At 63.8% G+C, this 112,483-nt stretch carries 106 protein-coding genes (1 of these 106 cut by a window edge); 55 read left to right on the forward strand and 51 right to left on the reverse strand.

Going from position 1 to position 112,483, the window contains the following annotated elements:
* The 3 genes from DM374_RS13425 to DM374_RS13435 all read right to left on the reverse strand — a co-directional run.
* Positions 1-220 (reverse strand): bacteriocin immunity protein (locus DM374_RS13425; RefSeq protein ID WP_318531813.1); only part of this gene is annotated, 220 nt, incomplete at its 3' end.
* A 2-nt stretch (positions 221-222) separates the two neighbouring features.
* Positions 223-2,397 (reverse strand): S-type pyocin domain-containing protein, encoded by a 2,175-nt coding sequence (locus tag DM374_RS13430; protein ID WP_110970276.1) that lies wholly within the window; start codon positions 2,395-2,397, stop codon positions 223-225.
* 99 nt (positions 2,398-2,496) lie between these two features.
* A complete protein-coding gene (locus tag DM374_RS13435) occupies positions 2,497-3,057 on the reverse strand; it encodes a DUF6436 domain-containing protein (RefSeq protein WP_110970277.1) in 561 nt (186 codons plus the stop codon).
* Positions 3,058-3,157: 100 nt separating this feature from the next.
* Here DM374_RS13435 and DM374_RS13440 point away from each other — a divergent pair, with 100 nt between their 5' ends.
* Positions 3,158-4,096, forward strand: a complete 939-nt coding sequence (locus DM374_RS13440; RefSeq protein ID WP_110970278.1) for an alpha/beta hydrolase — start codon at positions 3,158-3,160, stop codon at positions 4,094-4,096.
* Here the strand turns inward: DM374_RS13440 and DM374_RS13445 are convergent, their stop codons facing one another.
* Positions 4,097-4,846 carry a DUF2059 domain-containing protein gene (locus tag DM374_RS13445; protein ID WP_110970279.1) on the reverse strand — a complete coding sequence of 250 codons (750 nt, stop codon included), beginning with the start codon at positions 4,844-4,846 and terminating at the stop codon, positions 4,097-4,099.
* Positions 4,847-4,960: 114 nt separating this feature from the next.
* On the opposite strand from DM374_RS13445, the gene DM374_RS13450 reads away from it, so the two are divergent.
* Entirely contained in the window at positions 4,961-5,593 is a 633-nt protein-coding gene (locus DM374_RS13450; protein WP_110970280.1) for a 2OG-Fe(II) oxygenase, read from the forward strand.
* Positions 5,580-6,074 carry a DUF523 domain-containing protein gene (locus tag DM374_RS13455; protein ID WP_110970281.1) on the forward strand — a complete coding sequence of 165 codons (495 nt, stop codon included), beginning with the start codon at positions 5,580-5,582 and terminating at the stop codon, positions 6,072-6,074. The genes DM374_RS13450 and DM374_RS13455 overlap by 14 nt, the downstream gene beginning before the upstream one ends.
* Before the next feature lie 121 nt (positions 6,075-6,195).
* Here the strand turns inward: DM374_RS13455 and DM374_RS13460 are convergent, their stop codons facing one another.
* On the reverse strand, positions 6,196-6,969 hold the full coding sequence (locus DM374_RS13460) for a transporter substrate-binding domain-containing protein (protein WP_110970282.1): 774 nt from the start codon (positions 6,967-6,969) through the stop codon (positions 6,196-6,198).
* A gap of 207 nt (positions 6,970-7,176) precedes the next feature.
* Positions 7,177-8,406, reverse strand: a complete 1,230-nt coding sequence (gene serA / locus DM374_RS13465; protein WP_095156398.1) for a phosphoglycerate dehydrogenase — start codon at positions 8,404-8,406, stop codon at positions 7,177-7,179.
* Positions 8,407-8,577: 171 nt separating this feature from the next.
* Here serA and DM374_RS13470 point away from each other — a divergent pair, with 171 nt between their 5' ends.
* From DM374_RS13470 to DM374_RS13485, 4 genes are all read left to right on the forward strand, one after another.
* Positions 8,578-9,975, forward strand: coding sequence for an FAD-binding oxidoreductase (locus tag DM374_RS13470; RefSeq protein WP_110970283.1), 1,398 nt, complete (start codon positions 8,578-8,580; stop codon positions 9,973-9,975).
* A gap of 40 nt (positions 9,976-10,015) precedes the next feature.
* Positions 10,016-10,681: a fumarylacetoacetate hydrolase family protein gene (locus DM374_RS13475; protein ID WP_110970284.1), complete on the forward strand. Its 666-nt coding sequence runs from the start codon at positions 10,016-10,018 to the stop codon at positions 10,679-10,681.
* A gap of 147 nt (positions 10,682-10,828) precedes the next feature.
* On the forward strand, positions 10,829-11,761 hold the full coding sequence (locus DM374_RS13480; protein ID WP_110970285.1) for an SdiA-regulated domain-containing protein: 933 nt from the start codon (positions 10,829-10,831) through the stop codon (positions 11,759-11,761).
* Positions 11,762-11,852: 91 nt separating this feature from the next.
* Entirely contained in the window at positions 11,853-12,764 is a 912-nt protein-coding gene (locus tag DM374_RS13485; protein WP_110970286.1) for an SdiA-regulated domain-containing protein, read from the forward strand.
* Between the two features lie 33 nt (positions 12,765-12,797).
* Here DM374_RS13485 and rpiA read toward each other — a convergent pair whose 3' ends face one another.
* Positions 12,798-13,469 (reverse strand): ribose-5-phosphate isomerase RpiA, encoded by a 672-nt coding sequence (rpiA, locus tag DM374_RS13490; protein ID WP_110970287.1) that lies wholly within the window; start codon positions 13,467-13,469, stop codon positions 12,798-12,800.
* A 132-nt stretch (positions 13,470-13,601) separates the two neighbouring features.
* On the opposite strand from rpiA, the gene ilvA reads away from it, so the two are divergent.
* Together ilvA and DM374_RS13500 are read left to right on the forward strand one after the other, a co-directional pair.
* Entirely contained in the window at positions 13,602-15,116 is a 1,515-nt protein-coding gene (gene ilvA / locus DM374_RS13495) for a threonine ammonia-lyase, biosynthetic (protein WP_110970288.1), read from the forward strand.
* Between the two features lie 38 nt (positions 15,117-15,154).
* Complete coding sequence (locus tag DM374_RS13500) at positions 15,155-15,583, forward strand: DUF2269 domain-containing protein (RefSeq protein ID WP_110970289.1); 429 nt, start codon at positions 15,155-15,157, stop codon at positions 15,581-15,583.
* Positions 15,584-15,589: 6 nt separating this feature from the next.
* Here the strand turns inward: DM374_RS13500 and DM374_RS13505 are convergent, their stop codons facing one another.
* Positions 15,590-16,246 carry a histidinol-phosphatase gene (locus tag DM374_RS13505; RefSeq protein WP_095156390.1) on the reverse strand — a complete coding sequence of 219 codons (657 nt, stop codon included), beginning with the start codon at positions 16,244-16,246 and terminating at the stop codon, positions 15,590-15,592.
* Positions 16,247-16,389: 143 nt separating this feature from the next.
* Here DM374_RS13505 and DM374_RS13510 point away from each other — a divergent pair, with 143 nt between their 5' ends.
* Both DM374_RS13510 and ptsP read left to right on the forward strand, forming a co-directional pair.
* Positions 16,390-16,869, forward strand: a complete 480-nt coding sequence (locus tag DM374_RS13510; protein WP_095156495.1) for an RNA pyrophosphohydrolase — start codon at positions 16,390-16,392, stop codon at positions 16,867-16,869.
* Between the two features lie 22 nt (positions 16,870-16,891).
* Positions 16,892-19,171, forward strand: coding sequence for a phosphoenolpyruvate--protein phosphotransferase (gene ptsP, locus DM374_RS13515; RefSeq protein ID WP_110970290.1), 2,280 nt, complete (start codon positions 16,892-16,894; stop codon positions 19,169-19,171).
* Positions 19,172-19,260: 89 nt separating this feature from the next.
* On the opposite strand, the gene DM374_RS13520 is transcribed toward ptsP, so the two are convergent.
* Positions 19,261-20,007 (reverse strand): NRDE family protein, encoded by a 747-nt coding sequence (locus tag DM374_RS13520; RefSeq protein ID WP_110970291.1) that lies wholly within the window; start codon positions 20,005-20,007, stop codon positions 19,261-19,263.
* Positions 20,008-20,142: 135 nt separating this feature from the next.
* On the opposite strand from DM374_RS13520, the gene DM374_RS13525 reads away from it, so the two are divergent.
* From DM374_RS13525 to DM374_RS13535, 3 genes are read left to right on the forward strand one after another with little or no spacing between them, the layout of a single operon-like run.
* A complete protein-coding gene (locus tag DM374_RS13525) occupies positions 20,143-20,925 on the forward strand; it encodes a sulfite exporter TauE/SafE family protein (RefSeq protein ID WP_110970292.1) in 783 nt (260 codons plus the stop codon).
* Between the two features lie 14 nt (positions 20,926-20,939).
* Positions 20,940-21,749, forward strand: coding sequence for a prolipoprotein diacylglyceryl transferase (lgt, locus tag DM374_RS13530; RefSeq protein WP_110970293.1), 810 nt, complete (start codon positions 20,940-20,942; stop codon positions 21,747-21,749).
* 49 nt (positions 21,750-21,798) lie between these two features.
* Positions 21,799-22,770, forward strand: coding sequence for a thymidylate synthase (locus tag DM374_RS13535; RefSeq protein WP_110970294.1), 972 nt, complete (start codon positions 21,799-21,801; stop codon positions 22,768-22,770).
* 112 nt (positions 22,771-22,882) lie between these two features.
* On the opposite strand, the gene cadR is transcribed toward DM374_RS13535, so the two are convergent.
* The gene (cadR, locus tag DM374_RS13540; RefSeq protein WP_110970295.1) at positions 22,883-23,326 is read right to left on the reverse strand and encodes a Cd(II)/Pb(II)-responsive transcriptional regulator; all 444 of its coding nucleotides are present in this window, start codon (positions 23,324-23,326) and stop codon (positions 22,883-22,885) included.
* 84 nt (positions 23,327-23,410) lie between these two features.
* Here cadR and DM374_RS13545 point away from each other — a divergent pair, with 84 nt between their 5' ends.
* The 6 genes from DM374_RS13545 (at position 23,411) to DM374_RS13570 (ending at position 31,883) form a co-directional block, all read left to right on the forward strand.
* On the forward strand, positions 23,411-25,696 hold the full coding sequence (locus DM374_RS13545) for a heavy metal translocating P-type ATPase (RefSeq protein WP_110970296.1): 2,286 nt from the start codon (positions 23,411-23,413) through the stop codon (positions 25,694-25,696).
* Positions 25,697-25,704: 8 nt separating this feature from the next.
* Complete coding sequence (locus DM374_RS13550; protein ID WP_110970297.1) at positions 25,705-26,574, forward strand: LysR family transcriptional regulator; 870 nt, start codon at positions 25,705-25,707, stop codon at positions 26,572-26,574.
* 209 nt (positions 26,575-26,783) lie between these two features.
* Entirely contained in the window at positions 26,784-27,848 is a 1,065-nt protein-coding gene (locus DM374_RS13555) for a putative 2-aminoethylphosphonate ABC transporter ATP-binding protein (protein ID WP_110970298.1), read from the forward strand.
* 1 nt (position 27,849) lies between these two features.
* Positions 27,850-29,574, forward strand: a complete 1,725-nt coding sequence (locus DM374_RS13560; protein WP_110970299.1) for a putative 2-aminoethylphosphonate ABC transporter permease subunit — start codon at positions 27,850-27,852, stop codon at positions 29,572-29,574.
* A gap of 46 nt (positions 29,575-29,620) precedes the next feature.
* The gene (locus DM374_RS13565) at positions 29,621-30,646 is read left to right on the forward strand and encodes a putative 2-aminoethylphosphonate ABC transporter substrate-binding protein (protein ID WP_110970300.1); all 1,026 of its coding nucleotides are present in this window, start codon (positions 29,621-29,623) and stop codon (positions 30,644-30,646) included.
* Positions 30,647-30,755: 109 nt separating this feature from the next.
* The gene (locus DM374_RS13570) at positions 30,756-31,883 is read left to right on the forward strand and encodes a TIGR03364 family FAD-dependent oxidoreductase (protein ID WP_110970301.1); all 1,128 of its coding nucleotides are present in this window, start codon (positions 30,756-30,758) and stop codon (positions 31,881-31,883) included.
* Positions 31,884-32,047: 164 nt separating this feature from the next.
* Here DM374_RS13570 and DM374_RS13575 read toward each other — a convergent pair whose 3' ends face one another.
* Complete coding sequence (locus tag DM374_RS13575) at positions 32,048-33,412, reverse strand: GTPase/DUF3482 domain-containing protein (protein WP_110970302.1); 1,365 nt, start codon at positions 33,410-33,412, stop codon at positions 32,048-32,050.
* Positions 33,405-34,784, reverse strand: a complete 1,380-nt coding sequence (locus tag DM374_RS13580) for a DUF2868 domain-containing protein (RefSeq protein ID WP_110970303.1) — start codon at positions 34,782-34,784, stop codon at positions 33,405-33,407. Before DM374_RS13580 ends, DM374_RS13575 begins: the two co-directional genes overlap by 8 nt.
* A gap of 77 nt (positions 34,785-34,861) precedes the next feature.
* On the opposite strand from DM374_RS13580, the gene DM374_RS13585 reads away from it, so the two are divergent.
* Complete coding sequence (locus tag DM374_RS13585; RefSeq protein ID WP_095156375.1) at positions 34,862-35,380, forward strand: dihydrofolate reductase; 519 nt, start codon at positions 34,862-34,864, stop codon at positions 35,378-35,380.
* 111 nt (positions 35,381-35,491) lie between these two features.
* Here the strand turns inward: DM374_RS13585 and DM374_RS13590 are convergent, their stop codons facing one another.
* Positions 35,492-36,883, reverse strand: coding sequence for an L-cystine transporter (locus tag DM374_RS13590; protein WP_110970304.1), 1,392 nt, complete (start codon positions 36,881-36,883; stop codon positions 35,492-35,494).
* A gap of 243 nt (positions 36,884-37,126) precedes the next feature.
* Here DM374_RS13590 and DM374_RS13595 point away from each other — a divergent pair, with 243 nt between their 5' ends.
* The 4 genes from DM374_RS13595 (at position 37,127) to DM374_RS13610 (ending at position 42,430) form a co-directional block, all read left to right on the forward strand.
* Positions 37,127-38,182, forward strand: coding sequence for an HAD family hydrolase (locus DM374_RS13595; protein ID WP_110970305.1), 1,056 nt, complete (start codon positions 37,127-37,129; stop codon positions 38,180-38,182).
* Between the two features lie 196 nt (positions 38,183-38,378).
* Positions 38,379-38,909 (forward strand): RNA polymerase sigma factor, encoded by a 531-nt coding sequence (locus tag DM374_RS13600; RefSeq protein WP_095156371.1) that lies wholly within the window; start codon positions 38,379-38,381, stop codon positions 38,907-38,909.
* Positions 38,910-38,938: 29 nt separating this feature from the next.
* A complete protein-coding gene (locus DM374_RS13605) occupies positions 38,939-39,883 on the forward strand; it encodes a FecR family protein (RefSeq protein ID WP_110970306.1) in 945 nt (314 codons plus the stop codon).
* A 132-nt stretch (positions 39,884-40,015) separates the two neighbouring features.
* Positions 40,016-42,430 (forward strand): TonB-dependent siderophore receptor, encoded by a 2,415-nt coding sequence (locus DM374_RS13610; protein ID WP_110970307.1) that lies wholly within the window; start codon positions 40,016-40,018, stop codon positions 42,428-42,430.
* A 91-nt stretch (positions 42,431-42,521) separates the two neighbouring features.
* Here the strand turns inward: DM374_RS13610 and ilvD are convergent, their stop codons facing one another.
* Positions 42,522-44,363, reverse strand: a complete 1,842-nt coding sequence (ilvD, locus tag DM374_RS13615) for a dihydroxy-acid dehydratase (RefSeq protein WP_110970308.1) — start codon at positions 44,361-44,363, stop codon at positions 42,522-42,524.
* Between the two features lie 338 nt (positions 44,364-44,701).
* Here ilvD and DM374_RS13620 point away from each other — a divergent pair, with 338 nt between their 5' ends.
* On the forward strand, positions 44,702-45,184 hold the full coding sequence (locus DM374_RS13620; protein ID WP_157969695.1) for a DUF2867 domain-containing protein: 483 nt from the start codon (positions 44,702-44,704) through the stop codon (positions 45,182-45,184).
* A gap of 67 nt (positions 45,185-45,251) precedes the next feature.
* Here the strand turns inward: DM374_RS13620 and DM374_RS13625 are convergent, their stop codons facing one another.
* Positions 45,252-46,448 (reverse strand): class I SAM-dependent rRNA methyltransferase, encoded by a 1,197-nt coding sequence (locus DM374_RS13625; RefSeq protein WP_110970310.1) that lies wholly within the window; start codon positions 46,446-46,448, stop codon positions 45,252-45,254.
* 155 nt (positions 46,449-46,603) lie between these two features.
* Here DM374_RS13625 and DM374_RS13630 point away from each other — a divergent pair, with 155 nt between their 5' ends.
* Both DM374_RS13630 and mutM read left to right on the forward strand, forming a co-directional pair.
* Positions 46,604-47,470: an HDOD domain-containing protein gene (locus tag DM374_RS13630; protein WP_110970311.1), complete on the forward strand. Its 867-nt coding sequence runs from the start codon at positions 46,604-46,606 to the stop codon at positions 47,468-47,470.
* A 3-nt stretch (positions 47,471-47,473) separates the two neighbouring features.
* Positions 47,474-48,286 carry a bifunctional DNA-formamidopyrimidine glycosylase/DNA-(apurinic or apyrimidinic site) lyase gene (gene mutM, locus DM374_RS13635; RefSeq protein WP_110970312.1) on the forward strand — a complete coding sequence of 271 codons (813 nt, stop codon included), beginning with the start codon at positions 47,474-47,476 and terminating at the stop codon, positions 48,284-48,286.
* A gap of 115 nt (positions 48,287-48,401) precedes the next feature.
* Here the strand turns inward: mutM and ggt are convergent, their stop codons facing one another.
* From ggt to DM374_RS13665, 6 genes are all read right to left on the reverse strand, one after another.
* On the reverse strand, positions 48,402-50,087 hold the full coding sequence (gene ggt / locus DM374_RS13640; protein WP_110970313.1) for a gamma-glutamyltransferase: 1,686 nt from the start codon (positions 50,085-50,087) through the stop codon (positions 48,402-48,404).
* On the reverse strand, positions 50,087-50,338 hold the full coding sequence (locus DM374_RS13645) for a YfhL family 4Fe-4S dicluster ferredoxin (protein WP_095156361.1): 252 nt from the start codon (positions 50,336-50,338) through the stop codon (positions 50,087-50,089). The genes ggt and DM374_RS13645 overlap by 1 nt, the downstream gene beginning before the upstream one ends.
* Before the next feature lie 111 nt (positions 50,339-50,449).
* Positions 50,450-50,929 carry a pantetheine-phosphate adenylyltransferase gene (gene coaD, locus DM374_RS13650; RefSeq protein ID WP_095156360.1) on the reverse strand — a complete coding sequence of 160 codons (480 nt, stop codon included), beginning with the start codon at positions 50,927-50,929 and terminating at the stop codon, positions 50,450-50,452.
* A gap of 113 nt (positions 50,930-51,042) precedes the next feature.
* Positions 51,043-52,641, reverse strand: coding sequence for a GMC family oxidoreductase (locus tag DM374_RS13655; RefSeq protein ID WP_110970314.1), 1,599 nt, complete (start codon positions 52,639-52,641; stop codon positions 51,043-51,045).
* Between the two features lie 17 nt (positions 52,642-52,658).
* Positions 52,659-53,180 carry a twin-arginine translocation pathway signal protein gene (locus tag DM374_RS13660; protein ID WP_110970315.1) on the reverse strand — a complete coding sequence of 174 codons (522 nt, stop codon included), beginning with the start codon at positions 53,178-53,180 and terminating at the stop codon, positions 52,659-52,661.
* Positions 53,181-53,202: 22 nt separating this feature from the next.
* Entirely contained in the window at positions 53,203-54,618 is a 1,416-nt protein-coding gene (locus DM374_RS13665) for a coniferyl aldehyde dehydrogenase (protein ID WP_110970316.1), read from the reverse strand.
* A gap of 152 nt (positions 54,619-54,770) precedes the next feature.
* Here DM374_RS13665 and DM374_RS13670 point away from each other — a divergent pair, with 152 nt between their 5' ends.
* The gene (locus DM374_RS13670) at positions 54,771-55,436 is read left to right on the forward strand and encodes a TetR/AcrR family transcriptional regulator (RefSeq protein WP_110970317.1); all 666 of its coding nucleotides are present in this window, start codon (positions 54,771-54,773) and stop codon (positions 55,434-55,436) included.
* Between the two features lie 29 nt (positions 55,437-55,465).
* The gene (locus DM374_RS13675) at positions 55,466-56,320 is read left to right on the forward strand and encodes a sulfurtransferase (RefSeq protein ID WP_110970318.1); all 855 of its coding nucleotides are present in this window, start codon (positions 55,466-55,468) and stop codon (positions 56,318-56,320) included.
* Here DM374_RS13675 and DM374_RS13680 read toward each other — a convergent pair.
* From DM374_RS13680 to DM374_RS13695, 4 genes are all read right to left on the reverse strand, one after another.
* Positions 56,317-57,318: a hydrolase gene (locus DM374_RS13680; RefSeq protein WP_110970404.1), complete on the reverse strand. Its 1,002-nt coding sequence runs from the start codon at positions 57,316-57,318 to the stop codon at positions 56,317-56,319. The genes DM374_RS13675 and DM374_RS13680 overlap by 4 nt on opposite strands.
* A gap of 93 nt (positions 57,319-57,411) precedes the next feature.
* Positions 57,412-57,993 carry a 16S rRNA (guanine(966)-N(2))-methyltransferase RsmD gene (gene rsmD / locus DM374_RS13685; RefSeq protein ID WP_110970319.1) on the reverse strand — a complete coding sequence of 194 codons (582 nt, stop codon included), beginning with the start codon at positions 57,991-57,993 and terminating at the stop codon, positions 57,412-57,414.
* Positions 57,993-59,468: a M16 family metallopeptidase gene (locus DM374_RS13690; protein ID WP_110970320.1), complete on the reverse strand. Its 1,476-nt coding sequence runs from the start codon at positions 59,466-59,468 to the stop codon at positions 57,993-57,995. The genes rsmD and DM374_RS13690 overlap by 1 nt, the downstream gene beginning before the upstream one ends.
* Positions 59,465-60,817: a M16 family metallopeptidase gene (locus tag DM374_RS13695; RefSeq protein WP_110970321.1), complete on the reverse strand. Its 1,353-nt coding sequence runs from the start codon at positions 60,815-60,817 to the stop codon at positions 59,465-59,467. Before DM374_RS13695 ends, DM374_RS13690 begins: the two co-directional genes overlap by 4 nt.
* Before the next feature lie 234 nt (positions 60,818-61,051).
* On the opposite strand from DM374_RS13695, the gene ftsY reads away from it, so the two are divergent.
* The 4 genes from ftsY to rpoH all read left to right on the forward strand — a co-directional run bounded on the left by ftsY (position 61,052) and on the right by rpoH (position 65,197).
* On the forward strand, positions 61,052-62,536 hold the full coding sequence (gene ftsY, locus DM374_RS13705; RefSeq protein ID WP_110970322.1) for a signal recognition particle-docking protein FtsY: 1,485 nt from the start codon (positions 61,052-61,054) through the stop codon (positions 62,534-62,536).
* The gene (gene ftsE, locus DM374_RS13710) at positions 62,533-63,204 is read left to right on the forward strand and encodes a cell division ATP-binding protein FtsE (RefSeq protein ID WP_095156349.1); all 672 of its coding nucleotides are present in this window, start codon (positions 62,533-62,535) and stop codon (positions 63,202-63,204) included. The genes ftsY and ftsE overlap by 4 nt, the downstream gene beginning before the upstream one ends.
* Positions 63,201-64,229: a permease-like cell division protein FtsX gene (ftsX, locus tag DM374_RS13715; protein WP_110970323.1), complete on the forward strand. Its 1,029-nt coding sequence runs from the start codon at positions 63,201-63,203 to the stop codon at positions 64,227-64,229. The genes ftsE and ftsX overlap by 4 nt, the downstream gene beginning before the upstream one ends.
* A gap of 113 nt (positions 64,230-64,342) precedes the next feature.
* Complete coding sequence (gene rpoH / locus DM374_RS13720; RefSeq protein WP_095156347.1) at positions 64,343-65,197, forward strand: RNA polymerase sigma factor RpoH; 855 nt, start codon at positions 64,343-64,345, stop codon at positions 65,195-65,197.
* 70 nt (positions 65,198-65,267) lie between these two features.
* Here the strand turns inward: rpoH and mtgA are convergent, their stop codons facing one another.
* The gene (mtgA, locus tag DM374_RS13725; protein ID WP_110970324.1) at positions 65,268-65,969 is read right to left on the reverse strand and encodes a monofunctional biosynthetic peptidoglycan transglycosylase; all 702 of its coding nucleotides are present in this window, start codon (positions 65,967-65,969) and stop codon (positions 65,268-65,270) included.
* A 69-nt stretch (positions 65,970-66,038) separates the two neighbouring features.
* On the opposite strand from mtgA, the gene DM374_RS13730 reads away from it, so the two are divergent.
* The 4 genes from DM374_RS13730 to trmB all read left to right on the forward strand — a co-directional run bounded on the left by DM374_RS13730 (position 66,039) and on the right by trmB (position 68,291).
* Positions 66,039-66,410 (forward strand): DUF423 domain-containing protein, encoded by a 372-nt coding sequence (locus DM374_RS13730; protein ID WP_110970325.1) that lies wholly within the window; start codon positions 66,039-66,041, stop codon positions 66,408-66,410.
* Between the two features lie 102 nt (positions 66,411-66,512).
* Entirely contained in the window at positions 66,513-66,713 is a 201-nt protein-coding gene (thiS, locus tag DM374_RS13735; protein ID WP_095156493.1) for a sulfur carrier protein ThiS, read from the forward strand.
* 48 nt (positions 66,714-66,761) lie between these two features.
* A complete protein-coding gene (locus DM374_RS13740; protein WP_110970326.1) occupies positions 66,762-67,556 on the forward strand; it encodes a thiazole synthase in 795 nt (264 codons plus the stop codon).
* A gap of 9 nt (positions 67,557-67,565) precedes the next feature.
* Entirely contained in the window at positions 67,566-68,291 is a 726-nt protein-coding gene (trmB, locus tag DM374_RS13745) for a tRNA (guanosine(46)-N7)-methyltransferase TrmB (RefSeq protein WP_110970327.1), read from the forward strand.
* Between the two features lie 101 nt (positions 68,292-68,392).
* On the opposite strand, the gene DM374_RS13750 is transcribed toward trmB, so the two are convergent.
* The 9 genes from DM374_RS13750 to DM374_RS13790 all read right to left on the reverse strand — a co-directional run bounded on the left by DM374_RS13750 (position 68,393) and on the right by DM374_RS13790 (position 75,052).
* Positions 68,393-68,719 carry a DUF3392 family protein gene (locus tag DM374_RS13750; protein ID WP_095156343.1) on the reverse strand — a complete coding sequence of 109 codons (327 nt, stop codon included), beginning with the start codon at positions 68,717-68,719 and terminating at the stop codon, positions 68,393-68,395.
* 9 nt (positions 68,720-68,728) lie between these two features.
* Positions 68,729-69,943, reverse strand: a complete 1,215-nt coding sequence (gene hemW / locus DM374_RS13755; RefSeq protein WP_110970328.1) for a radical SAM family heme chaperone HemW — start codon at positions 69,941-69,943, stop codon at positions 68,729-68,731.
* Positions 69,940-70,536: an RdgB/HAM1 family non-canonical purine NTP pyrophosphatase gene (gene rdgB, locus DM374_RS13760; protein WP_110970329.1), complete on the reverse strand. Its 597-nt coding sequence runs from the start codon at positions 70,534-70,536 to the stop codon at positions 69,940-69,942. Before rdgB ends, hemW begins: the two co-directional genes overlap by 4 nt.
* On the reverse strand, positions 70,533-70,967 hold the full coding sequence (locus DM374_RS13765; protein ID WP_110970330.1) for a DUF4426 domain-containing protein: 435 nt from the start codon (positions 70,965-70,967) through the stop codon (positions 70,533-70,535). The genes rdgB and DM374_RS13765 overlap by 4 nt, the downstream gene beginning before the upstream one ends.
* 24 nt (positions 70,968-70,991) lie before the next feature.
* The gene (gene metW / locus DM374_RS13770) at positions 70,992-71,612 is read right to left on the reverse strand and encodes a methionine biosynthesis protein MetW (RefSeq protein ID WP_095156339.1); all 621 of its coding nucleotides are present in this window, start codon (positions 71,610-71,612) and stop codon (positions 70,992-70,994) included.
* Between the two features lie 7 nt (positions 71,613-71,619).
* Positions 71,620-72,759: a homoserine O-succinyltransferase MetX gene (gene metX / locus DM374_RS13775; RefSeq protein WP_110970331.1), complete on the reverse strand. Its 1,140-nt coding sequence runs from the start codon at positions 72,757-72,759 to the stop codon at positions 71,620-71,622.
* Positions 72,760-72,907: 148 nt separating this feature from the next.
* A complete protein-coding gene (locus DM374_RS13780) occupies positions 72,908-73,498 on the reverse strand; it encodes a YggT family protein (RefSeq protein WP_095156337.1) in 591 nt (196 codons plus the stop codon).
* 10 nt (positions 73,499-73,508) lie between these two features.
* A complete protein-coding gene (proC, locus tag DM374_RS13785; RefSeq protein ID WP_110970332.1) occupies positions 73,509-74,327 on the reverse strand; it encodes a pyrroline-5-carboxylate reductase in 819 nt (272 codons plus the stop codon).
* 38 nt (positions 74,328-74,365) lie between these two features.
* Complete coding sequence (locus tag DM374_RS13790; RefSeq protein WP_110970333.1) at positions 74,366-75,052, reverse strand: YggS family pyridoxal phosphate-dependent enzyme; 687 nt, start codon at positions 75,050-75,052, stop codon at positions 74,366-74,368.
* Between the two features lie 67 nt (positions 75,053-75,119).
* Here DM374_RS13790 and DM374_RS13795 point away from each other — a divergent pair, with 67 nt between their 5' ends.
* A complete protein-coding gene (locus tag DM374_RS13795; protein ID WP_110970334.1) occupies positions 75,120-76,160 on the forward strand; it encodes a type IV pilus twitching motility protein PilT in 1,041 nt (346 codons plus the stop codon).
* Here the strand turns inward: DM374_RS13795 and DM374_RS13800 are convergent.
* Positions 76,157-76,783, reverse strand: coding sequence for a C40 family peptidase (locus DM374_RS13800; RefSeq protein WP_110970335.1), 627 nt, complete (start codon positions 76,781-76,783; stop codon positions 76,157-76,159). The genes DM374_RS13795 and DM374_RS13800 overlap by 4 nt on opposite strands.
* Before the next feature lie 157 nt (positions 76,784-76,940).
* On the opposite strand from DM374_RS13800, the gene DM374_RS13805 reads away from it, so the two are divergent.
* The gene (locus DM374_RS13805; RefSeq protein WP_110970336.1) at positions 76,941-77,360 is read left to right on the forward strand and encodes an NINE protein; all 420 of its coding nucleotides are present in this window, start codon (positions 76,941-76,943) and stop codon (positions 77,358-77,360) included.
* 82 nt (positions 77,361-77,442) lie between these two features.
* On the opposite strand, the gene DM374_RS13810 is transcribed toward DM374_RS13805, so the two are convergent.
* The 3 genes from DM374_RS13810 to DM374_RS13820 form a co-directional block, all read right to left on the reverse strand.
* Positions 77,443-78,132 (reverse strand): SPOR domain-containing protein, encoded by a 690-nt coding sequence (locus DM374_RS13810; protein ID WP_095156331.1) that lies wholly within the window; start codon positions 78,130-78,132, stop codon positions 77,443-77,445.
* Position 78,133: 1 nt separating this feature from the next.
* Positions 78,134-79,870, reverse strand: coding sequence for an arginine--tRNA ligase (gene argS / locus DM374_RS13815; protein WP_110970337.1), 1,737 nt, complete (start codon positions 79,868-79,870; stop codon positions 78,134-78,136).
* Between the two features lie 103 nt (positions 79,871-79,973).
* A complete protein-coding gene (locus DM374_RS13820; RefSeq protein ID WP_110970338.1) occupies positions 79,974-82,193 on the reverse strand; it encodes a primosomal protein N' in 2,220 nt (739 codons plus the stop codon).
* 169 nt (positions 82,194-82,362) lie between these two features.
* Between DM374_RS13820 and rpmE the strand changes: the two genes are divergently transcribed.
* The 3 genes from rpmE (at position 82,363) to DM374_RS13835 (ending at position 84,847) form a co-directional block, all read left to right on the forward strand.
* Positions 82,363-82,575 carry a 50S ribosomal protein L31 gene (rpmE, locus tag DM374_RS13825; RefSeq protein ID WP_095156328.1) on the forward strand — a complete coding sequence of 71 codons (213 nt, stop codon included), beginning with the start codon at positions 82,363-82,365 and terminating at the stop codon, positions 82,573-82,575.
* A gap of 2 nt (positions 82,576-82,577) precedes the next feature.
* Positions 82,578-83,399: a thermonuclease family protein gene (locus DM374_RS13830; RefSeq protein ID WP_110970339.1), complete on the forward strand. Its 822-nt coding sequence runs from the start codon at positions 82,578-82,580 to the stop codon at positions 83,397-83,399.
* A gap of 179 nt (positions 83,400-83,578) precedes the next feature.
* A complete protein-coding gene (locus tag DM374_RS13835; protein WP_110970340.1) occupies positions 83,579-84,847 on the forward strand; it encodes a malic enzyme-like NAD(P)-binding protein in 1,269 nt (422 codons plus the stop codon).
* 288 nt (positions 84,848-85,135) lie between these two features.
* On the opposite strand, the gene DM374_RS13840 is transcribed toward DM374_RS13835, so the two are convergent.
* Positions 85,136-87,565: a penicillin-binding protein 1A gene (locus DM374_RS13840; RefSeq protein ID WP_404821332.1), complete on the reverse strand. Its 2,430-nt coding sequence runs from the start codon at positions 87,563-87,565 to the stop codon at positions 85,136-85,138.
* A 185-nt stretch (positions 87,566-87,750) separates the two neighbouring features.
* On the opposite strand from DM374_RS13840, the gene pilM reads away from it, so the two are divergent.
* The 11 genes from pilM (at position 87,751) to DM374_RS13895 (ending at position 102,759) form a co-directional block, all read left to right on the forward strand.
* Positions 87,751-88,659 (forward strand): type IV pilus biogenesis protein PilM, encoded by a 909-nt coding sequence (pilM, locus tag DM374_RS13845; protein WP_110970342.1) that lies wholly within the window; start codon positions 87,751-87,753, stop codon positions 88,657-88,659.
* On the forward strand, positions 88,659-89,207 hold the full coding sequence (locus DM374_RS13850; RefSeq protein WP_110970343.1) for a PilN domain-containing protein: 549 nt from the start codon (positions 88,659-88,661) through the stop codon (positions 89,205-89,207). Before pilM ends, DM374_RS13850 begins: the two co-directional genes overlap by 1 nt.
* Positions 89,204-90,085 carry a type 4a pilus biogenesis protein PilO gene (gene pilO, locus DM374_RS13855; RefSeq protein ID WP_110970344.1) on the forward strand — a complete coding sequence of 294 codons (882 nt, stop codon included), beginning with the start codon at positions 89,204-89,206 and terminating at the stop codon, positions 90,083-90,085. Before DM374_RS13850 ends, pilO begins: the two co-directional genes overlap by 4 nt.
* A 20-nt stretch (positions 90,086-90,105) precedes the next feature.
* Positions 90,106-91,374 carry a type IV pilus secretin PilQ gene (locus DM374_RS13860; protein WP_177431556.1) on the forward strand — a complete coding sequence of 423 codons (1,269 nt, stop codon included), beginning with the start codon at positions 90,106-90,108 and terminating at the stop codon, positions 91,372-91,374.
* A gap of 4 nt (positions 91,375-91,378) precedes the next feature.
* Complete coding sequence (aroK, locus tag DM374_RS13865) at positions 91,379-91,897, forward strand: shikimate kinase AroK (RefSeq protein WP_095156321.1); 519 nt, start codon at positions 91,379-91,381, stop codon at positions 91,895-91,897.
* 100 nt (positions 91,898-91,997) lie between these two features.
* Complete coding sequence (gene aroB, locus DM374_RS13870) at positions 91,998-93,095, forward strand: 3-dehydroquinate synthase (protein ID WP_110970345.1); 1,098 nt, start codon at positions 91,998-92,000, stop codon at positions 93,093-93,095.
* A gap of 16 nt (positions 93,096-93,111) precedes the next feature.
* Positions 93,112-94,758, forward strand: coding sequence for an SPOR domain-containing protein (locus DM374_RS13875; protein WP_110970346.1), 1,647 nt, complete (start codon positions 93,112-93,114; stop codon positions 94,756-94,758).
* Between the two features lie 364 nt (positions 94,759-95,122).
* On the forward strand, positions 95,123-99,568 hold the full coding sequence (gltB, locus tag DM374_RS13880; protein ID WP_110970347.1) for a glutamate synthase large subunit: 4,446 nt from the start codon (positions 95,123-95,125) through the stop codon (positions 99,566-99,568).
* 120 nt (positions 99,569-99,688) lie between these two features.
* Complete coding sequence (locus tag DM374_RS13885; protein ID WP_110970348.1) at positions 99,689-101,107, forward strand: FAD-dependent oxidoreductase; 1,419 nt, start codon at positions 99,689-99,691, stop codon at positions 101,105-101,107.
* A 128-nt stretch (positions 101,108-101,235) separates the two neighbouring features.
* Positions 101,236-102,300 (forward strand): uroporphyrinogen decarboxylase, encoded by a 1,065-nt coding sequence (gene hemE, locus DM374_RS13890; RefSeq protein WP_110970349.1) that lies wholly within the window; start codon positions 101,236-101,238, stop codon positions 102,298-102,300.
* Between the two features lie 105 nt (positions 102,301-102,405).
* Entirely contained in the window at positions 102,406-102,759 is a 354-nt protein-coding gene (locus tag DM374_RS13895) for a NirD/YgiW/YdeI family stress tolerance protein (RefSeq protein WP_110970350.1), read from the forward strand.
* 102 nt (positions 102,760-102,861) lie between these two features.
* Here the strand turns inward: DM374_RS13895 and DM374_RS13900 are convergent, their stop codons facing one another.
* A complete protein-coding gene (locus DM374_RS13900; RefSeq protein ID WP_110970351.1) occupies positions 102,862-104,127 on the reverse strand; it encodes an MFS transporter in 1,266 nt (421 codons plus the stop codon).
* A 120-nt stretch (positions 104,128-104,247) separates the two neighbouring features.
* Between DM374_RS13900 and DM374_RS13905 the strand changes: the two genes are divergently transcribed.
* Positions 104,248-105,135, forward strand: coding sequence for a LysR family transcriptional regulator (locus DM374_RS13905; protein WP_110970352.1), 888 nt, complete (start codon positions 104,248-104,250; stop codon positions 105,133-105,135).
* Positions 105,136-105,141: 6 nt separating this feature from the next.
* Here DM374_RS13905 and DM374_RS13910 read toward each other — a convergent pair whose 3' ends face one another.
* The 10 genes in view from DM374_RS13910 to DM374_RS13955 are tightly spaced (at most 28 nt apart) and all read right to left on the reverse strand, a layout consistent with a single transcriptional unit that may run on beyond the window.
* A complete protein-coding gene (locus tag DM374_RS13910) occupies positions 105,142-105,588 on the reverse strand; it encodes an excinuclease (RefSeq protein ID WP_110970353.1) in 447 nt (148 codons plus the stop codon).
* A gap of 16 nt (positions 105,589-105,604) precedes the next feature.
* Positions 105,605-106,048: a hypothetical protein gene (locus tag DM374_RS13915; RefSeq protein WP_110970354.1), complete on the reverse strand. Its 444-nt coding sequence runs from the start codon at positions 106,046-106,048 to the stop codon at positions 105,605-105,607.
* A 28-nt stretch (positions 106,049-106,076) separates the two neighbouring features.
* The gene (locus DM374_RS13920; protein WP_110970355.1) at positions 106,077-107,303 is read right to left on the reverse strand and encodes a beta-ketoacyl-ACP synthase; all 1,227 of its coding nucleotides are present in this window, start codon (positions 107,301-107,303) and stop codon (positions 106,077-106,079) included.
* Positions 107,303-108,031, reverse strand: a complete 729-nt coding sequence (fabG, locus tag DM374_RS13925) for a 3-oxoacyl-ACP reductase FabG (protein ID WP_110970356.1) — start codon at positions 108,029-108,031, stop codon at positions 107,303-107,305. The genes DM374_RS13920 and fabG overlap by 1 nt, the downstream gene beginning before the upstream one ends.
* Entirely contained in the window at positions 108,028-108,495 is a 468-nt protein-coding gene (locus DM374_RS13930) for an ApeP family dehydratase (RefSeq protein ID WP_110970357.1), read from the reverse strand. The genes fabG and DM374_RS13930 overlap by 4 nt, the downstream gene beginning before the upstream one ends.
* Positions 108,492-109,691 (reverse strand): beta-ketoacyl-[acyl-carrier-protein] synthase family protein, encoded by a 1,200-nt coding sequence (locus DM374_RS13935; RefSeq protein ID WP_110970358.1) that lies wholly within the window; start codon positions 109,689-109,691, stop codon positions 108,492-108,494. Before DM374_RS13935 ends, DM374_RS13930 begins: the two co-directional genes overlap by 4 nt.
* Positions 109,688-110,182, reverse strand: coding sequence for a DUF3261 domain-containing protein (locus DM374_RS13940; protein ID WP_225422499.1), 495 nt, complete (start codon positions 110,180-110,182; stop codon positions 109,688-109,690). The genes DM374_RS13935 and DM374_RS13940 overlap by 4 nt, the downstream gene beginning before the upstream one ends.
* A complete protein-coding gene (locus tag DM374_RS13945) occupies positions 110,179-110,922 on the reverse strand; it encodes a class I SAM-dependent methyltransferase (RefSeq protein WP_110970359.1) in 744 nt (247 codons plus the stop codon). Before DM374_RS13945 ends, DM374_RS13940 begins: the two co-directional genes overlap by 4 nt.
* Positions 110,919-112,166: an NAD(P)/FAD-dependent oxidoreductase gene (locus DM374_RS13950; protein WP_110970360.1), complete on the reverse strand. Its 1,248-nt coding sequence runs from the start codon at positions 112,164-112,166 to the stop codon at positions 110,919-110,921. Before DM374_RS13950 ends, DM374_RS13945 begins: the two co-directional genes overlap by 4 nt.
* Positions 112,153-112,483: the 3' end of a cation:proton antiporter gene (locus DM374_RS13955; RefSeq protein ID WP_110970361.1), read on the reverse strand. Its footprint extends 830 nt past the window's final position; the window shows 331 of its 1,161 coding nt (coding positions 831-1,161); the start codon falls outside the window, past its right edge; its stop codon occupies positions 112,153-112,155. The genes DM374_RS13950 and DM374_RS13955 overlap by 14 nt, the downstream gene beginning before the upstream one ends.

The following is a 112,483-nucleotide window of genomic DNA, read 5'->3' on the forward strand; positions in this document are numbered from 1 at the left end:
CGCGTTTCACGACGCCTTCGGGGCTGTCTTCGGAGCCTGGTGGCGGGAAGCAGATGACGTCAAGGCGATCAGGGTGCTCGGTAACGGCTTCGAAGTGCCTTATTAGATTGCTCTTCCAGGCCTCGTACGCTCTGCCCTCCAGCGGTGAATCGTTTTCAAATAATAGGGTGACGAAAGCCAGGAACTCGGCTTCTGTGTAGTCTTCGAAACGCGGCTTCATGTTCACTGATTGTTTTCCTTTCGATGGGTATCTATATGAGCTCTCGGTGTCACGATGACCAGATTGTCTAAGTCGTACACTGCTCCCCCCTTTGCGATGGGATGGATGTGATGAAGCTCTAGTACTTCTTTTTTACCGGCGCGACCTGACACTGGAGCATAGGGCGCTCCGCCTCTGCGCATGTTATCCAGACTGAGGCTATCGTAATGTGTACTCAACCTTGGATCCGCCGCCGTGGCCTTCCAGATCGCCTCACGTAGTTTCCTCCAGCTACTGAACGAGCGCCCCCGTAACTGATCCGCAATCTGCGTCGGAATGGGTGCCCCCTCAGCGCTGATTGTTGCACCTCGCCAGTCAGGAATGGTCTGACCAAATCCTGCCGCAACCCCCGCATAATCCCGCGGGTTCTTGAACATGATGTAAATCGGTTCAAGCCCCGAGTCTGCCGGGAAGGTGATGATGTAGTCATGGAAATCGACATCGTCACTGGCTGGCAGCGGCATCATGCCCGGCACGGCCGGAACGCTGATGAAGCCGGGATAGAGGCGGTCCGGCTGGGTTTCTATCGGTAGCGACGTCGAGCTGTCGCCCGGCCCGGCCTCAGGGGTCCAGAGCACGGTGATCGCGCCCGGCCCTTCGCTGGTGAAGCGGTAGGCGCCGCGCTCTTCGTCCCAGGTGGCTGCCCGCACGGGCACCTGGTCGGAGACGCCTTCCGTTTCGGTCGGAACGATCTGCACGTGGGCGTTCTGGCCGATCAGTCCGGACATGAGCCGCATCGGTAGCGGAAAACTTTCGCCTACCTGTTCCAGCACCTCCCGCCAGTCGATGTCCACGTTCAGGTCGGTGAACGGGATGCTCATCCCGTAGCGTTCGTCATGGCCGAGCCGCAGGGAGAAGAGCAGCAGCGAGGCGACTTCAACGATTGCCTTGGGAGGCCCCTTGAGAACGGGACGGACGGCCTGCAAGGCTGCTTTCATTGCTGGGCGGACGCCGGCAAACGCGGCCATCGACGAAGCGGCGGGCGTGATGACCTGCGGCTGCAACATCGTGCTGGTGGCGAGGCTGAACGTGGCCGGGCGTTGGTGCGCCTCGCTGCCGTCCAAGGCCGTCAGGCGCACGAGTTCGCGCTGGGCGTTGTCCCGCGCCGTCATTGCCCGGTCGCTGCCCTCTTCGGTCAGGCGGTTGATCTCGGGCTTGCTGGCTGTGTGGGCGGCGATCGCCTGTGCGCTCTGTTCCAGCTGTTGGTTGATGCGAGCGCGGGTCGATTCAGCGTTTGTGGCTGGCAGGAGAAAGTTGAGCTCGACCTGTAAAAGCGTGCGCTCCATCGCAAGCTGCATGCCATGGCTTTCTATCTCGTAGCGGGCTCTGCGCAGTGCGCTCCTGGCTTCCAGAAGCTGGATGATCGCCTGTTCAATGTCTGCGGCAGAAAGGATCTCGGCGGGCGAATGGTCTGCTTCTGTTTCGTAGCGGACGAAACGCGCCAGATGCTCCTCCAGCTCGCGGAGGCTGGATTCGTGCTTTTGGCGGGCATGGTCAAGGTTGAGCAGCCTGAGTTCCACTTTGTGGATCTTCTGCTCCCGCTGTTGCTCTTGCTTGGTCGCACGTTCGGCCAAGTGTTGAGCGTTCTTCCGGGAAACCTCCAGCCCCTTGGTGCGGGAAGTCAGATGGTCGATCGACTTGGCCAGCAGGCTGGCTGCGTGGGCGGCCTTGTACGACTCCAGCCAGGTTTGCCTGGGGTCGCTGAAACCGTGCGGACCCAGGAGCACACCCAGGTAGTCATTGGCGGTTTTGCCGAGGGGTGATCCACCATAGAACTGTCCAGCGGTGGCCTGTGCGGCGGGGAGCTCGGAAGATGTCTGCTGCAGCAACTGATTGGCCGCGTTGGCCTGTCGCTCGAATACTTCCTCTTGAAGCAATCCTTCCAGGCTGCCGGCAAGTTTCCGGACCTGCTCATCCAGGTCGCCTTTGAGGGACCTTTCTTTGGCGGCGTAGGTTTGATCGATGCTTTGCTTGTCCGTTTCGAATTCCGAAAGGATCTCGAAGACCAGCACCCCCGATTGCATGCTCGAGCTGTAGATTCGGCCCTCGAACCGGTCTATCCAGTCTCCCGAGGGGGGTAAATCATGTCTGTCCCGAATGGGTGTTGTGGGTAGTTGAACAGTGGTTTGTTTCGACATACAGGCGCTCCTTTGCGTGTATGTGCGAAACCTACGGAGCGTTGCTCTCCTGCAAGATGTAGATAGTTATCGACGTGATTCTCGGTGTTTCAGCCCTGTTCACTCATTCCACGGGCAATAACACCCCACCGCCATGGTCTGGGTCACTTTCACCGGCCGGCCTTGGGTCAGCGCCTGCAGGATCGGTTCGATAAAGCTGTTGTTGGCGTTGCAGGTCGCGCCTTCGCTGTAGGGGCCGAAGTAGGCGAGGTCGCCGTTCTGGTCCCAGATCGCCACGGCGGGACTGGCCGGCAGGTGCTCGGCGCCGGGCAGGCTGGCGATCGGCTGGAGGGCGGCAAGGGTGCTGGGCAACTGGCCGCGGCTGCCGGGCTTTTGCAGGACGTGGAAGGACACGCCCTGCGGCGTGTAGTGTTCGATCAGTTCGGCCAGGTGCTGCTGGTTGCCGACGTTGCACGGGCAGGCCGGGTCCCAGAAGTGCACCAGGCGGATCGGGCCGGGGCCGGCCAGTTCGGCGGGCAGGCTCAGGTGGTCGCCGGCGAACAGCGCGGTCTGGTTGTCGAAGGGGCGCAGGTAGCGGCTCTGGAAGCTGTCGTACGCCCACCACAGGCCGGCGGCGCAGAGCAGCAGGGTCAGGGCGGCGAGCAAATTTTTCCCAGACATCGAACACACCGGCAATCATGGAGGGCGGCTAGCTTGCCATGCCCCCGCCGACAGATGAATATCGCAGATCAATCCTTTGCACTCTCACCGGAAGCCTTCCATGTCCGCCTCGTTCCAAGCCGATTCCCTGCGTGCCAGCCTGCAACCGCTGGCGGCCCGTCAGCCGCTGTCGAGTGCGGGGCAGGCGTATCAGCGTTTCTACGGCCTGGACCTGCCCCGGCGCGAGGCCGTGCAGAGCTGGCTGGGACGCTGCGACTGCGCCGGTTTCGAGGTGGTGAGCCAGGTCTGGCTGCCCGCCGAGCCGGTTGCGACGCTGGTGTTGCTGCACGGTTTCTACGATCACATGGGGCTGTACCGGCATATCGTCGACTGGGCGCTGGAGCAGCGCTTCGCGGTGATTTCCTGCGACCTGCCGGGGCACGGGCTGTCCAGTGGGGAGCGGGCCAGCATCGATGATTTCGCGGTGTACCAGCAGGTGCTGGACCGGTTGTTCGAACAGGCCGGCAAGTTGAATCTGCCACAGCCCTGGCACCTGTGCGGGCAAAGCACGGGCGGCGCCATTGTGGTCGATCACCTGCTGCACTGCGGATCGGACAGCCCGGCACAAGGCCAGGTGATCCTGCTCGCGCCCTTGGTGCGGCCGCGTGCGTGGCTGTGGTCGAGGCTCAGTTACTGGATGCTGCGGCCTTTCGTGAACGGCATCGAACGGCGCTTCAGCGAAAACACCCATGATCCGACCTTCCTGCCGTTTCTTCAGGCCGATCCGCTGCAGCCGCGGCGGCTGCCCACTGCCTGGGTCGGCGCGTTGCTGGCGTGGGTCAAGCGTATCGAGGCGGCGCCGGGCAGTTCGCGTCGGCTACTGATCGTGCAGGGCGAGGGCGATATGACGGTGGACTGGCGTTACAACCTGGAAGTGCTCAAGCGCAAGTTCGATGCGCCGCAGATCCTGCTGTTGCCGCAGGCGCGCCATCACCTGGCCAACGAGCTGCCGGAGATCCGGCAGCGCTATTTCGACTTCATCAGCCAGCGACTGGGCTGATCACTTGAGGTCAGAGGTGCTCTGGCCCACGGCCAGGCCGGCACGAATGGCGGACAGGGCGGCCTTGTAATAGGCCTGACCCTCGTTGGACTCGGCGAAGGTGGAGAACTCTTCCAGCTCGGCGTCGGACAGGTCGCGGTAGACATACAGCAGGGTGTTGTTGAGGTCTTCGCCGATCTGTTCCATCAACCGTTGGCGCTGGCCATCGAGCAGGCCCTGGGCCTGACCGCCGCCAAACAGGCCGGGAATCATCTGGCTGAGGCTGTCGGCAGCGACGCCTGCGATCGCCAGGCTGACTTCGGCACCGGCCTCGCGGGCGGGCAGCGCCTGGGCCAGGTGGCCGATGATCAGCAGGCGGTTGTCGCTGGCCTGGACTTTCGGCAGGCCTTTGGCGTTCTTCGCCAACTGGTCGCGGCGGGTGGCCATCAGTTCGGCGGCCACGACCTTGCGGCCCAGTGGCGACTGGAAGAAGGTCAGCGCGGGCGCGGGATTTTGCAGGTGGGCGCGCAACTGGGCTTCGGCGCGACGGTCGACGGCCTTGGCTTCGAAGCGTTGGTTGCTGTTGTCGACCAGCGCCTGGAATACCGCAGGCGGCAGGCTTTTCTGATAGCGCTGCTGGGCGGCGGCGATGGCATCGGAGAAGTGGGCGCGCTGTTCAGGCCAGCCGGCAACTTTGTAGAGCTGATCGAGGGTGTCTGCCCAGACAGGCGTGGTGCAGATCATCAACAGCAGAAAAAACAAACGGCGCATTCAGGACTCCTGTCGGCAGGCCGCTATTGTCCGTGGCCTTGCGGGGCTTTGTCGAGACGCCTGTGCAGCCATGCGACCAAGTGGCCCTGTCGAATTTTCCGACAGCCCGATACTATGCGCGCCATGCACATATCCTCCGAACACCCGCAATTGCTCAGCATCGTCGATGACCTGGCCGGCCAGGGCTGGTCGCGGCAGGAGATTTTCCTGCCCGAGGCCCTGACCCGCGCATTGGCGGCCGAGTGCCGCCAGCGTGCGGCCGAAGGCGAGCTGGCGCCGGCGGGGGTGGGGCGAGGTCAGGGCCAGGACGTCCGCGAAGGCATTCGCGGCGACCATATCCTCTGGCTTGAGCCCGGGCAGTCGCAGGCATGCGACCAGTACCTTGCATTGATGGACAGCCTGCGTGAAGCGCTCAACCGCGACTTCTACCTCGGTCTGGAAGACTTCGAGTGCCATTTCGCGATGTACCCGCCGGGCAGCTTCTACCGCAAGCACCTCGACCGCTTCCGCGACGACGACCGCCGCACCGTCTCGGCGATCATCTACCTCAATGAGCAGTGGTTGCCGGAAGACGGCGGCCAGTTGCGCATGTTCCTCCAGGACGGTTCGGAGCGGGACGCGTCGCCGGTGGGCGGCAGCCTGATCGTGTTCATGTCCGCCGACCTGCCGCATGAAGTGCTCCCGGCCAGCCGCGAGCGCCTGTCCGTCACCGGTTGGTTCCGCCGCCGTGGCAATGATCCGTTCTGAATTGCCGAAGGTGCTGGTGAGTGCCTGCCTGCTCGGCCAGCCGGTGCGTTACGACGGCCGCGCCAGTGGTCATCCCGATGTGTTGCAAGCCTGGCAGCGCGAAGGTCGCGTGGTAGCGCTGTGCCCGGAAGTGGCTGGCGGGTTGCCGACGCCGCGTCCGCCCGCGGAAATTCCCGGTGGGCAGGGTGGGGCGGTGCTGGACGGGGATGCGCAGGTGGTGAACATTGTCGGCGAGGATGTCAGCGCGGCGTTTCTGGCAGGGGCGCGGCTGGCGCTGGAGCTGGTGCGGCGCCACGGGATTCGGGTGGCGGTGCTCAAGTCCGGGAGCCCGTCGTGCGGTAACCGGCTGGTCTATGACGGGACGTTCAGCGGCAGCAAGATCAGTGGCGAAGGCGTGACCAGTGCCTTGCTGCGGCGTGAAGGGGTGCTGGTGTTCAGTGAGTTGGAGCTGGATGAGGCGGCCAAGGCGCTAGGCCGGTAGGCCTCATCGCCGGCAAGCCGGCTCCCACAGGTTCACTGCACATGTAAGACCTGTGCATGACTTGTGGGAGTTGGCTTGTCGGGGCGCCGAATCGCAGCGATGAGGCCCTCAGCAACCCTTATTACTTCGGCGCCTCGCTCGCATCCACACCGAACCACTTCTTCGACAGCTCGCTCAACCGCCCATCGGCCTTGATCCGTTGCAGGGCGTTGTCCACCGCGCTCTGGAACGCCGGGTTGCCTTTCTGGAACGGAATCGCCAGGTTCACCACCGGGCCAAGGGTGGCGCCTTCGGTCACTGGCAATTTGCTTTCGCGGATCGCGTACGGCACCAGCAGGCGGTCGCTGATGGCGGCGTCGATCTGGTCGTCGGCCACTTCCTTGATCGGCTGGATGGCGTCCTTGTAACTGCGCAGGTCTACACCTTCGACATCTCGTGCCTGCTCGGCGAAGCTGCTGCCCTGAACCACGCCGAGGCTGTGGCCCTTGAAGGCTTCAAGGCTGCGCAGCGGGCGCTTTTCTTCCTGGCGCACGATCAATTGGGCGCGGGTGTAGCTGTAGGGCGTGCTGAAATCCAGGCGCTCTTTCAATTCCGGGCTTGTCGCAATCTGATTCAAGGCGATGTCGTATTTGCCGCTTTCCACGCCACTGAGCAGATCGGCGGATTCAACCACCACGAAGTCGGCATGGACATCCAGTTCCCTGGCCAGCGCCTCGCCAAGTTCCACTTCGAAACCGCTCAACTGGCCGGCGGGATCGCGGAAGTTGAAGGGTGGCGTATTGGCTTCGATGGCAATACGCAGTTCGTTGCGGTCGCTGATGTCATCCATCAATTCCGCATGTGCCCATGGGCTGAGCAGGCAGGCGGCAAATAGTGCCCCGGTAATGAAACGCATCTGAGCCCCTTTTTATCATTGGCAATTCACACAGTGTTGCCGCGACTTTCTGGAATTGCCACGGTCAAGTTGCCGCTTGTGACCGCATCGAGTGCGGAATGTTTGATTGGCCGGTAAATATTTCTGCCGTTTTTCGGTAACTTTCGCAACGCGCGGGCAAACAAAAGGGAGGCCACCAGGGCCTCCCTTTTTCACTGCATGAAGCGCTTAGAACAGAACGCGGGACCGGATGGTGCCCTTGACCTGTTGCAGCTTCTCTTGCGCCAGATCCGAGTACTCGGCGTCGACGTCGATAACCACGTAACCCACTTTCTCGTTGGTCTGCAGGAACTGACCGGAGATGTTGATGCCGTTTTCAGCGAAGACTTTGTTGATCTCGCTGAGCACGCCCGGGATGTTTTCGTGGATGTGCAGCAGGCGGTGCTTGCCAGGGTGAGCCGGCAGGGCAACTTCAGGGAAGTTGACCGACGAAACGGACGTACCGTTGTCGCTGTACTTGACCAGCTTCTCGGCAACTTCCAGACCGATGTTGGCCTGGGCTTCGGCAGTGGAACCACCGATGTGCGGAGTCAGGATCACGTTGTCCAGGCCGCGCAGCGGGCTTTCGAACTCTTCGTCGTTGGAGCGCGGCTCGACCGGGAATACGTCGATGGCGGCGCCGATCAGGTGCTTGTCCTTGATCGCTGCGGCCAGGTGATCCAGCTCGACCACGGTACCGCGGGCGGCGTTGATCAGGATCGAGCCCTTCTTCATCGCGCGGATTTCTTTCTCGCCGATCATCCACTGGGTGGACGGCAGCTCAGGCACGTGCAGCGAGACGATGTCGGCCAGGCCGAGCAGTTCGTTCAGGCTGGTGACCTGGGTGGCGTTACCCAGCGGCAGCTTGGTCAGCGGGTCGAAGAAGAACACCTGCATGCCCAGGCTCTCGGCCAGGACCGACAGTTGAGTACCGATCGAGCCGTAGCCGACGATGCCCAGCTTCTTGCCACGGATCTCGAAGGAGTTGGCCGCGCTCTTGATCCAGCCACCGCGGTGACAGGAAGCGTTCTTCTCGGGGATGCCGCGCAGCAGCAGGATGGCCTCGGCCAGTACCAGCTCGGCAACGGAGCGGGTGTTGGAGTACGGGGCGTTGAACACGGCGATCGCGCGATCGCGAGCGGCGCTCAGGTCAACCTGGTTGGTACCGATGCAGAAACAACCAACAGCAACCAGTTTCTTGGCGCAGTCGAAGATCTCTTCGGTCAGTTGAGTGCGGGAGCGGATGCCAATGAAGTGGGCATCGGCGATCTTTTCCTTCAGTTCGGCTTCCGGCAGGGAACCGGTGAGGTACTCGATATTCGTGTACCCGGCGGCCTTCAGGACGTCCACGGCGTTCTGGTGGACGCCTTCAAGAAGAAGGAACTTGATCTTGCTCTTATCGAGAGAAGTCTTGCTCATCTGCGTAAACCTGTGTCCCGGAGAAAAATGGCAGGGAAGTGAAGCTCTCGCGAATCGGCCGTCAGCACGATTGGCGGGGGGCGTATGCTAGCATATCGACCCCTCGCTACGCCCATCCCTGCTGCGTGAAGTGTGCTCAGGGTGACTATGAATAGTTCGAGAGTTCTATCGATGACCGATCCTGTTCTGATTGACGAGCTGATGACCCTGGTCGAGCCCGGCAAGGTACTCACTGACGCCGCTTCCCTCGACGCCTATGGCAAGGACTGGACCAAGCACTTCCCGCCAGCGCCTTGCGCCATTGTCTTCCCGAAAAACATCGAGCAGGTCCAGGCCATTGTCCGTTGGGCCAACACCCGCAAGGTCGCGCTGGTGCCGTCGGGCGGGCGCACCGGGCTCTCTGCTGGCGCGGTGGCGGCCAACGGCGAGGTCGTGGTGTCGTTCGACTATATGAACCGCATCCTCGATTTCAACGAATTCGACCGCACCGTGGTCTGCCAGCCCGGCGTGATCACCGAGCAGTTGCAGAACTTCGCCGAGGACAAGGGCCTGTATTACCCGGTGGACTTCGCTTCCGCCGGCTCCAGTCAGATTGGCGGCAATATCGGCACCAATGCCGGCGGGATCAAAGTCATTCGCTACGGCATGACCCGCAACTGGGTCGCTGGCCTGAAAGTGGTCACCGGTAAGGGCGATCTGCTCGAACTGAACAAGGACCTGATCAAGAACGCCACCGGTTACGACCTGCGCCAGTTGTTCATCGGCGCCGAAGGCACCCTGGGCTTCGTGGTCGAGGCCACCATGCGCCTGGATCGCGCGCCTAAGAATCTCACCGCGATGGTGCTCGGCACCCCGGATTTCGACTCGATCATGCCGGTCCTGCACGCCTTTCAGGGCAAGCTGGACCTGACCGCCTTCGAGTTTTTCTCCGACAAGGGCCTGGCCAAGATCCTTGATCGTGGCGATGTGCCGGCGCCGTTCGAGACGCCGTGCCCGTTCTATGCCCTGCTGGAGTTCGAAGCCACCACCGAGGAGGTGGCCAACGACGCCCTGGCGCTGTTCGAGCATTGCGTCGAACAGGGCTGGGTGATCGACGGGGTCATGAGCCAGAGCGAGCAGCAGTTGCGCAACCTGTGGAAACTGCGCGAATACCTCTCCGAAACCATTTCCCACTGGACGCCGTACAAGAACGACATTTCGGTAACGGTGTCGAAAGTGCCGGCATTCCTGCGGGATATCGATGTCATCGTCAGCGAAAGCTACCCGGACTTCATCGTTGTCTGGTACGGCCATATCGGTGATGGCAACTTGCACCTGAACATTCTCAAGCCCGACGACATGAGCAAGGACGAGTTCTTCGCCACCTGCGCCATCGTCAACAAGCAGGTGTTCGAAACCGTCGAGAAGTACAACGGTTCGATCTCTGCCGAGCACGGCGTGGGCATGACCAAGCGCGATTACCTTGGTTACAGCCGGTCGCCGGCCGAAATTGAATACATGAAGGCAGTCAAGGCAGTGTTCGATCCCAACGGAATCATGAATCCGGGCAAGATCTTCGCTGTCGAGTGATAACACGTCACAGATCCAACCAGCGCTCCAGGAGTCGGCAATGAGCTATCAGCACCAATACGTAGACGGAACCCGCATCCATTTCGCCTTGGGCAAAGTGGTGTGCATCGGGCGCAATTACGCCGAACACGCCAAAGAGCTGGATAACCCGATCCCCACCGAACCCCTGCTGTTCATCAAGCCGGGCAGTTGCGTGGTCGCGCTCGAAGGTGGTTTCAAGATCCCGGCCGAGCGCGGCTCGGTGCATTACGAAGCGGAAATCGCGGTGCTGCTGGGCAAGTCGCTGTCGCCCCAGCCTTCCGAAGAAGAAGTGCTGGACGCCATCTCCGGCTTTGCCCCGGCACTGGACCTGACCCTGCGTGACCTGCAGGCGCAGTTGAAAGAAAAAGGCCTGCCGTGGGAACGCGCCAAGTGCTTCGACGGTGCCTGCGTTCTGCCGCCGTTCGTCGTCGGCAGCACCTTCAATGACCTCGCAGATATCGGCATTCGCCTGACCATCAACGGTGAAGTCCGCCAGGATGGCAACAGCGCGCTGATGCTCAACCCCATCGTGCCGATGATCCAGCACATGGCCTCGCAGTTCTCGTTGCAGGCGGGTGATGTGATCCTGACCGGTACGCCAGTAGGTGTCGGTCCGCTCAATCCGGGCGATGAGCTGGTGCTGGAACTGCCAGGCGCCAGCCGCTTCGAAAGCCGCGTGCTGTAAGTGCGCAAGGGCAGCCGATGAGGCTGCCCTTTTGCTTTGTCAAACCACTTCGTCGGCTTTTGGCATTTTTTTCACAAAATATCCGGATAATTCCTGCGCGGCCCGACCGCTCCGTCTCTCAGGCTGGAAAACAACAGGAATTCTCCAATGGCCACCCCTCTTCCTACAGGCGGTTCCTTGTCGCCCGTGCACAAGCGTCCGATCGCCCTGCGCCGCTCCACCTGGCTGCTGTTCGCGGCCGTGATCGGTTATGGCGTGGCCATCGCCATGCATTGGGATGATCGAGGTTTTCTCTGGGTGCAGGAGCGTTTCCAGACGCAGGTTGAGCAGAAAGCCAGCATCTGGCTGCCGGACTATCACGTCGATATCGATGCCAAAGTGCTGCCGGGTATGGAGAAGGACGAGGCCTCCGACCTTTCTTATGATCCAGTCCGCAAGACCCTGTTTTCGGTGATGGGCAAGAACCCGTTCCTGGTCGAGTTGACCCTTGATGGCGACGTGCTGCGCAAGATTCCGCTGGTCGGCTGGGCCAACCCTGAAGGCGTGGCCGTCATGGCGGATGGCCGTCTGGCCATTACCGACGAACGGCAACATAACCTGACCTTCGTGACCCTTGATGACGCGACCCGCGAGCTGAACATCAAGGACTTCCCGCAATACGACCTCGGCACCTCGGAAAACCAGAACAAGGGTTTCGAGGGCATCGCCTGGGATCCTGCCCAGCAGCGTCTGGTGTTGGGCGAAGAGCGCCCGCCGCGTCTGTTCGTCTGGCGTACTGACGGTCGCTCGCCGCTGACCGGCACCAAGCAGGAACTGCCCAACGACGATCTCGACCTGCGCAACCTGTCGGCCCTGGGTATCGATCCACGCACCGGCCATATGCTGCTCCTGTCGGCAGACTCCAACCTGCTGCTGGAACTGAACGAGCAGGGCGAACAGGTCAGCTTCATGACCCTGCTCGGCGGCTTCAACGGTTTGCAGAAGCGCATCCCGCGCGCCGAAGGCGTGGCCATGGATGAGCAGGGCACCCTGTATATGGTCAGCGAGCCGAATCTGTTCTATCGCTTCAAAAAGGACTGATCGGCAGATCTTTCCGACAGTGGCATTAAGATTCGATTCAGCTCGCCATGGTTAGATGCTCGACGTTCCGTTTCCCGCCGAGTCCTGTCGAATGCGCCGCTTTCTACGTCTGCCCCTGATTGCCCTTTCTGTTGGCCTGCTGCTTGCGTTGCTGTTAGCGGTAGCGGGCCAGGAATACCGCCTGTTCGAGCGCGGCTGGTTCAACCTCAAGACCTGGTGGCAGCCCGCCGAGCAGAGCATCGGGCTCGATCGTTACCAGGTGGTGATCGAAGCGCGGCCGATCGAAGGGCTGGATGAAGACATCTCCGCGCTGACCTTCGATCCTGACCGCAACAGCCTGTTCACCGTCACCAACAAGAATCCCGAACTCATCGAGCTGTCGCTGGAAGGCCGCATTCTGCGCCGGGTGCCGCTGACCGGCTTCGGTGATCCGGAGGCGGTGGAGTATGTCGGGCGCGACAGCTATGTCATCACCGACGAGCGCGAGCAGCGGCTGATCCGCGTGCGTCTGACCGCTGACACACCGTTTCTCGACGCCAAGGACGCCGAACAACTGACCCTGGGCATCGGCCTGAACGGCAACAAGGGCTTCGAAGGCCTGGCGTACGACCAGAAGGGCAAGCGCCTGTTCGTTGCCAAAGAGCGCGATCCGATGCTGATCTATGAAGTCCACGGTTTCCCCCACGACAATCCCGAACAGCCCTACGCCGTGCATGTGGTGCAAGACCGCAAGCGTGATTCGAAGCTGTTCGTGCGGGACCTGTCGAGCTTGCAGTTCGATGAGCGCAGCGGTCATTTGCTGGCGCTGTCGGATGAGTCGCAACTGGTGCTGGAACTGGATGTGACGGGCAAGCCGCTGGCGAGTCTGTCGCTGCGCAAGGGCTTTCAGGGCCTGAGCCAGAGCGTGCCACAGGCGGAAGGGATTGCGATGGATGATGCGGGGACGTTGTATCTGGTGAGCGAGCCGAACCTGTTTTATGTGTTCAGGAAGGCGGCTGATTGACCGGGGCCTGCACGGCAGGCCCCGATTTGTTCGTCAGGCCTTGAGGGACTTGACCCCTTCGGAAGTCCCCAGCAACAGCAGATCCGCAGGACGCGCCGCGAACAGGCCGTTGGTGACCACGCCGACGATGGCGTTGATCTGTGCTTCCAGCTCCACCGGGTTGGTGATCTGCAGGTTGTGCACGTCGATGATGATGTTGCCGTTGTCGGTCACCACGCCGTCGCGGTACACCGGGTCACCGCCCAGCTTCACCAGTTGACGCGCCACGTGGCTGCGGGCCATGGGAATGACTTCGACCGGCAGCGGGAAGTTGCCCAGCACCGGCACCAGCTTGCTGCCGTCGGCGATGCAGATGAAGGTCCTGGCGACCGCGGCGACGATCTTCTCGCGGGTCAGGGCAGCGCCGCCGCCCTTGATCAGGTTCAGGTGCTCGTCGCTCTCGTCGGCGCCGTCGACGTAGAACTCCAGTTCGCTCACGGTGTTCAGTTCGTAGACCGGGATACCGTGGTCCTTCAGGCGCGCGGCGGTGGCTTCGGAGCTGGCGACGGCGCCGTCGAAGGCGGTCTTGTGCTTGGCCAAGGCGTCGATGAAGCAGTTGGCGGTCGAGCCGGTGCCGACGCCGACGATGCTCTTGTCATCGAGCTTGGGCAGAATGAAATCGACAGCGGCCTGGGCAACAGCCTGTTTGAGTTGGTCCTGGGTCATGCGGGCTCCGAAGCGGGGAGTATCGTGAGGGCGCGTAGTATAGCGGCTAAAACCCCGGACTTGCTGTGGTCGCCCGACCGGGCGCTGGGGTAGACTCCGATCCCCCGTCCAGCCGCCCGTGATGCTTTCCCGATGCTCGAACAGTACGTCAAGAAGATCCTCACCTCGCGCGTTTATGACGTCGCCGTGGAAACCCCTCTGCAAGCCGCCGGGCAGCTCAGCAAGCGTCTGGGCAACAACGTGCTGCTCAAGCGCGAAGACCTGCAACCGGTGTTTTCCTTCAAGATTCGCGGCGCTTACAACAAGCTGGCGCAACTGACCCAGGAAGAGCGGGCGCGCGGCGTGGTCACCGCCTCGGCCGGCAACCATGCCCAGGGCCTGGCGCTGGCGGCGCGGGAAATGGGGGTCAAGGCGACCATCGTGATGCCGCGCACTACCCCGGAAATCAAGGTCGAGGGCGTGCGTTCGCGTGGCGGCAAGGTCGTGCTGCACGGCGATTCCTTCCCCGAGGCGCTGGCTTACTCGCTGAAACTGGTCGAGGAAAAGGGCTTCGTTTATATCCATCCCTATGACGACCCGCACACCATTGCCGGCCAGGGCACCGTGGCCATGGAGATCCTGCGCCAGCACCCGGGTCGCCTCGATGTGATCTTCGTGCCGGTGGGCGGCGGTGGCCTGATTGCCGGGATCGCCGCGTATGTTAAATACCTGCGTCCTGAAATCAAGGTCATCGGCGTCGAGCCAGACGACTCCAATTGCCTGCAAGCCGCCATGGCCGCGGGCGAGCGCGTGGTGTTGCCGCAGGTCGGGCTGTTCGCCGACGGCGTCGCGGTGGCGCAGATCGGTCAGCACACCTTCGACATCTGCAAGGACTACGTCGATGAAGTGATCACCGTCAGCACCGATGAAATCTGTGCGGCCATCAAGGACATCTACGACGACACCCGCTCGATCACTGAGCCTGCCGGCGCCCTGGGCGTTGCCGGGATCAAGAAGTACGTGGAGCAGCGCGGCGTGTCCGGGCAGACCCTGGTTGCCATCGAGTCCGGGGCCAACGTCAACTTCGACCGCCTGCGCCACGTGGCCGAGCGCGCCGAGCTGGGTGAAGGCCGTGAAGCGATCATCGCCGTGACCATCCCCGAGCAGCCGGGCAGCTTCAAGGCGTTCTGCGAGGCCATCGGCAAGCGTCAGATCACCGAATTCAACTACCGCTACCACACCGGCAGCGAAGCGCACATCTTCGTCGGTGTGCAGACCCACCCGGACACCGATCCGCGCAGCGCGCTGATCCAGCACCTGACCGAGCAGGGTTTCCCGGTACTGGACATGACCGACAACGAACTGGCCAAGCTGCACATCCGCCATATGGTCGGCGGCCATGCGGCGCGGGTCAGTGATGAACTGGTGCTGCGCTTCGAGTTCCCCGAGCGGCCGGGTGCGCTGTTCAACTTCCTCAACAAGCTGGGTGGGCGCTGGAATATCTCCATGTTCCACTACCGCAACCACGGCGCGGCGGACGGCCGTGTGGTGGCTGGCCTGCAAGTGCCCGAGGACGAACGTCATCTGGTGCCCGCGGCGCTGGCAAAAATTGGCTATCCGTACTGGGACGAGACCGAAAACCCGGCCTACCGGCTGTTCCTCGGCTGAGCGGCTACGCTTTGAGCAATGCCTGAGGAGTTGAGTCCATGGAACCGCTGATCGCCCTGAAAATCGCCCATATCCTGGCCACCGTGCTGCTGCTGGGTAGCGCTGCGGGGCTGGCGTTGTGGACCTGGCGCAAGCGCCGCGCGGGGGATTCGGCGGTTTATGGCCTGTTGTTGCGGCGGCCGCTGGTGTTCGTCTGGCTGTTGATGGGCATTTGCCTGGTGAGCATGCCGTTCACCGGCTGGTGGCTGGTGCATCTGGTGGGCTGGCCGCTGGGGCAGACCTGGGTGCTGGGCTCAAGCGTGCTCTACACCGTCGGCGCGCTCGCCTGGTTCTGGCTGCTGGCGCGGGTCAATCGCCTGCGCACCGCGCCGGCCTTGGGTAAACCGGGGTTTACCCTGGCCCTGGCGCTGTTCAGCGGGGTGTGTTTCATCGCCATCGCCGGCTTGATGGGCGCCAAGCCGGTCTGATATCGCTCAATCGCGCAGGCTGATCACCGGCCAGCCGCGTTTCTCGGCTTCGGCACGCAGGTTCGGATCGGGATCGACCGCCACCGGGTTATCTACCTGCTCCAGCAGCGGTAGGTCGTTCATCGAGTCGCTATAGAAGTAGCTGCCTTCCAGGTTCAGCCCATTCTCGTCCAGCCAGCGGCGCAGGCGTGTCACCTTGCCTTCGCGGAAGCACGGCACGTCGGTGCTGCGGCCGGTGTAGCGGCCATCGACCAACTCGCACTCGGTGGCCAGCAGGGTTTCCACCTCCAGGCGCTTGGCGATCGGCCCGGTAATGAAGCGGTTGGTGGCGGTGATGATGACCAGCTTGTCGCCCGCATCGCGGTGCTTCTTCAGCAGGGCCAGGGCCTTGGGCAGGATGATCGGTTCAACGCAGTCGCGCATGAACTCGCCGTGCCACTGGTCCAGCTGGGCCATTTCGGTGGTGGCCAGGATTTCCAGGCTGAAGTTCAGGTAGGCCTGCAGGTCGAGCTTGCCGGCCAGGTAGTCCTGATAGAAGGCGTCGTTGCGGTTCTGGTACTCCACGGGGTCGAGAATGCCGCGTGCGCAGAGGTAATCGCCCCATGCGTGGTCGCTGTCGCCGCCGAGGAGGGTGTTGTCCAGATCGAATAAAGCCAGGCGCATTGAAGAGTCACTCGCATAACATCTGAAAAGTCCCACAGAATACGGACTTTTCACAACGCTGCACATAAGGTATGGCCGGCGCGTTGCTGGCCTTGCAAGCTTTGTGGAACAATGCGGCGACATGCGTTTGCGAGGCTGCTGCCGTGATCGACCCCGATGGTTTTCGCCCCAATGTCGGGATCATTCTTACCAATGATCTTGGACAGGTGCTATGGGCTCGGCGAATCAACCAGGATGCCTGGCAGTTTCCCCAGGGGGGCATCAACCCCGATGAGACCCCGGAAGAAGCGTTGTACCGCGAGCTGAACGAAGAAGTAGGACTGGAGCGGCAAGACGTTGAAATTCTTGCCTGCACCCGTGGCTGGTTGCGTTATCGTTTACCCCAACGCCTGGTGCGGACCCACAGCCAGCCGCTGTGCATCGGCCAGAAACAGAAGTGGTTCCTGCTGCGACTGGTTTCCAACGAGCAGCGGGTGCGGATGGACTTGACCGGTAAACCGGAATTCGATGGCTGGCGCTGGGTCAGCTATTGGTATCCGCTGGGCCAGGTGGTGACATTCAAGCGCGAGGTCTACCGCCGCGCGCTCAAAGAGCTTGCCCCGCGCCTGCTGGCGCGCGACTGACGACGGAGTTCGACCCCGAGCCATGCTCAATACGCTGCGCAAGATCGTCCAGGAAGTTAACTCCGCCAAGGATCTCAAGACGGCGTTGGGGATCATTGTCTTGCGCGTCAAAGAGGCCATGGGCAGTCAGGTCTGCTCGGTCTATCTGCTCGATCCGGAAACCAACCGTTTTGTCCTGATGGCCACCGAAGGCCTGAACAAGCGTTCCATCGGCAAGGTCAGCATGGCGCCGAACGAGGGTCTGGTCGGTTTGGTCGGCACCCGGGAAGAACCGCTGAACCTGGAAAACGCCGCCGATCACCCTCGCTACCGCTACTTCGCCGAGACCGGTGAAGAACGTTTCGCTTCCTTCCTGGGCGCTCCGATCATCCACCACCGTCGCGTGGTCGGGGTGTTGGTCATCCAGCAAAAGGAGCGGCGCCAGTTCGACGAGGGCGAAGAAGCCTTCCTGGTCACCATGAGCGCGCAACTGGCCGGGGTTATCGCCCATGCCGAGGCCACCGGTTCGATCCGCGGGCTGGGTCGCCAGGGCAAGGGCATCCAGGAAGCCAAGTTCGTTGGCGTGCCGGGCTCGCCGGGTGCGGCGGTCGGTACTGCCGTGGTCATGCTGCCGCCGGCTGACCTGGACGTGGTGCCGGACAAGACCGTCACCGATATCGATGCCGAACTGAAACTCTTCAACAACGCCCTCGAAGGCGTGCGCGGCGACATGCGCACCCTCTCGGCGAAACTGGCCACCCAGTTGCGTCCGGAAGAGCGGGCGTTGTTCGACGTCTACCTGATGATGCTCGACGACGCCGCGCTGGGCGGCGAAGTGGCAGAGGTCATCAAGACCGGCCAGTGGGCCCAGGGCGCTCTGCGCCAGGTGGTGGTCGAGCACGTCAACCGCTTCGAACTGATGGACGACGCCTACCTGCGTGAGCGCGCCTCCGACGTCAAAGACCTCGGCCGGCGCCTGCTGGCCTATCTGCAGGAAGCCCGTCAGCTTTCGCTGGTCTACCCCGACAACTCCATTCTGGTCAGTGAAGAACTGACCCCGGCGATGCTTGGCGAAGTGCCGGAAGGCAAGCTGGTCGGGCTGGTGTCGGTGCTGGGTTCGGGCAACTCCCATGTGGCGATCCTCGCCCGGGCCATGGGCATTCCCACGGTGATGGGCCTGGTCGACCTGCCGTATTCCAAGGTCGACGGCATCCAGATGATCGTCGACGGCTACAAGGGCGACGTCTACACCAACCCCAGCGAAGTGCTGCGCAAGCACTACGCCGATGTGGTCGAGGAAGAGCGCCAGTTGGCCCAGGGCCTCGACGCCCTGCGTGAACTCCCATGCGAAACCACCGACGGCCACCGCATGCCGTTGTGGGTCAATACCGGCCTGCTGGCCGATGTGGCGCGGGCGCAGCAGCGTGGCGCCGAGGGCGTTGGCCTGTACCGCACCGAAGTGCCGTTCATGATCAACCAGCGCTTTCCCAGCGAGAAGGAACAACTGGCGATCTACCGCGAGCAACTGGCGGCTTTCCATCCGCTGCCGGTGACCATGCGCAGCCTGGATATCGGCGGTGACAAGTCGCTGTCCTACTTCCCGATCAAGGAAGACAACCCGTTCCTCGGCTGGCGCGGCATCCGCGTCACGCTTGACCACCCGGAAATCTTCCTGGTCCAGACGCGCGCCATGCTCAAGGCCAGTGAGGGCCTGAACAACCTGCGCATCCTGCTGCCGATGATTTCCGGTATCCATGAGCTGGAAGAAGCGTTGCACCTGATCCACCGCGCCTGGGGCGAAGTGCGTGACGAAGGCACCGACGTGCCGATGCCGCCGGTGGGGGTGATGGTGGAGATTCCTGCGGCGGTCTACCAGACCAAGGAACTGGCGCGTCAGGTGGACTTCCTGTCGGTCGGTTCCAACGACCTGACCCAGTACCTGCTGGCGGTGGACCGCAACAACCCGCGGGTCGCCGACCTTTACGATTACTTGCACCCGGCGGTGCTGCAGGCCCTGCAACACGTGGTCACTGCGGCCCATGCCGAAGGCAAGCCGGTGAGCATCTGCGGTGAAATGGCCGGTGATCCGGCGGCGGCGGTGCTGTTGATGGCGATGGGCTTTGACAGCCTGTCGATGAACGCCACCAACCTGCCGAAGGTGAAGTGGATGCTGCGCCAGATCAGCCTCGGCAAAGCCAAGGAAATGCTGGCCCAGGCCATGGACATCGACAATCCGCAGGTTATCCACAGCACCTTGCAACTGGCCCTGAAGAACCTCGGGCTGTCGCGGATGATCAATCCGGGGCCGACGCAGAATCTCTGAACCACTTGAGACCTAATCGCTGGCAAGCCAGCTCCCACAGGGGCAGCATAAACGCAACCGGTGGGAGCTGGCTTGCCAGCGATTAGGCCCTAAAGCACAAGTTCGACCTCTCCCAGACGCCCCCCAAGCGGCCCGAAACTCCGCTCCACCAGCCTGCGCCTCCCGTCCGCCTCGACGATCAGCACCGTACTCGCCCGCGTCCCATAGTTCTGGCTGGCAATGAACACGCTCGACAGCAAACGCTCGGTCGCCAACCCGACGCGGGTATCCGGCAGCTCGCTGTCGGCAGCCTGATTATTGTCCGCCAACAACTCGAACAGCCTCGCCGGGTCCGGATCGTCCAGCCGCTCACGCAAGCCTTCGCGCGCCTTGATCAGCTTGGGCCAGGGCGTATCCAGCGCGGCATTCGACAGGCCATAGACACCCGCGCCCAGTAGCCGCGGCAGCGCGTCCCCACCGTGCAGATAACCCAACTGATGGCTGTCCCCGACCAGCAGATTGAAGCCGGAATAGTGCAGCGCCTCACCCGCGACCCGCTCCAGATAGGCCTCGACCGAAAGCTCCCCGCGCAGATAGCCAGCCACCAGTTCGCCCCGCGAGCGGGCGCCCGCTGGCTGGCCGGGATCGCGGATATTGGTCAGCGCGGCGAAGCGCCCCTGCGGACCCAGGCCCAGCCAGGTGCCGCCGGCTTCGAGGTCGCGTCCGGCATGCACTTCGGGTGCCTCGTCCCATTGGCTCAAGGCCAGGGTCGGGCGGGCATAGAACTCGTCACGGTTGGCCGCGACGATCAGCGGCCGGGCATTTCCCGGCCGCCAGGCGAAAACGATCAGGCACATCGTGGTTCTCGTCGATCTTGTCGGTAGTGGCGCCACTGTACCTCAGGCGACGCTGACAAGGTCTTCATCTGCCATGAGTAGAGGCAAAGGCCCACCTTCCGTTACCATGCCGGACTGATTTTTCCGGGGGCGACAATGGAATTCGTGCTCTATCTGCTGCTGGGCGCCTGCGCGGGCGTGCTGGCCGGACTGTTCGGCGTCGGTGGCGGCATCATCATCGTGCCGGTGCTGGTATTCAGCTTCACCCTGCAAGGCTTCGATGCGTCCGTCCTGACTCACCTGGCGGTGGGTACCTCGCTGGCGACCATCGTCTTCACCTCGATCAATGCTGTCCGCGAGCACCATCGCAAGGGTGCGGTGCAGTGGCCGATCTTTGCCTGGATGACCCTGGGCATCCTGATCGGCGCCGGGGTTGGTGCCAAGACCGCCTCGCTGATCCAGGGCCCGCACCTGCAGAAGATCATCGGCACCTTCGCCCTGATCATCGCCGTGCAGATGGCCCTGGATTTCAAGCCCAAGGCCAGCCGCGGCGTTCCCGGAAAGGCCGGGCTGACCGTCGCCGGCAGCGTGGTCGGCTGGGCGTCGGCGATCTTCGGCATCGGCGGCGGTTCGCTGACGGTGCCGTTCCTGACCTGGCGCAGCCTGCCGATGCAGCAGGCGGTGGCGACGTCTTCGGCGTGTGGCCTGCCGATCGCCCTGGTCAGCGCCCTGAGCTTCATGATCCTGGGCTGGCACGACGAGCACCTGCCGCCCCATAGCCTGGGCTTCGTGTACTTGCCGGCGATGATCGGCATTGCCGTGACCAGCATGTTTTTCGCCCGCTTCGGCGCGCGCCTGGCGCACAAACTGTCGCCACGCCTGCTCAAACGCCTGTTCGCCGCGCTGCTGTTCTGCGTCGGCCTGAGCTTTTTGCTTTAACGAGAGGAGTCACCATGCTGCCTTACCCGCAGATCGATCCCGTGGCATTGGCCATCGGGCCACTGAAAATCCATTGGTATGGCCTGATGTACCTGGTCGGCATCGGCGGTGCCTGGTATCTGGCTTCGCGCCGGCTCAACCGCTTCGACCCGACCTGGAGCCGCGAAAAGCTCTCGGACCTGATCTTCTGGCTGTCCATGGGGGTGATTGTCGGCGGGCGGTTGGGCTACGTGCTGTTCTACGACCTGAGCGCCTACCTCGCCAACCCGACGCTGATCTTCGAAGTGTGGAAGGGCGGCATGTCGTTCCACGGCGGTTTCATCGGGGTGATGCTGGCGGCGTTGTGGTTCGGCAAGCGCAACAACAAGTCGTTCTTCGAACTGATGGACTTCGTCGCACCGATGGTGCCGATCGGCCTGGGTGCCGGGCGTATCGGCAACTTCATCAACGCCGAGCTGTGGGGCAAGGCCACTGACGTGCCGTGGGCCATGGTCTTCCCGCCGTTCAGCGACCCGGCGCAGTTGCCGCGTCACCCGTCGCAGCTTTACCAGTTCGCCCTTGAAGGCGTGGCGCTGTTCCTGATTCTCTGGCTGTATTCGCGCAAGCCGCGGCCAACCATGGCGGTGTCGGGCATGTTCGCGTTGTTCTACGGCATCTTCCGTTTCATCGTCGAATTCGTCCGCGTGCCGGATGCCCAGCTTGGCTACATCGCCTGGGGCTGGCTGACCATGGGTCAGATTCTTTGCGTGCCGATGATCGCCGGCGGCCTCGGCCTGATCTGGTGGGCCTATAATCGCAAGCCGACGGTAAAACCCGCGGTCTGAAATTCCACGGCAGGGGCGATCCCCCTGCCGTCTTCGTTACAGGAACGCTATGAAACAGTATCTGGATCTGGTCCGCGACGTTATCGAGAACGGTACGTTGCAGGAAAACCGCACCGGCGTGCGCACCATCAGCCTGCCTGGCGCCATGCTGCGTTTTGATCTGCAGAAGGGCTTCCCGGCCATCACCACGCGCAAGCTGGCGTTCAAGTCGGCGATTGGCGAGATGGTCGGCTTCCTTCGCGGCGTGAAGAACGCCGCGCAGTTCCGCGAGCTGGGCTGCAAGGTCTGGGACCAGAACGCCAACGAAAACGCCCAATGGCTGGCCAACCCGTTCCGCCAGGGGCATGACGACCTGGGCGAGATCTACGGCGTGCAATGGCGCCAGTGGCCGGCGTACAAGCGCATCCCGCTGAGCAATCCGGCAGCTATCGAGCTGGCGCAAAGCCAGGGCTTCGCCCAGATTGCCGAGTCCGAGGAAGACGGTGAGGCCTTTGTCGTGCTGTACAAGGCCATCGACCAGATTCGCCAGTGCGTCGACACCATCATCAAGGACCCGGGCAGCCGGCGCATCCTGTTCCACGGCTGGAACTGTGCCCAGCTCGATGAAATGGCTTTGCCGCCGTGCCACCTGCTGTACCAGTTCCACCCGAATGTCGAGACCAAGGAAATTTCCCTGACCCTCTACATCCGCTCCAACGACCTGGGCCTGGGCACGCCGTTCAACCTCACCGAAGGCGCCGCGCTGCTGTCGCTGGTGGGTCGCCTGACCGGCTACACGCCGCGCTGGTTCACCTATTTCATCGGTGATGCGCACGTCTACGAGAACCACCTGGACATGCTCAACGAGCAGATGCGCCGCGAGCCGCTGGCAGCGCCGAAGCTGGTGATCAGTGACCGCGTGCCGGAGTTCGCCAAGACCGGTGTCTACGAACCGGAGTGGCTGGAGAAAATCGAGCCGAGCGACTTCAGCCTGGAAGGGTATGAGCACCATCCGCCGCTGACGGCGCCGATGGCGGTTTAACACGACCTCAGTGGGAGCTGGCTTGCCAGCGATCAGGCCGCCAAGGGCAATGACGTTGTCAGCTCTGGCCCAATCGCTGGCAAGCCAGCTCCCACGGGATTAGTGGCCAGCTTCAATGCCCGTGACTCCTTCCCACATGCGAATGCTCCGTCTCCGGCACTGAAACCGCCCCATTCACCTCCAGCCTCTCCAGAATCGCGCAATGCTCGCCCTCGGCCTGACAGCGCCGACGCAGTTCCACCAACTGCTCCTGCAACGCCATCAATCCGTCGATCCGCGCCTGCACATGCTCGATATGTTCGTCCACCAGCGCGTTGACGCTTTCGCATTGGTCTTGCGGGCTGTCCCGTAGCCGCAGCAGGCTGCGGATTTCTTCGAGGGTCATGTCCAGCGTCCGGCAGTTGCGGATGAAGGTCAGCCGCTCGACATGCGCCTGGGTGTAGACCCGGTAGTTGCCGTCGCTGCGCGCCGGTTCCGGCAGCAGGTTTTCACGCTCGTAGTAACGGATGGTTTCCACCGCGCAGTCGGTGGCCTTGGCCAGTTCGCCGATCTTCATCTGCAAATACCTCGACAGGTTGCTTGACCCTATAGTGGCTACAGGGTGTTCACTTGGCAACAGGACATTTAGGGACAAACCTTCATGAATCAGCCTGTCAGCTCAGATTCACTCAAAAAGCCACACGATCACGACCATAGCCAGCACGATCATGCGCATGAGCATAAGCACAGTTGCTGCGCGCCCAAACCGGCCGCGCATGCCCACGGTTGCTGCTCCGGCTCTTCTGAAGCTCCGGCGCTGATTCAGTTGCGCGAAAGCGCCAGTGCCGACGCCCGGCTCAGCCGTTTCCGCATCGAGGCCATGGACTGTCCGACCGAGCAGACGCTGATCCAGAACAAGCTGGGCAAGCTCGACGGCGTCGAGCAGCTTGAGTTCAACCTGATCAACCGCGTCCTCGGCGTGCGTCACACGTTTGCCGACACTCAGGCCATCGAGCAGGCGATCGCTTCGCTTGGCATGCACGCTGAGCCGTTGACTGCAGATGCCAACGAAGCCGCACCGGCCCCGGTGAAGAAGGCCTGGTGGCCGCTGGCGTTGTCCGGCGTTGCCGCAGTGGCTGCGGAAATCGTCCACTTCACCAATGCCGCGCCGGAATGGGCGGTGGCCGCGTTGGCGCTGGCCGCCATCCTCGGCTGTGGCCTGGGCACCTACAAGAAGGGCTGGATCGCCCTGAAAAACCGCAACCTCAATATCAACGCGCTGATGAGCATCGCCGTGACCGGCGCCGTGCTGATCGGCCAATGGCCGGAAGCGGCCATGGTGATGGTGCTGTTCACCCTCGCCGAAGTGATCGAAGCCCGTTCGCTGGACCGTGCGCGCAACGCCATTGGCGGCTTGATGCAATTGACCCCCGACGTGGCCACGGTGCAGCAGGCCGATGGCCAGTGGCGGGAAGTCGAGGTGGCGCAGGTGGCTCTGGGTGCTCGGGTGCGTTTGCGGCCGGGCGAGCGGGTCGGGCTGGACGGCGAGGTGTTGAGCGGGCAATCCACGATTGACCAGGCGCCCATCACCGGTGAAAGCCTGCCGGTGGAAAAAGGCTCGGGCGACAAGGTCTTCGCCGGCACCATCAACCAGTCCGGCGAACTGGAGTACCGCGTCACCGCCGCCGCCGGGCAATCGACTCTGGCCCGGATCATCCACGCCGTGGAAGAAGCCCAGGGCGCTCGGGCGCCGACCCAGCGCTTCGTCGATCAGTTCTCGCGCATCTACACGCCGGCGGTCTTCGCCTTCGCCCTGGCAGTGGCGGTGATTCCGCCGCTGTTCATGGCCGGCGCCTGGTTCGACTGGATCTACCGCGCCCTGGTGCTGCTGGTGGTGGCCTGCCCATGTGCACTGGTGATTTCCACGCCGGTGACCATCGTCAGCGGCCTCGCCGCAGCGGCGCGCAAAGGCATTCTGATCAAGGGCGGTGTGTACCTGGAAGGCGGGCGCAAGCTGGACTTCCTCGCCCTCGACAAGACCGGCACCCTGACCCACGGCAAGCCGGTGCAGACCGACATGCAGGTGCTCGACACACTGTTCGAAGACCGCGCCCAGCGCATCGCTGCCAGCCTTGCCGCGCGTTCCGATCACCCGGTGTCCATGGCTATCGCCCGGCACGCCGAGGAAAACGCCTTGGTATTGGAGTCTGTGGATAACTTCCAGGCCCTGATGGGGCGTGGCGTCAGCGGTGAGGTCGGTGGCGTGAGCTATCACCTGGGTAATCACCGGTTGGTTGAAGAACTGGGACTGTGCTCGCCGCAACTGGAACAAAAACTCGACGCACTGGAGCGCCAGGGCAAGACCGTGGTGCTGCTGCTCGACAGCTCCGGCCCGCTGGCGCTATTCGCCGTGGCCGACACGGTCAAGCAGAGCAGCCGCGAGGCCATCGCCGAACTGCATGAGCTGGGCATCCGCACCGTTATGCTGACTGGCGACAACCCGCACACTGCCGATGCGATTGCCGCCCAGGTCGGTATCGACGAAGCCCGTGGCAACCTGCTGCCGGCGGACAAGCTGGCAGCCATCGAAGAACTGTATGGCAAGGGGCATCGGGTCGGCATGGTCGGCGACGGTATCAACGACGCCCCGGCGCTGGCCCGCGCCGAAATCGGCTTCGCCATGGCCGCAGCCGGCACCGACACCGCCATCGAGACCGCCGACGTCGCGTTGATGGACGACGACTTGCGGAAAATCCCGGCCTTCGTCAGGCTCTCGCGGCAAAGTGCGGCGATCCTGGTGCAGAACATCGTTCTGGCCCTGGGGATCAAGGCGATCTTCCTGGCGATCACCTTCGCTGGCATGGCCACCATGTGGATGGCGGTGTTCGCGGACATGGGCGTCAGCCTGCTGGTGGTCTTCAACGGGCTCCGGCTGTTGAGAAAGTAAGAGGTTGTATGTTGAGTTCCGAGCTGAAGGCGTTCTTCATGGTGGCCCGCCTGGGCAGCATCACCCTTGCCGCGAAGAAGCTCGGGCTCAGCCAGCCCACCGTCACCACGCAGATCCGCAACCTGGAAAGCAGCTACGGCGTCGAACTGTTCTACCGCGGTGGCCGGCGTCTGGCGCTGAGCGAAGACGGCGCGCGGCTGCTGCCGATGGTCAAGGCGCTGTTGCAGCAAGAGGCCGATATCGAGTTCTTCCTGCGCAACAGCGGGCTGGGGCAGGGCGCCTTGCGGGTGGCGGCGACGGCGCCGTACTACATCCTCGATCTGGTGAAGATCTTCCGCGAACGCCTGCCGCAGGTGGAGGTGTCGGTGGAAATCGGCAACTCCCAGCAGGTGCTGGAACTGCTGGAGGATTACCGGGTGGATGTGGCGGCGTCCTCGCAGTTGCTGGAAGACACCCGGCTGATCCGCCGCGTGCTGGGCACCGATCCGCTGGTGCTGGCGGTGCACCGCAGCCATTCGCTGGCGTCGCGGGAGTCGGTGCCTCTGGCGGCGCTGGCCGGGCATTGCCTGCTGATGCGCGAGCAGGGCTCGACGACCCGCAAACTGACCGAGCAGATGCTGGAAGACGCCGGCGTCAAACCGGGCGCCTTGCTGGAAATTGGTAGCCGCGAATCGATTCGCGAAGCGGTGCTCCGGAACATCGGCATCAGCATCATTGCCCGGCATGAAGTGCCGCATAACCCGGAATTGCGGGTGATCTGCCTGGAGGGGGCGCCGGTGATGCATGAGTATCTGTATTGCTTGAAGGAGCGGCGTCAGGCGCGGTTGCCGGCGGCGTTTCTGGGATTGGCGCAGGAAGTGTCGGCTATCGATTCCTGACGTGAGGGCCCTATCGCCGGCAAGCCGGCTCCCACACGGTTCTGAGCTGCGCACTCGATACCTGTGGGCGCTGGCTTGCCAGCGATGAGGCCCGGACGAGCATCAACAAAAATCTGCCAATACCACTATCACCAGCTTTTGCCCCAACGCCACAGAACCTTCTTAAACCCTCCCTAGCATGACCCTCATCTGTACGGTGAGGTCCTGTCATGAACAACACGCTCGCAAATCCCGGCGCCCAGTTGCGCGTTCGCGGTATCCACAAGCGCTTCGGCGCGTTCACGGCGCTGAACGATGTCTCGCTCGATGTCGCCGCCGGCGAACTGGTCTGCCTGCTTGGCCCATCTGGCTGTGGCAAAACCACGCTGCTGCGCTGCATCGCCGGGCTTGAGCACCAGGACCGCGGCGAACTGAGCATCGGTGAGCGTGATATCTCCACCTTGCCGCCTCAAGCCCGTGACTACGGCATCCTGTTTCAGTCCTACGCGCTGTTCCCCAACCTCACCGTCGAAGCCAATATCGCCTACGGCCTGGCGGGCGCCGGGCGCAATGAAGTGCGCCAGCGCGTTGGCCAGATGCTGGAACTGGTGGGCCTGACCGGCAGCGAGAAGAAATACCCCGGCCAGCTTTCCGGCGGTCAGCAACAACGTGTGGCCCTGGCCCGCGCCTTGGCGCCAGCACCCTCGCTGTTGCTGCTGGACGAACCAATGTCCGCTCTCGACGCCCGAGTCCGCGAACACCTTTGCACCGAACTGCGCCAACTCCAGCGCCAGCTCGGCATCACCACCCTGATGGTGACCCACAACCAGGACGAGGCCATGCTGATGGCCGACCGCATTGCCGTGATGAATAACGGCCAGGTCGAGCAGTACGCCACCGCCCAGGAAATCTACGACAAGCCGGCCACGCCGTTCGTCGCCGAGTTCATCGGCCAGGGCAACTGGCTGCCGTTCCAGCGCTGCAGTGACAGCCACGCCCAGGTCGGCGGCCTCAACCTGCGTCTGGCACCCGGTGCGCGGGCGAGCGGCAGCGGTCGGCTGTTCTGCCGTCCCGAGGCGATCAGCGTCAACCCGATCGTGCATGAAGAAAACCTGTTCCCGGCGCGCCTGCGCGAGATCACCTTCCTCGGCAATCGCTGCCGCATGAGTTTCGAGCTGCATCAGTTGCCCGGTCATGCCCTGCTCGCCGAAGTGGCGCCAGAAGCCATGCCGCAACTGGGCTCGCAAGATATCTGGGTGGCGCTTCCGCCGCGCAGCCTCCAGGTGTTTGCCTGAGATGGCCGCGCCAATCGTCCTGCCGATCGCTCACGCGAAGGCCAGGTCGCGCAGCGGTGTTGCGTTCGGTGACCGTCTATTCGTGGTCGGCGGTAAATGGTTGCTGCTGATCTTCCTCGCCATTTCGGTGCTGATGCCGCTGCTGGCGATCTTCTGGCGCGGCTTCAGCGGCGACGCCGGGCAAGGCGGCGGCCTGGTCGCGGCGCGCGCGCTGTTCGCCAGCGAGAACTTCCACTGGTTGCTCGGCAACAGCCTCAAGGTTTCCGTCAGCGTCGCGGCCATCGTCGTACCGCTGGCCTACCTGTTCGCCTACGCCCTGCAACGCACCCTGATTCCGGGCAAAGCCGTGTGGCGCGGGATTTCCCTGCTGCCGTTGCTGGCGCCGTCGATGTTGCCGGCCATCGCGCTGGTCTATCTGTTCGGTAACCAGGGCCTGCTGCGCGGGCTGCTCAGCGACAACATCTATGGTTTCTGGGGCATCGTGCTGGGCGAGGCGATCTACACCTTCCCGCATGCGCTGATGATTCTGCTGTCGGCCTTGTCGCTGGCCGATGCGCGCCTGTTCGACGCCGCGTCCAGCATGGGCGCCGGGCCGTGGCGGGCGTTCCACAGCATTACCTGGCCGGCCACCCGCCAGGCCGTGTTTGCCGCGTTCTGCCTGGTGTTCACCCTGACCATCACCGACTTCGGCGTGCCCGTCGTGGTCGGCGGCGATTATCAGGTGCTGGCGCTGGAAGCCTATAAAGCGGTGGTCGGACAGCAGCAGTTCGGTCGCGGTGCACTGATCGGCATGGTGCTGTTGATCCCGGCGCTGCTCAGCTTCGGCGTCGATGCCTGGCTGCGCCGCCGTCAGGGCGAGGCCATGAGCGGCCGGGCCCAGGTGTTCGAGCCGGCAGTGTCGCGGCGTCGCGATGCCTGTTTCCTCGCCATTGTCCTGCTGGTGTGCGCCGTTCTGTTACTGGTGGTGGGCATGGCGGTGTACTCGTCGCTGGTGAAGTTCTGGCCTTACAACCTGTCGCTGTCACTCAAGCATTACCAGTTCGACGAAACCGCAGGCGGTGGCTGGCTGGCCTACCGCAACAGCCTGACCATGGCGGTCGGCACTGCGCTGATCGGCAGCGCGGTGATCTTCAGCGGCGCCTACCTGATGGAGAAGACCCGCGGCCAGCGCGCCCTCAACCTGATCCTGCGCCTGCTCAGTTTCGTGCCAATGGCCGTGCCGGGACTGGTGCTGGGCCTGGGTTACGTCTTCTTCTTCAACCTGCCGGGCAACCCGCTGCATGTGCTGTACGGAACCATGGCGCTGCTGGTGATGTGCACGGTCGCTCACTACCTGACCACCGCGCAGATGACCGCCACCACTGCCCTGCGCCAGCTCGACGGCGAGTTCGAAGCCGCTGCGCTGTCGCTGAAAGCGCCGCTGTACCGGCACTTCATGCGGGTCACCGTGCCGATCTGCCTGCCGGCGTTGTTGGACATCATTCGCTACCTGTTCGTCTCGGCGATGACCACGGTGTCGGCGGCGATCTTCCTCTACAGCCCGGACACCATCCTCGCCGCCGTCGCCGTGTTGAACATGGATGACGCCGGCAACGTCGGCGGCGCGGCCGCCATGTCGACCTTGATTCTGCTGACCAGCGCGGCCGTATCGCTGCTGCTGGCCTGGGCCTCCCGCGGCCTGCTCAGCCGTTCCCAGGCCTGGCGCCAGCGCGCGCCGGGCCATTGATTGCGCCAACCCAACCTGACCAACGTCCCTTCAAAGGAACCGCATCATGTTCAAGCCACTCGCTCTTGCCGCTGCCGTCCTCTCCGCGTTCAGCCTGCAGGCCAGCGCCGCCCAGACCTCGTTGACGGTCTACACCGCGCTGGAAGCTGAACAGCTCAAGAGCTACAAGCAGGCGTTCGAAAAGGCCAACCCGGACATCGAGATCAAGTGGGTGCGTGACTCCACCGGGATCATCACCGCCAAGCTGCTGGCCGAGAAAGACCGCCCGCAGGCCGACGCGGTGTGGGGCCTGGCCGCATCGAGCCTGGCGATCCTCGATCAGCAAGGCATGCTGCAAAGCTACGCGCCCAAGGACCTGGCCAAGATCGGCGGCAATTACCGTGATCCAGCCAACCCGCCGGCCTGGGTCGGCATGGACGTATGGGCTGCGACCATCTGCTTCAACACCGTCGAAGCCGAGAAGCAGGGCCTGAGCAAGCCAGTGAGCTGGCAGGACCTGACCAAGCCTGAGTACAAGGGCAAGATCGTCATGCCTAACCCGGCCTCGTCCGGCACCGGTTTCCTCGACGTCAGCGCCTGGCTGCAGACCTTCGGCGAGCCGCAGGGCTGGGCCTACATGGACGCCCTGCACCAGAACATCGGCCAGTACGTTCACTCCGGCTCCAAGCCGTGCAAGCTGGCAGCCGCAGGTGAGTTCCCGATCGGCATCTCCTTCGAATACCCGGCCGTGCAGCTCAAGCGCCAGGGCGCGCCGCTGGACATCGTGCTGCCGAAAGAAGGCCTGGGCTGGGAGATCGAGGCTACCGCCGTGATCAAGGGCACCCCGAACGAAGCGGCGGCCAAGCGTCTGGCCGACTTCTCCGCCAGCCCTGCGGCGATGGAGCTGTACAAGGAAAACTTCGCCGTGCTGGCCCAGCCGGGCATCGCCAAGGCGCAGACCGAACTGCCGGCGGACTACGAACAGCGCCTGATCAAGAACGACTTCGCCTGGGCCTCGAAGAACCGCGACCAGATTCTGAGCGAGTGGCGCAAGCGGTATGACGGCAAGTCGGAGAAGGTTGCGCAGCAGTAATGGCCGCATCGCCGGCAAGCCGGCTCCCACAGGTACTGCATGCACCGAACCTGTGGGAGCCGGCTTGCCGGCGATGCTTTTTAGAACTGATCACACTGCAGGGCCTGAAATGACCGATTTCCTGATTGTCGGCGCCGGCATCCTCGGCCTTTCCCACGCCTACGCCGCCGCCCGTCGCGGCCTGCGGGTGAAGGTCTTCGAGCGCAGCGCCACGCCGCTCGGCGCTTCGGTGCGCAACTTCGGCCAGGCGCTGGTCAGCGGCCAGCCGCCTGGCCAGATGCTCGACCTCGCCCGCGCCAGCCGTCCTCTCTGGGCCCATTGGGCCGAACACGCCGGCTTCGCCCTCAAGCGCAACGGCTCGCTGCTGCTGGCGCGCACCGCGCAAGAGCGCGATGTGCTGGAAGCCTTCTGCGAAAGCCGCGCGGTCGAATACGGCTACCCGGCCCGCCTGCTCGAAGGTGCTGAACTCAACGCCCTCTACGACGGACGTTTCAGCCATCACCGCGCTGCCCTGCATGGTCTCGAAGACCAGCAGCTCTATTCCCGCGAAGCCCTGCCGACCCTGGTGGCCTGGCTGCGTGAGCAGATGGGTGTCGAGTTCCACTTTTCCACCCTGGTCCGGGATATCGAACCGGGGCGCCTGAGCACCACGGCCGGCACCTTCAGTGGCGGGCAGATCGTGGTCTGCTCCGGTCACGACTACCAGACCCTGCTGGCCGAGCCGATGGCCGTGCTGCAACCGCAGGTCTGTCGCCTGCAGATGCTCCGCGCCCGGCCACGCTTCCAGCTAGACCTGCAGCACTCGCTGCTCACCGGCCTGAGCTGCCTGCATTACGGCGCCTACGCCGACCTGCCGCAGGCTGCTGCTTTGCGCGAGCGGGTCCAGTCCCACAGCCCCCATCTACTGGAGCACGGCATCCACCTGCTGATCAGCCCCACGCCCCACGGCGAGTTGATCATCGGCGACTCCCACGCCTACGGCAGCGATGCCTCGCCGTTCAACGCCGAGCAGGTGGACAACTGGATGATCGAACTCGCCGAGCACACCCTTGGCGGGCGCATCGAAGTGGTCGAGCGCTGGCAGGGCGTTTATGGCTCGGGTGGTCCGGGGCCGTTCTCGTTGCTGCCGGTAACGCCGGGGATCAGCGCGGCGCTGATGCACACCGGCGTCGGCATGAGCGTCGGTCCGGCGCTGGCTGAGCGGCATGTGGCGCGGTTGTTGGGTGAAGTGTCGTGAGGTGCGGGTGATGGACCCGCGGGGGGGGCTCAAGGCAAAGGCCATTGGGCTTCTTTTGCGATCAGGTTGAGGGCCTCATCGCTGGCAAGCCAGCTCCCACAAGGTCCAGCGCATGCCGTAACTGTGGGAGCTGGCTTGCCAGCGATAGGGGCTTCCAGCCGGGCTCAGATCTCCTGTACCAGCGCTTCAATCTGCTCCAACCGCTCCGCCTGACTCAACCTGGCCCCCGGATTCAACGACGACCACTGCGGATGCGCCCGCGCCTTGCTCAGCGCCGCCGGCAGCTTCCCTTCGCGCCAGGCCTGGTCAGGCGGGGTGTCCAGTTTGATCCGGTTCATCGCCGCATGCCCGCGGCTGTCCAGCGCTTGCAGCAGTTGCTTCTGCCGCACGGCGAGCAGGCGCAACACCGCATCGTCCACGGTCAGTTCCTGTTGTCCCTTGAGTTTGCCCAGCAACCGCGAACCATAGCTGCGCGCCGTGCCCAGCGCGCCACCGGCGATGGCCCCGGCCAGCGCGGCGACGCCGAGGGTCAGGCCGCCGACCGCGAGGTCGATTCCCGCCCCGGCTGCGGCACCCGCCACGACACCGCCGCCCAGGCGAATGCCCAGTTGCTTGAGGGTTTCCGGGTTGAACAGGTCATCGCCCCAGCGCCCGTCCAGCAGCGGCAGGTCGCTGGTGTTGGCGTCTTCGCGGCGGAAGGCATACAGCTTGAGCAGTGCTTCGACGCAGCGTTGCTCACGTTGGCGAATGGTGTCGCGCAGCTCGCGCACGGCGGCGGCTTCTTCGTCCGGCTTGGCCACCACACTGCGCCGGCACGCTGCGCAATCCACCAGCAGTTCGGCGATCAGGCGTTTGCCGCTGTGCTGGCGAAGCTGGCGTTGCGCCTGCTGGTCGTCGATCAGCCGTTGCAGGGCCGGGCGGGCGTTTTCCAGCATCAGGGCGAGGCTTTCGTATAGCCGTCGCTCGCCGTCTTCGGGTGGCGCAACGCTGTCGAAACGCACCAGCGCGTGCAGCCCCAGCCGGGCCAGGGCCTCACGCCAGTCGGGTTCGCGGTGGTCGCTGCTGGCGACGAAATTGAGCACCGGCAGCAGCGGCTTGCCGCAGCCGGCGAGCACTTCCAGTTCGTCGCGGTACTTGGCCAGCACCGGCTCGCGGGCGTCAATCACATAGAGCCCGGCGTCGCTGGCCTGCAACTGGCGCAACACCTTGGCCTCCTGTTCGAAGCGCTGGCGCGCCTCGCTGCTTTGCAGGAAGCGTTCGAGTCGCGCCGGGCCGTCGAGACGCTCGCCGGGGCGTTCCAGACGTTCCAGATAATCGAGCAGGGCGATGGCGTCTTCCAGGCCCGGCGTGTCGTACAGCTCCAGCAGCGGCTGGCCGTCCACCGACAGCCGCGCGCCTTCGACATGCCGGGTGGTGCTGGGGCGATGGGACACTTCGCCGAAGCCGACATCGCGGGTCAGGGTCCGCAGCAGCGAGGTCTTGCCGACATTGGTGTGGCCGACCACGGCCAGCTTCAGCGCTTTAGTCATGACCGTGCTCCAGCCAGTTCAACGGTGCCGTGTCGGCGTGGGGCAAGGCCAGTTGGTCCAGGGCCTGATGCCAGTCGCCAAGACGCTCGGCGTCCAGCGCCTGACCGGGTGGCGGCTGCATCAGCCAGATCCGCGTGGCCGCGGCGCTGCGCGCCAGCTCGGCGAGCAGCGCGAGGCTGCCGCGATCCGGCGAGCGCCGTGGGTCGCAGGCAATCGCCAGGCGCGCCGGAGGAAAGTGGCTGAGCTGTTCCAGCAAGCGCTTGCGTGATTCGCGGCTGTCCAGCACGCCGGCGTTGGTCACCGAGGCCGGCAGGGCAGGCGGCCACGGGCGTTGATCGTCCAGTTCCAGGCCGACCAGCAGCGCGCCGTCGTGCTGCACGTCGTCCTGACCGCGTTCGATCTGCGGTAACTGATCGGGGGCGGCATCGTTCACGCCGAGGCGTTCGCTGCTGGGCATCAACGATTCGCGCAGGGCGCTGTAGCCGGGGAGTTTGAGGTCGAGGGCGAGCCGCGCGCGGCCCTGGCGCCAGCGCCACAGGCAGAGCGCCGCCAGCAGCAGGCGCGGCAGGATCCCGTAGACCACCAGCACGCCGAGCAGCCAGCCGGCCCAGGCCTGACGGCTCAGTTCCAGCGCTGGCTGGCTGTCGCCGCTGGCGCGGATCATCGCCGCGTCCGGGGTGCTGAAACCGAGCAGGGACGGCAGGGCGCCGAGGGTTTGGGTCAGGCTGACGAAGGTGTCGGGTTGGAGCAGCGTGGTTTCCCAGACGAAACCGTAGCGCCGGGTCGAGAGCAGCATCAGCAGTAACACCAGCGCCGCGAGCAACGCCAGCAACCACAGGCCGTGGACCAGCGTGCCGAGTAGCCAGCGGGTCAGGCGCTGGCGTTGCAGCAGGACCAAAAGCGCTGGAGCAAGGTGCGCGGCCTTGGCGTCGCGGGCGAGTTTTTCGCTGAGCCAGAGCCACAGCCGGCCGAGGCTCGCACCCTGATCGCCAGCCATGGAAAGGCCGGTGGCCCAGCCCAGTAGTAGAAGGAGATTGAGCCCGAGCAGGCTGCCCAGGGCCCAGAACACATTCACCGGGCGCTGCCCGTCGCCGAGCGCGGCAAAGGCCAGCCCGGCGCCGCTGACCAGCGCCACAACCAGCAGCGCCAGCAAGGCCAGACGGGCCCCGCGTTTGTAGTGTTCCAGCGCCTGGCGCAGGCCGTCGCGTTCGGCCAGGAAGAGGGCGCGGTGTTCGATGCGCTGGGCGAGGTCGCCGCCTTGTTGGCGGGCGCGGCGATTGGCTTCCTGGTCTTCCAGGGGCCCCGTGTGTTCTTCGCGCAGGCGCACCGCTTCGGTCAGCCAGCGCTTGTCCAGGTCGGTCAGTCCAGTCACGTACAGCTTCCGTTGAGCGAGTCAGTCTGGAAGCATAACCCAGGCATCCGCGAACGGGCTTTGCTATCCTCGCCGCCATGAAAACATCACGCCCTCTCAGCCTGATCGCGGCCCTCGCCGAGAACCGCGTCATCGGCATCGACAATCGCATGCCCTGGCATTTGCCGGGGGACTTCAAGTACTTCAAGGCCACCACGCTGGGCAAGCCGATCATCATGGGTCGCAAGACCTGGGATTCGCTGGGCCGCCCGCTGCCGGGCCGGCTGAACCTGGTGGTCAGCCGCCAGACCGGGCTGCAACTGCAAGGCGCCGAGGTGTTCGCCTCACTGGAAGACGCCATCGTCCGCGCCGACCAGTGGGCGGCGGAGCAGGGCGTGGATGAGCTGATGCTGATCGGCGGCGCGCAGCTTTACGGGCAGGCGCTGGAGACGGGACTGGCGGATCGCTTGTACCTGACCCGGGTGGAGTTGAGCCCGGAAGGGGATGCCTGGTTTCCCGAGGTGGATGAGCGGGTCTGGACCAAGGTGTCCAGCGAACAGGCGCCGGCTGAGGAAGGGAAACCGGTGTATCACTTCGAGGTTTGGGAGCGGGGCTGAGATCTTGGGGCCGCGCTGCGGCCCTTTCGCCGGCAAGACCGGCTCCCACGGGGTTCGGGGTACGCAGAACCCTGTGGGAGCTGGCTTGCCAGCGATGAGGCCCTCAAAAAGTTACGAGTGACTCAACTGCACCTGCTCATCCGCCGCCAGCAGCGCCTTGTCGGTCTGCCCCATGATCTGGCTGGTGATGGTCCCCGCTGTCATCGCGCCGCTGACATTCAACGCCGTGCGGCCCATGTCGATCAGCGGTTCGACCGAGATCAGCAGCGCCACCAGCTCCACCGGCAAGCCCATCGCCGGTAGCACAATCAACGCGGCGAAGGTCGCCCCGCCACCCACACCGGCCACCCCGGCCGAACTCAAGGTCACCACTGCCACCAGCGTCGCGATCCAGAGCGGATTCAGCGGGTCGATGCCGACTGCCGGCGCGACCATCACCGCCAGCATCGCCGGATACAGCCCGGCGCAACCGTTCTGACCGATGGTGGCGCCGAACGAGGCGGCGAAGCTGGCGATGGCCTGCGGCACGCCCAAGCGACGGGTTTGCGCTTCGATGCTCAGCGGAATGCTGGCGGCGCTGGAGCGGCTGGTGAAGGCGAAGGTCAGCACCGGCCAGACCTTGCGCAGGAAGCGCAGCGGGTTGACGCCGGAAAGGCTCAGCAGCACGCCGTGCACCACGAACATCAGCGCCAGGCCGATGTAGGACACCACCACGAAACTGCCCAGCTTGAGGATGTCGTCCAGGTTCGAACTGGCGACCACTTTGGTCATCAGCGCCAGCACGCCATACGGGGTCAGTTTCATCACCAGGCGCACCAGGCGCATCACCCAGGCTTGCAGGGTTTCGATGGCGGCGAGGGCGCGGTTGCCCTTTTCCGGTTCGTCCTTGAGCAGTTGCAGCGCGGCCACGCCAAGGAAGGCGGCGAAGATCACCACGCCGATGATCGAGGTCGGCCGGGCCCGGGCCAGGTCGCCCACCGGGTTGCTCGGGATGAACGAGAGCAGCAGTTGCGGGATGTTCAGGTCGGCGACCTTGCCCGCGTAATCGCTCTGGATCACTTGCAGGCGCGCGGTTTCCTGCGTGCCGGCCACCAGCCCTTCGGCGCTCAGGCCGAACAGGTTGGTCAGGACGATGCCGATCAGCGCGGCGATCGCGGTGGTGAACAGCAGCGTGCCGATGGTCAGCACGCTGATCCGGCCCAGCGACGATGCATTGTGCAGCCGCGCCACGGCGCCGAGGATCGAGACGAAGATCAGCGGCATGACGATCATTTGCAGCAGTTGCACGTAACCGTTGCCGACCAGGTCGAGCCAGCCGATGGTGGCTTTGAGTACCGGGTTGCCGGCGCCGTAGATCGCATGCAGCGCGGCGCCGAACAACACGCCCAGCACCAGGCCGACCAGCACTTTCTTGGCCAGGCTCCAGTTGCCATGACGGGTTTGAGCCAGGCCCAGCAGCAACGCCAGGAACACCAGCAGATTGAGAAACAGCGGCAGGTTCATTGAAGCTCCAGAAAAAACGACACGCATCGCCTCTGTGGGCGGTGGCTGAATCGAAAATGCTAACAGTCTGAAAACAAAGGACTTTATATCGATATGGAATTACTTGAGTCGTTTTTGGAATAACAGCAGGTCGTTTTTGGGCAAGTGGCTGCCGTTGAGGCCGTTGCCAGGGTCGCTGTCAGAGCGGGGCTGGATCAAGGGACTGCTTAGGGTGGAGCGGACCCTTTTGCAGGAGACCCGCATATGACGTCCGCTCCGAAAATCCTCGCCGCCGGCCTGGCCCTGCTGTTCGCCGGGCAGACGCTGGCGGTGGAGTTGAAACACTGGCCGGCTCCGGCCGCGAAGCAGCTCGACGCGATGATCGCCGCCAATGCCCACAAAGGTAACTACGCGGTGTTCGACATGGACAACACCAGTTACCGCTTCGACCTCGAAGAGTCGCTGCTGCCGTTCATGGAGAACAAAGGCCTGCTGACCCGCGACAAGCTCGACCCCTCGCTCAAGCTGATCCCGTTCAAGGACACCGCCGAGCACAAGGAAAGCCTGTTCAGTTACTACTACCGCCTCTGCGAAATCGACGACATGGTCTGTTACCCGTGGGTCGCGCAGGTGTTTTCCGGCTTCACCCTCAAGGAACTCAAAGGCTACGTCGATGAGCTGATGGCGTCGGGCAAGCCAGTGCCGAGCACCTATTTCGAGGGCGATCAGGTCAAGTCCATCGAGGTGCAGCCGCCCAAGGTGTTCACCGGGCAGACCGAACTGTTCAACAAGCTGATGGAGAACGGTATCGAGGTCTATGTGATGACTGCGGCTTCCGAAGAGCTGGTGCGAATGGTCGCTGCCGATCCGAAGTACGGTTACAACGTGAAGCCGCAGAACGTCATCGGCGTCAGCCTGTTGCTCAAGGACCGCGCCAGCGGCGCGCTGACCACCGCGCGCAAGCAGATCAGCGCCGGCCAGTACGATCCCGCCGCCAACCTCGGCCTGGAACTGACCCCGTACCTGTGGACCCCGGCCACCTGGATGGCAGGCAAGCAGGCGGCGATCCTCACCTACATCGATGAGTGGAAAAAACCGGTGCTGGTGGGCGGTGACACCCCGAGCAGCGACGGCTACATGCTGTTTCACAGCGTCGATGTGGCCAAGGGCGGGGTTCATTTGTGGATCAACCGCAAGGCCAAGTACATGGACCAGATCAACGGGATGATGGCCAAGCACGCGGCGGCCCAGGCCAGGGAAGGGTTGCCGGTGACGGCGGACAAGAATTGGGTGGTGGTGACGCCTGAAGAAATTCAGTAGGTCTCACTGGCCTGATCGCTGGCGAGCCAGCTCCCACAGGCACTGTATGCACCGTACTTGTGGGAACTGGCTTGTCAGGGCGTCGAACCGCAGCGATGAGGCCCTCGGAGCCAACACAAAACAATACCAATTGCGAATACCTCTCATCCTCTGCTAGCGTGCGCATCCTCTTGAGCCCGCCCACCAGGAAGTGCCCGTGTCTTCGTGGAACACGCAGATCGCCCGGCTGTTCATCGAGCAGAAGAAAGCACTCGAAGCCTTTGTCGCCCGGCGCACCGGCAGCAGCCAGGTGGCCGCGGACCTGACCCAGGAATCCTTTCTGCGCCTGGCGCGGTTGCCCGCCGACAAGAAGGTCGACAACCTGCCGGCCTTTCTCTTCACCATCGCCAGCAATCTGGTGCGCGATCATCAGCGCCAGATGATTCGCCGCGAGCGCCTCGACGGCGGCGAGCCCAGCGAAGACCTGCCATGCAGCGCGCCCGGCGCCGAAGAGCAACTTGCCACCCAGCAAGAGCAGCGGCTGATGCAGGCCGCCATCGAGGCCCTGCCCGAGGCGACCCGGCATATCTTCCTGCTCTATCATGTCGACGAATGTTCCTACAGGGAGATCGGCGAACGGCTGAAGATTTCTCCCCGTAGCGTCGAATACCAATTGCGTCGCGCGTTGATCGACTGCCGTGCCTTCATCAAGGCCCACCTGCTCGACGCCACGCCGGGGGCGAAATGACTGGCCTCCTTGCTGCTATGGACACCTCCATGACTCACCCCGACGTCCCCGACGACGTGCTGTTCGACGAAGCCAGCGGCTGGTACTACCGCCTGCGGGCCGAGGACGTCAGCGCGGCGGACCAGGAAGGCTTCGCCGCCTGGCTGGACCGTGGTCCGGCGCAGGCGCAGGCCTGGGACGAAGTGTTAGCGCTGCTCGGCGCCCTGCGCGAGCCGGCCCGGCAGATGCGCGAGACTGAGCGGGCGCGCTGGCGCAAACCGCGCTTGCGGGTCTGGGCCAGCGCCGCCGCGGTGCTGCTGGCGGTCGCCGTGCTGACCCTGCAAAGCCCCTGGCCTGACCGTTGGCGCGCCGACTACGCCACCGGCACGGGCGAGTCGCGCAGCCTGAACCTGGCCGACGGCTCACACCTGCAGCTCAACACCGACACCGCTGTGCAGATCGATCTTGGCCAGGACGAGCGCCGGGTGACGCTGCTGCGCGGCGAAGCCTGGTTCGAGGTCAGTGCCGACGCCGCGCGTCCCTTCGTGATCCGCTCCGGCGAAGGCTGGGTCAAGGTGGTCGGCACTCGCTTCAGCGTGGCCCGGCAGGGCGAACAAACCCGCGTGCGGGTGGCCCAGGGCAAAGTCCAGGTCAGCGCCGATGGCAAACAGACGGTGTTGCTGGAACCGGGCCGCGCGGTCGATTACCAGGGCCACCGCCTGAGCGCGGTGCTCGATTTCGACGGCGCCGCCGAGTTCGCCTGGCGTCAGCGCCAACTGGTGTTTCGCCAGCAGCCGCTGGGCGAGGTGGTGGACGAGCTGAACCGCTACTGGCCAGGCCAGACTCTGGTCTTCGGCGAAGCGCTGCGCCAGCGCAAGGTGTCCGGGGTGTTCGAGATCGATAAGCCCGAGGCCGTGCTCAAGGCGTTGAAACACACCTTGGGCCTGAGCGCCGAGCAATACACCGGTTATCTGCGGGTGTTGCGCGAAGGCTGAAGAAAAAAATTCAGAAAGTTTCAGGGTTTCCCCAAATCCCGTCGTCCTTGAACTCGAAGGCGCAAATAGCAAGCACTCTCAGATAGTGCGGCGGCGCTCGAAGATTTCGATGACTTTGGGGGAGCACCACACATGGAACACACCACCACCCGCCGGCACCTGCCGGGCCTGCCGACGCTGCTCAGCCTGGCGATTGCCATGGGCAGCGGCACCTTCGCGCTGCCGACCCTGGCCGCGAGCGAGGCCCAGGCGCAGGTCTACCGCTTCGACATTCCGGCGCAGTCCCTCGATGGCGCGTTGGCCGCGTTCAGCGCGGTCACCCGGGTGCAAGTGCTGGTGGGGGCGGAAGTTACCCAAGGGCTGCGCTCGCCGGGCCTCAGTGGCAGTTATCCACAGAGCCAGGCGCTGGCTCGCCTGCTGGCGGGCAGTGGGCTGTCGGCGAGCTACATCGACAGCGACAGCGTGACCCTGGAAAAGCGCGTCGGCAATGACGCCGCCGTGCAACTGGGCGCGACCAGCGTCAACGCCAATCAGCTCGGCGCCACCACCGAAGGCAGTCGGTCCTACACCACCGGCGCCCTGACCATCGGCAAGGGCGAGCAGAAGCTCAAGGACATTCCGCAGTCGGTCTCGGTCGTCACCCGCAAGCGGATGGACGACCAGAACATGAACAACCTGCAGGACGCCATGCGCCAGGTGACCGGCGTCACCATCAAGAGCTACAACTCCGGCTCCAGCCTGAACGACGTGTACATGCGCGGCTTCCTGGTGGATCAGGTGCAGGTCGACGGCGTTTCGCAGGCCACCGGCCAGGGCGACCTGGCCACCAGCTTCGACCTGGCCATGTACGACCGCGTCGAAGTGCTGCGTGGTCCGTCCGGTCTTTATCAGGGCTCCGGTGAGCCCGGCGGCACCATCAACGTGGTGCGCAAGCGCGCCCTTGGCACCTTCGGTCTGAAGGGCGAGCTGTCGGCGGGTTCGTGGGACAACTACCACTCCAGCATCGACGTCACCGGCCCGCTGAACGCCGACGGCAGCCTGCGCGGGCGCTTCGTCACCGCTTATGAGGACAACAAGTCCTGGGTCGACTATGCGCAGAACGAACGGCCGATGCTGTACGGCCGGCTGGAATACGACATCACCCCGGCGACCACCCTGTCGCTGGGCGGCGCCTATCAGAAGAACCGCTCCACACCCGCGTTCGGCCTGCCGGCCTATGCCGACGGCAAGCTGCTGGATGTCAGCCGCTCAACCTTCGTCGATGCCAAGTGGAACGAGCTGGACGAGCGCGTCTGGGAAGGTTTCGCCGAGGTTGACCATGCCCTGGACAACGGCGGTCAGTTCAAGACCTCGCTGACCTACCGCGATGCCGAGACGCCGACCCGTAACTTCACCTGGACTGATGACGCGGTGGACCCGGCCACCGGTGGCAGTTGGGCGATCGCCTATTCCTACTACACCCACATCAAGAGTCTGGGCCTGGACAGCTTCGTCACCTTGCCGGTGGAAGCCTTCGGTCGCACCCATGAGTTCACGGTCGGGGCCGAATACCAGCACCTGAATAAGGACTTTACCTACGGCGGCGGTGAGTATTTCCCGATCAACGTGTTCGATCCGGGCAGCAATGACATTCCCAAGCGCGAGTTCGTCATGGACAACGGCACCTGGTCGACCTCGCGCCAGTACGGGATCTACGGGCGCACCAAGATCGCCGCGACAGATGAGCTGGACGTGATTCTGGGCAGCCGGGTGACTTGGTTCGAAAGCGAGGGCAAAAACGCCAACGCCTACTTCAACCAGTTCGGCGAGACCGAGACCAACATCAACCGCAAGTTCATCCCTTACGGCGCGTTGGTTTACAAGCTGACCCCGGAATTGTCGGCGTATGCCAGTTACACCAAGGTCTTCAAGCCGCAGTCCAATATCGATGCGGACAACAAGGTGATCGCGCCGCGCGAAGGCGAGCAGTACGAGCTGGGCCTCAAGCGTGAATTCTTCGACGGGCGGCTCAACGGCAGCATCGCGGTGTTCCGGCTCTACGACGAAAACCGTGCCGAACTGGTGTCGGGTGCTCAGTACTACAGGGCGCAAGGCAAGGTTCGTAGCCAGGGCTGGGAAACCGAACTGAGCGGCAACCTGACCGACAACTGGAGCGTGGTGGCCGGTTATGCCTACACCATGACCAAGGCGCTGACCGGCACCGACGATGAGAAGGGCAGCACCTTCAGCACCATCACGCCGAAGCACAACGTCAACCTGTGGACCGATTACGAGTTCAGCGATGGGCCGTTGAAGGACTTCAGCATCGGCGGCGGTGTGCGGGCGGTGAGTGCGACGTACTACCGGCGCAATGTCGACTTCGAGCAGGGCGGCTACGCCATTGCCACGGCGCAGGTGGGGTACAAGGTCAACCAGAACCTGTCGGTGAAGCTGACCGGCAACAACCTGTTCGACCGCAAGTATTACGAGCGGGTGGACAGCCCGTGGGGGTCGAACTTCTATGGTGAGCCGCGCAATCTCACCTTTACTGTGCGGGCCAGTTACTGAGTGAGGCCCCAATCGCAACGATGAAGCCCTTGAAGACCCCATAAAAAAACCGGCACCCAAGGGCGCCGGTTTTTTCATTCCGCTCTACGACTCACAGCCCGTCGAGCAGAGCCTTGTCACGCACCGCACCCTTGTCGGCACTGGTGGCCAGCAGGGCGTAGGCTTTCAGCGCAGTGGTCACTTTGCGCGGACGCTGTTCCACCGGTTTCCAGCCTTTCTGGTCCTGAACCACACGGCGCGCCGCCAGTTCTTCGTCGCTGATCAACAGGTTGATCGAGCGGTTCGGAATGTCGATCAGTACCTTGTCGCCGTCCTGTACCAGGCCGATGGCGCCGCCAGCAGCAGCTTCCGGCGAGGCGTGGCCGATGGACAGGCCCGAAGTACCGCCGGAGAAACGTCCGTCGGTCAGCAGGGCACAGGCTTTGCCCAGGCCCTTGGACTTCAGGTACGACGTCGGGTACAGCATTTCCTGCATGCCCGGGCCGCCTTTCGGGCCTTCATAGCGAATGATGACGATGTCGCCTTCCTTCACTTCGTCGGCGAGGATGCCGCGCACCGCGCTGTCCTGGCTTTCGAAGATCTTCGCGTTGCCTTCGAACACGTGGATCGACTCATCGACGCCCGCGGTTTTCACCACGCAGCCGTCCAGTGCGATGTTGCCGTACAGCACGGCCAGGCCGCCTTCTTGCGAGTAGGCGTGCTCGACACTGCGGATGCAGCCGTTCTCACGGTCGTCATCCAGGGTTTCCCAACGGGTCGACTGGCTGAACGCGGTCTGGGTCGGGATACCGGCCGGGCCGGCCTTGAAGAAGTGGTGCACCGCTTCGTCATCGGTCTGGGTGATGTCCCACTTGGCGATGGCTTCTTCCAGGCTGCGCGTGTGCACGGTCGGCACGTCGGTGTGCAGCAGGCCGCCACGGGCCAGCGAACCGAGGATGCTGATGATGCCACCGGCGCGATGGACGTCTTCCATGTGGTACTTCTGGATGTTCGGCGCGACCTTGCACAGTTGCGGCACTTTGCGCGACAGGCGATCGATGTCGCGCAGGTCGAAGGCCAGCTCGGCCTCTTGGGCAGCGGCCAGCAAGTGCAGAATGGTGTTGGTCGAACCGCCCATGGCGATGTCCAGGGTCATGGCGTTTTCGAACGCCTTGAAGCTGGCGATATTACGCGGCAGCACGCTCTCATCGTTCTCGCCGTAGTAGCGTTTGCACAGCTCGACGATGGTACGGCCGGCGGTCAGGAACAACTGCTCGCGGTCGGAGTGAGTCGCCAGGGTCGAACCGTTGCCTGGCAGCGACAGGCCCAGGGCTTCGGTCAGGCAGTTCATCGAGTTGGCGGTGAACATGCCGGAGCACGAACCGCACGTAGGGCAGGCGCTGCGCTCGTACTCGGCGACTTTCTCGTCGCTGGCGGTGGAGTCGGCGGCGATGACCATGGCGTCGACCAGGTCGAGGCCGTGGCTGGCCAGTTTGGTCTTGCCGGCTTCCATCGGGCCGCCGGAGACGAAGATCACCGGGATGTTCAGGCGCAGGGACGCCATCAGCATGCCGGGGGTGATCTTGTCGCAGTTGGAGATGCAGACGATGGCGTCGGCGCAGTGGGCGTTGACCATGTACTCGACGGAGTCGGCGATGATCTCGCGGCTCGGCAGCGAATAGAGCATGCCGTCGTGGCCCATGGCGATGCCGTCATCCACCGCGATGGTGTTGAATTCCTTCGCCACGCCACCGGCGCGTTCCACTTCGCGGGCGACCAGTTGGCCCAGGTCCTTCAGGTGCACGTGGCCCGGGACGAACTGGGTGAACGAGTTGGCGATCGCGATGATCGGCTTCTTGAAGTCCTCGTCCTTCATACCGGTGGCGCGCCACAGCGCGCGGGCACCGGCCATGTTGCGGCCGTGGGTGGACGTTTTGGAACGGTAATCAGGCATGAAGCACTCCTGGCGGCTAATCCGGTATCAATGAGGGGAGTGAGCTTCTCTTGTCCGTGGTACCGCAAGGCAGGTGGCCGCTGGTACGGATGAAGCCGAAGACGCCGCGGGATCGCCGTGCGCTCGGCCAGAGCTCATAAACCCGCCGGGGGATGACTGGCGATGAATAGGCCGATTCTACACCGCTGGCGGGCTTAGGGAATGGCGCAATAGACAGTTGGCGCGCGCGGCAAGGCGCTTTGTGTCGCAGACAAGCCCTTTTTTGGTCGGGCTCGCTTTCCGGGCGACGGGGCGCTACCGTGATCGGCTTCTCGTCCTGGACTTCCATGGAGGAATTTATGGTCCACCCTGCCGATGTTCCCGCCAGCAGCGTCCTGCGCATGCTCTCCACAACGGCCTGGTTCTTCGATTGCTTCGCCCGCCGGGTAACCCCCGAACAGGGCCTGACCGCGCTGGACGCCTACCAGCGCATGAGCCGCGCGGTGCCCGATTGGGTCAACAAGGCAATCCGCCTGCGCGACATGCTGGTCCGGCCCTTCGGCCTCAAGCCGGTCGCCGGCTTCAACCTGCGCGAGCAGCAGACCCCGCGGGTCGGCGACAACCTCGACTTCTTCCAGATCGCCGCAGTGACGGACAAGGAACTGGTGCTGTCGCTCAAGGACAGCCACCTGGATGTACTGATTTCCGTGCACCTGGACCCCAACAACCAACTCAGCCTGACCTCCATCGTCGAACCGCACAATGCACTGGGGCGCTTCTACATGCGCCTGATCGCGCCGTTTCATCGGCGGGTGGTGAGGTCGATGTTGGGCAGGATCTAGTCCGACACGATTCGCGCTCATAAAAAATCCCGGCACCAGGCCGGGATTTTTCATTTCAGCGACGCACTCAGCTGTTAGGCAGCAGGCGGCAGGTGATGCTCTTGATGTAGCGGGTTTCCGGGATTGCCGGGTGTACCGGGTGGTCCGGGCCCTGGCCGCCGCGCTCGAGGAGCTGGATGTTGCGGTCCAGGTGGCGGGCGCTGGTGAGCAGGATGTTCTGCAGGTCGTCTTCCGGCAGGTGCATCGAGCACGATGCGCTGACCAGGATGCCGTCCTTGCTGAGCAGGCGCATGGCCTGTTCGTTCAGGCGACGGTAGGCGCCTTCGCCGTTTTTCAGGTCTTTCTTGCGTTTGATGAAGGCGGGCGGGTCGGCGACGATCACGTCGAAGCGCTCTTCCGAAGCCTTCAGCTCGCGCAGCGCGGCGAACACGTCGCCTTCGATGCAGGTCATTTTCTCGGCGAAGCCGTTCAGCGCGGCATTGCGCTCTACGCCATCGAGGGCGAAGCTCGAGGCGTCGACGCAGAACACTTCGCTGGCGCCGAAGGCCGCAGCCTGCACGCCCCAGCCGCCGATGTAGCTGAACAGATCAAGCACGCGCTTGCCCTTGACGTACGGCGCCAGGCGCGCGCGGTTCATGCGGTGGTCGTAGAACCAGCCGGTCTTCTGGCCTTCCATCACCGGCGCTTCGAACTTCACGCCGTTCTCTTCCAGCGCAACCCATTCCGGCACTTCGCCGTAGGCGGTCTCGACATAACGCTCCAGACCTTCGGCATCGCGGGCGGACGAGTCGTTCTTGAACAGCACGCCGCTCGGCTTGAGCACCTGGATCAGCGCGGCGAGGACGTCATCGCGGTGACGCTCCATGGCCGGCGAGGCCAGTTGCACCACGAGAATGTCGCCGAAACGGTCGACCACCAGGCCCGGCAGCAGGTCGGAATCGCCGTAGACCAGGCGATAGAACGGCTTGTCGAACAGGCGCTCGCGCAGCGACAGGGCGACGTTCAGGCGGTGTACCAGCAGCGATTTGTCCAGTGCCAGCTTGACGTCGCGCGACAGCAGGCGGGCGCAGATCAGGTTGTTCGGGCTCAGGGCGACGATGCCCAGGCCCTTGCCGCCCGCGGTTTCCAGAATGGCCTGGTCGCCGGCCTTGAAGCCATGCAGCGGGGTGGCGGCGACGTCGATTTCGTTGCTGTAGACCCACAGGTGGCCAGCGCGCAGGCGGCGGTCAGCGTTGGCTTTGAGGCGAAGGGTGGGCAGGGACATGACGTCGCTCCGGGAAAAAAGAGCGGGAGTATAGCCTGTCGACCAGGCGAGCACTGCGCCGGCGCGACAAATTGCAGGCCAGCGGCCGGTATTTTGCGTGGCGCCTCGCTGTACTGATCAGGTTAGAATTCCCCGTCAGCCGCGAGTGTGAATTTATGACCCCGGAACTAACCGCCGAACAGATCCAGCAAGCCTTGCAAGGCATCAGCGTCCCGCCCCAACCGCAGATCATGGTGGACCTGCAGATGGAGCAGTACATGCCCGATCCCGACCTTGAGGTGATCGCCAAGCTGATTTCCCAGGACCCTGGCCTGTCTGGCGCGTTGCTGAAGATCGTCAACTCGCCGTATTACGGCCTGACCAACAAGATCGCCTCGATCCAGCGCGCGGTGAACCTGCTGGGCAGCCGTTCGATCATCAACCTCATCAACGCTCAGTCGATCAAGGGCGAGATGAGCGATGAAACCATCGTCACCCTCAACCGTTTCTGGGATACGGCCCAGGACGTGGCGATGACCAGCCTGACCCTGGCCAAGCGCTTTGGCTCCCAGGCGGTGGACGAGGCTTACGCGTTGGGTCTGTTCCACGATTGCGGCGTGCCGCTGATGCTCAAGCGCTTCCCTGAATACATGAGCGTGCTGGAAGACGCCTACGCCAGTGCTGGCGATCACCAGCGGGTGGTGGACACCGAGAACCAGGTGTTCAACACCAACCATGCGGTGGTGGGCTACTACACGGCCAAGTCCTGGCGCCTGCCGGAGCATGTCAGCACCGCCATCGCCAACCACCACAACGCCCTGGCGGTGTTCAGCGACGACTCGCCGCGCAGTGCACCGCTGAAGAACCTGCTGGCGATCCTGAAGATGGCCGAGCACATCTGCGCATCGCACCGGGTGCTGGGCAACCAGAGCGTGGACCACGAATGGAATACCGTCGGGCACCTGGTGCTGGACTATATCGGCCTGTCGGAATACGACTTCGAGAGCCTCAAGCAAACCATCCGCGAACTGGGCAGCCATTGATCCATGCCGGAACTACCTGAAGTCGAAACCACTCGCCGGGGCATCGCCCCTTACCTCGAAGGCCAGCGTGTCAGCCGGGTGATCGTGCGTGAGCGGCGCCTGCGCTGGCCGATCCCCGAAGACCTCGACGTGCGGTTGTCCGGGCAGCGTTTCGTCTCGGTGGAGCGACGCGCCAAATACCTGTTATTGAATGCCGAGGTGGGGACGCTGATCAGCCACCTGGGTATGTCCGGCAACTTGCGGTTGGTGGAAATTGGTTTGCCGGCGGAAAAGCACGAGCATGTGGATATCGAGCTGGAGTCCGGCCTGGCGCTGCGCTACACCGATCCGCGGCGCTTCGGCGCGATGCTCTGGAGCCAGGCGCCGCTGGAGCACGAACTGCTGATCCGGCTTGGTCCGGAGCCGCTGACTGACCTGTTCGATGGCGAACGGCTGTTCCAGCTGTCTCGCGGGCGGTCGATGGCGGTGAAGCCGTTCATCATGGATAACGCCGTGGTGGTGGGGGTTGGCAACATCTACGCGACCGAAGCGCTGTTCGCGGCGGGTATCGATCCGCGCCGCGAGGCGGGCGGGATTTCCCGGGCGCGTTACCTGCGGCTGGCGATCGAGATCAAGCGCATCCTCGCGGCGGCGATCGAGCGAGGCGGCACCACCTTGCGGGACTTCATCGGCGGGGATGGCCAGCCGGGGTACTTCCAGCAGGAGCTGTTCGTCTATGGGCGGGGTGAGGAGCCGTGCAAGGTGTGTGGCACGGTGTTGCGGGAAGTGAAGCTGGGGCAGCGGGCCAGTGTGTTTTGTCCGCGGTGTCAGAAGTAGGTCGTTGCTGGATTGACGGGACTCATCGCTGGCAAGCCAGCTCCCACAGGGGTTTGAGCCGGTCCATGTGGGAGCTGGCTTGCCAGCGATGAGTCCCGCCAATCCAGCAAGAATCTCAGGGCTTCACCACCTCTGAACTGCCCACCCCACGCGGATCACTCGCCGCCTCCAGCTTTCCATTCCGCTTGTCCCAGAACAGCACCTGCTGATTGCCGTAGCTGCGTCCCAGATCCTTCAGCTCATAACCGCGTGCCCGCAGCGCCTGCTGCTCCGTCTCGCTGAATGCGCCCGGCTCATGCTCCACCACATCCGGCAAATACTGGTGGTGATAGCGCGGCACCGCCGGCCAAGTGTCCACCGGCCGACCGTTCAGGTACTCCAGCATCGACAGCAGCACCATGCTCGGAATCCGGCTGCCGCCCGGCGTACCGAAGGCGGCGAACTCTCCAGGGCTCTCGATGAAGCTCGGGCTCATGCTCGACAGCGGTCGCTTGCCAGCCGCCACGGCGTTGGCCTGGCTACCGCTCAGGCCGTAGCTGTTGCTGCCGTGCGGGTCGGCGGCGAAGTCGTCCATTTCGTTGTTCAGCACCACGCCAGTGCCGGGCGCGGTGAAGGCTGCGCCGAAAGGCAGGTTGACGGACAAGGTCGCCGCCACGGCATTGCCGTCGGCGTCGATCACCGCGAAGTGGGTGGTGTGGTCGCCTTCGCGCCAGGCGGGCGACGGCGGCAGGCGGCTGCTCGGTGTGGCGTCGTGCACGTCGATGCTGTCGGCCAGCTCGATCAGGTGCGAGCGCGACAGCAGGCGTGGCACGGGGTTATCCACATGGTCCGGGTCGCCGAGCAGGCCTCGGTCGCGGTAGGCCCGGCGCAAGACTTCCAGCACATAGTGGGCGCGCTGCACCTTGTCGGCGCTGTGCCATGGCAGGCGCTGGAGCATCGCCAGGCTCTGGGCGATGGCCACGCCGCCGGCGGACGGCGGCGGGGCGCTGATCAGTTCGCGCTGGTCGGCAAGGCGATAGCGCAGCGGCTCGCGCTCGGCGGTGCGGTAGCTGGCGAGGTCGTCCAGGCTCCAGATGCCGCCGGCGGCGTTGACTTCCCGCACCAGCGTTTGCGCCACCCGACCCCGGTAGAAACCGTCGCGGCCCTGATCGGCCAAGCGTTGCAGGGTTGCGGCCAGTTCCGGCTGGCGGATCGCTTGGCCGAGGGCCGGCACTTCATTGCGGTCGAGAAACAGTCGGGCGCTTTCGGCGTCGTCGCGCAATGCGTTGAGGCGCAGGGTGGCGCGGTCGCGGTAGATGCGGTCGACGGCGAACCCCTGGTTGGCGAGGCGAATGGCCGGCGCCAGGCTGCTGCGCAGCGGAAGTTTGCCGTAGCGCGCGGCCAGTTCGTCCAGCGCAGCGGGCAGGCCGGGGATGGCCGCCGCCAGCGGACCGTTGATCGACAGGCCGGGTTCGACCTTGCCGTCTTTCAGGTACATGTCCGCCGTGGCGTTACCCGGCGCCTTTTCACGGGCGTCGATAAAGCGGTAGCCGATGGGCGTGCCGGACTGGCGCAGCAGGAAGAAGCCGCCTCCACCGAGGCCAGAGCCATACGGCTCGACCACGGCCAGCGCGGCGCTCACGGCAATCGCCGCGTCGAAGGCGTTGCCGCCCTGGCTGAGAATTTCCCGCGCCGCAGCGGTGGCTTCAGGATGGGGCGTGGCGATCGCCGCGCGCCCAGGTCCGTCGGCCAGGGCCGCAACGCTGTACAGCGCCAGGCTGGCGCCGAGGAACAACGATCGGAGAGGGGCGACGCCCCGCATCAGGCCTTGCCGGTAATACGGCGGTATTTGGTCATCAGCTCGTCTTCGGTTTCCGGGTGGGCTTCATCCAGCGGGATGCAGTCGACCGGGCAGACTTGCTGGCATTGCGGTTCGTCATAGTGGCCGACGCACTGGGTGCACAGGTTCGGGTCGATCACGTAGATCTCTTCGCCCTGGGAGATGGCGGCGTTCGGGCACTCGGGTTCGCAGACGTCGCAGTTGATGCAATCGTCGGTGATGATCAGGGACATGGGGACTCCGGCCAGGCTCTTGCGCACTGGCAATTGAAAACCAATGGGCGCAATTGTGCCGTATTAGCGCCCGCAGTGCACGCGGGCGCGGGTTTCAGGCCGGAGTTGAGATTACTTCTTGAATCGCTCGGTGAGGGCGTCGGCCACTACCGGGTGGACGAACTTGGTGATATCGCCGCCCAGGGCCGCGATCTCGCGCACCAGCGTCGAGGAGATGAACGAATACCGCTCCGATGGGGTGAGGAACAGGCTTTCGACGTCGGGCGCCAGTTGCCGGTTCATGTTGGCCAGCTGGAACTCGTACTCGAAGTCCGACACCGCACGCAGGCCGCGCAGGAAGACATTGGCGCCTTGCTCCTTGGCGAAGTGCGCCAGCAACGTGGAGAAGCCAAGGACTTCGACGTTGGGCAGGTGCCGGGTGACCTCACGCGCCAGTTCCACGCGCTGTTCCAGCGGGAACAGCGGGTTTTTCTTGGGGCTGGCGGCAACCGCGATGATCACATGATCGAACAGGCGTGAGGCGCGTTCGACCAGATCGCCATGGCCCTTGGTAATCGGGTCGAAAGTACCCGGGTACAACACTCGGTTCATCGCGTCGTCCTGGCAGGAGGGCGTTAGGGACTCGGATGGTAGCGCAGCCGATACGGTCGGGCCAAGTCGCCATCACCGGCCCAACGGACTATAGACAGCGCGGCCCGCTGTTGTCATGCAGGCATTTTCAGGCGTTTGGCGAGCTGCTCGCTGAGCCGGGCGCTGATGGCGTAGACCGACAATTGCGGGTTGGCGCCGATGCTGGTGGGGAACAGCGAGCCGTCGTGGATCGACAGGTTTTCCAGTTGATGATGCCGGCCAAGGCTGTCGCAGACGCTCTGGCGCGGGTCTTCGCCCATGGCGCAGCCGCCCATCACGTGGGCGCTGCCGAGGCGGGTGAGGAACAGTTCCAGCGACAGGTCGTCGATCATCGAGCGGGCCTCAGCCAGGTTTTTTGCCGGACGGGCATGGCTATGCAGCGGCAGGACGCTTTCGGCCCCGGCGGCGAACTGAATCTGCGCCATGCTGTGAAATGCCCGGCGCACGCCGTCCCAGGCGTAGGCCGACACCGGGTAATCGAGCACCGGCGTGCCGTCGCCGCGCAACTGCACGCTGCCGCCAACGCTGTCCGGGTGAAAACCGTCGCGCAGCAGGGCCAGCATCACGTGGGTGTGGGGCAGGTCGGCCATGCGCAGGGCGTTGTCCTCGCCAAAGCCGCCGAGCAGCGTGGCGGCCAGGGCCGGGTGCAGCGGCGGCACTTCCAGCTTGTAGCCCATGGCGCCGGTGACACCGCCGCGCCACTGGAAATGGTCGCTGTAGATCGACTGCGGCGCACCGTAGAACGGGTTCACCGGTTCGGCGAAGCGTGCCGCGCTGAAGTTGACCAAGTGCAGGAAGGTTCGCTTGCCGAGACGCTGATGCGGGTCCGGGGCGTCCGAGCGCAGCAGCAGGGCCGGGCTGTTGATGCCGCCGCCAGCCAGCAGGTAGTGCCGCGCCCGTACCCGGATGCGCCGGCCCGTGGGCGCGACGCAGCGCGGGTCCATGGCCACGCAGTGCAGTTCGCGGATGCGCTGGCCGTCGTGTTCGAAACGCTCGGCGCGAGCGAGGTAGAGCAGCTCGCCGCCTTTTTCCAAGGTTGCCGGAATGCTGGTGACCAGCATCGATTGCTTGGCGTTGAGCGGGCAGCCCATGCCGCAATAGCCGAGGTTGCCGCAGCCGCGCACATTGCGCGGAATCACCTTCCAGTCCAGCCCGAGGGCCGCGCAGCCACGGCGCAGCACATCGTTGTTGGCGTTGGGCGGCACCTGCCAGGGGGCGATGTTCAGGCGCTGCTCCATGCGCTCGAACCAGGGCGCCAGGTCGTCCACGCCGAGGCCACTGACGCCGTGTTCACGGGCCCAGTGCTGCAAGGTCGGTTCCGGGGTGCGGAAGCTGGACGTCCAGTTGATCAGCGTGGTGCCGCCCACAGCGCGGCCTTGCAGGATAGTGATGGCGCCGTCCTTGCTCATGCGCCCGATGCCTTCCTGGTAGAGGCGGGCGTAGGCCTCGTGCTCGAGCATTTTGAAGTCGCTGCTGGTCTGCAGCGGGCCTTCTTCGATCAGCAGTACCCGATAACCAGCCGCGCTGAGGTGTTCCGCGCTGGTGGCGCCGCCCGCCCCGCTGCCGATGATGGCGATGTCGGTTTCCAGGGGCAGGTCCTGGCTCAGGGCGGAGCCGTCACGGGTTTTCCAGCCACGGGCGAGGCCGTCGCGGAACAGGTCGGGTACGGGCATGGGCGGGCTCTTGTCGGTCAGAATTTCGGCGGGCCGGGATAACCGCAGGTGCCCCAGGCGTCGGGCAGGCTGTACCAGGCCATCAGCAGCAGTTGCAGCAGCGAGCAGTAACCCTGGCGCAGCAGGTTCAGCGCGCTGTCCTGCCAGCGCAGCAGAAAGGCGCGGATATCTGCGGGGCTGGCCTGGTCCCAGGCGCCCCAGATGCCAGTGAGCGGGCCGCGGGTCAGCGGCAGTGCGAGCACGTCGAGCAGTTGTCGGGTCAGCGCGAGCATTTCCGGCGAGAGGCTGGCCAGCGTGTCGTCGAGACGGGCGAGCACCGCTTCCGTAGCGCTGGCGGGCGCGGCGCCCGCGAGGATCACCGGCGTGATGGCGCGTAGCAGTGGCAGATCAGCCGTGCGCAGCACGCCTAAGCCGCTGGCGGGCGTTTCGGCGGTGCAACCGAGCAGGCTGGCACCGCCGAGGAATAGCGTGGCGCCGAAGCTGAACTTGAGCAGGCCGCGACGGTTGAGCGCGGCGGCGTGGGGCAGGCATGTTGTCATTATTGTCGGGCCTGTGCAGCGATCAGCGGATGAAGAAACGGTACACCAGTTGTTGCAGACGTTTGCCATAAGGCGGGTAGATCAACCGCGCCAGGTTCAGGCGTTGCTTGGCCAGCACGCCCTTGGCCTGGCTGAAGGTCTGGAAGCCTTCGTAGCCGTGGTAGTGGCCCATGCCGGAAGGGCCGACGCCGCCGAACGGCAGGTCATCCTGGGCCACGTGCAGCAGGGTGTCGTTGAGGCAGGCACCGCCGGAATGGGTGTTTTCCAGCACCAGGTTCTGTTCGCCGCGCTCGTAGCCGAAGTAGTAAAGCGCCAGCGGACGCGGTCGCTGATTGATGTAGGCAATGGCTTCGTCGATATGCCGGTAAGGCACGATGGGCAGCAACGGGCCGAAAATTTCGTCCTGCATCACCTGCATCTGCGCGTGGGTGTCTTGCAGCAGATAGGGTGGCAGGCGGCGACCCTGCAGCGGTTCGTCCGGGTACAGGTTGGTCACCGTGGCGCCTTGCAAGCGGGCGTCATCAAGGTAGCCGTTGAGCCGGGCCAGGTGGCGATCGCTGATGATCGCCGTGTAGTCCGGGTTGCCCTGCACCTGTGGGTAAAAGCGTTTTACCGCCTCGCGGTAGGCGTCGATAAAGCCGGCGATCCGCTCTTCCGGTACCAGCACGTAGTCCGGCGCGACGCAGGTCTGCCCGGCGTTGAGGGTCTTGCCGAAGGCGATGCGCTCGGCGGCGTCGGCCAGCGGCACGCGGGAGGAGACGATGGCCGGCGATTTGCCGCCCAGTTCCAGAGTCACCGGGGTGAGGTTGTCGGCGGCGGCGCGCATCACGTGGCGACCGATGCTGGTGGCGCCGGTGAACAGCAGGTGGTCGAACGGCAGGCGGGAGAACGCCTCGCCGACGTCGGCTTCGCCCAGCACCACGCTGACCATGTCCGTGGGGAACACCGATTCCAGCAGGTTCTTGAGTACCAAGCCGGTGGCCGGCGTGGTTTCGCTGAGCTTGAGCATCACCCGATTGCCCGCAGCCAGGGCGCCGGTGAGCGGGCCAATGGCGAGAAACAGCGGGTAGTTCCACGGCACGATCACCCCGACCACGCCCAGCGGTTGGTAGTGCACGCGCGCACTGGCAGGCTGGAAGGCCAGGCCGACGCTGCGGCGGCGGGACTTCATCCAGTGGCCGAGGTGTTTTTCCGCATGGGCCAGGCCCAACACGCTGGGCATGAGTTCAGCCAGCCGGGTTTCGTCGGCGCTGCGCCCGTTGAAGTCCTGGTCAATGGCGGTGACCAACTCGTCCTGTCGCTCGATCAGCGCCTGGCGCAGGGCCTTGAGCCATTGCCGGCGCTGGGCCAGGGGCGGCATGGGTAGGCGGTTGAAGGCGGCGCGCTGTTGTTCGAACAGGGCGTCGAGCCAGTCCAGCTGGGACATCGGGACCTCCATGACTAATTGTTTCGGCTAGAGCATATACTCTAGTTGGCCTTTTTGTGCGGCCCTGCCAGCGATGAATTCCCCACATTCAGCGGATGCACGCACACCATTGAGGCCGTAAGATTAACCAAACATTTCAAGCTCACGCTTTTGGAGCTGGCGTCATGGCCCCGCGTATCAAGACCCGCGAGCGCATCGTGCAAAACAGCCTGGAGCTGTTCAACCAGCAGGGCGAGCGCAGCGTCAGTACCAACCACATCGCCGCGCATATGGAAATCTCGCCCGGCAACCTCTACTACCACTTCGCCAACAAGCAGGAAATCATTGCCGAGTTGTTCAGTCAGTATGAAGAACAGGTGGAAAGTTTCCTGCACCCGCCCAAAGGCCGCCTGGCCACGGTCGAGGACAAGCGCTTCTACTTGAAGGCGATCCTCGCGGCGATGTGGAACTACCGCTTCCTGCACCGCGATCTCGAACACCTGCTCGACAGCGACAAGGAACTGGCTGCCCGCTACCGGCGCTTTTCCCAGCGTTGCCTGTTGCAGGGCCAGGCCATTTACACCGGCTTTGTCGAGGCAGGCATCCTGGCGATGAACACGGTGCAGATCGAGTCGCTGACCCTCAACGCCTGGATCATCCTCACGTCCTGGGTCCGCTTTCTCTGCACCACCCGGGAAAACGCCGCGCATTTGAGTGAAGAAGCCATCAAGCGCGGCGTTTATCAGGTGCTGGTGCTGGAGCTCGGTTTCGTCACCGCCACGGCGCGCCCGGCGGTGGACGCGCTCTGCGAAGAATTCTACGTACCGCTGCAGCAGGCGCTGGAGCAGTAACGCCCCGTTCAATCGATATGGAGACTGTCATGCCTCACGCGCAACTGATTGCACCCCGGCAACTGGCGGAACGCCTCGGCGAGCCGAAGCTGGTGATTCTCGATTGTCGTTTTGCCCTGGAAGATCCGGATTACGGCCAGCGCAGCTATGCCGAGGGGCATATTGCCGGGGCGCATTTCGCCGATCTGGAGCGCGACCTGAGCGCGCCAGTGGTCAAGGGTGTGACCGGACGCCATCCGCTGCCGCAACCGGAGCGGTTGATCGAGCGCCTGCAGCAATGGGGAATCGATAACGACAGCGATGTGGTGCTCTATGACGATGGCCCTGGCGCATTCGCCGCGCGGGCCTGGTGGTTGCTCGCCTGGCTGGGCAAGCGCAGCGGTGTGTACCTGCTCGATGGCGGCCTCAAGGCCTGGCACGCGGCGGGCCTGCCGCTGAGCCTGGATCTGGCGGACAAGCGCGAAGGCACGTTCAGCGGCGAGCCGGATTCGGCGTTGCTGATCAGTGCCGAGCAACTGCGCGAGCGCCTGGGCGACCCGGCGCTGACCTTGCTCGACGCCCGCGCCCTGCCGCGTTTTCGCGGGGAAGTGGAGCCGATCGACCCGGTGGCTGGGCACATCCCCGGCGCGCAATGCGCGGCGTTTACCGACAACCTGGGTGCCGATGGCCGTTTCCTGCCCGCCGACCAGCTCAAGGCACGCTTCGCCAAACTGATCGGCGCGCGCAAGCCGGAGTCACTGGTGGCCTACTGCGGTTCCGGGGTTACTGCCTGCCACAACCTGTTTGCGCTGAGCCTGGCCGGCTATCCGCTGGCGCCGCTGTACGCGGGGTCGTGGAGCGAGTGGATCAATAATCCGCAGCATCAAATCGCGACCGGCGATTAACGCCCCGCCTGCTGCGCCAGCCACTCGGGGATACGCCGTTCCAGGTAGTACCCCGGCTGGCGCAGACTGCCATCGATAAAGCCGACATGACCGCCATGAGCGTGCAGCTCAAGGTGGGTGCTAGTAGCCAGCTCACAGGCTTCGGGAAGGCTGTGGCTGAACACGAACGGGTCGTCGCGGGACTGGATGATCAGCGTCGGTGTGCGGTTTTCGCCGAGGTAGTAGCGGCTGGACGAGCGCTTGTAATAGTCGTTGGCGTCATCGAATCCGTTGAGCGGGGCGGTGACGCGTCCGTCGAAGTCCCAGAAGGTGCGCAGGTTGGTCAGCGGCCCGAGCCGCGCCAGAGTTTCCAGGCTTTCGTGCTGACCATGGTGCTGGAAGTGTCGCTCCTTGTTCTTCAGGTAGGTGATCATTTCGCGAATGAAATGCGCCTGGTAGACCCGCGAGAAGCCCAGGCCGATGCGGTCGGCGCACTGGTCCAGGCGAAACGGTACCGACACCGCCACGGCAGCCTGCAACTGGCTTGCCGATCCAGTCTCGCCCAGGTACTTGAGCAGCACATTCCCGCCCAATGAATAACCGACCGCGTACAGCGGCGCCGACGGCCGCTGGGCCCGCAGGTGCGCGATCACTTCGGCCAGGTCTTCGCTGGCGCCGGAGTGGTAGCTGCGCGGCAGCAGGTTCGGCTCGCCTGAGCAACCGCGCCAGTTCACCGCCACGCTGGCCCAGCCGCGGGCGTTCAGCACGTGCTGCAGGCCAAGCACGTAATGTGAGGAGGACGAGCCGGTGAGTCCGTGCAGCACCAGCACCAGGGGCGCGGTGTTGTCGTGGGGGCCGCTCCAGTCCAGATCGAGGAAATCGCCGTCGCTCAGCCACACGCGTTCTCGCTGGTGCTCCAGTGCTGTCGACTTGCGCCACAGTGGACCCCAGAGGGTTTGCAGGTGAGGGTTGCGAAGTCCTGTCGCGGGGCTGAAGGGCAGGACGGGGGACGTGGACATCATTGTTTCACTCGGGGAACACGCGGCAGGCCTGATTACCAGTGTAAGTGCTGGCTCGGGCGCCTGCCGCGCGAGATGACGGACAAATGACGGTCAGCCGCGTTCCCACAGTGCGTAGTACACCTGACCAGCTTTTTTCTCGCGGTGCAGGCGCCAGTTGCCTGGCAGGTTCAGCGACGAAGGCGACGTCTCGCTCTCGGTATAGATCCAGGCGCGATCGGCCAGCCAGCCGCGCTCTTCGAGCAGGGCGCAGGTGCTTGGCAGCAGGTCCTGGTGGAACGGCGGGTCGAGGAACACCACGTCGAAGGCCAGTTTCGGCTCACCCTGCAGGTAGCGCTGGGCATCGCTCTGGAACACCTGGCCACGTGGGCAGCGCAGTAGTTCGAGGTTCTGCCGCAGGCTGGCGATGGCCGCGGAGTTGCTGTCCAGCGCCACGGAGTCGCCGGCCCCGCGGGACAGGGCTTCCAGGTACAAGGCGCCGCTGCCGGTGAAGGCATCCAGCACCTTGGCGCCTTCGATGTGTGCGGCAAGCCAGTTGAACACGGTTTCCCGCACCCGGTCCGGTGTCGGGCGCAGACCGGGGGCACTGGGGAAGCTCAGGCGACGGCTGCGCCATTCGCCGGCGATGATGCGCAACTGGCCTGGGCCCGTTTGCGGCTTGGATGGACTGGCCATTAATGCTCCGGTACGCCGAGCGGCTGCTCGGCGGGTTTATCGAGGGGTGGTGGCAGCGGCTGCTGCGGCACCTTGGGGCCGGCGGTGACGATTACCAGTTTGTCAGCCGACAGGTGGCGGTTCAGCGCGTCGCGAACCTGTTCCACGGTCAGTTCCTGAGACTGGCGCATGTAGTCTTCGAGGTAGGTCAGCGGCAGATTATAGAAGCCGATGGCACCCAGTTGGCCGACGATGCTCGCGTTGCTGGCGTTGGACAGCGGGAAGCTGCCAGCCAGTTCACGCTTGGCGTCGTCCAGTTCCTGTTGGGTCGGGCCGGTCTTCAGGTAGTCGCTGAGGAGGTCCTGCACCAGCTTGAGGGTGCCTTCGCTGAGTTCCGCGCGGGTCTGCAGGTTGATCATGAACGGCCCTTGCGCCTGCATCGGCACGAAGGTGGAGTAGACGCCGTAGGTCAGCCCGCGTTTCTCGCGCACTTCGCTCATCAGACGGGTGCCGAACGAGCCGCCGCCGAGGATCTGGTTACCCAGCGAGAGGGCGGCGTAGTCAGGGTCGTTGCGGTCGATGCCCAACTGCGCCAGCAGCAGGTGCGTCTGCTTGGACGGGAAGTCGATGTGCGTCGCGCCAGCCTTGGGCTGGGCGGGCGCTTCGACCTTGGCCAGCGCCGGGCCTTTCGGCAGCGCGGCGGACACTTGCGAAGCAATGGCCTCGGCGTCGGCGCGGCTGAGGTCACCGACCAGGGCGATCACCGTGTTGCTGGCGGTGTAGGCCTTGGCGTGGAAGGCGCGCAGCTGCTCCAGGGTGATCGGCGGAATGGTCTTGGCGGTGCCGTCGCTCGGGTGGCCATAAGGGTGCTGGCCGTACAGGCGCGCGAACAGTTCCTGGCTGGCGAGCTTGCCGGGGTTCTGCTTCTGGTACTCGAAGCCGGCGAGGATCTGGTTCTTGATCCGGGCCAGGGCGTCTTTCGGGAAGGTCGGCTTGCCCACCACTTCGGCGAACAGCTTCAACGCCGGCTCGCGCTTGTCGGCAGCGCTCAGGCTGCGCAGCGAGGCTACCGCCATGTCGCGGTAGGCGCCGTTGCCGAAGTCGGCGCCCAGGCCTTCGAAGCCTTGGGCGATGGCGCTGACGTCCTTGCCGGCCACACCCTCATTGAGCATGGCGTTGGTCAACGAGGCGATGCCGGGCGTGGCGCCGTCATGGCTGCTGCCGGCGGCGAAGGTCAGGCGCAGGTCGAACATCGGCAATTCGTGGGCTTCGACAAACAGCACCCGGGCGCCTTCGGCGGTGTTCCAGGTCTGGATGTTAAGGGCGCGGTGGCTTGGTGCCTTGCCATCCAGCTCGGCCAGCGATTGCAGGGTGTTGGTCGGCTTGGCTGCGGAGGCCGGGGTGCTGTCGGCGTAGGCGGGCGCGGCGAGGGCTACGGCCAGCGCGAGAATGCCGAGGCCCTTGAGGTTGAAGCGGGGCAGGGTCTGCTGGCTCATTGGGCGCGCTCCTCGGGCAGTACATGGGCGATGCTCAGGCGCTCGCGGGTGAAGTAGGTGCGCGCGGCGTTCTGGATGTCCGCGGGGGTCACGCTTTTCAACTCGTCCAGCTCGTTGTCGATCAGTTTCCAGGACAGGCCTACCGTCTCCAGTTGGCCGATGGTGGTGGCCTGGCTGCTGATGGAGTCGCGGTCGTAGACCAGGCCGGCGATCACCTGGGCGCGCACGCGCTCCAGCTCTTCGGCGCTTGGCGGTGTGGTCTTCAGTTCGTCGAGCAACTGCCAGATGCCGGTTTCGACCTGAGCGAGGGTCTTTTTCTTCTGCGTGTTCGGCGTTGCCGAGAGCACGAACAGGCTGTCACCACGGGTGAACGGGTCGTAGCGGGTCGATGCGCCGGCCACCAGTTCCTGACCGCGCTCCAGGCGGCTGGCCATGCGGGCGCTGTAGCCGCCGTCGAGCAGGGCCGAAATCAGGCGCAGGGCGTGCACTTCACGGGGATTCTTCGCGGTGGCCAGGCCTGGCACATTGAAGCCGTAGATCAGGCTCGGCAGTTGCGTGCGCACATGCACGGTCAACTGGCGCTGGCCGGGTTCGGCCAGTTCCAGCGGCAGCTTGGTCGGCGGCAGGGGACGTTTCGGGATGCCGGCGAACCAGCGGTCGGCGAGTTTGCGCACTTCATCGACGGTGATGTCGCCGACTACCACCAGGGTGGCGTTGTTCGGTGCGTACCAGGATTCGTACCAGTGACGCAGTTCTTCGACCTTCATGCGTTGCAGGTCGGCCATCCAGCCGATGGTCGGCGTGTGGTAGCCGCTGGCCGGGTAGGCCATTGCCTTGAACAGCTCGAATGCCTTGGAGCCGGGGTTGTCGTCGGTGCGCAGGCGACGCTCTTCCTTGATGACCTCGATTTCGCGGCTGAACTCGTCGGCCGGCAGGCGCAGGCTGGCCATGCGGTCGGCTTCCAGTTCCAGGGCGACGTTCAGGCGGTCACGGGCCAGGACCTGGTAATAAGCGGTGTAATCGTCGCTGGTGAAGGCGTTTTCCTCGGCGCCGAGGTCGCGCAGGATGCGCGAGCCCTCGCCGGGGCCAACCTTCTCGCTGCCCTTGAACATCATGTGCTCAAGAGCGTGGGACAGGCCGGTCTGGCCCGGTGTCTCGTAGCTGGAGCCGACCTTGTACCAGACCTGCGAAACCACCACCGGGGCGCGATGGTCTTCGCGCACTACGACTTTCAGGCCGTTGTCGAGGATGAATTCGTGGGTGGGTTGCGGGTCGGCGGCGAAGGCCGCCAGGGGCAGGCAAATCGTGCTGAGCAGCAGGCCAGCGGCACGGCGGGCTAGAGCATTCATTCGTAGTTCAACCTGTTGGGCTGCCCGCATGGCCTTAGCGTCGGCGGGCTAGGAGGTGCTAGGATACTGATCCGGTTGCCTGGCGACCATGCCTGTCGAGGATGTCGCCGCAAAGGCCCCCCGACAAAATAGACGACGCGCACGAACGAGCCGGATTTAAAAGAGTCTCTTCTGCGTTAAAAGAATTCTGACGCGCCAAGCAGGCGCATCGCCACCCTGAGATAGCCGTCTTCCATGTTTGGTTCCAACGACGACAAGAAAACGCCGGCTGCGCCCGGCGAAAAGAAAGGCCTGTTCGGCTGGCTGCGCAAGAAGCCCCAGCAACCTGTTGTCGAACAGCCTGAAAGCCCCGCCCCGATCGCTCCCGAGCCCGCTCCTGCCGTTGTGCCGGAGCCTCAGGTCAGTGCGGCGCCGGCCATCGCCCCTGAAGTGCTGGCTCCGGTTGCACCTGAAGCGCCGCTCGCCGCGCCGTCCAGCCTGGTGCTGCCGGTGCCGGAAGAGCCGGTCGCGCTGGTGCCTGACCTCGAACCTCACCAGCCACCGGTCATTCCCGAGCGGCCGCTTGACGTTGTGCATGTCGAGCCCGAGCCCGAGCCGCAGCCCGCGCCAATCCCGCAACCCGAGCCTGTTCAGGTCGCGCCTGCTCCCGAGCCAGTTGCGCCGATCGTCGAGCCTGCTCCGGTGGTTGTCGCTGCGGCTCCCGCTCCTGCTCCCGTTCAAGCCCCGGCTCCGGTGGTCGAAGCGGTTGTCGAGCCTGCGCCAGCTCCCGCGCCTGTAGAAGAAGCCAAGACCGGCTTCTTCTCCCGCCTCAAACAAGGCCTGTCGAAGACCAGCGCCAGCATCGGCGAGGGCATGGCCAGCCTGTTCCTCGGCAAGAAAGCCATCGATGACGACCTGCTCGATGAAATCGAAACCCGTCTGCTGACCGCTGACGTCGGTGTCGAGGCCACGTCGCTGATCGTGCAGAACCTGACCCAGAAAGTCGCCCGCAAGCAACTGGCGGACGCCGACGCGCTGTACAAATCGCTGCAGGACGAGCTCGCAGGGCTGCTCAAGCCAGTGGAGCAACCGCTGCGGATTCAGTCGCAGAACAAACCGTTCGTCATCCTGGTGGTTGGCGTCAACGGCGCCGGCAAGACCACCACCATCGGCAAGCTGGCCAAGAAGCTCCAGCTCGAAGGCAAGAAAGTCATGCTGGCCGCCGGTGACACCTTCCGCGCTGCGGCGGTGGAGCAGTTGCAGGTCTGGGGTGAGCGCAACAACATCCCGGTCATCGCCCAGCACACCGGCGCCGACTCGGCCTCGGTAATCTTCGATGCCGTGCAGGCCGCCAAGGCCCGTGGTGTCGATGTGCTGATCGCCGACACCGCCGGCCGCCTGCACACCAAAGACAACCTGATGGAAGAGCTGAAGAAGGTTCGCCGGGTGATCGGCAAGCTCGACGCCGATGCGCCACATGAAGTGTTGCTGGTGCTCGACGCCGGCACTGGCCAGAACGCCATCAACCAGGCCAAGCACTTCAACCAGAGCGTTGAACTGACTGGCCTGGCCCTGACCAAGCTGGACGGCACCGCCAAGGGCGGGGTGATTTTCGCCTTGGCCAAGCAGTTCAGTCTGCCCATTCGCTATATTGGCGTAGGTGAAGGCATCGACGATCTGCGCGCGTTCGAAGCAGAATCCTTCGTTAAAGCACTGTTTGCCGAGCGGGAGCATCCATGATTCGATTCGAACAGGTCGCCAAGCGTTATCCGAATGGTCACGTTGGCCTGCATGAGTTGAGTTTTCGGGTACGGCGGGGCGAATTTCTGTTCGTGACCGGTCACTCCGGTGCCGGCAAGAGCACGTTGTTGCGCCTGCTGCTGGCCATGGAGCGTCCGACCAGCGGCAAATTGCTGCTGGCCGGCCAGGATCTGGGCCAGATCACCAATGCGCAGATCCCGTTCCTGCGCCGCCAGATCGGCGTGGTGTTCCAGAATCATCAGTTGCTGTTCGACCGTACCGTCTTCAATAACGTCGCCCTGCCGTTGCAGATCCTCGGCCTGTCCAAGGTCGAGATCGCCAAGCGGGTCGATTCGGCATTGGAGCGGGTGGCGCTTTCCGACAAGTCCGCGCTGTTCCCCGGAGACCTGTCCACCGGCCAGCAACAGCGCGTCGGCATCGCCCGCGCCATCGTTCACCGCCCGGCACTGCTGCTGGCGGACGAACCCACCGGTAACCTCGACCCGCGCCTTGCTGCGGAGATCATGGGTGTTTTCGAAGATATCAACCGCCTGGGCACCAGCGTGCTGATCGCCAGCCACGACCTGGCACTGATCGCGCGTATGCGCCATCGCATGCTGACGCTGCAGCGCGGTCGCCTGATCGGCGATGGGGAGGCCGGGCAATGAGTGCGACACGCAGTCCAAAAGTATCCGAACGCGTAGCGCCGAAACCGGCTGACCCGCAATCGGATAAAAAGAAGAGGGGCCATGATGATGACGACGGCCCGGATTTCCGCACCCTGCTGCAGGCCTGGCTGGAAAGCCATCGCGCCAGCCTGGTGGACAGCCTGCGCCGCCTGGGCAAGCAGCCGATCGGCAGCTTCTTCACTTGCCTGGTGATGGCGGTGGCACTCAGCCTGCCGATGGGCCTGTCGCTGATCCTGAGCAATATCGAACGGCTTGGCGGCTCCTGGCAGCGCGCCGCGCAGATTTCCCTGTACCTGAAGCTGGACGCCAGCGCCCGTGACGGCGAGGCGCTGCGCGAGCAGATCAAGACCCTGCCCGGCGTGGCCGATGCCGAGTACGTTAGCCGCGAACAGGCGCTCAACGAGTTCCAGCAGCAGTCCGGGCTCGGCGAAGCGCTGCGTGAGCTGCCGGAGAATCCGCTGCCCGGCGTGGTGGTGGTGACCCCGGCGGAAGTCGATAAAGCGACCCTCGAAGCTTTGCGTCAGCGTTTGTCGGAGCTACCGCGGGTTGAGCTGGCGCAGCTCGATCTGGTCTGGGTCGAACGGCTGGCGGCGATCCTCAAATTGGGTGACCGCTTCGTCTTTGGCCTTACCGTATTGCTGGTTTCCGCGCTGCTGCTGGTGATCGGCAACACCATCCGGCTGCATATCGAGAACCGCCGGACGGAAATCGAAGTCATCAAGCTGGTCGGCGGTACCGACAGCTATGTGCGTCGCCCCTTCCTTTATATGGGGGCGTTGTACGGGCTGGGCGCGGGGATTCTGTCCTGGGGCGTGCTGGCATTCGGGCTGAACTGGCTGAATGACGCGGTGGTCGACCTGTCAGGGCTGTATGGCAGTGATTTCGCCCTGGCCGGCGTGCCGTCTGCCGATGGTCTGTCGCTCTTGCTTGGTGCGGTACTGTTAGGGTATATCGGTGCATGGATCGCGGTGGCTCGGCATCTGAGTGAGCTGGCACCACGATAGTGTCTTTTTGCTGGTATTGACTCTTTTGGTTTTCAGGGAACTTGTTTAGCGGTTCCCGGTCAATGTTGGCAGTGCCCATGGGCACGAGTTTAGTGAGTCGGAGGTTTTTTCGTATGACCACTTCGTTGCAGCCTGCCTACGCCTTGGTCCCGGGTGCGAACCTGGAGGCCTACGTACATACGGTGAACAGCATTCCACTGCTGACTGCCGAGCAGGAGCGTGAACTGGCCGAGAGTCTCTACTATGAGCAAAATCTTGAGTCTGCTCGGCAAATGGTGCTCGCGCACCTGCGCTTCGTTGTACATATCGCCCGCAGCTATTCCGGCTACGGGCTGGCCCAGGCCGACCTGATCCAGGAAGGCAACGTCGGCCTGATGAAAGCAGTCAAACGCTTCAACCCGGAAATGGGCGTGCGTCTGGTGTCCTTCGCGGTGCACTGGATCAAGGCCGAGATCCACGAGTTCATCCTGCGCAACTGGCGGATCGTCAAGGTTGCGACCACCAAGGCTCAGCGCAAGCTGTTCTTCAACCTGCGCAGCCAGAAGAAACGTCTGGCCTGGTTGAACAACGACGAAGTGCATCGCGTTGCCGAAAGCCTGGGTGTGGAGCCGCGGGAAGTCCGCGAGATGGAAAGTCGCCTGACCGGCCAGGACATGGCCTTCGACCCGGCTGCCGAAGCCGATGACGACAGCGCCTTCCAGTCGCCAGCCAACTATCTGGAAGACCACCGCTACGACCCGGCTCGCCAACTCGAAGATGCCGACTGGAGCGACAGCTCCTCGAACAACCTGCACGAAGCGTTGCAGGGTCTGGACGACCGTAGCCGCGACATCCTCTATCAGCGCTGGCTGGCCGAGGAAAAGGCCACGCTGCATGACCTGGCGGCCAAATACAGTGTTTCGGCGGAGCGTATCCGCCAACTGGAAAAGAACGCGATGAACAAGGTGAAAGCCCTGATCGCTGCCTGATCTTCCAGGTTTCAGAAACAGAAAGCCCGACTCGAAAGGTCGGGCTTTTTTATTCGCTGTAGGGCCTAAATCAGCGCCCCTGCAACTGCTCCAGATAGCTGTCCCCACCCAACTGCCCCATCTGCTGCCGAATCCACCCGGCCCGCCGTGCTACATAGCTGCTTGGCCGGCTGGCACTCCAGTTGCGCGGGTTGGGCAGTACAGCGGCGAGCAGGCTGGCCTGCTGGCGCGACAACCGACTGGCATCGACGCCAAAGTGATGGCGTGCTGCGGCTTGTGCACCAAACACGCCGTCATCCCACTCCGCACTGTTGAGATACACCTCAAGAATCCGCTCCTTCGACCAGAGCAATTCGATCAGCGCGGTGAACCAGGCTTCCAGCCCCTTGCGCACCCAGCTTCGGCCGGACCAGAGAAACTGGTTCTTGGCCACCTGCTGGCTGAGGGTGCTGGCACCGCGAACACTGCCGCCGCGCTCGTTATGTGCCAGCGCCGCCTGGATAGCCGAGAAGTCGAAGCCCCAATGGCTGGCGAATTTCTGGTCCTCGCCGGCGATGACCGCCACTTTCAGCTCATCGGAGATCCGCTCCCAGGGTTCCCAGTCGCGCTGCAAATCGATGGGCTGGCCGTCGAACCAGGACTCGATCTTGCGCTCGACCATCAACGCCGTGCCTGGCGGCGGTACCCAGCGGAAGATCAGCACCAGCAATACGCTGCCACCGGCGAACCAGAGCAGGGCACGAGCAAGGCGTCGAAATACGGATGACAGCATGGTGATGACTTGGCCGCGGCGGATGAGCGGGCCATTATACAGGCCCTGTGCACCCCAAGGAGTTGTTCCATGCTTCGTAGCTTCCTGATGCTTGCGGCGTTCTTCGGCTTTACCGGTGTGGCCCTAGGTGCCTTTGCCGCCCACGGACTCAAGGGCCGCCTGACCTCTGAATACCTGGCGATCTTCCACACCGGCGTCACTTATCAACTGGTTCACGCGCTGGCGCTGATCGGCGTCGCGGTGCTCAGCGTGCACCTGCCGGGACGGCTGGTGAACTGGGCCGGCGGTCTGTTCTGTCTCGGCATCCTGCTGTTCTCTGGCAGTCTGTACCTGCTGACCCTGAGCGGTATCGGCAAGCTCGGCATCATCACGCCATTCGGTGGAACGGCCTTCCTCGCCGGCTGGTTGTGCCTGGGTCTGGCGGCCTGGCGGATGAACTGACTCGCGGGTCGAAAATCGTGACGAATGGTGTCACCCGGCCTTGGGTTCGGGCGCGGATCGGCGCTAGAATGCGGGCCCCTAAAAATAATGGCGGCCGTGCGCATGCGCATTCAACTGAACGGTGAACCCTTCGAATTGCCCGACGGCGAGAGCGTCGCGGCCCTGCTGAGCCGGCTTGACCTGGTTGGGCGTCGGGTGGCGGTCGAACTGAACCTGGACATCGTGCCGCGCAGCCAGCACGACAGCACCGCGTTGAGCGAAGGCGACCAGGTGGAAGTTGTCCACGCCATCGGCGGCGGCTAGGCCCCCGCGCTTCACCTGCAAGTCCCTCAACCTTCAAGAGGATTACCGATGAGCAACGTTCGTAGCGACAAGCCCTTCACCCTGGCCGGTCGTACCTTCCAGTCGCGCCTGCTGGTTGGCACCGGCAAGTACCGTGACATGGAAGAAACCCGCCTGGCCATCGAGGCCTCGGGCGCCGAGATCGTCACCGTCGCCGTGCGCCGGACCAACATCGGCCAGAACCCGGGCGAGCCGAACCTGCTCGACGTACTGCCGCCAGACCGCTACACCATCCTGCCGAACACCGCCGGTTGCTACGACGCGGTCGAAGCCGTGCGCACCTGTCGCCTGGCTCGCGAACTGCTCGACGGCCACAACCTGGTCAAGCTGGAAGTCCTGGCTGACCAGAAGACCCTGTTCCCCAACGTGATCGAAACCCTCAAGGCCGCCGAAGTGCTGGTCAAGGACGGTTTCGACGTGATGGTCTACACCAGCGATGACCCGATCATCGCCCGCCAACTGGCCGAAATCGGCTGCATCGCCGTCATGCCGCTGGCCGGACTGATCGGCACCGGTCTGGGGATCTGCAACCCGTACAACCTGCAGATCATCCTCGAAGAAGCCAAGGTGCCCGTGCTGGTGGATGCCGGTGTCGGTACCGCTTCCGACGCCACCATCGCTATGGAACTGGGGTGCGAGGCCGTGCTGATGAACTCGGCGATCGCCCACGCGCAGCAGCCGATCATGATGGCCGAAGCCATGAAACACGCCATCGTCGCCGGCCGCCTCGCCTACCTGGCCGGCCGCATGCCGAAAAAACTCTATGCCAGCGCCTCGTCGCCGCTGGATGGCCTGATCAAGTAAGAGCCTCTGATGACTGAATCGCAAGAATCGCCGATCGCCGCCGAAGGCGAAGAGCGCCAACACCGCCGTATCAAGAGTTTCGTGATGCGCGCCGGCCGCATGACCGAAGGCCAGCAACGCGGCCTGGACCAGGGCGGCCCGCTGTACATCCTGCAACTGGCTGACAGCCCGGTCGACTACGACCAGGTGTTCGGCCGTTCGGCACCACGTACCCTGGAAATCGGTTTCGGCATGGGTCACTCCCTGCTGGAGATGGCCGCCGCCGCGCCGGACCAGGACTTCATCGGTGTTGAAGTGCACCGTCCGGGTGTCGGCGCACTGCTCAACGGCGTGATCACCCAGGACCTGAAAAACCTGCGGGTGTACGACTGCGATGCCATCGAAGTGCTGAACAAGTGCGTCGCCGATGGCAGCCTCGATCGCCTGATGCTGTTCTTCCCGGATCCGTGGCACAAGAGCCGTCACCACAAGCGCCGCATCGTCCAGCCGGAGTTCGCCGAGCTGGTGCGTCGCAAGCTGAAGGTAGGCGGTGTATTCCACATGGCGACCGACTGGGAACCGTATGCCGAATACATGCTGGAAGTGATGAACGTCGCCCCGGGTTATCGCAACCAGGCGGCGGACGGCACTTATGTGCCGCGTCCTGAAGAGCGCCCGATCACCAAGTTCGAACGCCGCGGCGAGCGGCTGGGGCATGGGGTTTGGGATCTGAAGTACGAGAAGCTGGCTGATTGATGCATCGCTGCGGTTCGGCGCCCCGACAAGCCAGCTCCCACAGGTGCGGTGTATGCCGATCCTGTGGGAGTCGGCTTGCCGGCGATGAGGAACTCAAAAATTCACCCCCGCCGATCAGCCACCACGCCGATCAACACCAGCACCACCAGCAACACCGGCGCCAGCGCATAGTTGTTGAACTGGCCCAGTCCCTTCACCACCCATGGGGTGGCATAGATCAGCGCAGCGCCGCTGCCGATCAGCACCAGCAGGGCCATGAACGGCACCCGCAAAGCCCCGGCCAGGCCGCCGAGGCGTCCTTCGACCCAGCTTTTGATATCGGTGCCGAACAGCACCAGCAGGCAGCCGACCAGCGCCAGCGAGATTTCCGAAAGGTTGCTACGGCTCCAGCGGGAGATGGTCGAGAGCAGGTCGAGTACCAGGTCCATGCGCTTTCCTTAGGTCAAGAAGTACTGCAACAGGTCGTTGAGGAACAACTGGCCGCGCGCGGTGGCGACCAGTCGCGTCGGTTCGACTTGTAAAAGGCCTTTTTGTTCTGCTTCCCGGCGCGCCGCAGTGAGTTGTTCCAGTGGCAGCCCGGTTCGCTGACTGAACAGCGCAGCGTCGACGCCGTCGGTCAGACGCAGGGCGTTCATCAGGAATTCGAAGGGCAGCTCATCCACCGGCAGCAGCTTTTCGCCGGCCTTGAAGGCCTTGGCCGGGTTCAGGTAGTCCTTGGGCAGGCGGGTTTTCCAGGTGCGCAGAATGCGGCCATCCGGATGACTGAGCTTGCCGTGCGCCCCCGCGCCGATACCGATGAAGTCGCCAAAGCTCCAGTAGTTCAGGTTGTGCCGCGCCGCTCGCCCGGACTGGGCGTAAGCGGAAACTTCGTATTGGTGGAAGCCGTTTTGTGCGAGCAGGGCCTGACCGGCTTCCTGGATATCCCAGAGGATGTCGTCTTCCGGCAGCACCGGTGGCTGGTTCCAGAACACGGTGTTCGGCTCCAGGGTCAACTGGTACCAGGACAGGTGCGTCGGGCCAAGGTCGATGGCTTGTTGCAGGTCGCCGAGGGCATCGTCCAGCGACTGGTCCGGCAGCCCGTGCATCAGGTCCAGGTTGAAGTTGTCGAAGCCTGCATTGCGCGCCATGGCGGCGGCGCGGATCGCTTCGTCGCCGTTGTGGATGCGGCCGAGGGCTTCGAGTTTCGCCTGCTGGAAGCTCTGGATGCCGATGGACAACCGGTTGATGCCCAACTGCCGGTAAGCCTTGAACTTCTCTTGTTCGAAGGTCCCCGGATTGGCTTCGAGGGTGATCTCGATATCGCTGGCAAACGGAATGCGTTGTTCCACTCCGACCAACAAGCGACCCAGCGCCTTGGCGCTGAACAGGCTGGGCGTGCCGCCGCCGAAGAAGATCGAGCTGATCGGCCGGCCATACACCGCAGGCAATTCCTGGTCGAGGTCGGCCAGCAGCGCGTCGACGTAGGCCTCTTCAGGCAGCTCGGGGGTGGCGGCGTGGGAGTTGAAGTCGCAATACGGGCATTTGCGCACGCACCACGGAATATGGATGTACAGCGCCAAAGGCGGCAGATGCGGCAAGGCCGCCCTTGGTGTTTGGGACGTGAAGCCAGCCTCGCCCAGATGCAGTGGCTGTGCCGGCGTTTTTTCGGTCATGCCAGGCCCAGACGTTGACGCAGCAGGCTCATGGCGCGGGCGCGGTGACTCAGTTGGTTTTTCTCGACAGGGGCCAGTTCGGCGCTGGAGCAGTTGCGCTCAGGCACCCAGAACAGCGGGTCGTAGCCGAAACCGTGCTCGCCGCTGGCGGCGGTCAGGATGCGGCCGTGCCACAGGCCTTCGCAGAGGATCGGCAGCGGATCGTCGGCATGGCGGACCAGGGCCAGCACGCAAACGAACTGCGCGCCACGCTCGGCTTCCGGTACGTCTTTCAGCGCGTCGAGCAGCTTGGCGTTGTTCGCCGCGTCGCCCTTGCCGTCGGCATAACGCGCCGAATAGATACCCGGTGCACCACCGAGGAAGTCCACCGCCAGGCCCGAATCGTCGGCCAACGCTGGCAGGCCGGAGATGCGCGCGGCGTTGCGGGCCTTGAGGATGGCGTTCTCGACGAACGACAGGCCGGTTTCTTCCGGCTCGACGCTGCTGAATTCACCGATGGAGCGCAGTTGCACGGTGTCACCGAGCATGGCCTGCAGTTCCTTGAGTTTGCCGGCGTTGTGGCTGGCCAATACGAGTTGCTTGATGTTCATCATTCGCCTGGGAAGACTTCCTGGTTGAAGCTGAAGGTGTTGTTGGCGTCACCCGAGCCGACCGTGATCGAGAAGGTCAGGGTTTCTGGCTGGTCCACCGGGAACTGGGCCAGATAATAGACGGCGCCCTGATCGCTGACCTGTTTGAAGCTCAGGTTGCTCTTGCGGCTGGTCAGGTCACTGACGGTGCCGCTGACGCTCGCGGGGCCCGGCTTGCCCGCCTTGAGCACGGCAATATTGAGCACGCCCTGGTTCTTGCTGCGTACCAGTCCACTGGCCTGCGCCGTGGCGGGCTGCAGGAAGGTGGAGTTGAAGACGCTGTAATGCACGGTGACATCGCCGAAGACTTCCTTGCGCTCCGGTTTTGCGGCATCGGCAGCCAGCACTGGCAGGGCCAGGCACAGGCTGAACAGAAACATGGCTAAGCGACGCATGATCGTATCCTCTGGTGGGGCGGGTTATACCGCGACCTTATGCTCCTGCAGGCCGGGGCTGCTTACACGATAAATGCCGATTTCCCCTAAAAGATTAGGCCAAAGCCGACCGCCCCATCCGTTGCGGTGACGATTGTCCACCGCCAGGCGGTTGAGGACCTGCGCACGGCGTTCACTGCACAGCGCCTCGAAGTCTTCGAAGGTGCAGAAATGGATGTTCGGCGTGTTGTACCAGGTATACGGCATGAAGTCCGAGACCGGCATGCGACCCTTGGTCGCGAGGTACCAGCGGCAGCGCCAGTGGCCGAAGTTGGGGAAGGTGATGATGCATTGGCGGCCCACCCGCAGCATTTCGTCGAGGATCCGGTCCGGGTACTCCACGGCCTGCAGGGCCTGGGTCATGACCACCACGTCGAAGCTGTTGCTGGCGAAGTTGCCCAGGCCCTTGTCGAGGTCCTGTTCGATGACGTTGACGCCCTTGGCCACGCACTGGGCGATGTTGTCGGCGTCGATTTCCAGGCCATAGCCGGCGACCTGCTTGGTGTCGCGCAGCGATGCCAGCAGTTCACCGTTACCGCAACCGAGGTCGAGCACGCGGCTGCCGGCGGGGATCCAGTCCTGGATGATTTCCAAATCGGCTCTCATGGATTCCTCAGCAGACGATGCGGTTCATGTAGTTGGAGAAACCCTGGATGTAGCGCGGGGTCGGGATCAGGAAGGCGTCGTGGCCGTAAGGCGAGTCGATATCCAGGTAGCAGACGTTCTTGCGCGCGGCGATCAGGGCGTCGACGATTTCCCGCGAGCGAGCCGGCGAGAAGCGCCAGTCGGTGGTGAAGGACATCACGCAGTAGTCCGCCGTGACATGGGCCAGGGTCGCGGCCAGGTCGCCGCCGTGGCTGGCGGCCGGGTCGAAGTAGTCCAGCGCCTTGGTCATCAGCAGGTAGGTGTTGGCGTCGAAGCGGCCGGAGAATTCCTCGCCCTGGTAGCGCAGGTAGCTTTCGACCTGGAACTCGACACTGTGGAAGTCGTAGTTGAGCTTGTCGCTCTTCAGCTCGCGGCCGAATTTTTCGCCCATCGAGTCATCGGACAGGTAGGTGATGTGGCCCACCATGCGGGCCAGCATCAGGCCGCGCTTGGGGATCACGCCCTGGTCCTGGAACGAGCCGCCGTGGAATTCCGGGTCGGTGAGGATGGCCTGGCGTGCCACTTCGTTGAAGGCGATGTTCTGGGCCGAGAGCTTGGGTGCCGAGGCGATGTCCAGGCAGTGGCGCACGCGGTCCGGGTAGGTGATGGTCCATTGCAGCGCCTGCATGCCGCCGAGGCTGCCGCCCACTACCGCCGCCCACTGGTGGATACCCAGTCGGTCGGCCAGCCGGGCCTGGCTGTGCACCCAGTCTTCCACTGTCAGCACCGGGAAATCGGCACCGTAGGGCTTGCCGGTCGCCGGGTTGGTGCTGCTCGGGCCGGTACTGCCGTTGCAACCGCCGAGGTTGTTCAGGCTGACCACGAAGAAACGGTTGGTATCGATGGGCTTGCCGGGGCCGATGCAACTGTCCCACCAGCCGGGCTTGCGATCATCGACGCTGTGGTAGCCGGCCGCGTGATGATGACCGGACAGCGCGTGACAGATCAGCACGGCGTTGCTGGCACTGCTGTTGAGCGTGCCGTAGGTTTCGTAGGTCAGCTCGTAGGAAACCAGGGAGCGACCGCAGGCCAGGGCCAGGGGCTCGTCGAACTGCGCCAGTTGCGGTGTTACCAGACCGACCGAATCTTCGGGAAAGACAGTGGACATCGACCCTGCTCACATCTGAATGAGGCGTAAGTCTAAAGACCACCGGAGTGGGCGGCAAGCAATGTGCCGGGGGTTGCGGGAATCGATGCCGCGCCCGGCGCCACGGGTGTTCGTGGCGCGGGCCTGGCGGGTGTCGCTGGCGCTGCGATCAGACCAGCCGACGCAGCACTTCGGGCATGAGGGTCATGGCCGCGAGGTTGTTGATGACCAGCATGTCGAGCAGCTTGAGCGCCATGAACGCGAGGATCGGCGAGATGTCCAGGCCGCCCAGGTTCGGCAGGATGCGGCGGAACGGGGCGAGGAACGGATCGCAGATCTGGTTGATCAGTTCGGCACCCGGGTTGTGGCTGCCGGGTGCGACCCAGGACAGGATCACGCTGATGATCAGGGCGTAGAAGAAGATGTTGAGGAACAGTGCGGTGACCCCGATCAGCGACCAGATCAGCAACTGCAAGGGGTTGCCGATGGTGCCGTAGAGCAGCATCAGGATCGCGCCCATCAGCGCCATCTGCACGATGATCGCCAGCACCAGCGAAGACATGTCCAGGCCGAACAGGCTCGGGATGATCCGGCGCATAGGTTTGAGCAGTGGCTGGGTGGCGCGCACGGCGAACTGGCTGAGCGGGTTGTAGAAGTTCGCGCGGACCAGTTGCAGGATGAAGCGCAGCATGATGATCAGCAGATAAAGACTGCCGATGGTCTGCAGGATGAAAATTGCAGCGGTACTCAGTCCAATCATTTCACGCTCCTTAGTTGCCCAGTTGTTCGGCCATTTCCGCCGAACGATGTGCTGCAGCGCCTAGCGCCTTCTCAACCAGTGCTTCGAAACCGTCAGCCTGGAACGATTTGATTGCCGCTTCGGTGGTGCCGTTGGGCGAGGTGACCCGGCGGCGCAGTTCGGCTGCGTCGACATCGCTGGATACCGCCATGTGCGCGGCGCCCAGAGCGGTTTGCAGGGTCAGCCTGGAAGCGGTTTCCCGTGGCAGGCCGAGCTTTTCGCCGGCGGCGGTCATGGCTTCGATCAGCAGGAAGAAGTACGCCGGGCCACTGCCGGAAACGGCGGTGACCGCGTCCAGTTGTTGCTCGCTGTCCAGCCACAGGGCGATGCCCACCGCCGAGAGCAGTTGCTCGGCTTGCTCGCGTTGTTCTGCGCTGACGTCAGCGGTGGCATACAGACCGCTTACGCCCTGGCGCAGCAGCGCCGGGGTGTTGGGCATGCAGCGAACGATCGGCTGTGCGCCGAGCCATTTGTTCATGCTGGCGCAAGTGATGCCGGCGGCGATGGAGACCACCAGTTGCTCAGGCTTCAGGCTTGGCTTCAAGGCTTCGCAGACCGCTTTCATGGCCTGCGGCTTGACCGCCAGTACCACCACGTCGGCACCTTGGACGGCGCTGGCGTTGTCTTCGAACAATTCGATGCCGTGTTCGGCGTGGATCTTCGCCCGTTGTTCGGCACCCGGGTCGCTGGCGCGGATCTGCGCGGCTTCCAGGCCCTGGGCGCGCAGACCGCCGATCAGGCTGGCGGCCATGTTGCCTGCGCCGATAAAGGCAATACGAGTCTTGCTCATGTCAGGTCCTTGGTAGAAGAAGGTGAAAAATGCATGGATCAGGCCTTGCCATAGTCGCGGGCACCGAACAGCGCGGTGCCGATACGGACCCAGGTTGCGCCTTGGGCGATGGCGCTTTCCAGGTCGTGGCTCATGCCCATGGACAGGGTATCGAGGCCCAGCCCGAGGCTGTCTTGAAGCTCCCGAACACGGGCGAAGGCGGCGTCTTGTGCGGCGCGGTCGTCGGTGGGTTCGGGAATGGCCATCAGGCCGCGCAGGCGCAGGTTCGGCAGCGCGGCGACGGCGGCGGCCAGGGCCGGCAGTTCTTCGGGGGTGCAGCCGGACTTGCTGTCTTCACCGCTGACGTTGACCTGCAGGCACAGGTTCAGCGGCGCCAGGTTGGTCGGGCGTTGTTCCGAGAGTCGTTGTGCGATTTTCAGTCGATCCACCGAGTGTACCCAGTCGAAATGTTCGGCAATGGCGCGCGTCTTGTTCGACTGAATGGGGCCGATGAAGTGCCAGGTCAAGGGCAGGTCGGTCAATTCTTCCTGTTTGCCGAGTGCTTCCTGAAGGTAATTCTCGCCGACATCGCGCACGCCGGCGGCGAAGGCTTCACGCACGGCTTCGGCGGGTTTGGTCTTGCTCACGGCCAGCAACTGGATGCTCGCTGGGTCGCGTCCGCAAGCCGCAGCGGCGGCCTGGATGCGTCCGGCAAGCGTGGAAAGGTTGTCTGCTATGGTGGACATGGATTCGATGCCAGCGGGTCATTGGGTCCGGGGCATTCTACCCGCTTGTCAGTCTTTGGGGAGTCTTATGGAAATGACCGGGCTGTTGGCCCTGGCGCTCAGGGAGGGCGCTTCCGATCTGCATCTGGCGGCTGGCCGGGTGCCGAATATCCGTGTGGATGGGCAGATGCGCCCGCTGGATCTGCCGCCTCTGGAACCGGCGGCGATGCGCGCGCTGCTTGCGCAGATCATGAGTGAACGGCAGCAGCGCGAGTTCGAGGAGCGCCGCGATCTGGACTTCGCCGTGGCCTTGCCGGACAAACCGCGTTGCCGGGTGAATGTCTTCGAGCAATTGCATGGCGCCGGGGCAGTCTTGCGCTTGCTGCCGGAGCGGGTGCCGAGCCTGGAGCAACTGGGGTTGGGAGAGGCGTTCAAGCGGTTGGTGGACGTGGAGTCCGGGCTGGTGCTGGTCACCGGGCCCACCGGGTCGGGCAAGTCCACCACCCTGGCCGCGCTGGTGGAACATCTGAATCGCCAGCGCGCCTTGCACATCCTCACGCTGGAAGACCCTGTCGAGTTCATCCATGAGCCGCTGCGCAGCCAGGTCAATCAGCGTGAAATCCACCGCCACAGCCTTGGTTTCGCCCAGGCCTTGCGAGCGGCGCTGCGTCAGGACCCGGATGTCATCATGCTCGGCGAACTGCGCGACCTGGAAACCATCCGTCTGGCCCTGACCGCCGCGGAAACCGGGCATCTGGTGCTGGCGACGCTGCACACGGCGTCGGCGGTGAAAAGCATCGACCGCATCGTCGATGTCTTCGCCGGCGAGGAAAAGGCGATGGTGCGCAGCTTGCTGGCCGAGTCGTTGCGGGCGGTGGTGTCGCAAGTGCTGGTGCCGCGCGCGGCAGGCGGGCGGGTCGCCGTGCAGGAGATCCTGGTGGCGACCCCCGCCGTACGCAACCTGATTCGCGAAGGCAAACAGGCGCAGTTGTATTCAGCAATGCAGACCGGCGCGGGGCAGGGGATGCAAACCTTGGACAGTTGCCTTCAGGGATTGCTGGCGCGGGGGGATATCAGTGCGCAAAGCGCTCGGGCGAACATGCGTTCACCCTCGGCATCGGCTTTCTAGCGCTTGGCCAGGCGCAGTTGCTCTTGCTGTTGCGGCAGCACGCGCTTGGCCACCACGTAGCGTTTGTCCCAGTACGGCTTGTTCAGCGTATCGATGGTGACGCGCTTGCCGGTACGCGGGGCATGGATGAAGCGGTCGTTGCCGAGGTAGATGGCAACATGGTTCACCCGACGGCTTTTGATGTTGAAGAACAGCAGGTCACCGGGCTTTAGGTCGCTGCGATCGACTTTCACGCCGTGGTCGCCACTGGCCATCGCATTGGAGGTGCGCGGCAGGTCGACGGCGTCGATGTCGTTGAAGGCGTACTTGACCAGGCCGCTGCAATCGAAGCCCTTGCCCGGGGTGCTGCCGCCCCAGCGATAGGGTGTGCCCAACTGGTTGACGGCGCGGCTGAGCACGTCGCTGCTCTGGCTCGGCGGCATCTGCGCAACCGTCTGCGAGGCACCGTGGGTGCGGCGCGAGTGCTGGGGATTGCTGGCTACGCTCTTGGTAGAGCGGGTGGCCGTGGAATGGGCGGTCGATCCTGAAAAGCCGGTGGGAAGACGTTGCTCACGGTTGGTGGCGTGGGCGGCCAGTGGCAATAATAGGCAAATAGTTAGCCATGTCTTGAAAAATGAACGCATTAGGCAGGGCTCTTGTTGGTGTAGGCGCGCAACTTTATAACAGCTTTTTGGTCATTTTCTGATCCACTGGTCGTCTCAAAAGTGTCATACGTCGGCTTGATCGGAAAAAGTCACATATTTGCTTAGAAAATTTTTCTCTAAACCCGGGAGGCTATGAATGAACGGTTATCAGCAGCAAGGGCGTCCTGACACCCACAGCAAGGTCATTGGTTACCTGTTGTGGATCTTTGGTTTTCTTGGCGCGCACCGCTTCTATTACGGCAAACCGGTCACGGGGACGATCTGGTTCTGCACCCTTGGCCTGCTGGGTATCGGTTGGCTGATCGACCTGTTCCTGATCCCGACCATGGACCGCGAAGCAGACCTGCGCTTCCACGCAGGTCCATTGGACTACAGCGTGGCGTGGGTGCTGTTGACGTTCCTTGGGGTGTTCGGTGTGCACCGGATGTATCAGGGCAAATGGATCACGGGTGTGATCTACCTGTTCACTGGCGGGTTGTTCCTGGTCGGTGTGCTGTATGACTTCTGGACCCTGAACACGCAGGTTTCGATGAAGAACGCGCAACAACGGTATTGAGCTTCAAGCTATAAGCTGCAAGAAAGAGCCAGCACTGTGTGCGCCGACTTTTTGCAGCTTACCGCTTGAAATTTGTAGCTGCTTACTGGCGAGTCTGGCGTTGCTGCAACAGCAGGTTGTTGAAGCCACTGCCGGCCAATTGTTTCTGAGCCACGGTCAATTGTTCACGGTTGCTGAACGGACCGACCAGCACCCGGTACCAGGTCTCTTCCTTGACCGTGCCGGATTCCACTTGCACCGACTGACCGAGCAGGATGATCTGCGCGCGCACTTTGTCGGCATCCGCCTGTTTGCGGAACGAGCCCGCCTGCAGATAGAACTGCGTGGTGGCGGCCGGCTTGATCACGGGCGGCGCCGGGGGCGGAACCTCGCCGTTGAGCGCGGCCTGGGCCCGGGCGGTGTCGATCTTCGCCGCTTCCGCTGGTGTGACCGGCGGTTGCGCTGGTACCGGCGGCGTTTTCTCGGGCACGGCTTCCGGCGGCACGATCACTTCCGATTCCGGCAGCAGGGTATAGAAGTCGTACTTCGGCTTCACCGGCTGCTGCGGGCTGGGCGGCGTCTTGTTCGCCTCGGCGACCTTCTCGGCCTTCTGCTGCTCGGGTTTCTCCCGCTTGACCTCATCCCGACCCGGTTCGAGCTTCATCAGGAACACGATGAAGGCACCGACTGTCAGGCCGATCGCCATCCACAACCAGCCCGGAATCGGCTTTTTCGCTGGTGCCTGGTAGCGGCTGGCGCCGCGCTTCGGGGCGGGTTTCTTCTTGGCTGCCAACTTACATACGCTCCAGGGTTTCCAGGCCCAGCAGCTCCAGGCCCTGTTTCAGGGTGCGACCGGTCAGTGCTGCCAGACGCAGGCGGCTCTGTTGTTGTTCCGGGGTTTCAGCGCCGAGGATCGGGCAGTTCTCGTAGAAGCTGGAGAACAGGCCGGCAACGTCGTACAGGTAGCTGCACAGTACGTGCGGCGTGCCTTTTTCGGCGACGTTGTTGAGGATCTCGGCAAACTGCGCCAGGCGTGCGGCCAGGTCTTGTTCCTGCTGTGCTTGCAGAACGATCTGACCTTCAACTTCGCTGAAGTCCTTGCCGAGCTTGCGGAAGACACCGGCCACGCGGGTGTAGGCGTACAGCAGGTAAGGCGCGGTGTTGCCTTCGAAGTTCAGCATCAGGTCGAAGTTGAAGCTGTAGTCGCTGGTGCGGTGTTTGGACAGGTCGGCGTATTTCACGGCGCCGATACCGACCACCTTGGCGATGGCGCGCAGGTCGTCTTCCGGCAGTTCCGGGTTCTTTTCCTTCACCAGGGTGTAGGCGCGTTCCTTGGCTTCGGTCAGCAGGTCGATCAGCTTCACCGTGCCGCCGTCGCGGGTCTTGAACGGGCGGCCGTCCGCGCCGTTCATGGTGCCGAAGCCCATGTGCTCGGTCTGCATCGGGTGGCTGATGAAGCCGGCGCGACGGGCCACTTCGAACACTTGCTGGAAGTGCAGGGCCTGGCGCTGGTCGACGAAGTACAGCGCGCGGTCGGCGTGCAGCACGTTGCTGCGGTAGCGCACGGCCGCCAGGTCGGTAGTGGCGTAGAGATAGCCGCCATCGGCCTTCTGCACGATCACCGGCAGCGGGTCGCCGTCAGCGGTCTTGAATTCTTCGAGGAACACGCACTGCGCACCATTGCTTTCGACCAGCAGGCCCTTGGCCTTGAGGTCGCTGACCACGTTGGCGAGGTCGTCGTTATAGGCGCTTTCGCCCATCACGTCGGCGGGGGTCAGTTTGACGTTGAGCAGTTCGTAGGTCTTCTGGCAGTGCGACAGCGAGATGTCCTTGAAGCGGGTCCACAGCGTCAGGCACTCGGCATCACCGGCCTGCAACTTGACCACCAGGCCACGGGCGCGGTCGGCGAAGGCTTCGGACTCGTCGAAACGCTTCTTGGCGGCGCGGTAGAAGTTTTCCAGGTCCGACAGCTCGTCGCTGGTGATCGGGTTCTCTTCCAGGTAGGCCAGCAGCATGCCGAACTGGGTGCCCCAGTCGCCAACGTGGTTCTGCCGGATCACGTCGTCGCCGAGGAACTCCAGAACCCGGGCCACGGCGTCGCCGATGATGGTCGAGCGCAGGTGGCCTACGTGCATTTCCTTGGCCAGGTTCGGCGCGGACAGGTCGATGACCACTTTCTGCTGCGGGCCGGCCTTGTGCACGCCGAGCTTGGCGTCAGCCAGGGCGGCGTCCAGGCGCGAAGCCAGGGCCTGGGTGTTCTGGAAGAAATTGAGGAAGCCGGGGCCGGCGATCTCGACCTTGCTGATCTGCGGATCGGCAGGCAGCGCGGCGATGAGCTTCTCGGCCAGGTCGCGGGGCTTCATGCCGGCCGGTTTGGCCAGCATCATGGCGATGTTGCTGGCGAAATCGCCGTGGGTCTTGTCCCGGGCGTTCTCCACCTGGATCGCCGGCGTCAGCCCTTCAGGCAGCACACCGTCGAGGGTGAGTTGGGTCAGGGCTTGCTGGATGAGCTGGCGAATGGTGTCTTTCATGGGATTCTCTTTCGACCGCAAGCGCGGCGGCGCTTCGATGCGCAGGTGGAAAAACTGGGCATTATCCGTTGCTGGTGCAAGGTTGCCAACCTTTGGGCCGGCGCTAGTACAGATCTACCGGGTCCACATCCAGCGACCAGCGCACCTGGCGCCCGCTGGGTAACTGTTCCAACACTAGCAACCAGGCGCTGATCAGTCGATGCAGCGGCGCCCGCGCATTGGCCTGAAGCAGCAATTGTGCGCGGTAGCGACCGGCACGGCGTTCCATCGGTGCCGGGACCGGCCCCAGCAATTCGATCCCATGCAGACCTTGCTCGGCCAGCAATCGTTCGGCTGCGGAGCAGGCTTCGTCGAGAAAACCTTCAGCCTGGCCCGGTTTGTGCGCCTCTGCGCGCAGCAGCGCGAGGTGCGCGAACGGCGGCAGGCCGGCGGCGCGGCGCTCGCTCAGGGCCTGCTCGGCAAAGGCGAAGTAGCCTTGCTCGGTCAGTTGCACCAATAAAGGATGGTCGGCGAGGTGGGTCTGGATGATCACTTTGCCCGGCTCTTCGGCCCGCCCGGCGCGCCCGGCGACCTGCACGATCAATTGGGCCATGCGCTCGGCGGCGCGGAAGTCGCCGGAGAACAGCCCGCCATCGGCATCGAGGATCGCCACCAGAGTGACCCGCGGGAAGTGGTGCCCCTTGGCGAGCATCTGCGTGCCGACCAGGATGCACGGCTGGCCGCGCTGGATGGTGTTGAACAACTGGTTCATCGCGTCCTTGCGCGAGGTGCTGTCGCGATCCACCCGCAGAACCGGGAAATCAGGAAACAGAATGCTCAGGCGCTCTTCGGCGCGCTCGGTGCCGGCGCCCACCGGCCGCAGATCGACGTGGTTGCACTGCGGGCACTGGCGCGGGATGCGTTCTTCATGCCCGCAATGGTGGCAGCGCAGTTCGCCGGAGCGCTGGTGCACGGTCATTCGCGCATCGCAGCGCGGGCATTCGGACAGCCAGCCGCAGTCGTGGCAGAGCAGGGTCGGGGCGAAGCCGCGGCGGTTGAGGAACACCAGGACTTGCTGGCCGGCGGCGAGGGTCTGGGCAATGGCCTGTTGCATTGGCCCGCTGATGCCGCTGTCCAGTGGCCGGCTTTTTACGTCCAGGCGCAGGAAACGCGGGGCTTGGGCGCCGCCGGCACGGTGGTTCAGGCGCAGCAGGCCGTAGCGGCCGGAGTGGGCGTTGTGCAGGCTTTCCAGCGATGGAGTGGCCGAGCCCAGCAGGATCGGGATGTTTTCCTGCCGCGCACGTACCAGCGCCAGGTCGCGGGCGTGGTAGCGCAGGCCTTCCTGCTGTTTGTAGGAGCCGTCGTGCTCCTCGTCGATGATGATCAGCCCGGGATTCTTCATCGGCGTGAACAGCGCCGAGCGGGTGCCAATGATGATGTCGGCTTCGCCATCGCGGGCGGCGAGCCAGGCGTCCAGGCGCTCGCGGTCGTTGACCGCCGAGTGCAGCAGAGCGATGCGCGCATTGAAACGCTGCTCGAAGCGGGCCAGGGTCTGCGGCCCGAGATTGATTTCCGGAATCAGGATCAGCGCCTGCTTGCCGGCTTCGAGGGTTTCGCGGATCAGTTGCAGGTAGACCTCGGTCTTGCCGCTGCCCGTCACCCCGGCCAGCAGGAAGGCGTGGAACGTATCGAAACCGGCGCGCACGGCGTGGAAGGCGGCGCGCTGTTCATCGTTGAGCGGCAGTTCCGGTTGCGCCAGCCAGTGTTCGTGGCGGGCCTGCGGGGCATGGCGGCGCACTTCGACCGCCACCATCTCCTTGGCCAGCAACAGGTCGAGGCTGTCCTTGCTCAGCCCCAGCTTGCCCAGCAGGCCATGGGCGACGCCGTGGGGATGCTGGGCGAGGGTGGCGAGAGCTTCACGCTGGCGCGGTGCGCGGGCGATGCGCGGATCATCCTGGCGAGCGTTGGGGGCAACTTGCCAGAAGCGCTCCTGGCGCGCTTCGGCGGGTTCGCCCTGACGCAACAGCACCGGCAGCGCCCAGCTCAGGGTGTCGCCGAGGCTGTGCTGATAATATTGGGCGGTCCACAGGCAGAGCTTGAACAGCGCCGGTGGCAGCGGCGAGACCGGATCGAGCAGGGCGATCGCCGGCTTGAGTTTGTCTGCGGGCACCTCGCTGTGCTCAGCGACCTCCACCAGGACGCCGATCATCTCCCGGCGGCCAAACGGCACGCGTACGCGCATGCCTGGCGTGAGCGTCTGGCGCGCCATGCTCGCCGTGGCCCTGTAGTCGAACAGCCGCCGTAGTGGCGAGGGCAGGGCAAGGCGAAGAATGACGTCGGACACGCGGAGGCTTCTCTGTAAGGGTAATTCCAGATGCCCGCGAGCCTAGCAGACGACAGTCGGTGCAAGCGACAACTTGCGCTGAGGCTTCGCTCTGGTATTATTCGCCGCCTAATTACGTGCGGTATTCAACAATGGTGTTGGGTGGCGGCACGCAGTCGAGGAAATGGCCATGAAAGCAGATATTCATCCAGTTTACGAAGCGGTTGCGGTCACCTGCAGCTGCGGCAACAAGTTCGAAACCCGTTCGACCTTCGGCAAACCACTGCCAATCGACGTGTGCAACGAGTGCCACCCGTTCTACACCGGTAAGCAGAAGACTCTGGATACCGGCGGCCGCGTACAGCGCTTCGCAGATCGTTTCGGTACGTTCGGCAAGAAGTAAGAATGCGCTTGGCTGGCCCTATGGGTCTGGCCTGGTTGCAAAAAAAGGCGCCCCTCGTGGGCGCTTTTTTTGTGGGTGCGATTTGGCAATTGCCGGCCCTGGCGTTCTGCCCGGCGCCCTCCGGCCTGTCATCGGCCAGCGTGCGCAGCGTGGTCGATGGCGACACGCTGCGCCTCGATGACGGTCGCAGTGTTCGGCTGATTGGCATCAATACACCGGAAATCGGTCGCAAAGGACGACGCAGCGAAGCCCTCGCCGAGACCGCCCGTCGGCGCCTGGAGACGTTGGTCCGACAAAGTCATGGTCGCGTCGGCTTGTTGCCCGGTACTGAATCCCGCGACAAGTACGGGCGCACGCTGGCGCATGTCTATGGTCGCTCTGGCGACAATTTCGAAGCCGTGCTGCTCAGCGAGGGTCTTGGCTACCACGTGGCGGTGGCGCCGAATGTGCGGTTGGTCGCGTGCCAGAAACGGGCCGAGCAAGCTGCGCGCAAGGCCGGGGCCGGCGTCTGGCGCAGTTCTCCGGTGATCGGCGCGAGTAGCCTGCGACGCTCTGGTTTCGCTGTGGTTAGCGGCAAAGTCAGCGCAATAGAGCGTAATCGCGGCGGAATCTGGATCGAGATTGGTAACTCGCTGGTGCTTCAGATCCCTTCCAAAGTGCAACGCAACTTTCCGTCTTCCTTTCTTTCCGGCCTGAAGGGGCGTTCCGTCGAAGTACGCGGTTGGGTGCTGGATCGTTCCCGCAAAGGGGGGCTGAAGCCGGGTCAGCAGCGTTGGTTGCTGCAATTGACCGACCCGAGCATGCTGGAAAGGGCCAAAAGATAAAAAATTGTGGACATTTTTTTGCTCGATTGTACACATCGAAAGCCGCGTACTACGCGGCTCTTGGCGGAAAGTCGTAGCTTAAAGGCCTTGACACAAGTGACCGGGCAGTCTTGTCGGCCCTTGGCTCTTTGCGTATCCTCGGCGGTCCGTCAGAACAGTAAACAAGCGGAATGCCCACCATGTCAGACCTGAAAACTGCCGCTCTTGAATATCATGCTCAGCCTCGTCCGGGGAAACTGAGCGTAGAGCTTACCAAACCAACCGCAACCGCTCGTGACCTGGCGCTGGCCTACAGCCCGGGCGTCGCGGAGCCGGTGCGTGAAATCGGTCGCGATCCCGAGCTGGCCTACAAGTACACCGGCAAGGGCAATCTGGTAGCAGTGATCTCCGACGGTACCGCCATTCTTGGCCTGGGTAACCTCGGCCCACTGGCTTCCAAGCCAGTGATGGAAGGCAAGGGTGTTCTGTTCAAGCGTTTCGCCGGTATCGACGTGTTCGACATCGAAGTCGACTCCGAAAGCCCGCAAGCCTTCATCGATACCGTCAAGCGCATCTCCATCACCTTCGGTGGCATCAACCTCGAAGACATCAAGGCACCTGAGTGCTTCGAGATCGAGCGTGCCCTGATCGAACAGTGCGACATCCCGGTTTTCCACGACGACCAGCACGGCACCGCCATCGTGACCGCCGCCGGCATGATCAACGCCCTGGAAATCGCTGGCAAAACCCTGGCCGACGCCAAGATCGTCTGCCTGGGCGCCGGTGCTGCGGCCATCTCCTGCATGAAACTGCTGGTGAGCATGGGCGCAAACATCGAGAACATCTTCATGGTTGACCGTACTGGCGTGATCCACGCTGGTCGCGATGACCTGAACCAGTACAAGGCAGTATTCGCCCACGCTACCGACAAGCGCAGCCTGGCCGATGCTCTGGACGGCGCCGACGTGTTCGTGGGTCTGTCCGGTCCGAACCTGCTGAGCGCTGAAGGCTTGAAGTCGATGGCGCCAAACCCGATCGTCTTCGCCTGCTCCAACCCTGATCCGGAAATCTCGCCAGAGCTGGCCCACGCCACTCGTAACGACGTGATCATGGCTACCGGTCGTTCCGACTACCCGAACCAGGTCAACAACGTTCTGGGCTTCCCGTTCATCTTCCGTGGTGCCCTGGACGTTCGCGCCAAGCGCATCAACGAAGAAATGAAGATCGCTGCCGCCAACGCTCTGAAAGGCCTGGCCAAGCTGCCAGTTCCGAAAGAAGTCTGCGACGCTTACGGTGTTGCGGGTCTGGAATTCGGTCGTGAGTACATCATTCCGAAGCCAATGGACTCGCGTCTGCTGACCGTCGTTTCCGATGCCGTGGCCAAAGCCGCCATCGAGACTGGCGTAGCGACCCTGCCGTACCCGAAACACTACCCGCTGAACAGCGTGGATGAAGTGTTCAACGGTTGATCCGCTGACGTAATAAAAGAAAGCCCCGGCTCGTGAGAGTCGGGGCTTTTTTGTTGGGCAAACATGATGGTCTTGCGCGGAACCTGTGGGAGCCGGCTTGCCGGCGATGGGGCCATCAGTGACAACGCTGCTGCCTGATCGGGCGCCATCGCTGCGGTTCGGCGCCCCGACAAGCCAGCTTCCACAGGGGCAATGCAGCTATCAAGGCCTGCGCACAAACCTGTGGGCTGTTAGTCGCGAAGGGCCGCTCCTACAGTATCGTGAGCGGCCCACCTAAGGATGCAGGAATCAGAACAGATCCATCGGCGCCGCTTCGTCCGCTGGCAGCGGGCTGCCCGGTACGCTGCCGTTGCCCAGCTCGTTGACCGAAGGCGGAGTGTCCTCGGCCTTGAACAGCTCGAAGTAGGCATTCGGCGTCCCCGGCGTTGCCGCGCGGCCACTGACCGGATCGACCCGCAGGCTGAGGATGCCTTCGGGCTCCGGCAACCGATGCTCTGGCTTGTCCTTGAGCGCGGGGCCCATGAAGCTCATCCAGATCGGCAGCGACACCGTGCCGCCATACTCGCGACGGCCCAGGGTTTCAGGCTGGTCGAAGCCAGTCCAGACCGTCGTGACGTAGTCGGCGTTGTACCCGGAGAACCAGGCGTCCTTGGATTCGTTGGTGGTCCCGGTCTTGCCGGCCAGGTCGTTACGGCCCAGTGCCATGGCGCGACGCCCGGTCCCGCGCTTGATGACGTCCTCCAGCATGCTGGTGAGGATGTAGCTGGTACGCCCGTCGATGATCCGCTCCGCGGTCAGCGGGACCTGTGGCTGCGTGGACGGTGCTGCCGTGGCATCGGTAGTGATCGCCTGCGCTTGCGGCGCGGCGATGCCGGCCTGGTCTTCCTGTCCCGACGGAACCCGCGCCGGATTGGCGGTGAACAGGGTTTCGCCGTTACGGCTGTCGATACGTTCGATCAGGTACGGGCTGATCTTGAAGCCGCCGTTGGCGAAAGCACTCCAGCCCGTGGCGATCTCCATCGGCGTCAGGGTTGCGGTGCCCAGTGCCAGGGACAGGTTGCGCGGCAGGTCCTGCTTGTTGAAGCCGAACTTGGCGATGTAGTCGATGGTCTTGTCGACGCCCATGCTTTGCAGCAGGCGGATCGACACCAGGTTACGCGACTTGTACAGCGCCTCGCGCATGCGGATCGGGCCGAGGAAGGTGTTGGTGTCGTTCTTCGGACGCCAGACTTTGTCCAGGTACTCGTCGACGAACACGATCGGTGCGTCGTTCACCAGGCTGGCGGCGGTGTAGCCGTTATCCAGTGCCGCGCTATAGACGAAGGGTTTGAAGCTGGAGCCTGGCTGGCGTTTGGCCTGCATCGCGCGGTTGTAGTTGCTCTGTTCGAAGGAGAAGCCGCCGACCAGTGCGCGGATCGCGCCGTTATTCGGATCGAGGGTAACCAGCGCGCTCTGTGCGCCGGGAACCTGGCTGAAGGCCAGGCTGCCATCTTCCATCCGGCGGACCCGAATCAGGTCGCCGACCTGCGACACATCGCTCGCCTGTTGCGGGCTGCGGCCCTGGCTATTGGTGTTGAGGAACGGGCGCGCCCATTTCATGGTGTCCCAGGCAACGGTGGCCTCGTCGCCTGACCTGGTCAGTACGCGCAGGCCGGTCTTGTCGACCTGGATCACGATGGCCGGCTCAAGGCCGCCCATGTTGCGCTGCTTGCCCAGTTCCTGCAGCCACGCAGCGCGGGTCTTGCCCGGCATGCGTGATTCGGGACCCCGGTAGCCGTGGCGCTGATCGTAGGAGGTAAGCCCGTCGAGTACGGCGTTATTGGCGATGGCCTGGAGATCGCTCGGCACCGTGGTGGTGACCCGGAAACCTTCGGTGTAAGCATCGCTGCCGTAGCGGCCGACCATTTCGGCGCGGGCCATTTCGGCGATGTAGGGCGCGTTCACTTCTGGCGTCGGCACGTGATAGCTGGCGTTCAGCGGCTCGGCCAGGGCGGCCTGGTAGCTGGATTCGTCGATCTTGCCCAGCTTGTACATGCGCCCGAGGATCCAGTCGCGGCGCTCCTTGGCCCGGGCCGGGTTGGCCAGCGGGTTGAAGCGCGACGGCGCCTTGGGCAGGCCGGCGATCATCGCCATCTGCGCCAGACTGATGTCGCGGATCGACTTGCCGTAATACACCTGCGCCGCAGCCTCGATGCCGTAGGCACGGTTGCCCAGGTAAATCTTGTTGACGTACAGCTCGAGGATTTCGTCCTTGGTCAGCTCCCGTTCGATCTGCAGGGCCAGGAGGATCTCGTTGGTCTTGCGCGAGAAGCTGCGTTCGCTGGACAGGAAGAAGTTCTTCGCCACCTGCATGGTGATGGTGCTGCCGCCGGTCTGGATGTGCCCGGACTTGACCAGCTGGGAGGCGGCGCGCATCAGGCTGCTGGGGTCAACACCGTAGTGGTTGAGGAAATTGTCGTCCTCGGCTGACAGCAATGCCTGAATGAAGTGTGGGGGAATATCCGCGAAACGGATTGGAGAGCGGCGCATTTCGCCAAACTCGGCGATCAGCTTTCCGTCACTGCTGTACACCCTCAGCGGTATCTGCAACTGGATGCTTCGCAGCGCCTCGACCGAAGGGAGGCTGGGACTAAGATACAGAAACGCGCCACTCAGACCGAGTACGGCTGCGCAAATGACTGCGACGAAAGACCACCAGAAGAACTTCAGCAGGCGTATCAAGGCTTTGGGATGTCCAGTTGGAGTTTTGGGTTGAGCGCAGGGCCCGGCGGGCCGGAAAAACGCTGGGCATTATAAGCAATTTTCACTTCCCCGCGTGATTTGCACCGGGCGTCAGGAGGGTGCCATTGGCGTCTCCCTGGTCCTGGACGCTCTCGCTTTTTCCATGGAAATGAGGAAACAGGATGTTTGGACGCTCAGGCTGGGATGCCGGTTCACTGCTGGGGGTGGAAATCGCCTCTTGCGCTGTCAGGGTGCTGCAACTGGAACGCCGGGAGGAGGGGCTTCGTGTGCGAGGCTGGGCGGTCGAGCCACTTCCGCGTGGGGCTGTGGCGGACGGTCGGGTGATTGACCATGAGGCGGTCGCCGCAGCCTTGATGCGCGCCTTTGCGCGCAGCGGCGCGAGCCGTCGCGAAGTTGCGCTGGCGGTGCCCGCCTCGGTGGTGATCCAGCATGCCGTGGCGATGCCGTCGGAGCTCGATGACGATGAAATCGACGAACGGCTGCGGGACGAGGCCGAGCAATTCATTCCCTTCGCGGTGGAAGAGGCCGCGCTCGATTACCAGGTATCTGCTGGTGCCCCGGGCTTCCTGAGCGTGGCGTTCACGGCTTGTCGCCAGGAGTGGCTGGACGGCATGGAAGCGGTCATGGACCTGGCCGGCTTGCGGGCACGGATCGTGGACATCGACAGTCACGCCTGGCAACGGGTGTTGAATCGCAAGCCGACAGGACTGGCGGCGGTGCTGCAACTGGAGGTGGATGGCTGGGTATTCCAGGCATTTGCCAAGGACGGTACGCCGTCGTTCAGCGAGCGCCATGTGCCCCTTGAGCCGCAACTGGAGAGGCTGGTCGAATTTGTTGACTTGTGCCTGCTACGTGAGCCGGGTGCGATGCCGGACCAGCTATGGCTCGCGGGTGCGCGTGCTGGCTGGGATGGTCTGGCCGGGCAACTGCGGCAGCGCCTTGGTGTGGTGACGCAGCCGTTCGATCCACTGGCGACATTGCTTGAGCCACAGCAGGGGGCCGCCGATCTGCGTCAGGCAGCGCCGATGCTGGGCGTGGCCTGTGGGCTGGCGCTACGAGGGTACGCCTGATGCACGCGGTCAATTTGTTGCCCTGGCGGGAATGGCGACGCCAGCGGGCGATCCGCGGCTTTCAATATGGGTTGCTGGCGGCGGTGCTGTTGGGCGGATTGCTGATGGTGGTCGTCTTCGGACTGCTCAATCAGCGACTCAACGCGCAATTGAAGGAAAACAGCCGCCTGGATGAACGGACTGCTGCGCTTGATGGCCCCATGGCTGAAGTCGAAGGCCTGGTGGTCCGGCGCGACGCGCTCATTGAGCAGCTAAACGAACTACAGGCGTTGCAGCGCCAAGGCCAATCCGGGGCTGAACTACTGACCCACCTGACGCGGATCGTGCCAGCGCAGGTGCGGCTCTATGGGCTGCAACTGGCCGGTGACGAACTGAGGCTGTCCGGGCTGGCCCGCTCGGGTTCCGACATCGCGCAACTGCTGCGCAATCTGGGGCAGTCACCTGGCTTGAGTGCTCCGGACCTCCAGGAAGTGAAGTCGTCCAGCCAGGGCGAGCGCTTTCAGATAGTGGTCAGCCTGCGCCCGGTTGCGGCTGTAGAACAGTCATGAACATGTCGCTGAGTGCCGGGCCGGTATGGTCGAGGCTGGTGAAGTGCTCCTGGCCAGTGAAGGCGCTGCTGATGGGCGGCTGCCTGTTGATCATTCCGCTGACGGGCTTCGTCATTCATGGGCGCGGTCTGGTCGAGCGCATTGAGCAGGCTGAAGCTATCCACAGTCAGTCGCAGTCCCGCTGGGAAGGTAGATCCGCGCTGGCGGCACGGCTGGAAGCGCATCAGGAGCAGGTGCGGCAACTTGAGGCCGAACTGGCGGGCAGTCGTCGCGAGTTGTTCGATGACGACGGCTTGGCGAGCCTGCTGCAAAACCTGACGCGCCTGGGTGTGGGGCTGACGTTCGAGCAGGTGACGGTCGAGGATGCCAGGACGCGGGAGCACCACGTCGAACTTCCCATCCAGGTGCAGGCCACGGGGGACTACTCGGCGTTACAAGGGTTTCTTTCGGGGCTTGCCGGGCTTGGCCGGCTGGTCGCGCTGCGGGAGTTGCATCTGGCGGCACCTGATGACCGTCCCTCCGGGCCGTTGCTTGTGCAACTGCGCCTCCAGGCTTACCGCGCTGCGCTGGTAGATACCTTGCCTGAGGTGTCGATGCTCCAGTCTGCGGAGCCTCGTGATCCGTTCACGGCCGCCGAGCTATTGGCGAGCGAGGCCGCGCCTTTGAAGAGGGTGACGATGGTCGGGTATCTGCGTGGTCAGCAAGGGCAGGTTGCGTTGGTCCGGGTCGGCGAGGTGCTTTATCCGCTGCGCGAGGGTGATCTGCTGGGGCCTGAACGGGTGGCGAGTATTGATGAGGGGCGGATCGAGTTGATCGCGCCGGAGGCGGCTGGACCGATCCCGCGCGTACTGCGTCTGGGGTCGGTGGCCGAGGGATGATTGGTGTGAAAGGAGACGGAATGAGCAGGATGTTCAGGTCCTTGGGGTTGTGCGTGCTGGTGCTGTTCTCGCACGTTGTCGGCGCGGTATCTGCGCCTGGAGGTCATAGCGGCAAGCCGCTTTCGCTGAATTTCCAGGATGTCGAGGTGCGAGCGGTGTTGCAGGTGCTGGCTGACTTCACCGGGGTCAATCTGGTGGTCAGCGACGCGGTGCAAGGCTCGGTGACACTGCGCTTGCAGGACGTGCCATGGGATCAGGCGCTCGATACGGTGCTGCGCAGCAAGGGTCTGGGCAAACGATTGGAGGGCAACGTGCTGATGGTGGCGCCGCTGGCGGAGTTGAACAATGCGGGGCTGCCATCATCCGGGGTGCGGGAGCAGGCCCTGCTACAGGTCAATCACGCCCGGGCCACGGATATCGCCGCATTGTTCCAGCCGCTGTTGCTGGGCAGCCCGGACGAAGCGCCCTGGGGTGCAATCAACGTCGATGAGCGCACCAATATGCTGATCACCAGCCAGAGTCCGGAGCGACTGGAAATCCTGCGCCAGTTGCTTGGGAAACTGGATGTTCCGGTCCGGCAGATCATGATCGAAGCCCGTATCGTCGAGGCGAATGTCGACTACGAGCGAGGATTGGGCGTGCGCTGGGGCGGCTCGCTGGCGGGCGGCAGGTTGAGCGGGTTGGGGGCTGAGGCGCCAACCTTTGTCGATTTGGGGCTGGACAAGGTGACCTCAGGCATCGACTTCGGTCTGGTGGGCGATGGCCGGCTGCTGGATCTGGAGTTGAACGCCATGGAGAAGTCCGGAAACGGTGAAATCATCTCCCAGCCCAAGGTCATGACCGCTGACAAGGAAACCGCGCGGATTCTCAAGGGTAGTGAGGTGCCCTATCAGGAGTCGGGGGCCAATGGCGCCACATCGATCACCTTTCGCGAAGCATCGCTGTCGCTGGAAGTCACGCCACAGATCATGCCCGGCGGGCGGGTGAGCATGCAGGTCAAGGTCACCAAGGACGAGCCGGACTACCTCAATCTTCAGGGCACGGTGCCGCCGATCCGCAAGAACGAGTTGAACGCGCGGGTGCAGATTGGGGATGGTCAGACCATTGTCATCGGTGGTGTGTACTCGACAACCCAAAGTAATGTGCAGGATAAGGTGCCATTTTTGGGCGATGTGCCGTATGTTGGGCGGCTGTTTCGTCGCTCCGCCATCATCGAGAAAAAATCCGAGCTGCTGGTCTTCCTGACTCCGCGTATCATGAATGACCAGGCGATTGCTGTGAGTCATTGATTCTGTGCGAAATTTGATACTTGTTGGGCCGATGGGTGCTGGCAAAAGCACCATCGGCCGCCTGCTGGCCAAAGAGCTACGCCTGCCATTCAAGGATTCCGATAAGGAAATTGAATTGCGCACGGGCGCCAATATCCCATGGATCTTCGACAAAGAAGGTGAGCCGGGTTTCCGTGACCGCGAGCAGGCCATGATCGCCGAGCTGTGCGCTGCCGACGGCGTTGTTCTTGCGACCGGTGGTGGCGCGGTAATGCGCGATGCCAACCGCAAGGCTCTGCACGATGGCGGCCGGGTGATCTACCTGCATGCTTCGGTTGAGCAGCAGGTGGGACGTACCGCCCGCGATCGCAATCGCCCCTTGCTGCGTACCGCGAATCCCGAGGAAACCCTGCGAGCGTTGCTGACGATGCGCGACCCGCTGTATCGGGAGATCGCCGACCTGGTGGTCGAAACCGACGAGCGGCCACCACGCATGGTGGTGCTGGACATTCTCGAGCGCTTGCAGAAGTTGCCGCCCCGTTAGCGCATGACTATCCTCGGCGACCAGTCATGCCGTGACAGGGCAATCCGTTATCGCGCAGGCCGAATGTTCGAGCCCGCGCCTTTGTTCTTTGTGGGGACACATGCAGACACTTAAGGTCGAACTGGGCGAACGCAGCTACCCGATCTACATCGGCGAGGGCCTGCTGGATCAACCCGAACTGCTGGCACCGCATATCGCGGGTCGGCAGGTCGCCATCGTTTCCAACGAGACCGTCGCGCCGCTGTACCTCGAACGCCTGAGCCGTACCCTTGGCGCTTACTCGGTATTGCCGGTGGTGCTGCCGGACGGCGAGTCCTTCAAGAACTGGGAAACCCTGCAACTGATCTTCGATGCCCTGCTCACCGCACGGCATGATCGCCGCACTACTGTGGTCGCCCTCGGTGGCGGCGTCATCGGTGACATGGCCGGCTTCGCCGCCGCCTGCTACCAGCGTGGCGTGGACTTCATCCAGGTTCCGACCACGCTGCTGTCCCAGGTTGACTCGTCCGTGGGCGGCAAGACCGGCATCAACCACCCGTTGGGCAAGAACATGGTTGGCGCCTTCTATCAGCCCAACGCGGTGCTGATCGATACCGACAGCCTGCGCACCTTGCCGGCGCGCGAGTTGTCCGCGGGGCTGGCGGAAGTGATCAAGTACGGGCTGATTTGCGACGAGCCTTTCCTTGGCTGGCTTGAAGAGCATGTCGATGCCCTGCGCAACGTCGATGCCGTTGCCCTGACCGAAGCCATCCGCCGCTCCTGCGCCGCCAAGGCCGCCGTGGTCGGGGCCGATGAGCGTGAGACCGGGGTGCGCGCTACGCTGAACCTCGGCCACACCTTCGGTCACGCTATCGAGACGCACATGGGCTATGGTGTCTGGCTGCATGGCGAAGCAGTGGCAGCCGGTACTGTCATGGCCCTGGAAATGTCCATGCGCCTTGGCTGGATCAGCCAGCAGGAACGCGACCGTGGCATTCGCCTGCTGCAGCGCGCCGGGTTGCCGGTGGTACCGCCGGAGGAAATGACACCGGCGCAGTTCATGCAACACATGTCGGTGGACAAAAAAGTGCTCGATGGCCGTCTGCGTCTGGTTTTGCTGCGTCACATGGGCGAGGCCGTGGTAACCGACGACTATCCGCAAGAGATTCTTCAGGCCACGCTGGCGGCGGATTACCGCGCAATCGTGGCCCAGCTTTGAGGTTGATGAGAGTCCGATGACCAGTTTGCATGCCGACGAGGCCTTTCTCGGCCACTATCAGTTGAATCACGACCCCTTCGCCGCTCGCGTCCCCGGGTTCAAATTCTTCCCCGCCCAGCGCAAGCCGGTCCTGGGGCAACTGCACCACCTCGCCCGTTATAGCCAGTTGCTGCTGGTAGTGACCGGCCCGCAAGGCGCCGGCAAGACCTTGCTGCGCCAGGCCCTGGTGGCCAGCACCAACAAGCAGTCGGTGCAGAGCGTGGTGGTTTCTGCTCGCAGCGCCAGCGATGCGGCCGGCGTTCTCGCCCAGGTGGCGCAATCGCTGGGCGTGGCCAAGGCCGAAGTGCCGCTGATTCTCGCCCAGGTGGTGCAACTGGGCCTGACCGGCCAGGAAGTCTATTTGCTGGTCGACGATGCGGAACAACTTGGCGAGTCGGCACTCCAAGCGTTGCTGGAACTGGCGGCGGGCACCGCGGAAGGTCGCCCCCACGTGTTCCTGTTCGGCGAGCCGTCACTGATCGCCGGCCTGGAAGCGCTGGAAATCGAGGAAGAGCGTTTTCATGTCATCGAGCTGCAACCCTACACCGAAGACGAGACCCGGGAGTACCTGGAGCAACGTCTGGAAGGTGCGGGGCGTGGCATCGAGGTGTTCACCAGTGAGCAGGTCGTCGATATTCACCACAACTCCGACGGCTGGCCTGGGGCTATCAACCAGGTCGCCCGCGATACCTTGATCGAAGCCATGATCGCCAGCCGCTCGACGGCGAAGCGACCATCTGTGGGGTTCTCTATGCCGAAGAAACATGTGCTGGCGCTGTCTGCCGTAGTAGTGATCGCTGTCGGCGCCGCCGTGCTGATGCCGAAGAAAGGCGACCAGCCGAAGACCGGTGCACCCGCCGAGCAGGCGCAACTGCCGCTGGGGCAGGGGCAGCCGAGCAATGCACAGTCGAACAATGGCGGCCCTGCGATCGAGTTCGCCGGCTCGTCGCAGCCAATGCCGCTGCCGCTGGTAGGCCAGTCGCAACCGGTAATGCGCGGCCCGCTGGCTGAAGCGGCCGGCATGAGTGAGGGCGAAGAGTCCGGTCCTGCCGGCAACACTGCGCTGCAACCACCAACGGTGACCACCATCGCACCTCCTGCGGGCGCGGTAGCAGGTCCAGCGCCGACCCCGGCTCAGCCGATCCAGCCATCCCAGACCATCGCCTCCGCACAGCCGGTTGCGCCTGCTCACCAGCCTGTCGCTCCGGCGGTGGCCAAGCCGGTTGCACCTGCGCCCAAGCCCGTGACTGAAGTGGCGACTGCCAAGCCCGCTGTTCCTGCCGTGAAACCTGCGGAAAAACCCGCTGCCAAGCCGGCTGCGGCACCTGCCGGTACGGCCGGTGGTGGCTGGTATGCCTCGCAAGCGCCGGGTAACTACGTTGTGCAGATCCTCGGCACCAGCTCTGAAGCCACCGCCCAGGCCTACGTGAAAGCCGAGGGTGGCGACTATCGCTACTTCAAGAAAAACCTTCAGGGCAAGCCGCTCTACGTCGTGACCTACGGCAACTTCTCCAGCCGCGATGCAGCCCTCAATGCAATCAAGGCCTTGCCAGCCAAGGTCCAGGCTGGTAAACCTTGGCCTCGCACTGTCGCCAGCGTCCAACAAGACCTGTCGACCCGCTGAAATAGCTCGGTGGCACTACCCCCGCCACCTGCTGAGCGACTCCTGAACCCAAGTCAAGCCTGCTGCGTCGAACGCGGCAGGCTTTTCTGTCCCAGACTGCCGGCCACAAGCTCGTGTTGCAGTCCAGGCTGAAACGCTTCAGACTCGAGCATCGCTGTTACCACGGCATTCGCTTAAAAACATTCAAAAATGCGACATGGATTTTCGCTGATTCGTCAGCAAATTTGTGGGCGTCCCTGTCGCTGTGCAACAATGGCACCCGTATTGCCCCCGCAAAGCTGGCGTTCGTTCGGCGTGGATGGTAAGTGGTTGTATTAAAAAGAGATTTGCCTTTGTGAGAGGCGAACCTGGTGAGAATGTGTCTATGAAAACAGGTCTGTACCATCCCGAAGAATTCAAGGACAACTGTGGTTTTGGCCTGATCGCCCATATGACGGGCGAACCCAGCCACCACCTTTTGCAAACGGCTATTGAAGCCCTGACCTGCATGACCCACCGCGGTGGGATCAACGCCGACGGCAAGACCGGCGACGGTTGCGGTCTGCTGATGCAGAAGCCCGATGCGTTCCTGCGCGCAGTCGCCAAGGCGCAATTCGGCAACGAGCTGCCCAAGCAGTACGCCGTGGGCATGGTGTTCTTCAATCAGAACGACGCCAAAGCCGAAGCCGCGCGCGAAAACATGAACCGCGAGATCCTCGCTGCCGGCCTGCAATTGGTGGGCTGGCGCAAGGTTCCGATCGACACCAGCGTTCTCGGCCGCCTCGCCCTCGAGCGTCTGCCGCAGATCGAACAGGTATTCGTCGGCGGTGAAGGCCTGAGCGATCAGGAATTCGCCATCAAGCTGTTCAGTGCCCGTCGCCGCTCTTCGGTCGCCAACGCCGAAGACACCGACCACTACATCTGCAGCTTTTCGCACAAGACCATCATTTATAAAGGCCTGATGATGCCGGCGGACCTCGCCGCCTTCTATCCGGACCTCAGTGACGAGCGCCTGCAGACCGCGATCTGCGTGTTCCACCAGCGCTTCTCCACCAACACCCTGCCGAAGTGGCCGCTGGCGCAGCCCTTCCGCTTCCTCGCCCACAACGGCGAGATCAACACCATCACCGGTAACCGCAACTGGGCCCAGGCCCGTCGCACCAAGTTCGAGAACGAACTGATTCCGGACCTGGAAGAGCTGGGCCCGCTGGTCAACCGCGTCGGCTCCGACTCGTCCTCGATGGACAACATGCTCGAACTGATGGTCACCGGTGGCATCGACCTGTTCCGTGGCGTGCGGATGATCATTCCGCCAGCGTGGCAGAACGTCGAGACCATGGACGCCGACCTGCGTGCCTTCTACGAATACAACTCCATGCACATGGAGCCGTGGGACGGTCCTGCCGGCGTGGTGATGACCGAAGGTCGCCACGCGGTCTGCCTGCTCGACCGTAACGGCCTGCGCCCGGCGCGCTGGGTCACCACCAAGAACGGCTACATCACCCTGGCGTCGGAAATCGGTGTGTGGGACTACAAGCCTGAAGACGTCATCGCCAAGGGCCGTGTCGGCCCGGGCCAGATCTTTGCCGTGGACACCGAAACCGGCCAGATCCTCGACACCGACGCCATCGACAACCGCCTCAAGTCGCGCCATCCGTACAAGCGCTGGCTGCGCCAGAATGCCCTGCGCATCCAGGCCGACCTGAGCGACGACCAAGGCGCGGCGAGCTACGACAGCGACCAGCTCAAGCAATACATGAAGATGTTCCAGGTCACCTTCGAAGAGCGTGACCAGGTACTGCGTCCGCTCGGCGAGCAGGGCCAGGAAGCCGTGGGTTCCATGGGCGACGACACGCCGATGGCGATCCTGTCGCAGCGCGTGCGTTCGACCTACGACTACTTCCGCCAGCAGTTCGCGCAGGTGACCAACCCGCCGATCGACCCGCTGCGTGAAGCCATCGTCATGTCGCTGGAGATCTGCCTCGGTGCCGAGCGCAACATCTTCCAGGAATCGCCTGAGCATGCTTCACGGGTGATCCTCAGCTCGCCGGTCATCTCGCCGGCCAAGTGGCGTTCGCTGATGAACCTCGACCGCCCTGGCTTCGAGCGTCATGTCATCGACCTCAACTACGAAGAAAGCCTGGGTCTGGAAGCTGCGGTGCGCAACATCGCCGACCAGGCCGAGGAAGCCGTGCGCGGCGGCAAGACCCAACTGGTGCTGACCGACCGTCACATCGCGCCGGGCAAGCTGCCGGTTCACGCCTCGCTCGCTGTGGGCGCCGTGCACCACCGCCTGACCGAAAAAGGCCTGCGTTGCGACAGCAACATCCTGGTGGAAACCGCCACTGCTCGTGACCCGCATCACTTCGCTGTGCTGCTCGGCTTCGGTGCCTCGGCGGTCTACCCGTACCTGGCCTACGAAGTGCTGGCCGACCTGATCCGTACCGGCGAAGTGCTGGGCGATCTGGACGAAGTCTTCAAGTACTACCGCAAAGGCATCTCCAAGGGCCTGCTGAAGATCCTGTCGAAGATGGGCATCTCCACCATTGGCTCGTACCGCGGCGCGCAACTGTTCGAAGCGGTTGGCCTGTCGGAAGAAGTGGTCAACCTGAGCTTCCGTGGCGTTCCGAGCCGCCTGAAAGGCGCACGCTTCGTCGACATCGAGAACGAGCAGAAACTGCTCGCCGTCGAAGCCTGGAGCCCGCGCAAGCCGATCCAGCAGGGCGGTCTGCTGAAATTCGTCCACGGTGGCGAATACCACGCCTACAACCCGGATGTGGTCAACACCCTGCAAGCCGCCGTGCAACAAGGCGACTACGAGAAGTTCAAGGAATACACCGCGCTGGTGGACAACCGTCCGGTGTCGATGATCCGCGACCTGCTCAAGGTGAAGACCGCTGACCAGGCGCTGGACCTGAGCGAAATCGAACCGCTGCAAGCGATCCTGCAACGCTTCGACTCCGCCGGTATCTCCCTGGGCGCGCTGTCGCCGGAAGCCCACGAAGCGCTGGCCGAGGCAATGAACCGCCTGGGCGCGCGTTCCAACTCCGGTGAGGGCGGCGAAGACCCGGCCCGCTACGGCACCATCCGCAGCTCGAAAATCAAACAGGTCGCCACCGGTCGTTTCGGTGTCACCCCCGAGTACCTGGTCAACGCCGAAGTGCTGCAGATCAAGGTCGCTCAAGGCGCCAAGCCGGGCGAGGGTGGTCAACTGCCAGGCGGCAAGGTCAACGGCCTGATCGCCAAGCTGCGCTACGCGGTTCCGGGCGTGACCCTGATTTCGCCTCCGCCGCACCATGACATCTACTCGATCGAAGACCTGTCGCAACTGATCTTCGACCTCAAGCAGGTCAACCCGCAGGCGCTGGTATCGGTCAAGCTGGTGGCGGAAGCCGGTGTCGGCACCATCGCCGCCGGTGTGGCCAAAGCCTACGCCGACCTCATCACCATCTCCGGTTATGACGGTGGTACCGGTGCTTCGCCGCTGACCTCGATCAAGTACGCCGGCGCCCCGTGGGAACTGGGCCTGGCTGAAACTCACCAGACCCTGCGCGGCAACGACTTGCGCGGCAAGGTCCGGGTCCAGACCGACGGCGGCCTGAAAACCGGCCTCGACGTGATCAAGGCGGCCATCCTGGGCGCCGAGAGCTTCGGCTTCGGCACCGCGCCGATGATCGCCCTGGGCTGCAAATACCTGCGCATCTGCCACCTGAACAACTGCGCCACCGGCGTAGCGACCCAGAACGACAAGCTGCGCAAGGACCACTACATCGGTACCGTCGACATGGTGGTGAACTTCTTCACCTACATCGCCGAAGAAACCCGTGAGTGGCTGGCCCGCCTGGGCGTGCGCAGCCTCGGTGAGCTGATCGGCCGTACCGATCTGCTGGAAATGCTGCCGGGCGAAACCGAGAAGCAGAAACACCTCGACCTCAGCCCGCTGCTGGGCAGCCCGCACGTGCCGGCCGACAAGCCGCAGTTCTGCGAAGTTGACCGCAACCCGCCGTTCGACAAGGGCGCGCTGGCCGAGAAGATGGTGCAGATGGCCCTTCCGGCGATCCGCGATCTGAGCGGCGGCGAATTCGATCTGGATATCTGCAACTGCGACCGTTCCATCGGCGCGCGGATTTCCGGCGAGATCGCCCGTCTGCATGGCAACCAGGGCATGGCCAAGGCACCGATCACCTTCCGCTTCAAGGGTACTGCTGGTCAGAGCTTCGGCGTGTGGAACGCCGGTGGCCTGAACATGCACCTGGAAGGTGACGCCAACGACTACGTCGGCAAAGGCATGACCGGTGGCAAGCTGACCATCGTGCCGCCAGCCGGCAGCCCGTTTGCCACCCAGGACAGCGCCATTATCGGCAACACCTGCCTGTATGGCGCCACTGGCGGCAAGTTGTTCGCCGCCGGTACCGCAGGCGAGCGTTTCGCCGTGCGCAACTCCGGTGCCCACACCATCGTCGAAGGCACCGGCGATCACTGCTGCGAATACATGACCGGTGGTTTTGTCTGCGTTCTGGGCAAGACCGGCTACAACTTCGGTTCCGGCATGACGGGCGGTTTCGCCTACGTGCTGGACATGGACAACAGCTTCGTCGACAAGCTCAACCATGAACTGGTGGAAATCCAGCGGATCACCGGCGAGGCGATGGAGGCTTACCGCAGCCATCTGCACCGCGTGCTGACCGAGTACGTCGAAGAAACCGGAAGCGAATGGGGCCGCGAGCTCTGGGAAAACCTGGACGACTACGTTCGCCGCTTCTGGCTGGTCAAGCCGAAGGCGGCAAACCTGAAGAACCTGCTCTCCAGCACCCGGGCCAACCCGCAATAAGCAGCTGCAAGTGGCAAGCCTCAAGCTGCAAGTAAAAGCAGTACGAGGTTTGCCTGGCAACGTGATCGTCTTGCGGCTTGCAGCTAATAGCTTGCAGCTGCTGTTAAGAGGTTTAGAAAAATGGCTGAACGTCTGAGTAATGACTTCCAGTTCATCGAAGTCGGGCGCAAGGATCCAAAGAAGAAGCTGCTGCGCCAGCGCAAGAAAGAGTTCGTGGAAATCTACGAGCCTTTCAAACCCCAACAGTCGGCCGAACAGGCCCACCGTTGCCTGGGTTGCGGTAACCCGTACTGCGAGTGGAAGTGCCCGGTGCACAACTTCATCCCCAACTGGTTGAAGCTGGTCTCTGAAGGCAACATCCTTGCGGCCGCGGAACTGTCGCACCAGACCAACACCCTGCCGGAAGTCTGCGGTCGCGTCTGTCCGCAGGACCGTCTCTGCGAAGGTGCATGCACCCTCAATGACGGCTTCGGCGCGGTCACCATCGGCTCGGTGGAGAAGTACATCACTGACACCGCCTTCGCCATGGGCTGGCGTCCGGACATGTCCAAGGTCAAGCCGACCGGCAAGCGCGTCGCCATTGTTGGCGCCGGTCCTGCTGGCCTGGGCTGCGCCGACATCCTGGTGCGCGGCGGCGTGACCCCGGTGGTGTTCGACAAGAACCCGGAAATCGGTGGCCTGCTGACCTTCGGCATCCCCGAGTTCAAGCTGGAAAAGACCGTGCTGAGCAATCGCCGCGAAGTCTTCTCGGGCATGGGTATCGAGTTCCGTCTGAACACCGAGGTGGGCAAGGACGTGACCATGGAACAACTGCTCGAAGAATTCGATGCGGTGTTCATGGGCATGGGTACCTACACCTACATGAAGGGCGGCTTCCCGGGCGAAGACCTGCCGGGCGTGCATGACGCGCTGGACTTCCTGATCGCCAACGTCAACCGCAACCTGGGCTTTGAAAAGTCGCCGGAAGATTTCGTCGACATGAAGGGCAAGAAGGTCGTGGTGCTGGGCGGTGGTGACACCGCGATGGACTGCAACCGCACCTCCATCCGCCAGGGCGCCAAAGCTGTGACCTGTGCGTACCGCCGCGACGAAGCGAACATGCCTGGCTCGCGCAAAGAGGTGAAGAACGCCAAGGAAGAAGGCGTGAAATTCCTCTACAACCGCCAGCCGATCGCCATCGTTGGCGAAGACAAGGTCGAAGGCGTGAAAGTGGTCGAGACCCGTCTCGGCGAACCGGACGCCCGCGGCCGCCGCAGCCCTGAGCCGATCCCGGGCTCCGAAGAGATCATCCCGGCAGACGCCGTGGTCATCGCCTTCGGCTTCCGTCCGAGCCCGGCGCCATGGTTCGAACAGTTCGGTATCCAGACCGACAGCCAGGGCCGCGTGGTCGCTCCCGAGAAGGGCGCGTTCAAGCACCAGACCAGCAACCCGAAGATCTTCGCCGGTGGCGACATGGTCCGCGGTTCCGACCTGGTGGTAACGGCAATCTTCGAAGGCCGCAACGCGGCGGAAGGGATTCTCGACTACCTGGGCGTCTGATTTACCACTGGGCGCAACAATAAAAACTATTGACCCAGGGCACTCTGATAGACAAAAGGCACGGTAACCACCGTGCCTTTTCTTTGCCTGTCTGAGAAAATGCCCGCACTTTTTTTCCGGATGCCGACATGACTGCCTTGAAGAACGATCGTTTCCTGCGCGCCCTGCTCAAGCAACCCGTAGACGTCACCCCGGTGTGGATGATGCGCCAGGCCGGCCGCTACCTGCCGGAGTACCGCGCCAGCCGCGCCAAGGCCGGTGATTTCATGAGCCTGTGCATGAACCCTCAATTCGCCTGCGAAGTGACCCTGCAGCCGCTGGACCGCTACCCGCTGGACGCCGCGATCCTCTTCTCCGACATCCTCACCATCCCCGATGCCATGGGCCAGGGCCTGTACTTCGAGACCGGCGAAGGTCCACGCTTCAAGAAAGTCGTCAGCACCCTGGCCGACATCGAGGCGCTGCCGATTCCTGATCCGCAGAAAGACCTGGGCTACGTGATGGACGCGGTCAGCACCATCCGCCGCGAACTGAATGGCCGTGTACCGCTGATCGGTTTCTCCGGCAGCCCGTGGACCCTGGCGACCTACATGGTCGAAGGCGGCTCGTCGAAAGACTTCCGCAAGACCAAGGCCATGCTCTACGACAACCCACAAGCCATGCACCTGCTGCTGGACAAGCTGGCGCAGTCGGTCACCAGCTACCTCAACGGCCAGATCCTCGCCGGTGCGCAAGCGGTGCAGATCTTCGACACCTGGGGCGGCAACCTGTCGGCGGCGGCGTACCAGGAGTTCTCCCTGGCCTACATGCGCAAGATCGTCAGCGGCCTGATCCGCGAGCACGAAGGGCGCAAAGTGCCGGTGATCCTCTTCACCAAGAACGGCGGCATGTGGCTGGAAAGCATCGCCGAGGCCGGCGCCGACGCGCTGGGCCTGGACTGGACCTGTGAAATCAGCGACGCGCGTCGCCGCGTCGGTGACAAGGTCGCGCTGCAGGGCAACATGGACCCGACCGTGCTCTACGCCAAGCCGGAAGCCATCCGTGCCGAAGTGGCGCGCATCCTCGCCAGCTACGGCCATGGTACGGGCCACGTGTTCAACCTCGGCCACGGCATCACCCCGGAAGTCGATCCTGAGCATGCGGGTGCGTTCATCAACGCGGTGCATGAGCTGTCAGCTCAGTACCACCAGTAAAAGCGAAACGCCCGGCACGAGCCGGGCGTTTTTTGTGCGGATTAAGTTTCAATTCAGGCGTGCCCGGTAATCTGATCCCATCAAAACCTGCCAAGGATCAGAACCATGAAAACCCGTTACCTCGCCCTTATCCTCGCCCCTCTGTTCAGCACCGCAGCCCTAGCGGCTGGCGCCGGCTATACCGGCCCGGGTGCGCAATCCGTCACCACCGTGGCTGCGGCCAACGAGGCTGCCGATGACACCCCGGTAGTGCTGACCGGTTATGTGATCAAGAAGGTCAACAACGACGACAAGTACGAGTTCAAGGACAACACCGGCAGCATCACCGTCGAAATCGACAACGAAGACCTGCCGCCAGTGGCGTTCAATGACAAGACCAAGGTCAAGCTCACGGGTGAGGTGGAGAAGCACCTGATGTCGCGGGAGATTGATGTGGATGTGGTTGAGATCGTGAACTGATCTGGAGGCCTCATCGCTGGCAAGCCAGCTCCCACAGGGCAGTGCAACTCTTAAGGCTTGCGCTGAACCTGTGGGAGCTGGCTTGCCAGCGATGCTTTCTATCTATGCAGTCTTCGGCGGCAGCTTGCTCAGATACACCGCCACACCCAGCGCCACCACCAGCAAGCTACCGATAAACACCCCGATCCCATTCCACCCGGCGTAATGCCACGCCACCCCGCCGGCCGTCCCCGCCACGCTCGACCCCGCGTAGTAACTGAACAGGTACAGCGACGAGGCCTGCCCCTTGGCCTTCAGCGCGCGCCGTCCAATCCAGCTACTGGCTACCGAGTGGGCGCCGAAGAAGCCGAAGGTGAACACCAGCATGCCGACGATCACCAGCGGCAACGGGGTGAACAGGGTCATCAGCATGCCGCTGAACATCAGCACGATGGTGCCCCAGAACACTCTGCGCCGGCCCAGCTTGTCCGCCAGCGCACCAATCTGCGCCGAGCTGTAGATACCCGACAGGTAGACGATCGACAGCAGCCCCACCAGCGCCTGACTCATGTGATAAGGCTCGGCCAGCAGGCGGTAGCCGATGTAGTTGAACAGGGTGACGAACGCACCCATCAGCAAGAAGGCTTCAAGGAACAGCCACGGCAGACCGGCGTCGCGAAAGTGCAGGACGAAACCGTCCAGCAGGCTGCGCGGGTTCATCGAGCGGGCGCGGAAGTTGCGCGACTCGGGGAGGACCTTCCAGAACACCGCCGCCGCAATCAGGGCCAGGCCGCCGATCACCAGCATCGCCATGTGCCAACTGACGAAGTCGATCAGCACGCCGGTAATCAGCCGGCCACTCATGCCGCCAATGGCGTTGCCGCCGATGTACAGGCCCATGGCCAGGCCAATGTGTTGCGGGTGAATCTCTTCGCTCAGGTAGGTCATGGCCACCGCGGCCAGCCCGCTCAGCGACAGCCCCACCAGCGCACGCATTGCCAGCACGCCCTCCCAGGTCGGCATCAGTGCGCTGGCGAGTGTGCAAAGCGCGGCGCAGAACAGCGCGAAGACCATCACCGGCTTGCGCCCGATACGGTCGGAAATTGGCCCGGTAATCAGCAGGCCGAATGCCAGCAAGCCGGTGGACACCGACAGCACCAGGCTGCTCTGCGCGGCATTGATGGAAAACTCTTTCGACAGCAGCGGCATCATCGGCTGCACGCAGTAGAGCAGGGCGAAGGTAGCGAAGCCGCCGCAGAACAGCGCCAGCACCGTGCGCATAAAGGCCGGGGTGCCTTTTTCGATCCAGATGTCTTGCAGCGTGGTGGCCGCGTCATTGAGCGGAGCGGGGGGAACTTCGTGGGCGTGTGGCGCGACAGCAGTTTTCACGGAAACCTCGGCGGGGTGCGGCCTCGGGGGCAACTGCAAAAAAGCATATAGCTGGCTAATGATCATTTCCAATATATTGTTCGACCTGTTTAAGAGGTTTTACGACCTATTGGAGTCCCCATGGAATTGCGCCACCTGCGTTACTTCATCGCTGTCGCCGAAGAGCTGCATTTTGGCCGGGCCGCGCAGGTGCTGGGGATATCCCAACCGCCGTTGAGCCAGCAGATCCAGGCGCTGGAGCAGGAACTGGGCGCGCGCTTGTTCGAGCGCACCAACCGACGAGTGGAGCTGAGCGAGGCGGGCCGGCTGTTTCTAGAAGAGGCTCGCCAGGTGCTTGCGCAGGTGGACAAGGCCGCCGACGTGGCGCGCCGCGCGCAGTTGGGTGAGCTGGGTGAAATGAAGATCGGCTTCACCTCGTCGGCGCCGTTCAATTCCAGCATTCCCAAGGCCATCTACAGTTTTCGCCAGCGTTTTCCGGCGGTGCACCTGAACCTCAAGGAGATGAGCAGCCGTGATGTCGCCGATGCGCTGCTCGACGAACGCATCGAAGTGGGCCTGATGCGGCCGTTGCCGTTGCCGGACAGCTTGATCGCCACCGAACTGTTCCGCGAGCCGCTGGTGGCGGTGCTCAACGCCGCCCATCCGCTGGCGCAGGGCAGCGAGCAGGGCGTGCACCTGGCGGACCTGGCCCACGAACCCTTCGTATTTTTCCCCCGCAGTTACGGCAGCGGCCTGCACGCGCAGTTGCTCAGCCTGGCCCGGCAGGCCGGATTCAGCCCGCACTTTGCCCAAGAAGCCGGCGAGGTGATGACCATCATCGGGCTGGTGTCGGCGGGGTTGGGGGTGTCGGTGTTGCCGGCGTCGTTCCAGCGCATGCGGATCGACGGGGTGGTCTACCGCACGCTGCTGGATGCCGAGGCGGTGACGGCGGTGTGGCTGGTGCAGCGCCGGGAGCAGGCATCGGCGATGGCCGGGGCCTTCGTCGAGCTGCTCACCCGGAAAACGTGACGGCTATCAGTCGACGCGGGACAGGTCGCCCTTGATCGCGACACCGGCCATGACGGCGCCAGCGTGGCATTCGTAGGTGGTGGCGTCTTTACGCTCGTTCTTCTTGTAGTAGCTGGCGATGTTGGTCACGGCGTTGGCGTTCACCTTCTTCGCGGCGTCCTGCATGGTCAGCAAAGCCGATTGCAGGGCCCATTCGCAGGCCGCTTCGTCGCTCTTGTTGAAGGCGTTGGTCTTCTTGTTGGTGACCGAATTCGGGCTCACCACGGTGACCTTGCCCCGTGGCTGCACGCCGGCCAGGTAGAACTTCACCGAGCCGTCCAGTTTCTTCTCGGCGGTCATCTGCTGGACGACTTTCTCGAAGGGCAGGAATAGCTGGGTATCACGCGCCTGGCTCAGGCCTGGCAGGGCGCAGAGCAGCAGGGCGGTAGTGGCGGTCCAGGTTTTCAGACGCATCTATGTCTCTCCTTGATTAGTGAGCGGTGCTCGATTGTTGTTCACTGACGGCGCGCTGAACCATGCGGTCGGTCTCGATGCGTTTCAGCGCGCGCAGGATGCTCTTGTCCAGGTTCTTGACCCAGCGGTTGTAGTTGCGGTGGATCTTGCCGTCCTTGTAGTCCATCTCGCGGCTGTCGCGGTAGTCGATGCGATAGTTGCTGAGGCTGTAGGTGATATCGACGCGGGCGTAGTACATGTTGCGCACCAGGATATCGGCCTGGATCACCTCGTCGCCGATGTTGCGCACGGTCCAGCCGCGCTCGGCGGCGCCGGTCAGGATGGCTTTCTTGATCTCTTCATGGCTGTAGGTGTGGCCGACCACCAGCAGTTCTTTCGGGGTCAGCAGGGGTTTGGTCGTGCAGCCGGCGAGGCCGATCAGAACCAGGCCCATCAGGGCCGCGCGAATGAGTGAAGACATTCCTTTTTCTCCAGGTGTTGTCAGGTGTTCAGGACCAGCGACGGAAAATCAGCGAGGTATTGACCCCGCCAAAGGCGAAATTGTTACTCATGACATAACCATGGCTCATCGCGCGGAACTCGCCACACAGATAATCCAGTTCGCCACAGCGCGGATCGACGGTTTCCAGGTTCAGGGTGTGCACATAACGGTCGCTGTTCATCATTTCGATGCTGAACCACGCCTCCAGTGCACCGCAAGCGCCCAGGGTGTGACCGAGGAAGCTTTTCTGTGAGCTGATCGGCATTCGTGGGCCGAACAGGCTGCTGGTGGCCAGGGTTTCGGCGATGTCGCCCTGTTCGGTGGCGGTACCGTGGCCGTTGACGTAGCCGATCGCCTCGGGCGCCAGCGCGGCATCTTCCAGGGCCAGCTCCATCGCCCGGCGCATGGTCACCTGCTCAGGGCGGGTGGTGTGCTGGCCGTCGGCGTTGCTGCCGAAGCCGACGATCTCGGCGTAGATGTGTGCGCCGCGCGCGAGGGCGTGTTCCAGTTCTTCCAGCACCAGCATGCCGGCGCCTTCGCCGATCACCAGGCCGTCGCGGCCGCTGTCGTACGGGCTCGGCGATGTGTGCGGGGCGTCATTTTTCAGGCTGGTGGCGTAGAGCGCGTCGAAGACCATGGCTTCGGTCGGGCACAGTTCTTCGGCGCCGCCGGCAAGCATCATCGGCAGGCGGCCGAACTTGATCGCCTCGTAGGCGTAGCCGATGCCCTGGCTGCCGCTGGTGCAGGCGCTGGACGTCGGGATCAGGCGCCCGGTCAGGCCGAAGAAGATGCTGATATTGGCGGCGGTGGTGTGCGGCATCATGCGCACGTAGGAGTTGGCGTTGAGGCCCTCGGCCACCGAGTTGAGCAGCATGTTGCCGAACGCCTTGATGTCCTCGGTGCTGCCGGTGGACGAGCCGCAGGCCACGCCCATGCGGCCGTCGCGGATCGACGGGTCGTCGAGCAGGCCGGCATCCAGCAGCGCGTTCTGCGACGCCGCGACCGCCATCCGCGAGACGCGGCCCATGCTGCGCAACTGCTTGCGGGTCCAGCTTGCGGGGACGGCGAAATCATCCACCGGCCCGGCCAGGCGGGTGTTGAGTTCGGCGAAACGATCCCACTCGTCCATGCGGCGGATGCCGCTGCGATTGGCGGCGAAGTTGGCGGCGATGGTCGGCCAGTCGCTGCCCAGGGAGGTGATGCCGGCCATGCCGGTGACAACCACGCGTTTCATCAGCACAGGCCTCCGTTGACCGCCAGAACCTGGCGGGTGATGTAGGCGGCCTCCGACGACATCAGGAAATTCACCGCACCGGCGACTTCCTCCGGGGTGCCCATGCGCTGGGCCGGGATCATTTTCAGCAGTTCATCGACGGGCACGTGCTCGTCCAGCATCGCCGTGTCGATCAGCCCGGGGGCCACGCAGTTGACGGTGATGCGGCGCTTGCCCAGCTCGATGGCGAGGGCCTTGGCGGCACCGATCACGCCGGCCTTGGAGGCGCTGTAGTTGACCTGGCCGCGGTTGCCGATCAGCCCGGACACCGAGGTGATGCAAACGATGCGGCCCGGCGCGCGGCGACGGATCATCGGCATCGTCAGCGGGTGCAGGACGTTGTAGAAACCGTCGAGGTTGGTGCGCAGCACCTGATCCCAATCGTCGTCGGTCAGCGCCGGGAAGGCGCCGTCGCGGGTCAGCCCGGCATTGCACACCACGCCATAGTAGGCGCCGTGGGTTTCCACGTCGTCGGTGAGAATGGCGGCGCAGGCGGCGCGGTCGGCGACGTCGAACTGCAGCACCCGGGCCTGTTGGCCAAGGGCGCGGACTTCCTCGGCGACGGCCTCGGCTTCGGCGCGGCCGCTGCGGCAGTGCAGGACCAGGTCGTAACCGGCGCGAGCCAGACGCAGGGCGATGGCCCGGCCGATGCCACGGCTGGAGCCGGTGACCAGAATGGTGTCAGTCATTGCGGGGACTCCTCGGAGCCTGCCTCGGCCAGGTAAGTGGCGGCCTGTGGCGGGCGAAAAACGTTCAGGCGGGCCGTGGCGTAAATGCCAGGGCCATGCAGATGGCACTCGAACACGCCCATGCCGTTCTCGTCTTCCAGCGAGCGTTGGGCGTGGATGCGCAGGTGCGAATCGGCGGGGAAATGCTCGACATCACACTGGAACTTGCGGGTGCCGAGCAAAAAGCCCAGTTCCACCGGCTTGTCCTGCTGGCGCGCGCGGCAGCCAGCATAGGCGGCCACGGTCTGGGCCATCAGTTCGATGCCGACCCAGGCCGGCAGGCTGCCGTCCGGGCGGTTGAACAGACCGCCGGGGCGGACGGTGACGTGGGCGTGGATCTGCTCCTCGTCGAACGACTCGATCCCGTCGATGAGGATCATGTCGCCGGCATGGGGCAGCAGTTCGGCCAGTGGCCAGGCAATCATGGGGTGTCTCCGAGAATCAGGCTGACGTTGTTGCCACCGAAGGCGAACGAGTTGCTCATCAGGTGCCGCGGGCCTTGCAGCGGCAGGCGCTGGTCGCCATCGAGCAGGTTCAGCGGTGCCAGTTGCGGGTCGCGCGCGCCGTCCCAGACCTGCGGCGGCAGACGGCCTTCGCGGTTGTCCGCGGCCAGTGCCAGCCAGCAGAACGCCGCTTCCAGCGCGCCGGCGGCGCCGAGGGTGTGGCCGGTCATCGGCTTGCTCGACGAGCAAGGCAGGCGTTCGCCGAACAGGGCGTTGACCGCCAGGCTCTCCATGGCGTCGTTGTGTCGGGTGGCGGTGCCGTGCAGGTTCAGGTAATCGATCTGGTCCGGGGTCAGGTGGGCATTTTCCAGCGCCTTGCGCATTGCCTGCAAGGCGCCGGTGCCTTCGGGATCCGGTGCGGAAATATGGTGGGCATCGGAGCTGGCGCCGGCGCCGAGCAGGGCGACGGTGGTGCCTGTCGGGTTGGCGTCGTGGGTCATCAGGAACACCGCCGCGCCTTCGCCGATATTGATGCCGTCACGGTTGACCGAGAACGGGTTGCAGCGTTGCGTGCTGACCGCCTCCAGGGCGCTGAAGCCGTTGAGGGTCAGCTTGCACAGACTATCGACGCCGCCGCAGATCACCGCGTCGCACAGGCCCATGTCGAGCAGGCGGCGGGCGCTCATCAGGGCCCGTGCGCCGGAGGTGCAGGCGGTGGAAATGACATAGGCCGGGCCGCTCAAGTCCAGCCAGTTGGCGAGGAAGGCCGCGGGTGCGCCGAGTTGCTGCTGGGCATAGTCGTAGCTGGGCGGAAAATGCTGCTCACGCAGGTGTTGGGCAATGCCCTGGCTGGCCTCTTCGATACCGGAGGTGCTGGTGCCGAGGACCACGCCGACCCGCAAGGCACCGAAGCGCTCGATCGCTGCGCGCAACGGCGCTTCGATCTGCAGGCAGGCGGCGTACAGCAGTTGGTTGTTGCGGCTTTGCTGATGCGCCAGATGCGCCGGCAGCTCGGGCAGTTCGCCGGGCACGGCCGCCACCGGGATGCTCCGTCCGGGCACCCAGCGATCGCTCTCGCGCATGCCGGAGCAGTCGCCGGCGAACAGGCCGCGGGCAACTTCAGCCTGATCGCGGCCGAGGGCACACACCAGGCCCAGGGCATTCAGATAAGCGGTCATGGCGTGTTCTCGCGGGGCAGGGGGCTGACTAGATAACGCAGGCCCTGCCCAAGGTTCAAGGTGAAGTCGTCGGCTTGTCGATAGTCGACCCGCCAGCGTTCGCCCAGCCAGCGTTGTTTGTCTTGCTGGCGTGCACCGGGATAGAGGCGTTGCAGCTGCTCGGCCGGGGTCAGGGCGAACAGCAACCCGGCGAACAATTCACGGGCGGCCGGGTTGGGCGGCAGCAGGCCGTCGGCCTGCCAGGTGCCCTGATCGAGCAATTGTCGCGCCTGGGGAATGCCCAGCAAATCCATCAATGACCAGCGCAACCGCTGGTCTTCGCGCTGGATCACCAGCAGCCAGTCCTGGCGCTCCCCGGCCTGTTCGCGCTGCACATGCAACTGCATCGGCAGCGCCAGCGGCGGCAACTGTTCGGGCAGCGGCGCGTTGCTGGCGCAAGCGCCGAGCAACAGGCAGACGCTCAGGACGAGAAAGGGCAGCAGGCGTTTCATGAGGCGGGCACGTCCGGGGTCAGCGGTTTGCGGGCAACGACGTTGACCAGGGTTTCCTCACGCTGGCCAACGGGCGGCGGCTTGCGCAGGCCGGTGCGCTCCAGCAAGCCGAAGTCGCTGGAGCGGCTCCACCACAGGTACGGGTAGGAGACGTTGCGCGGGGTGAACTCGAAGCCCTGGTCGCGAAGCATCTGCAGGTACCCTTCGGCGCTCTTTTGCACATGCATCGGATGACGGAACAGCCAGCGGATCACCCAGGTATCGATATACGCCTCGGTGGACTCGGCGAACAGCAGGTAGCCACCGGGCTTGAGCACACGCCAGAACTCGGCGAGGGCTTTTTCCTGTTCGACCAGGTGATGGAAGGTCTGGTGGCAGAACAGGATATCGACACTGGCGTCGGCAAATTGCAGCGCCGCGCAGTCACTGCCGCGCAGTTCCACGTTCAGGCCCAGGCGACGGGCTTCGGCCTGGCTCAGTTCGAGGCTGTGCGGGTCGGCGTCGGTACCTTGCAACTGACCCGGCGCGAACACTTCGTTGAGGCGGCGGAACGAGCGGCCCTGGCCGCAGCCGACGTCCAGCAGCACCGGCGCCTTGGGTGGTTCCTGATCGAACAGCGTGCGCAGGTCGTTGATCGCCACCCGCAGCACATGGTGCTGCCAGGTGTGGCTGCGCAGGAACCAGAAGCCGAAGCGGGTTTCCTCGACGTAGCTGTCGCTGAAGAAGGGTTGCTCGCTCATGCCGCCGTCCTTGCGCAGACTTCAGCGAGCATGCGCAGGCGGCGCTTGGGTTCGCTGACGAAGGGGTTCTTCTGGTCCCAGGCGTATCCGGCGAGGATCGAGCTGATCATGGCGCGGATCTCGTCGGAACTGCCCGGGTGGTAGATCACGTCCTGGAAGCCGCCGTTGTACCAGCCCTCGACGTAGGCGCGGAAGGTGTCCACGCCGCGCTTGAGCGGGGTGGCGAATTCGCTTTCCCAGTCCACCGCTTCGCCCTGCAATTGACGGTGCAGCACGGCCGCGGCCATGCTCGCCGAACGCATGGCGATGGTTACCCCGGAGGAGAACACCGGGTCGAGGAATTCGGCGGCGTTGCCCAGCAGGGCGAAGCCTTTGCCGTGCAGCGTCTTGACGTTGGCCGAGTAGCCGCCGATGGTCCGCGCCGGGGTGTCCCACACGGCGTTGGCCAGCACTTTGGACAGGCTTGGGGTCTGCGCGACGAAGTCTTTCAGGCAGGCATCCAGGTCGCTCGGCGCGTTGGCGTAATGCTCGGCGGCGGCGACCACACCGAGGGAGCAGCGACCGTCACTGAACGGGATGGTCCAGAACCAGATGTCGCGGTGCTCGGGGTGGGTGGTGATGAGGATCTTCTCGCGGTCGAAACCCGGGTGGTCGATGCGGTCTTCGATATGGGTGAACACCGCCTGGCGTACCGGGAAGCTGGACGGTGCTTCGAGGTCCAGCAGACGCGGCAGCACGCGGCCGTAGCCGCTGGCATCGAGGACGAACTGCGCTTCGACGCGGTACTCGCTGCCGTCCAGACGACGGACGCTCAGGTGCGGGTGCTCGCGCTCGAAATCTGCGGCGATGATTTCTTCTTCGTAACGGATCTCGACGCCTTGCAGGGCGGCCTGGTCGGCCAGCAATTGGTCGAAGCGCGCGCGTTGCACCTGGAAGGTGGTCGGCTTGCCGCGCGAGAAGGTCTCGCCGAAATCAAAGGCGCTGTACTCGTCGCCCCAGGCGAAGGCCGCGCCGTTCTTGCGCTGGAACCCGGCCGCTTCAAGGGCTTCGAGCATGCCGGCTTCCTCGACGAAGTCGAGGCAGTGCGACAGCAGGCTTTCGCCGATGGAGAAACGCGGGAAACGCTGGCGCTCGATGATCAGCACGTCATGGCCCTGGCGCTTGAGCAGGGCGGCGGCGATCGCGCCGGACGGGCCGGCGCCGATGATCAGGACCTGGCGTTGTTGCAATTCAGTGTTCGGCATAAGGCCTCCTTGCCGTCGGAATAGTCTTGAGAGGAATGCGGTGCAGCCCGGCGATGGCGGGCATGAGTGTGGCGATCAGGCTCATCAGCATCAGCGCGAAGTACAGCGCCGGGCTGATCAAGTGCTGTTGCAGGAGCAGGTTGAGAAAGACGATTTCGCTGAGGCCGCGAATGTTCAGCAGCAGCGTTTCCCGCCATTTACTCGCGCCTTCGAACGAAGGCCCTGCCCAGCTCAGGCCGAGCCAGTTGCCCAGCAGCTTGCTGACGATCGGCAGCAAGAGCAGGGCGGCCAGATGTACCGCATCGAAGCCTTGCAGG

It is taken from the genome of Pseudomonas huaxiensis (genome assembly GCF_003231275.1).
Taxonomy (GTDB): domain Bacteria; phylum Pseudomonadota; class Gammaproteobacteria; order Pseudomonadales; family Pseudomonadaceae; genus Aquipseudomonas; species Aquipseudomonas huaxiensis.

Coding starts and splice junctions, on each gene's coding strand:
- DM374_RS13590 (WP_110970304.1), bottom strand. CDS start 36,883: ATGAACCTGCCGCTGTTTCTCAATCTGCTGGTGTTCCTGGCGTTGCTG.
- argS (WP_110970337.1), bottom strand. CDS start 79,870: ATGAAAGACACCATTCGCCAGCTCATCCAGCAAGCCCTGACCCAACTC.
- DM374_RS13605 (WP_110970306.1), top strand. CDS start 38,939: ATGACTCACCCCGACGTCCCCGACGACGTGCTGTTCGACGAAGCCAGC.
- lgt (WP_110970293.1), top strand. CDS start 20,940: ATGCTGCCTTACCCGCAGATCGATCCCGTGGCATTGGCCATCGGGCCA.
- DM374_RS13905 (WP_110970352.1), top strand. CDS start 104,248: ATGGAATTGCGCCACCTGCGTTACTTCATCGCTGTCGCCGAAGAGCTG.
- DM374_RS13740 (WP_110970326.1), top strand. CDS start 66,762: ATGAGCAACGTTCGTAGCGACAAGCCCTTCACCCTGGCCGGTCGTACC.
- DM374_RS13620 (WP_157969695.1), top strand. CDS start 44,702: ATGGTCCACCCTGCCGATGTTCCCGCCAGCAGCGTCCTGCGCATGCTC.
- DM374_RS13485 (WP_110970286.1), top strand. CDS start 11,853: ATGCGCCGCTTTCTACGTCTGCCCCTGATTGCCCTTTCTGTTGGCCTG.
- gltB (WP_110970347.1), top strand. CDS start 95,123: ATGAAAACAGGTCTGTACCATCCCGAAGAATTCAAGGACAACTGTGGT.
- DM374_RS13525 (WP_110970292.1), top strand. CDS start 20,143: ATGGAATTCGTGCTCTATCTGCTGCTGGGCGCCTGCGCGGGCGTGCTG.
- cadR (WP_110970295.1), bottom strand. CDS start 23,326: ATGAAGATCGGCGAACTGGCCAAGGCCACCGACTGCGCGGTGGAAACC.
- DM374_RS13595 (WP_110970305.1), top strand. CDS start 37,127: ATGACGTCCGCTCCGAAAATCCTCGCCGCCGGCCTGGCCCTGCTGTTC.
- serA (WP_095156398.1), bottom strand. CDS start 8,406: ATGAGCAAGACTTCTCTCGATAAGAGCAAGATCAAGTTCCTTCTTCTT.
- DM374_RS13535 (WP_110970294.1), top strand. CDS start 21,799: ATGAAACAGTATCTGGATCTGGTCCGCGACGTTATCGAGAACGGTACG.
- DM374_RS13460 (WP_110970282.1), bottom strand. CDS start 6,969: ATGCGTTTCATTACCGGGGCACTATTTGCCGCCTGCCTGCTCAGCCCA.
- DM374_RS13505 (WP_095156390.1), bottom strand. CDS start 16,246: ATGCGCCTGGCTTTATTCGATCTGGACAACACCCTCCTCGGCGGCGAC.
- DM374_RS13675 (WP_110970318.1), top strand. CDS start 55,466: ATGCCTCACGCGCAACTGATTGCACCCCGGCAACTGGCGGAACGCCTC.
- DM374_RS13750 (WP_095156343.1), bottom strand. CDS start 68,719: ATGGACCTGGTACTCGACCTGCTCTCGACCATCTCCCGCTGGAGCCGT.
- DM374_RS13570 (WP_110970301.1), top strand. CDS start 30,756: ATGACCGATTTCCTGATTGTCGGCGCCGGCATCCTCGGCCTTTCCCAC.
- DM374_RS13585 (WP_095156375.1), top strand. CDS start 34,862: ATGAAAACATCACGCCCTCTCAGCCTGATCGCGGCCCTCGCCGAGAAC.
- DM374_RS13730 (WP_110970325.1), top strand. CDS start 66,039: ATGCTTCGTAGCTTCCTGATGCTTGCGGCGTTCTTCGGCTTTACCGGT.
- DM374_RS13440 (WP_110970278.1), top strand. CDS start 3,158: ATGTCCGCCTCGTTCCAAGCCGATTCCCTGCGTGCCAGCCTGCAACCG.
- DM374_RS13795 (WP_110970334.1), top strand. CDS start 75,120: ATGGAAATGACCGGGCTGTTGGCCCTGGCGCTCAGGGAGGGCGCTTCC.
- DM374_RS13930 (WP_110970357.1), bottom strand. CDS start 108,495: ATGATTGCCTGGCCACTGGCCGAACTGCTGCCCCATGCCGGCGACATG.
- DM374_RS13835 (WP_110970340.1), top strand. CDS start 83,579: ATGTCAGACCTGAAAACTGCCGCTCTTGAATATCATGCTCAGCCTCGT.
- DM374_RS13625 (WP_110970310.1), bottom strand. CDS start 46,448: ATGTCCCTGCCCACCCTTCGCCTCAAAGCCAACGCTGACCGCCGCCTG.
- DM374_RS13455 (WP_110970281.1), top strand. CDS start 5,580: ATGATCCGTTCTGAATTGCCGAAGGTGCTGGTGAGTGCCTGCCTGCTC.
- DM374_RS13885 (WP_110970348.1), top strand. CDS start 99,689: ATGGCTGAACGTCTGAGTAATGACTTCCAGTTCATCGAAGTCGGGCGC.
- rpiA (WP_110970287.1), bottom strand. CDS start 13,469: ATGACCCAGGACCAACTCAAACAGGCTGTTGCCCAGGCCGCTGTCGAT.
- DM374_RS13680 (WP_110970404.1), bottom strand. CDS start 57,318: ATGTCCACGTCCCCCGTCCTGCCCTTCAGCCCCGCGACAGGACTTCGC.
- DM374_RS13445 (WP_110970279.1), bottom strand. CDS start 4,846: ATGCGCCGTTTGTTTTTTCTGCTGTTGATGATCTGCACCACGCCTGTC.
- DM374_RS13475 (WP_110970284.1), top strand. CDS start 10,016: ATGAGCTATCAGCACCAATACGTAGACGGAACCCGCATCCATTTCGCC.
- DM374_RS13695 (WP_110970321.1), bottom strand. CDS start 60,817: ATGAATGCTCTAGCCCGCCGTGCCGCTGGCCTGCTGCTCAGCACGATT.
- coaD (WP_095156360.1), bottom strand. CDS start 50,929: ATGAACCGAGTGTTGTACCCGGGTACTTTCGACCCGATTACCAAGGGC.
- trmB (WP_110970327.1), top strand. CDS start 67,566: ATGACTGAATCGCAAGAATCGCCGATCGCCGCCGAAGGCGAAGAGCGC.
- DM374_RS13665 (WP_110970316.1), bottom strand. CDS start 54,618: ATGGAGGTCCCGATGTCCCAGCTGGACTGGCTCGACGCCCTGTTCGAA.
- DM374_RS13655 (WP_110970314.1), bottom strand. CDS start 52,641: ATGCCCGTACCCGACCTGTTCCGCGACGGCCTCGCCCGTGGCTGGAAA.
- DM374_RS13790 (WP_110970333.1), bottom strand. CDS start 75,052: ATGTCCACCATAGCAGACAACCTTTCCACGCTTGCCGGACGCATCCAG.
- DM374_RS13830 (WP_110970339.1), top strand. CDS start 82,578: ATGCGCTTGGCTGGCCCTATGGGTCTGGCCTGGTTGCAAAAAAAGGCG.
- DM374_RS13565 (WP_110970300.1), top strand. CDS start 29,621: ATGTTCAAGCCACTCGCTCTTGCCGCTGCCGTCCTCTCCGCGTTCAGC.
- fabG (WP_110970356.1), bottom strand. CDS start 108,031: ATGACTGACACCATTCTGGTCACCGGCTCCAGCCGTGGCATCGGCCGG.
- DM374_RS13800 (WP_110970335.1), bottom strand. CDS start 76,783: ATGCGTTCATTTTTCAAGACATGGCTAACTATTTGCCTATTATTGCCA.
- metW (WP_095156339.1), bottom strand. CDS start 71,612: ATGAGAGCCGATTTGGAAATCATCCAGGACTGGATCCCCGCCGGCAGC.
- DM374_RS13915 (WP_110970354.1), bottom strand. CDS start 106,048: ATGTCTTCACTCATTCGCGCGGCCCTGATGGGCCTGGTTCTGATCGGC.
- ilvA (WP_110970288.1), top strand. CDS start 13,602: ATGCTCGAACAGTACGTCAAGAAGATCCTCACCTCGCGCGTTTATGAC.
- thiS (WP_095156493.1), top strand. CDS start 66,513: ATGCGCATTCAACTGAACGGTGAACCCTTCGAATTGCCCGACGGCGAG.
- rdgB (WP_110970329.1), bottom strand. CDS start 70,536: ATGATGAACATCAAGCAACTCGTATTGGCCAGCCACAACGCCGGCAAA.
- ilvD (WP_110970308.1), bottom strand. CDS start 44,363: ATGCCTGATTACCGTTCCAAAACGTCCACCCACGGCCGCAACATGGCC.
- DM374_RS13450 (WP_110970280.1), top strand. CDS start 4,961: ATGCGCGCCATGCACATATCCTCCGAACACCCGCAATTGCTCAGCATC.
- ptsP (WP_110970290.1), top strand. CDS start 16,892: ATGCTCAATACGCTGCGCAAGATCGTCCAGGAAGTTAACTCCGCCAAG.
- DM374_RS13555 (WP_110970298.1), top strand. CDS start 26,784: ATGAACAACACGCTCGCAAATCCCGGCGCCCAGTTGCGCGTTCGCGGT.
- DM374_RS13430 (WP_110970276.1), bottom strand. CDS start 2,397: ATGTCGAAACAAACCACTGTTCAACTACCCACAACACCCATTCGGGAC.
- aroB (WP_110970345.1), top strand. CDS start 91,998: ATGCAGACACTTAAGGTCGAACTGGGCGAACGCAGCTACCCGATCTAC.
- DM374_RS13920 (WP_110970355.1), bottom strand. CDS start 107,303: ATGAAACGCGTGGTTGTCACCGGCATGGCCGGCATCACCTCCCTGGGC.
- mtgA (WP_110970324.1), bottom strand. CDS start 65,969: ATGCTGTCATCCGTATTTCGACGCCTTGCTCGTGCCCTGCTCTGGTTC.
- DM374_RS13610 (WP_110970307.1), top strand. CDS start 40,016: ATGGAACACACCACCACCCGCCGGCACCTGCCGGGCCTGCCGACGCTG.
- DM374_RS13560 (WP_110970299.1), top strand. CDS start 27,850: ATGGCCGCGCCAATCGTCCTGCCGATCGCTCACGCGAAGGCCAGGTCG.
- ftsE (WP_095156349.1), top strand. CDS start 62,533: ATGATTCGATTCGAACAGGTCGCCAAGCGTTATCCGAATGGTCACGTT.
- DM374_RS13940 (WP_225422499.1), bottom strand. CDS start 110,182: ATGAAACGCCTGCTGCCCTTTCTCGTCCTGAGCGTCTGCCTGTTGCTC.
- DM374_RS13520 (WP_110970291.1), bottom strand. CDS start 20,007: ATGTGCCTGATCGTTTTCGCCTGGCGGCCGGGAAATGCCCGGCCGCTG.
- DM374_RS13575 (WP_110970302.1), bottom strand. CDS start 33,412: ATGACTAAAGCGCTGAAGCTGGCCGTGGTCGGCCACACCAATGTCGGC.
- pilO (WP_110970344.1), top strand. CDS start 89,204: ATGAACATGTCGCTGAGTGCCGGGCCGGTATGGTCGAGGCTGGTGAAG.
- proC (WP_110970332.1), bottom strand. CDS start 74,327: ATGAGCAAGACTCGTATTGCCTTTATCGGCGCAGGCAACATGGCCGCC.
- rpoH (WP_095156347.1), top strand. CDS start 64,343: ATGACCACTTCGTTGCAGCCTGCCTACGCCTTGGTCCCGGGTGCGAAC.
- DM374_RS13895 (WP_110970350.1), top strand. CDS start 102,406: ATGAAAACCCGTTACCTCGCCCTTATCCTCGCCCCTCTGTTCAGCACC.
- ggt (WP_110970313.1), bottom strand. CDS start 50,087: ATGCGGGGCGTCGCCCCTCTCCGATCGTTGTTCCTCGGCGCCAGCCTG.
- DM374_RS13805 (WP_110970336.1), top strand. CDS start 76,941: ATGAACGGTTATCAGCAGCAAGGGCGTCCTGACACCCACAGCAAGGTC.
- hemW (WP_110970328.1), bottom strand. CDS start 69,943: ATGACCGAAAAAACGCCGGCACAGCCACTGCATCTGGGCGAGGCTGGC.
- DM374_RS13935 (WP_110970358.1), bottom strand. CDS start 109,691: ATGACCGCTTATCTGAATGCCCTGGGCCTGGTGTGTGCCCTCGGCCGC.
- ftsY (WP_110970322.1), top strand. CDS start 61,052: ATGTTTGGTTCCAACGACGACAAGAAAACGCCGGCTGCGCCCGGCGAA.
- metX (WP_110970331.1), bottom strand. CDS start 72,759: ATGTCCACTGTCTTTCCCGAAGATTCGGTCGGTCTGGTAACACCGCAA.
- DM374_RS13435 (WP_110970277.1), bottom strand. CDS start 3,057: ATGTCTGGGAAAAATTTGCTCGCCGCCCTGACCCTGCTGCTCTGCGCC.
- DM374_RS13660 (WP_110970315.1), bottom strand. CDS start 53,180: ATGACAACATGCCTGCCCCACGCCGCCGCGCTCAACCGTCGCGGCCTG.
- DM374_RS13480 (WP_110970285.1), top strand. CDS start 10,829: ATGGCCACCCCTCTTCCTACAGGCGGTTCCTTGTCGCCCGTGCACAAG.
- DM374_RS13850 (WP_110970343.1), top strand. CDS start 88,659: ATGCACGCGGTCAATTTGTTGCCCTGGCGGGAATGGCGACGCCAGCGG.
- pilM (WP_110970342.1), top strand. CDS start 87,751: ATGTTTGGACGCTCAGGCTGGGATGCCGGTTCACTGCTGGGGGTGGAA.
- DM374_RS13630 (WP_110970311.1), top strand. CDS start 46,604: ATGACCCCGGAACTAACCGCCGAACAGATCCAGCAAGCCTTGCAAGGC.
- DM374_RS13645 (WP_095156361.1), bottom strand. CDS start 50,338: ATGTCCCTGATCATCACCGACGATTGCATCAACTGCGACGTCTGCGAA.
- hemE (WP_110970349.1), top strand. CDS start 101,236: ATGACTGCCTTGAAGAACGATCGTTTCCTGCGCGCCCTGCTCAAGCAA.
- DM374_RS13860 (WP_177431556.1), top strand. CDS start 90,106: ATGAGCAGGATGTTCAGGTCCTTGGGGTTGTGCGTGCTGGTGCTGTTC.
- DM374_RS13500 (WP_110970289.1), top strand. CDS start 15,155: ATGGAACCGCTGATCGCCCTGAAAATCGCCCATATCCTGGCCACCGTG.
- DM374_RS13910 (WP_110970353.1), bottom strand. CDS start 105,588: ATGCGTCTGAAAACCTGGACCGCCACTACCGCCCTGCTGCTCTGCGCC.
- DM374_RS13550 (WP_110970297.1), top strand. CDS start 25,705: ATGTTGAGTTCCGAGCTGAAGGCGTTCTTCATGGTGGCCCGCCTGGGC.
- DM374_RS13780 (WP_095156337.1), bottom strand. CDS start 73,498: ATGATTGGACTGAGTACCGCTGCAATTTTCATCCTGCAGACCATCGGC.
- DM374_RS13545 (WP_110970296.1), top strand. CDS start 23,411: ATGAATCAGCCTGTCAGCTCAGATTCACTCAAAAAGCCACACGATCAC.
- DM374_RS13670 (WP_110970317.1), top strand. CDS start 54,771: ATGGCCCCGCGTATCAAGACCCGCGAGCGCATCGTGCAAAACAGCCTG.
- DM374_RS13765 (WP_110970330.1), bottom strand. CDS start 70,967: ATGCGTCGCTTAGCCATGTTTCTGTTCAGCCTGTGCCTGGCCCTGCCA.
- ftsX (WP_110970323.1), top strand. CDS start 63,201: ATGAGTGCGACACGCAGTCCAAAAGTATCCGAACGCGTAGCGCCGAAA.
- rsmD (WP_110970319.1), bottom strand. CDS start 57,993: ATGGCCAGTCCATCCAAGCCGCAAACGGGCCCAGGCCAGTTGCGCATC.
- DM374_RS13690 (WP_110970320.1), bottom strand. CDS start 59,468: ATGAGCCAGCAGACCCTGCCCCGCTTCAACCTCAAGGGCCTCGGCATT.
- DM374_RS13875 (WP_110970346.1), top strand. CDS start 93,112: ATGACCAGTTTGCATGCCGACGAGGCCTTTCTCGGCCACTATCAGTTG.
- mutM (WP_110970312.1), top strand. CDS start 47,474: ATGCCGGAACTACCTGAAGTCGAAACCACTCGCCGGGGCATCGCCCCT.
- DM374_RS13470 (WP_110970283.1), top strand. CDS start 8,578: ATGACCGATCCTGTTCTGATTGACGAGCTGATGACCCTGGTCGAGCCC.
- DM374_RS13945 (WP_110970359.1), bottom strand. CDS start 110,922: ATGAGCGAGCAACCCTTCTTCAGCGACAGCTACGTCGAGGAAACCCGC.
- rpmE (WP_095156328.1), top strand. CDS start 82,363: ATGAAAGCAGATATTCATCCAGTTTACGAAGCGGTTGCGGTCACCTGC.
- DM374_RS13950 (WP_110970360.1), bottom strand. CDS start 112,166: ATGCCGAACACTGAATTGCAACAACGCCAGGTCCTGATCATCGGCGCC.